The organism is Clostridium estertheticum (genome assembly GCF_018861295.1).
GTDB classification, from domain to species: Bacteria; Bacillota; Clostridia; order Clostridiales; family Clostridiaceae; genus Clostridium_AD; species Clostridium_AD estertheticum_D.
This window is the reverse complement of record NZ_JAHLDM010000003.1, coordinates 1-115,343: the sequence shown is the minus strand read 5'-3', so window position 1 is coordinate 115,343 and position 115,343 is coordinate 1. Positions and strand designations below refer to the sequence as shown.

The 115,343-nt window shown below is 31.0% G+C and carries 99 protein-coding genes (1 of these 99 running past the window's edge); 65 read left to right on the top strand and 34 right to left on the bottom strand.

Features of this window, described 5'->3' with window-relative positions; genetic code table 11:
• The 7 genes from KPL54_RS04615 to KPL54_RS04585 all read left to right on the top strand — a co-directional run.
• A protein-coding gene (locus tag KPL54_RS04615; protein WP_216105217.1) for a carbohydrate ABC transporter permease crosses the window boundary here: on the top strand, positions 1 to 271 show its 3' portion. 635 nt of this gene lie to the left of the window's left edge; only the last 271 of its 906 coding nucleotides appear in the window; its start codon lies beyond the left edge, outside the window; it ends in the stop codon at positions 269 to 271.
• Between the two features lie 5 nt (positions 272 to 276).
• A complete protein-coding gene (locus KPL54_RS04610) occupies positions 277 to 1,122 on the top strand; it encodes a carbohydrate ABC transporter permease (protein ID WP_226127991.1) in 846 nt (281 codons plus the stop codon).
• Positions 1,123 to 1,149: 27 nt separating this feature from the next.
• Positions 1,150 to 3,219 carry a glycosyl hydrolase 115 family protein gene (locus KPL54_RS04605; protein WP_216105214.1) on the top strand — a complete coding sequence of 690 codons (2,070 nt, stop codon included), beginning with the start codon at positions 1,150 to 1,152 and terminating at the stop codon, positions 3,217 to 3,219.
• A 357-nt stretch (positions 3,220 to 3,576) separates the two neighbouring features.
• Positions 3,577 to 5,700 (top strand): BglG family transcription antiterminator, encoded by a 2,124-nt coding sequence (locus KPL54_RS04600; protein ID WP_216105212.1) that lies wholly within the window; start codon positions 3,577 to 3,579, stop codon positions 5,698 to 5,700.
• A 14-nt stretch (positions 5,701 to 5,714) separates the two neighbouring features.
• Positions 5,715 to 7,631 carry a PTS mannitol transporter subunit IICBA gene (locus KPL54_RS04595; protein ID WP_216105210.1) on the top strand — a complete coding sequence of 639 codons (1,917 nt, stop codon included), beginning with the start codon at positions 5,715 to 5,717 and terminating at the stop codon, positions 7,629 to 7,631.
• A gap of 24 nt (positions 7,632 to 7,655) precedes the next feature.
• Positions 7,656 to 8,585, top strand: a complete 930-nt coding sequence (gene pfkB, locus KPL54_RS04590) for a 1-phosphofructokinase (protein WP_216105208.1) — start codon at positions 7,656 to 7,658, stop codon at positions 8,583 to 8,585.
• 25 nt (positions 8,586 to 8,610) lie between these two features.
• The gene (locus tag KPL54_RS04585; RefSeq protein ID WP_216105206.1) at positions 8,611 to 9,873 is read left to right on the top strand and encodes a zinc-binding dehydrogenase; all 1,263 of its coding nucleotides are present in this window, start codon (positions 8,611 to 8,613) and stop codon (positions 9,871 to 9,873) included.
• An 86-nt stretch (positions 9,874 to 9,959) separates the two neighbouring features.
• On the opposite strand, the gene tkt is transcribed toward KPL54_RS04585, so the two are convergent.
• Positions 9,960 to 11,951: a transketolase gene (gene tkt / locus KPL54_RS04580; RefSeq protein WP_216105204.1), complete on the bottom strand. Its 1,992-nt coding sequence runs from the start codon at positions 11,949 to 11,951 to the stop codon at positions 9,960 to 9,962.
• Positions 11,952 to 12,136: 185 nt separating this feature from the next.
• Here tkt and KPL54_RS04575 point away from each other — a divergent pair, with 185 nt between their 5' ends.
• Positions 12,137 to 12,973, top strand: coding sequence for a sugar phosphate isomerase/epimerase family protein (locus KPL54_RS04575; protein WP_253203349.1), 837 nt, complete (start codon positions 12,137 to 12,139; stop codon positions 12,971 to 12,973).
• A 71-nt stretch (positions 12,974 to 13,044) separates the two neighbouring features.
• Here KPL54_RS04575 and KPL54_RS04570 read toward each other — a convergent pair whose 3' ends face one another.
• Complete coding sequence (locus tag KPL54_RS04570; protein ID WP_216105202.1) at positions 13,045 to 13,761, bottom strand: YesL family protein; 717 nt, start codon at positions 13,759 to 13,761, stop codon at positions 13,045 to 13,047.
• 307 nt (positions 13,762 to 14,068) lie between these two features.
• Here KPL54_RS04570 and KPL54_RS04565 point away from each other — a divergent pair, with 307 nt between their 5' ends.
• From KPL54_RS04565 to KPL54_RS04555, 3 genes are read left to right on the top strand one after another with little or no spacing between them, the layout of a single operon-like run.
• Positions 14,069 to 15,856: an ABC transporter ATP-binding protein gene (locus KPL54_RS04565; RefSeq protein ID WP_216105200.1), complete on the top strand. Its 1,788-nt coding sequence runs from the start codon at positions 14,069 to 14,071 to the stop codon at positions 15,854 to 15,856.
• 25 nt (positions 15,857 to 15,881) lie between these two features.
• Positions 15,882 to 16,961 carry an alpha/beta hydrolase family protein gene (locus KPL54_RS04560; RefSeq protein ID WP_216105198.1) on the top strand — a complete coding sequence of 360 codons (1,080 nt, stop codon included), beginning with the start codon at positions 15,882 to 15,884 and terminating at the stop codon, positions 16,959 to 16,961.
• Positions 16,958 to 17,929 (top strand): pectinesterase family protein, encoded by a 972-nt coding sequence (locus KPL54_RS04555; protein ID WP_216105196.1) that lies wholly within the window; start codon positions 16,958 to 16,960, stop codon positions 17,927 to 17,929. Before KPL54_RS04560 ends, KPL54_RS04555 begins: the two co-directional genes overlap by 4 nt.
• Before the next feature lie 55 nt (positions 17,930 to 17,984).
• Here the strand turns inward: KPL54_RS04555 and KPL54_RS04550 are convergent, their stop codons facing one another.
• The 5 genes from KPL54_RS04550 to KPL54_RS04530 form a co-directional block, all read right to left on the bottom strand.
• Positions 17,985 to 19,073 carry a glycoside hydrolase family 88/105 protein gene (locus KPL54_RS04550; RefSeq protein ID WP_216105194.1) on the bottom strand — a complete coding sequence of 363 codons (1,089 nt, stop codon included), beginning with the start codon at positions 19,071 to 19,073 and terminating at the stop codon, positions 17,985 to 17,987.
• A gap of 25 nt (positions 19,074 to 19,098) precedes the next feature.
• Positions 19,099 to 20,448, bottom strand: coding sequence for a glycoside hydrolase family 28 protein (locus tag KPL54_RS04545; RefSeq protein ID WP_216105186.1), 1,350 nt, complete (start codon positions 20,446 to 20,448; stop codon positions 19,099 to 19,101).
• Between the two features lie 28 nt (positions 20,449 to 20,476).
• Positions 20,477 to 21,346, bottom strand: coding sequence for a carbohydrate ABC transporter permease (locus tag KPL54_RS04540; protein ID WP_216105184.1), 870 nt, complete (start codon positions 21,344 to 21,346; stop codon positions 20,477 to 20,479).
• Positions 21,347 to 21,365: 19 nt separating this feature from the next.
• A complete protein-coding gene (locus KPL54_RS04535; protein WP_253203348.1) occupies positions 21,366 to 22,319 on the bottom strand; it encodes an ABC transporter permease in 954 nt (317 codons plus the stop codon).
• Positions 22,320 to 22,423: 104 nt separating this feature from the next.
• Complete coding sequence (locus KPL54_RS04530; protein WP_216105182.1) at positions 22,424 to 23,893, bottom strand: extracellular solute-binding protein; 1,470 nt, start codon at positions 23,891 to 23,893, stop codon at positions 22,424 to 22,426.
• A 372-nt stretch (positions 23,894 to 24,265) separates the two neighbouring features.
• Between KPL54_RS04530 and KPL54_RS04525 the strand changes: the two genes are divergently transcribed.
• The 6 genes from KPL54_RS04525 (at position 24,266) to KPL54_RS04500 (ending at position 32,183) form a co-directional block, all read left to right on the top strand.
• Positions 24,266 to 24,952 (top strand): rhamnogalacturonan acetylesterase, encoded by a 687-nt coding sequence (locus KPL54_RS04525; protein WP_216105180.1) that lies wholly within the window; start codon positions 24,266 to 24,268, stop codon positions 24,950 to 24,952.
• Between the two features lie 21 nt (positions 24,953 to 24,973).
• Positions 24,974 to 27,298, top strand: coding sequence for an AraC family transcriptional regulator (locus KPL54_RS04520; protein WP_216105178.1), 2,325 nt, complete (start codon positions 24,974 to 24,976; stop codon positions 27,296 to 27,298).
• A gap of 254 nt (positions 27,299 to 27,552) precedes the next feature.
• On the top strand, positions 27,553 to 28,503 hold the full coding sequence (locus KPL54_RS04515; RefSeq protein ID WP_216105176.1) for an ABC transporter ATP-binding protein: 951 nt from the start codon (positions 27,553 to 27,555) through the stop codon (positions 28,501 to 28,503).
• Positions 28,503 to 29,366: an ABC transporter permease gene (locus KPL54_RS04510; protein WP_216105175.1), complete on the top strand. Its 864-nt coding sequence runs from the start codon at positions 28,503 to 28,505 to the stop codon at positions 29,364 to 29,366. The genes KPL54_RS04515 and KPL54_RS04510 overlap by 1 nt, the downstream gene beginning before the upstream one ends.
• Before the next feature lie 13 nt (positions 29,367 to 29,379).
• A complete protein-coding gene (locus tag KPL54_RS04505; RefSeq protein WP_216105173.1) occupies positions 29,380 to 30,792 on the top strand; it encodes a GldG family protein in 1,413 nt (470 codons plus the stop codon).
• Positions 30,789 to 32,183 (top strand): DUF4340 domain-containing protein, encoded by a 1,395-nt coding sequence (locus tag KPL54_RS04500; protein ID WP_216105170.1) that lies wholly within the window; start codon positions 30,789 to 30,791, stop codon positions 32,181 to 32,183. The genes KPL54_RS04505 and KPL54_RS04500 overlap by 4 nt, the downstream gene beginning before the upstream one ends.
• Before the next feature lie 78 nt (positions 32,184 to 32,261).
• Here the strand turns inward: KPL54_RS04500 and KPL54_RS04495 are convergent, their stop codons facing one another.
• Together KPL54_RS04495 and KPL54_RS04490 are read right to left on the bottom strand one after the other, a co-directional pair.
• The gene (locus KPL54_RS04495) at positions 32,262 to 32,900 is read right to left on the bottom strand and encodes a hypothetical protein (protein WP_216105168.1); all 639 of its coding nucleotides are present in this window, start codon (positions 32,898 to 32,900) and stop codon (positions 32,262 to 32,264) included.
• Positions 32,901 to 32,961: 61 nt separating this feature from the next.
• Positions 32,962 to 33,453 (bottom strand): DUF6106 family protein, encoded by a 492-nt coding sequence (locus KPL54_RS04490; protein WP_216105166.1) that lies wholly within the window; start codon positions 33,451 to 33,453, stop codon positions 32,962 to 32,964.
• A 258-nt stretch (positions 33,454 to 33,711) separates the two neighbouring features.
• Between KPL54_RS04490 and ymfI the strand changes: the two genes are divergently transcribed.
• From ymfI to KPL54_RS04455, 8 genes are all read left to right on the top strand, one after another.
• A complete protein-coding gene (gene ymfI / locus KPL54_RS04485) occupies positions 33,712 to 34,452 on the top strand; it encodes an elongation factor P 5-aminopentanone reductase (protein ID WP_216105164.1) in 741 nt (246 codons plus the stop codon).
• Between the two features lie 164 nt (positions 34,453 to 34,616).
• A complete protein-coding gene (locus KPL54_RS04480; protein WP_216105162.1) occupies positions 34,617 to 34,946 on the top strand; it encodes a hypothetical protein in 330 nt (109 codons plus the stop codon).
• A 158-nt stretch (positions 34,947 to 35,104) separates the two neighbouring features.
• A complete protein-coding gene (locus KPL54_RS04475) occupies positions 35,105 to 35,941 on the top strand; it encodes a phosphatase PAP2 family protein (protein ID WP_216105161.1) in 837 nt (278 codons plus the stop codon).
• Positions 35,942 to 36,016: 75 nt separating this feature from the next.
• Positions 36,017 to 36,148: a hypothetical protein gene (locus KPL54_RS26440; RefSeq protein WP_257786566.1), complete on the top strand. Its 132-nt coding sequence runs from the start codon at positions 36,017 to 36,019 to the stop codon at positions 36,146 to 36,148.
• A 324-nt stretch (positions 36,149 to 36,472) separates the two neighbouring features.
• Entirely contained in the window at positions 36,473 to 37,879 is a 1,407-nt protein-coding gene (cysS, locus tag KPL54_RS04470) for a cysteine--tRNA ligase (RefSeq protein WP_216105158.1), read from the top strand.
• Positions 37,880 to 38,047: 168 nt separating this feature from the next.
• Positions 38,048 to 38,542, top strand: a complete 495-nt coding sequence (locus KPL54_RS04465; protein WP_216105156.1) for a hypothetical protein — start codon at positions 38,048 to 38,050, stop codon at positions 38,540 to 38,542.
• 37 nt (positions 38,543 to 38,579) lie between these two features.
• Complete coding sequence (locus tag KPL54_RS04460; RefSeq protein ID WP_253203347.1) at positions 38,580 to 39,410, top strand: type I phosphomannose isomerase catalytic subunit; 831 nt, start codon at positions 38,580 to 38,582, stop codon at positions 39,408 to 39,410.
• A gap of 62 nt (positions 39,411 to 39,472) precedes the next feature.
• Complete coding sequence (locus tag KPL54_RS04455; protein WP_253203346.1) at positions 39,473 to 40,195, top strand: peptidylprolyl isomerase; 723 nt, start codon at positions 39,473 to 39,475, stop codon at positions 40,193 to 40,195.
• A 158-nt stretch (positions 40,196 to 40,353) separates the two neighbouring features.
• On the opposite strand, the gene KPL54_RS04450 is transcribed toward KPL54_RS04455, so the two are convergent.
• Both KPL54_RS04450 and KPL54_RS04445 read right to left on the bottom strand, forming a co-directional pair.
• The gene (locus tag KPL54_RS04450) at positions 40,354 to 40,788 is read right to left on the bottom strand and encodes a hypothetical protein (protein ID WP_216105155.1); all 435 of its coding nucleotides are present in this window, start codon (positions 40,786 to 40,788) and stop codon (positions 40,354 to 40,356) included.
• A 58-nt stretch (positions 40,789 to 40,846) separates the two neighbouring features.
• The gene (locus KPL54_RS04445; protein ID WP_216105153.1) at positions 40,847 to 41,290 is read right to left on the bottom strand and encodes a cell wall hydrolase; all 444 of its coding nucleotides are present in this window, start codon (positions 41,288 to 41,290) and stop codon (positions 40,847 to 40,849) included.
• A gap of 224 nt (positions 41,291 to 41,514) precedes the next feature.
• Here KPL54_RS04445 and KPL54_RS04440 point away from each other — a divergent pair, with 224 nt between their 5' ends.
• On the top strand, positions 41,515 to 42,633 hold the full coding sequence (locus KPL54_RS04440; RefSeq protein WP_216105151.1) for a serine/threonine-protein kinase: 1,119 nt from the start codon (positions 41,515 to 41,517) through the stop codon (positions 42,631 to 42,633).
• 219 nt (positions 42,634 to 42,852) lie between these two features.
• Positions 42,853 to 43,956, top strand: a complete 1,104-nt coding sequence (locus KPL54_RS04435) for a C40 family peptidase (RefSeq protein WP_216105149.1) — start codon at positions 42,853 to 42,855, stop codon at positions 43,954 to 43,956.
• Positions 43,957 to 44,067: 111 nt separating this feature from the next.
• Here KPL54_RS04435 and KPL54_RS04430 read toward each other — a convergent pair whose 3' ends face one another.
• The 8 genes from KPL54_RS04430 to KPL54_RS04395 all read right to left on the bottom strand — a co-directional run bounded on the left by KPL54_RS04430 (position 44,068) and on the right by KPL54_RS04395 (position 51,356).
• Positions 44,068 to 45,162, bottom strand: coding sequence for a DUF3810 domain-containing protein (locus KPL54_RS04430; RefSeq protein WP_216105147.1), 1,095 nt, complete (start codon positions 45,160 to 45,162; stop codon positions 44,068 to 44,070).
• A gap of 117 nt (positions 45,163 to 45,279) precedes the next feature.
• Complete coding sequence (gene mscL, locus KPL54_RS04425) at positions 45,280 to 45,672, bottom strand: large-conductance mechanosensitive channel protein MscL (protein WP_216105145.1); 393 nt, start codon at positions 45,670 to 45,672, stop codon at positions 45,280 to 45,282.
• Positions 45,673 to 45,725: 53 nt separating this feature from the next.
• Positions 45,726 to 46,049: a rhodanese-like domain-containing protein gene (locus KPL54_RS04420; protein WP_216105143.1), complete on the bottom strand. Its 324-nt coding sequence runs from the start codon at positions 46,047 to 46,049 to the stop codon at positions 45,726 to 45,728.
• A gap of 98 nt (positions 46,050 to 46,147) precedes the next feature.
• Positions 46,148 to 47,248: a GerAB/ArcD/ProY family transporter gene (locus KPL54_RS04415; protein ID WP_216105141.1), complete on the bottom strand. Its 1,101-nt coding sequence runs from the start codon at positions 47,246 to 47,248 to the stop codon at positions 46,148 to 46,150.
• 78 nt (positions 47,249 to 47,326) lie between these two features.
• On the bottom strand, positions 47,327 to 48,427 hold the full coding sequence (locus KPL54_RS04410) for a GerAB/ArcD/ProY family transporter (protein ID WP_216105139.1): 1,101 nt from the start codon (positions 48,425 to 48,427) through the stop codon (positions 47,327 to 47,329).
• Between the two features lie 45 nt (positions 48,428 to 48,472).
• On the bottom strand, positions 48,473 to 48,688 hold the full coding sequence (locus tag KPL54_RS04405) for a hypothetical protein (RefSeq protein ID WP_216105137.1): 216 nt from the start codon (positions 48,686 to 48,688) through the stop codon (positions 48,473 to 48,475).
• A gap of 17 nt (positions 48,689 to 48,705) precedes the next feature.
• On the bottom strand, positions 48,706 to 49,860 hold the full coding sequence (locus KPL54_RS04400) for a Ger(x)C family spore germination protein (protein ID WP_216105135.1): 1,155 nt from the start codon (positions 49,858 to 49,860) through the stop codon (positions 48,706 to 48,708).
• Positions 49,861 to 49,874: 14 nt separating this feature from the next.
• Complete coding sequence (locus KPL54_RS04395; protein WP_216105134.1) at positions 49,875 to 51,356, bottom strand: spore germination protein; 1,482 nt, start codon at positions 51,354 to 51,356, stop codon at positions 49,875 to 49,877.
• Positions 51,357 to 51,613: 257 nt separating this feature from the next.
• On the opposite strand from KPL54_RS04395, the gene KPL54_RS04390 reads away from it, so the two are divergent.
• A complete protein-coding gene (locus tag KPL54_RS04390) occupies positions 51,614 to 52,975 on the top strand; it encodes an MATE family efflux transporter (protein ID WP_216105133.1) in 1,362 nt (453 codons plus the stop codon).
• Between the two features lie 64 nt (positions 52,976 to 53,039).
• Here the strand turns inward: KPL54_RS04390 and KPL54_RS04385 are convergent, their stop codons facing one another.
• Positions 53,040 to 53,810 carry a hypothetical protein gene (locus tag KPL54_RS04385; RefSeq protein WP_216105132.1) on the bottom strand — a complete coding sequence of 257 codons (771 nt, stop codon included), beginning with the start codon at positions 53,808 to 53,810 and terminating at the stop codon, positions 53,040 to 53,042.
• Between the two features lie 356 nt (positions 53,811 to 54,166).
• Here KPL54_RS04385 and KPL54_RS04380 point away from each other — a divergent pair, with 356 nt between their 5' ends.
• Entirely contained in the window at positions 54,167 to 55,318 is a 1,152-nt protein-coding gene (locus KPL54_RS04380; protein ID WP_216105131.1) for an alanine dehydrogenase, read from the top strand.
• Positions 55,319 to 55,376: 58 nt separating this feature from the next.
• Here the strand turns inward: KPL54_RS04380 and KPL54_RS04375 are convergent, their stop codons facing one another.
• Positions 55,377 to 56,282 carry a chemotaxis protein gene (locus tag KPL54_RS04375; protein WP_216105130.1) on the bottom strand — a complete coding sequence of 302 codons (906 nt, stop codon included), beginning with the start codon at positions 56,280 to 56,282 and terminating at the stop codon, positions 55,377 to 55,379.
• A gap of 179 nt (positions 56,283 to 56,461) precedes the next feature.
• Here KPL54_RS04375 and KPL54_RS04370 point away from each other — a divergent pair, with 179 nt between their 5' ends.
• The 5 genes from KPL54_RS04370 (at position 56,462) to KPL54_RS04350 (ending at position 66,388) form a co-directional block, all read left to right on the top strand.
• Positions 56,462 to 59,518, top strand: coding sequence for a DEAD/DEAH box helicase (locus KPL54_RS04370; protein ID WP_216105129.1), 3,057 nt, complete (start codon positions 56,462 to 56,464; stop codon positions 59,516 to 59,518).
• A 75-nt stretch (positions 59,519 to 59,593) separates the two neighbouring features.
• On the top strand, positions 59,594 to 60,403 hold the full coding sequence (locus tag KPL54_RS04365) for an SWIM zinc finger family protein (protein ID WP_216105127.1): 810 nt from the start codon (positions 59,594 to 59,596) through the stop codon (positions 60,401 to 60,403).
• 53 nt (positions 60,404 to 60,456) lie between these two features.
• Positions 60,457 to 62,259 carry an ABC transporter ATP-binding protein gene (locus KPL54_RS04360; protein WP_216105126.1) on the top strand — a complete coding sequence of 601 codons (1,803 nt, stop codon included), beginning with the start codon at positions 60,457 to 60,459 and terminating at the stop codon, positions 62,257 to 62,259.
• A 15-nt stretch (positions 62,260 to 62,274) separates the two neighbouring features.
• Positions 62,275 to 64,107: an ABC transporter ATP-binding protein gene (locus KPL54_RS04355; RefSeq protein ID WP_216105125.1), complete on the top strand. Its 1,833-nt coding sequence runs from the start codon at positions 62,275 to 62,277 to the stop codon at positions 64,105 to 64,107.
• Between the two features lie 160 nt (positions 64,108 to 64,267).
• Complete coding sequence (locus KPL54_RS04350; RefSeq protein WP_216105124.1) at positions 64,268 to 66,388, top strand: methyl-accepting chemotaxis protein; 2,121 nt, start codon at positions 64,268 to 64,270, stop codon at positions 66,386 to 66,388.
• Between the two features lie 52 nt (positions 66,389 to 66,440).
• On the opposite strand, the gene gltX is transcribed toward KPL54_RS04350, so the two are convergent.
• Positions 66,441 to 68,096: a glutamate--tRNA ligase gene (gltX, locus tag KPL54_RS04345; RefSeq protein ID WP_216105123.1), complete on the bottom strand. Its 1,656-nt coding sequence runs from the start codon at positions 68,094 to 68,096 to the stop codon at positions 66,441 to 66,443.
• Positions 68,097 to 68,454: 358 nt separating this feature from the next.
• Here gltX and KPL54_RS04340 point away from each other — a divergent pair, with 358 nt between their 5' ends.
• Entirely contained in the window at positions 68,455 to 69,105 is a 651-nt protein-coding gene (locus KPL54_RS04340) for a Type 1 glutamine amidotransferase-like domain-containing protein (protein WP_216105117.1), read from the top strand.
• A 74-nt stretch (positions 69,106 to 69,179) separates the two neighbouring features.
• Here the strand turns inward: KPL54_RS04340 and KPL54_RS04335 are convergent, their stop codons facing one another.
• Positions 69,180 to 70,607: an MATE family efflux transporter gene (locus KPL54_RS04335; RefSeq protein WP_216105115.1), complete on the bottom strand. Its 1,428-nt coding sequence runs from the start codon at positions 70,605 to 70,607 to the stop codon at positions 69,180 to 69,182.
• Positions 70,608 to 70,754: 147 nt separating this feature from the next.
• Positions 70,755 to 72,842, bottom strand: coding sequence for a helix-turn-helix domain-containing protein (locus tag KPL54_RS04330; RefSeq protein ID WP_216105113.1), 2,088 nt, complete (start codon positions 72,840 to 72,842; stop codon positions 70,755 to 70,757).
• A 358-nt stretch (positions 72,843 to 73,200) separates the two neighbouring features.
• Between KPL54_RS04330 and KPL54_RS04325 the strand changes: the two genes are divergently transcribed.
• Positions 73,201 to 73,881, top strand: coding sequence for a hypothetical protein (locus KPL54_RS04325; RefSeq protein ID WP_216105111.1), 681 nt, complete (start codon positions 73,201 to 73,203; stop codon positions 73,879 to 73,881).
• 27 nt (positions 73,882 to 73,908) lie between these two features.
• Positions 73,909 to 74,850 (top strand): GNAT family N-acetyltransferase, encoded by a 942-nt coding sequence (locus tag KPL54_RS04320; protein ID WP_216105109.1) that lies wholly within the window; start codon positions 73,909 to 73,911, stop codon positions 74,848 to 74,850.
• Positions 74,851 to 74,937: 87 nt separating this feature from the next.
• Here KPL54_RS04320 and queC read toward each other — a convergent pair whose 3' ends face one another.
• From queC to KPL54_RS04285, 7 genes are all read right to left on the bottom strand, one after another.
• Positions 74,938 to 75,606 (bottom strand): 7-cyano-7-deazaguanine synthase QueC, encoded by a 669-nt coding sequence (gene queC / locus KPL54_RS04315; protein ID WP_216105107.1) that lies wholly within the window; start codon positions 75,604 to 75,606, stop codon positions 74,938 to 74,940.
• A gap of 37 nt (positions 75,607 to 75,643) precedes the next feature.
• Positions 75,644 to 76,234 (bottom strand): GTP cyclohydrolase I FolE, encoded by a 591-nt coding sequence (gene folE / locus KPL54_RS04310; RefSeq protein WP_216105105.1) that lies wholly within the window; start codon positions 76,232 to 76,234, stop codon positions 75,644 to 75,646.
• Positions 76,235 to 76,238: 4 nt separating this feature from the next.
• Positions 76,239 to 76,904 (bottom strand): putative 7-carboxy-7-deazaguanine synthase QueE, encoded by a 666-nt coding sequence (queE, locus tag KPL54_RS04305; RefSeq protein ID WP_216105103.1) that lies wholly within the window; start codon positions 76,902 to 76,904, stop codon positions 76,239 to 76,241.
• 1 nt (position 76,905) lies between these two features.
• Positions 76,906 to 77,337 carry a 6-carboxytetrahydropterin synthase QueD gene (gene queD, locus KPL54_RS04300; RefSeq protein WP_216105101.1) on the bottom strand — a complete coding sequence of 144 codons (432 nt, stop codon included), beginning with the start codon at positions 77,335 to 77,337 and terminating at the stop codon, positions 76,906 to 76,908.
• 21 nt (positions 77,338 to 77,358) lie between these two features.
• Positions 77,359 to 78,117, bottom strand: coding sequence for an acyl-CoA dehydratase activase (locus KPL54_RS04295; RefSeq protein WP_216105099.1), 759 nt, complete (start codon positions 78,115 to 78,117; stop codon positions 77,359 to 77,361).
• Positions 78,117 to 79,115, bottom strand: coding sequence for a 2-hydroxyacyl-CoA dehydratase family protein (locus KPL54_RS04290; protein ID WP_216105097.1), 999 nt, complete (start codon positions 79,113 to 79,115; stop codon positions 78,117 to 78,119). The genes KPL54_RS04295 and KPL54_RS04290 overlap by 1 nt, the downstream gene beginning before the upstream one ends.
• Before the next feature lie 240 nt (positions 79,116 to 79,355).
• Entirely contained in the window at positions 79,356 to 80,348 is a 993-nt protein-coding gene (locus tag KPL54_RS04285; protein ID WP_216105095.1) for a 3D domain-containing protein, read from the bottom strand.
• Positions 80,349 to 80,755: 407 nt separating this feature from the next.
• Here KPL54_RS04285 and KPL54_RS04280 point away from each other — a divergent pair, with 407 nt between their 5' ends.
• From KPL54_RS04280 to KPL54_RS04270, 3 genes are all read left to right on the top strand, one after another.
• Positions 80,756 to 83,704 carry a DEAD/DEAH box helicase gene (locus tag KPL54_RS04280; RefSeq protein ID WP_253203355.1) on the top strand — a complete coding sequence of 983 codons (2,949 nt, stop codon included), beginning with the start codon at positions 80,756 to 80,758 and terminating at the stop codon, positions 83,702 to 83,704.
• A 168-nt stretch (positions 83,705 to 83,872) separates the two neighbouring features.
• On the top strand, positions 83,873 to 84,286 hold the full coding sequence (locus KPL54_RS04275) for a hypothetical protein (RefSeq protein WP_216105093.1): 414 nt from the start codon (positions 83,873 to 83,875) through the stop codon (positions 84,284 to 84,286).
• 522 nt (positions 84,287 to 84,808) lie between these two features.
• A complete protein-coding gene (locus KPL54_RS04270) occupies positions 84,809 to 87,586 on the top strand; it encodes a calcium-translocating P-type ATPase, PMCA-type (RefSeq protein ID WP_216105659.1) in 2,778 nt (925 codons plus the stop codon).
• Between the two features lie 153 nt (positions 87,587 to 87,739).
• Here KPL54_RS04270 and KPL54_RS26435 read toward each other — a convergent pair whose 3' ends face one another.
• On the bottom strand, positions 87,740 to 87,910 hold the full coding sequence (locus KPL54_RS26435; protein ID WP_216105091.1) for a protein kinase domain-containing protein: 171 nt from the start codon (positions 87,908 to 87,910) through the stop codon (positions 87,740 to 87,742).
• Between the two features lie 413 nt (positions 87,911 to 88,323).
• Here KPL54_RS26435 and argB point away from each other — a divergent pair, with 413 nt between their 5' ends.
• Entirely contained in the window at positions 88,324 to 89,199 is an 876-nt protein-coding gene (gene argB / locus KPL54_RS04260) for an acetylglutamate kinase (protein ID WP_216105089.1), read from the top strand.
• Complete coding sequence (locus KPL54_RS04255; RefSeq protein ID WP_216105087.1) at positions 89,199 to 90,365, top strand: aspartate aminotransferase family protein; 1,167 nt, start codon at positions 89,199 to 89,201, stop codon at positions 90,363 to 90,365. Before argB ends, KPL54_RS04255 begins: the two co-directional genes overlap by 1 nt.
• Positions 90,366 to 90,442: 77 nt before the next feature.
• Here KPL54_RS04255 and KPL54_RS04250 read toward each other — a convergent pair whose 3' ends face one another.
• On the bottom strand, positions 90,443 to 91,180 hold the full coding sequence (locus tag KPL54_RS04250; protein WP_216105085.1) for a response regulator transcription factor: 738 nt from the start codon (positions 91,178 to 91,180) through the stop codon (positions 90,443 to 90,445).
• Between the two features lie 3 nt (positions 91,181 to 91,183).
• On the bottom strand, positions 91,184 to 92,413 hold the full coding sequence (locus tag KPL54_RS04245; protein WP_216105083.1) for a sensor histidine kinase: 1,230 nt from the start codon (positions 92,411 to 92,413) through the stop codon (positions 91,184 to 91,186).
• A gap of 257 nt (positions 92,414 to 92,670) precedes the next feature.
• Between KPL54_RS04245 and pduA the strand changes: the two genes are divergently transcribed.
• The 23 genes from pduA (at position 92,671) to KPL54_RS04130 (ending at position 115,222) form a co-directional block, all read left to right on the top strand.
• Positions 92,671 to 92,958 (top strand): propanediol utilization microcompartment protein PduA, encoded by a 288-nt coding sequence (pduA, locus tag KPL54_RS04240; RefSeq protein WP_071611874.1) that lies wholly within the window; start codon positions 92,671 to 92,673, stop codon positions 92,956 to 92,958.
• A gap of 20 nt (positions 92,959 to 92,978) precedes the next feature.
• Entirely contained in the window at positions 92,979 to 93,863 is an 885-nt protein-coding gene (gene pduB, locus KPL54_RS04235; protein ID WP_216105081.1) for a propanediol utilization microcompartment protein PduB, read from the top strand.
• A 21-nt stretch (positions 93,864 to 93,884) separates the two neighbouring features.
• Positions 93,885 to 95,549, top strand: a complete 1,665-nt coding sequence (locus tag KPL54_RS04230) for a propanediol/glycerol family dehydratase large subunit (RefSeq protein WP_216105078.1) — start codon at positions 93,885 to 93,887, stop codon at positions 95,547 to 95,549.
• 18 nt (positions 95,550 to 95,567) lie between these two features.
• A complete protein-coding gene (locus KPL54_RS04225; RefSeq protein ID WP_216105076.1) occupies positions 95,568 to 96,236 on the top strand; it encodes a propanediol/glycerol family dehydratase medium subunit in 669 nt (222 codons plus the stop codon).
• 12 nt (positions 96,237 to 96,248) lie between these two features.
• The gene (locus tag KPL54_RS04220; RefSeq protein ID WP_216105074.1) at positions 96,249 to 96,776 is read left to right on the top strand and encodes a diol dehydratase small subunit; all 528 of its coding nucleotides are present in this window, start codon (positions 96,249 to 96,251) and stop codon (positions 96,774 to 96,776) included.
• Between the two features lie 13 nt (positions 96,777 to 96,789).
• Positions 96,790 to 98,610: a diol dehydratase reactivase subunit alpha gene (locus KPL54_RS04215; RefSeq protein ID WP_216105072.1), complete on the top strand. Its 1,821-nt coding sequence runs from the start codon at positions 96,790 to 96,792 to the stop codon at positions 98,608 to 98,610.
• A gap of 1 nt (position 98,611) precedes the next feature.
• Positions 98,612 to 99,010 carry a glycerol dehydratase reactivase beta/small subunit family protein gene (locus KPL54_RS04210; RefSeq protein WP_216105070.1) on the top strand — a complete coding sequence of 133 codons (399 nt, stop codon included), beginning with the start codon at positions 98,612 to 98,614 and terminating at the stop codon, positions 99,008 to 99,010.
• Positions 99,007 to 99,465 (top strand): BMC domain-containing protein, encoded by a 459-nt coding sequence (locus KPL54_RS04205; protein WP_216105068.1) that lies wholly within the window; start codon positions 99,007 to 99,009, stop codon positions 99,463 to 99,465. Before KPL54_RS04210 ends, KPL54_RS04205 begins: the two co-directional genes overlap by 4 nt.
• Positions 99,462 to 100,115, top strand: coding sequence for a phosphate propanoyltransferase (locus tag KPL54_RS04200; protein WP_216105066.1), 654 nt, complete (start codon positions 99,462 to 99,464; stop codon positions 100,113 to 100,115). Before KPL54_RS04205 ends, KPL54_RS04200 begins: the two co-directional genes overlap by 4 nt.
• Positions 100,116 to 100,117: 2 nt before the next feature.
• Positions 100,118 to 100,933, top strand: coding sequence for an ethanolamine utilization protein EutJ (gene eutJ, locus KPL54_RS04195; protein WP_216105064.1), 816 nt, complete (start codon positions 100,118 to 100,120; stop codon positions 100,931 to 100,933).
• 10 nt (positions 100,934 to 100,943) lie between these two features.
• The gene (locus KPL54_RS04190; RefSeq protein ID WP_216105062.1) at positions 100,944 to 101,723 is read left to right on the top strand and encodes a flavoprotein; all 780 of its coding nucleotides are present in this window, start codon (positions 100,944 to 100,946) and stop codon (positions 101,721 to 101,723) included.
• 11 nt (positions 101,724 to 101,734) lie between these two features.
• Complete coding sequence (locus tag KPL54_RS04185; protein WP_216105060.1) at positions 101,735 to 102,004, top strand: EutN/CcmL family microcompartment protein; 270 nt, start codon at positions 101,735 to 101,737, stop codon at positions 102,002 to 102,004.
• Positions 102,005 to 102,033: 29 nt separating this feature from the next.
• A complete protein-coding gene (locus KPL54_RS04180) occupies positions 102,034 to 103,026 on the top strand; it encodes a cob(I)yrinic acid a,c-diamide adenosyltransferase (protein ID WP_216105058.1) in 993 nt (330 codons plus the stop codon).
• On the top strand, positions 103,010 to 104,425 hold the full coding sequence (locus tag KPL54_RS04175) for an aldehyde dehydrogenase family protein (protein ID WP_216105056.1): 1,416 nt from the start codon (positions 103,010 to 103,012) through the stop codon (positions 104,423 to 104,425). Before KPL54_RS04180 ends, KPL54_RS04175 begins: the two co-directional genes overlap by 17 nt.
• Before the next feature lie 12 nt (positions 104,426 to 104,437).
• Complete coding sequence (locus KPL54_RS04170) at positions 104,438 to 105,781, top strand: 4Fe-4S dicluster domain-containing protein (protein ID WP_216105054.1); 1,344 nt, start codon at positions 104,438 to 104,440, stop codon at positions 105,779 to 105,781.
• Complete coding sequence (locus KPL54_RS04165) at positions 105,778 to 106,326, top strand: BMC domain-containing protein (RefSeq protein ID WP_216105052.1); 549 nt, start codon at positions 105,778 to 105,780, stop codon at positions 106,324 to 106,326. Before KPL54_RS04170 ends, KPL54_RS04165 begins: the two co-directional genes overlap by 4 nt.
• Positions 106,327 to 106,428: 102 nt before the next feature.
• Positions 106,429 to 107,520, top strand: coding sequence for a glycerol dehydrogenase (locus tag KPL54_RS04160; RefSeq protein ID WP_216105050.1), 1,092 nt, complete (start codon positions 106,429 to 106,431; stop codon positions 107,518 to 107,520).
• 556 nt (positions 107,521 to 108,076) lie between these two features.
• On the top strand, positions 108,077 to 109,261 hold the full coding sequence (gene nirJ1 / locus KPL54_RS04155; RefSeq protein WP_216105048.1) for a putative heme d1 biosynthesis radical SAM protein NirJ1: 1,185 nt from the start codon (positions 108,077 to 108,079) through the stop codon (positions 109,259 to 109,261).
• A gap of 58 nt (positions 109,262 to 109,319) precedes the next feature.
• The gene (gene nirJ2, locus KPL54_RS04150; protein ID WP_216105046.1) at positions 109,320 to 110,324 is read left to right on the top strand and encodes a putative heme d1 biosynthesis radical SAM protein NirJ2; all 1,005 of its coding nucleotides are present in this window, start codon (positions 109,320 to 109,322) and stop codon (positions 110,322 to 110,324) included.
• A complete protein-coding gene (gene ahbA / locus KPL54_RS04145; protein ID WP_216105045.1) occupies positions 110,324 to 110,776 on the top strand; it encodes a siroheme decarboxylase subunit alpha in 453 nt (150 codons plus the stop codon). The genes nirJ2 and ahbA overlap by 1 nt, the downstream gene beginning before the upstream one ends.
• Positions 110,777 to 110,782: 6 nt before the next feature.
• On the top strand, positions 110,783 to 111,256 hold the full coding sequence (ahbB, locus tag KPL54_RS04140; protein ID WP_216105043.1) for a siroheme decarboxylase subunit beta: 474 nt from the start codon (positions 110,783 to 110,785) through the stop codon (positions 111,254 to 111,256).
• 186 nt (positions 111,257 to 111,442) lie between these two features.
• Positions 111,443 to 113,155, top strand: coding sequence for a methyl-accepting chemotaxis protein (locus tag KPL54_RS04135; RefSeq protein ID WP_216105041.1), 1,713 nt, complete (start codon positions 111,443 to 111,445; stop codon positions 113,153 to 113,155).
• 354 nt (positions 113,156 to 113,509) lie between these two features.
• Positions 113,510 to 115,222: a methyl-accepting chemotaxis protein gene (locus KPL54_RS04130; protein ID WP_216105039.1), complete on the top strand. Its 1,713-nt coding sequence runs from the start codon at positions 113,510 to 113,512 to the stop codon at positions 115,220 to 115,222.
• Positions 115,223 to 115,343 lie beyond the last annotated feature (121 nt).

Here is a 115,343-nt window from a genome sequence, read left to right as displayed (position 1 = left end):
ACCAATGCTCACTCCAGTAATTTTCTTTAACTTAATTCTGCAAATAATTAATGCATTTAAAGCATTTACAGAAAGTTATATCATAACTCAAGGTGGTCCAATGGACAGTACCTTATTCTATGTATTAAATTTATATAGAAAATCATTTACCTACTTTGACATGGGATACAGTAGTGCTATGGCTTGGGTATTGGTTGCTATAATTGGAATATTTACTGCAGTATTATTTAAATCCCAGACAGCATGGGTACATTACGAATCAAAGGAGTGATAAAGGTGGGAAAAAATAAAAAATTAAGATCATTTATGTTTCATTTTTTTACTGTTTTATTAGGTCTTATTATGATTTATCCATTGTTATGGTTAGTAAGTAGTTCATTTAAAACGAATTCTGAAATATTTGTTAATTCATATTCATTAATACCTAAACATTGGGACATTGTGAAAAACTACTCTTCAGGATGGAAAGGAATTGGAGGAGTATCTTTTGGAACATTCATGTGGAACTCAGTAATTGTTGCAGTAATTGGAACCGTTGGAGGCGTTTTTTCTTCAGTGATTGCAGCTTATGCGTTTGCTAGAATAAAATTCTTTGGTAAAAATTTTTGGTTTTTCTGTGTAATGATGACGCTGATGGTACCTAACCAAGTTATGGTAGTACCACAATTTATTATATTCAAGAAACTAGGGCTTATAAATAATATTGCATCATTAATAATTCCATGGGTTTTTGGTAGTGCATTTTTCATATTTTTAACTGTACAATTTATTCGTGGATTACCAATTGAGCTAGATGAGGCTGCTGAAATTGATGGATGTAGTAAAATTCAAACTTTTACTAAAATTATTTTTCCATTAGTAGTTCCAGCTGTAATTACATCAACAATATTTTCTTTTTATTGGATATGGCAAGACTTTTTTCAACCTCTAATTTTTATGAGTAATCCAAGGCATTTCACTGTTTCTTTAGCTTTAAATTTATATCTTGATCCAAATTCATTTAATAATTATGGGGGAATGCTTGCAATGTCTGTTGTGTCTTTAATACCAGTAGTTGTTATATTTTTAATATTTCAAAAACAATTGGTAGAAGGTGTAGCAACAAGTGGACTTAAGGATTAATAAAAGCGAAAAAGAAAGGTGAAATTAATGAAACAAAATAAATTTTTTATTTTAAATAAAAATACAACGATAGAAGTAATAGGAGAAAGTAGCAAGGCAATTAAAAATATTATAAATATTTTTTTACGTGATATTAACAAAGTATTTAAACTTGAAAGCAATTTAAACGGAGATGAAAAGACAAAAATAATTATAAGATGTTCATTAGATGATACTGAGTTTCTTTTAAAGTCAGAAGAGTTTACTTTGAAATTTAAGACGGATGATAATAAAAAAAGTGTTATGAATATAAATGCTAAGGATGAATTAGGAATAATATATGCAGTGCTTTATATAAGTAAAACATATTTAGGTGTAGATCCATTTTGGTTCTGGAATGATAAGGAACCAAAATACTTACCATATGCTAGAATTCCTATGTCTGATTATAAGTCATTTACTAAAAAGGTTAAATATAGAGGGTGGTTTGTAAATGATGAAGTACTATTATCAGGTTGGAAGGATAGTCCAACAGACGAGGAAGTTTGGAAATTAGTTTTTGAAACTATACTTAGATGCGGTGGGAATATGGTTATACCAGGTACAGATAAAACGAGCAAAATAAACAAGCAGCTGGCATCAGATATGGGGTTGTGGATAACTCATCATCATGCAGAACCTTTAGGTGCCGAAATGTTTTTAAGAGCTTACCCAGGCGAGGAGCCTATATATGATAAAAATAGTAAACTTTTTGAGAAACTTTGGAGAAGCGCCGTATTGGATCAGAAAGACACAAAAGTTATATGGAATATTGGATTTAGAGGGCAGGGTGATCAAGCGTTTTGGGAATATGATGAAACATATAAAACGCCTGAGGCAAGAGGTAAACTTATAAGTAAAGTAATTCAAAAGCAATACGAAATAGTTAAAGAATATGTTGAGAAACCGGTAGTTTGCACAAACTTATACGGTGAAATAATGGAACTATATAAGGGGGGATACATAGAATTCCCAGAGGGCGTTATAAAAATATGGGCAGATAGCGGATATGGAAAAATGGTTTCAAGAAGACAAGGAAATCATAACCCTAGAGTATATTCATTGCCAAGTAAAAATGAAATAGGCCCTCATGGTGTTTATTATCATGTTACCTTTTATGACCTGCAATCATCTAATCATTTGACTATGCTTCCTAATACACCTGAATTTGTGAAGTCGGAATTAGAAGCTGCATTTATGGTTGGAGCTAATGAATATTTAATTGTAAATAGTGGGAATATTAGACCTCATACTTATATGTTAGATTTAATGAGTGAACTTTGGAAGTATGGTTATTTAGATACAAATAAACACATGAAAAATTATATGAAATGCTATTTTCCTTCTGGAAGTGAAATTGTGGAAGAATGTTTTAATAAATATTTTAATACACCTATTCAATATGGACAACATGAAGATGAAAGAGCAGGAGAGCAATTTTATCACTATCCAACGAGAGAAATAATTAGTCATTGGATTAAAGATAAAAACAATGATACTGTAGAATCTTTAAATTGGGCCACGGGCGATATTTGCTTTGAAAAGCAGGTTAAGTGGTATAAGGAAAAGTGTGAAGCAAATTTGAATAAGTGGGAAGTTTTAAAAAATCAGTGTGATAATGTGTTAATGTCTTTATTAGGAAAAGAGAAGAGTCTCTTTTGCGATAGTTTATTATTGCAGGTAATAATTCATCTAACAGGTTGTAAAGGCTCAGTATATCTTTGCAAGGGTTATGATGCATTTAGGGAGGAAAAATATTCTCTTTCGTTTGTAAATATTTCAGCTTCAATGAAAGAATATGAAAAAGCACTTAGCAAAATGAAGGAATCAGAGCATGATAAATGGATAAATTTCTACAGAAATGATTGTCTCACAAATGTTAAACTCACAATATATTGTTTAGATACTCTTAGAAGGTATATTCGTGTACTTGGTGATGGTTCTAATTTTTATAACTGGGAAAAGCAATATGTTCTATCTGATGAGGATAGGAATATTATGTTGCTTGCAACTACTACTAATCAGTTAACTGATGATGAGCTTTATGTGAAGATTAAGGGAAAGGTAATGACTATATAATTAGAACAAATAGGAAAACTAAAAATTAAAGGTAGGATAAGTTGGTGATTTCATGAGCTTATCCTACTTTTTTTATATTATATAATGAGTTTGTATATGTGGATGACATAAAAGGCTAAATTACGTGAATATTAAATTTTAAAGATAGAATATATTAAATATTGTCATCATTAGCTACTGACTATTCAATTTATCTTTGAATTGTATGTAATTGTTTACTAGAATATAATAAAGTTAAAGTAATCAAGAAATTATTATTTTATAGACTTTAATTAATAGGATTTAAATTACAGGGCAAACTTGAATTTTAGGTATAAGCAACTTGATACAATCTTTTAATAATTTTGGAGGAATATTATGAAGGGTCATAAGATTAATTTACGTATAAAGAATATTCTGCAAATTATATGTAACGAGAATGATTATATTACTACTGCTAAAATTGCAAAAGATTTAGATGTTAGTGGTAGGACAGTATTAAGAGAGATACATGATGTTGAAAAGTTTCTTAACCAAAATGGATTAAAACTCGATAAAAAGACTGGGGTTGGTATCAAAGTAATTGGTTCTTTATTAGAGAAACAAATTATTGTTAATTTACTAAATGGAGAAAAGGATGAAACAATATATTCTCCTCTAGAGAGGAAAAATATAATTATTAGTGAACTACTTCAAAACCAAGAGCCGGTTAAGTTATACAATTTTACTAGAACTTTAAAAGTTACAGAAGCAACTATAAGTAATGATTTAGAAAAAACAGATGAATGGTTTAAAAAACATAGTTTGAATTTAATTAGAAAGCAGGGACTTGGTGTATATGTAGAAGGAAAAGAAAATCATATAAGAAAAGCCATGGTTAGCTTAATTTATGAAAATACAAATGAAAGTCAGCTTTTAAACTTAATAAGGCAAAATTTAGATGATTCAGTAGTTGTGGCAAAAGATATCGAAGCATCCTCTAGAAATAGGTTACTTAATTTAATAGAGAATGAAACAATAAGGAAAATAGAAGCTTTAATTGAGAATATGGAGAAAGAAAGAAATTATAAGTTAGTGGATAGCGCGTTTGTTGGATTAATTGTTCATATTGCACTTGCTATTGAAAGGGTAAAAAAAGGCGATAAAATAACCATAGATCATGAGTTCTTAAAAGAACTTAAGACAAGTTCTGAGTATTTAATTGCATCTGATCTGTCTGTTAATATATCAAGATGTTTTGAAGTAGAAATACCAGAGGATGAAATAGGTTATATAACAATGCACATTAAAGGATCTAAAAATTACAAGGGAAAATATAAAACAGGAAATAAGATAATAGGAAGTTTTGAACTTATAAAGTTATCGAAGGAAATTATTAAAACAGCAGAGATTGAAACAGGAAAATTCCTTGGGAATAATGAGGATTTGTTAAATGGATTAGTAAATCATCTTGGAACAGCAATTACAAGGCTAAAGATGAAACTTGATATTAGAAATCCACTTCTAGAAGAAATTAAGACTAATTATACTGATTTAATGAGGACTAGTACTAAATGCGCAAAAGTAGTTGAAAAACATATAGGAATAGAAATGCCTGAAGCTGAAATTGCATTCATCGCCATGCATTTAGGTGCTGCAATTGAAAATAGTGAAACGTTAATTAAACCTATTTATAGGGTTGCAATTGCTTGTGCTACGGGTATGGGAACTTCAAGACTTCTTGCTATAAGAATAGAAAATGAGTATGACAATATTAAAATTGTAGATACAATATCTACAATTCACATTGAAGAAAGCATGCTACGCGAGAATGAGATAGATTTTATTATATCTACAGTTAATATAGAGAAGTGTTTTAAACCAGTAGTAATAGTGAATCCATTGCTTTTTAAGGAAGACAAAGATAAAATTGCAAATCAAATAAAGGATTTTCAAAACACAAATATTAAACATTCTTATAAGAAAAATAAAAAAATTAAATTTAAAGAAAAATTAATTTCATTAAATATATATAGTGAAGCAATAATACAGATTTTAGACAATTTTTTTCTTAAAGAAATTTCGGGGATAAGCAGCGTTGATGCTTTAATAATTGTGGCTAGTAAGGCTATAGAGCAAGATTCAGAGACGGAAGAAAAAGTAAGAATAGCGCTGAAAAGTAGAGAAGAAAAAGGAAACACAATTGTAACCGGACATGAGATGATATTGCTACATTGTAGGACGGATATCGTACAAAAATTGTATTTTGGGGCGGTAAAGCTTGCTAAGGGTTTAGAGTGTTTAAATGGTGAAGGTAAAACAGAAAATATTAAGCTTGGAATTATAATGCTTGCACCAGAAGACTGTAGTGCATTACAAATAGAAGTTATAGGGTACGTAAGTAAAATGTTAATTGAAAGAGTTGACTTTCTTAAATATCTAAAGGCTGGAAATAGTAATTACGCATTTGATGAATTAAATGATATTTTAAAAGAATTTTATACGCAAAAAGTAAATAATTAATGGAGGTATGAGTTATGGATAATATATCAAGTACTGAAAAGACAGGGAAAATCAAACAAGGGGTACAAAGTTTTGGTCGCTTTTTAAGCGGAATGGTTCTCCCAAACATTGGGGCATTTATAGCTTGGGGAATAATAACAGCTCTATTTATACCAACTGGAAGGATGCCTAATGCTCATTTTGCCAAATTAGTTGGCCCAATGATAAGTTATCTTTTACCACTACTGATAGCATACACTGGTGGTAAGATGGTAGCTGGAGTAAGAGGTGGAGTAATTGGTGCAATTGCAACTATGGGAGTTATAGCAGGAGCAGATATTCCAATGTTTATGGGTGCAATGATAATGGGACCACTCGGTGGGTATGTCATAAAGAAATTTGACAAACTTATTGAAGGAAAAACACCTGCAGGATTTGAGATGTTAGTAAATAACTTTTCAGCAGGAATTATTGGAGCAATACTCGCAATGATTGCTTTATCAGGTATTGGGCCAGTAGTATTAGGTTTAAATGCAGTTCTGGAATCTGGAGTAAAAGTTATAGTTAACGCTGGATTATTACCTTTAGTATCTTTATTTATAGAACCAGGAAAAATATTGTTCTTAAATAATGCAATAAATCATGGAATACTTAGTCCACTTGGATTACAAGAATCTAAAGCAATTGGAAAATCAGTATTCTTTCTACTTGAATCTAATCCAGGTCCTGGACTTGGTGTATTATTAGCATATTGGGCATTCGCAAAAGGGGAGATTAAGGCATCAGCTCCTGGAGCAATAATTATTCATTTCCTTGGTGGAATACATGAAATTTATTTCCCTTATGTTTTGATGAATCCTTTGCTTTTAATCTCAGTAGTCTGTGGTGGAGCAAGTGGAATATTCACTTTCCAGATTTTTGGAGCAGGACTAACTGGAATAGCGTCTCCAGGAAGTATACTTGCAATACTTGCAATGACGCCTAAGGGTGGATACTTCTCAGTACTCGCAGGTGTTTTTGTAGCTGCCGTGGTTTCATTCTTAATCTCATCAGTAATAATCAAAAGATCAAATGGAAAAACAACTGGAAATGAATTAGAAGATGCAAAAGCAAAATCAAGTAAATTAAAAGGATCCCAAAAAGTGAATGAGATAAAAGAAAAAAACAATGTAAAAGTAAGAACTTTCAATAAAGTAATATTTGCATGTGATGCAGGTATGGGTTCAAGCGCAATGGGAGCAACCACACTAAAGACTAAATTTAAAAAAGCAGGATACAATATTGACGTAGTAAATTGTGCAATTGAAGATATCCCTAGGGATGCTCAAATTGTTATTACTCATGAAAGTTTAACTGCAAGAGCAAGGAGCGTAGTTCCGGATGCTGAGCATATATCGGTTAAAGATTTTCTTAATAACCCTGCGTTTGAGATTCTTTCGGCAAGATTAAAACCAGTTGCTAATACTAATACTAAAGTTAATATTGAACCTAAAAATGTTGTAAAGAATGAAAGTAAAATTCTTGAAAAGAAAAATATAAAATTAGGACTTGAAAGTACAGATAAATATACAGCAATTAAAATGGCTGGTAGATTATTGTATGAGGGTGGATATGTAGAAGAAGAATACATAGATGCTATGATTCAAAGAGAAGATGATCTCTCCACATATATTGGTAAAGGTATAGCAATTCCTCATGGAGTTGGTGAGGCTAAGAAAAACATTAAAAAAACAGGAATGGTGGTACTCCAATTTCCAAATGGAGTTAAGTTTGATGATGAAGTAGCATATCTCGTAATAGGTATTGCTGGAGTTGGAGACGAACATTTACAAATACTTTCCAATATTGCAATCGCAATTGAAGGAGAAGATGAAAACATTATTAATATGTTAAAAAGTACAGAAGATGTTCAGCACATCTATGATTTATTTACAATAAAATTAGAAGAGTAAATTTTAAATATAAGAGGTGAAAATATGATTACAACTATAACAATAAATCCAGCAGTTGATAAGACTATTGAAATAAATAATTTCACTGTTGGAAATGTTAATAGAGTTGCATCTGTTAGATTAGATGCTGGTGGAAAAGGAATCAATGTATCAAAAGTTATAAAAAATTTGGGCGGCGAAAGTCGTGCAATGGGAATTTTGTCTGGACAGTCAGGGCAGTTTATAAAGGGATATCTCGATGATATAAATATTTTAAATGACTTTGTCTTTACAAAAGGCGAAACAAGAACAAATATAAAAGTTGTTGACATGATCAATCATACTAATACAGATATAAATGAAGCAGGTCCAGATGCAAGTCTAAAGGATTTGAACGAAGTAAGTGATAAAGTCTTTAATAATTTAAATAGTGAGGATATTATTATTTTGTCAGGAAGTGTGCCTAGTAACGTAGATAAGAAAATTTATGGTAATTGGATTACTAAGGCAAAAGAAACAGGAGCAAAAACAATATTAGATGCTGATGGCGAAATGCTTAAGGCTGGTATTTTATCAGGACCTTATCTTGTGAAACCGAATATAGATGAGCTCGAAGCTATGTTTAATAAAAAAATAGAAGGCGTTGTCGAAATCGTCGAAATAGCGAAAAGTTTGCTGAAATATGGTATCATTATTGTAGCGGTTTCATTAGGAAGTGAAGGAGCAATTTTCGTAACTAAGGAGAACACAATATATGCACATGGACTTAAGGTGGATGTAAAAAGTACAGTAGGAGCAGGAGATTCAATGGTTGCAGCCCTAGCATACTCATTAGAAAAGGGTCTTAATTTTGAAGATACAGTAAGATTATCTGTGGCCACAGGTGCTGCAAATGTAATGACAGAGGGCACAAAATCAAGTGATATTAAAACAATTATGGAACTTGAAAAACAAGTCGTATTTGAATACTTATAATAAATAAAAAAAGGTGGTAATATATATGAAAACAAGAGCAGTAAGATTATACGGAAAAAAAGATTTAAGAATGGAAGAATTTGAACTTCCTGAAATAAAAGAAGACGAAATACTAGTAAAAGTAGTGTCAGACAGCATATGTATGTCTACTTATAAAGCGGCAATACTCGGAAGTGATCATAAGAGAGTACCAAGCGATGTAGCAGTAAATCCAGTAATTGTAGGACATGAAATGGCAGGAGATATAGTACAGGTAGGTTCTAAATGGAAAAATGACTTTAAGCCAGGCAATAAATTTTCTATGCAACCAGCGCTTAATTATAAAGGAAGTATGGATTCACCAGGATATTCTTATAGATATTGTGGAGGAGATGCGACTTATGTAATAATGCCACAAGAAGTAATGGAACTAGGTTGCTTATTAAATTATGATGGCAAAGCATATTATGAAGCATCACTGGCTGAACCAATGTCTTGTATTATCGGAGGTTTTCATGCAAGTTTCCATACTGTAATGGGCAGTTATGAACATAAGATGGGAATAGTTGAGGGTGGTAAACTTGCAATGCTAGCAGCTGCTGGTCCAATGGGCCTAGGCGCAATTGATTATGCTATGAACTGTGATAGAAAGCCATCTCTAATTGTAGTAACAGATATAGAACAAGGTAGATTAGATAGAGCAAGTGCAATATTCACAAAGGAAGATGCAAAAAAAGTTGGAATAGAATTAATATTTGTTAATACAAAGGATATAGAAGATGTTCCGGCTTATTTAAGAGGCTTAACAGGTGGAACAGGTTTTGATGATGTATTTGTATATTCTCCAGTTAAACCAGTGGTAGAGCAAGGAGATAAGATATTAGGTAGAGATGGTTGCTTAAACTTCTTTGCAGGTCCTACAGATACTAAATTCTCAGCGATGTTTAATTTTTATAATGTTCATTATCAATCAACTCATACTATTGGAACTACTGGTGGAAATACAAACGACATGATTGAATCATTAAGAATGACAGAAAAGAATATTATAAATCCAGCAGTTATGGTTACTCATATCGGAGGACTTGATAGTGCAGCAGATGCTACTATTAGACTAACAGAAGTACCAGCTGGTAAAAAATTAATATATACAAATATATTTATGGATATTACAGCAATAGATGAATTTGAAGAAAAAGGTAAAAAAGATCCACGTTTTAAAAAATTGGCAGAAATTGCAAAAAATAATAAGGGACTTTGGTCTTTAGAGGCAGAAAAATATTTACTTGAAAATTGGAAAACTAAATAATACGAAAAAATTTAAATGATAAAAAAAGACCATCTATTCAATATTGAGTAGATGGTCTTTGTTTAATAGATTATATTTTAATGAAATTATTTGCCTAGTAGTTTAAGTGCTTTACTTACAACATTCTCTGTTGTGAATCCAAACTCTTTATATAAAATTTCAGCTTTACCTGAAGCTCCAAATCTATCGATGGAAATTACGTCTCCGTCAAGTCCAACATATTTGTGCCAACCGAATGAAGCAGCAGCTTCTACAGCGAGCCTTGTTCTAACAGATGACGGTAATATAGATTCTTTATACTCTTTTGATTGAGCTTCAAATAAATCTAAACATGGCATACTTATAACTCTTGCTTTAATACCTTTATCATTTAATAATTTAGCACCTTCATAAATAAATTCTACTTCAGATCCAGAAGCCATTAAAATGATATCAGGTTTTTGACCAGGTGTTTCATAAGTTTTTAATACATATGCACCCTTTAAAGCCTCTATTGATGTTTCAGCATATAAAGGAAGATTCTGTCTTGTTAGTATTAATGCGGTAGGGGTTATTTTTGAAGTTATTGCGGAATACCAACCAACAGCTGTTTCTCTTGAATCAGCTGGTCTAAACACATTAAAGTTTGGTAGAGCCCTTAAAGCTGCAAGATGCTCTATTGGTTCATGAGTTGGACCGTCTTCACCAACAGCTATACTATCATGAGTTAACACATAAGTTACAGGTAGACCCATGAGTGCAGAAAGTCTCATTGCACCTTTCATATAATCACTAAATACAAAGAAGGTTGAAACAAAAGGTTTAAGTCCTCCATGAACATATATACCATTTGCAATGGCTGCCATGGCATGCTCACGTACTCCAAAATGAAGGTTAGAACCAGTTCTATCGTCGACAGAGAAATCACCCAAACCCTTCATATATGTTTTATTAGAAGGAGCAAGGTCAGCAGAACCTCCTATAAAGTTTGGTACATATTTTGCTAATATATTTATTATAGCACCAGAAGAATTTCTTGTTGCTGCCTTGCCTTCAAATTTCCATAATTCTTCAACTTTTAGTAAATCAACAGAAAGATCACCACTCTGCCATGATTCATATTCTTTAGCGAGTTTAGGATTTTCTTTGCTATACTCAGCATAAAGTGTGTTCCAAGTTTCTTCTTTTTCGCTTAGTTTTGATTTTATGATTTCCATATGCTTAGTTACTTCATCTGGAACGGTAAATGGAGCAAGATTCCAGCCCATACATTTTTTCATTTCAGTTATATTATCTTCACCAAGTGGTTCGCCATGTGCAGATGATAAGCCTTGTTTTTTAGCACAGCCAAATCCGATAATAGTTTTAATTTTAATAAAGGTAGGTTTATTTAATTCAAGCTTTGCAGTTTCAATGGCTTTGCCTATTGCATCCATATCATTGCCATCTTCCACGTATATTACCTGCCATCCATAAGCTTCAAACCTTTTGCCTACATCTTCTGTGAAGGCAATATCTGTAGAGCCTTCTATAGATATGCTATTTGAGTCATACATTAAAATAAGTTTAGATAACCCTAGAGTACCTGCAAGGGATGCTGCTTCGGAAGATATCCCTTCCATATTATCTCCATCACCACATATAGCATATGTATAATGATCTACAATAGCATGTTTTTTTGTATTAAATTTTGCTGCAAGATGACTTTCAGCTATTGCCATACCAACTGCATTAGCAATCCCTTGTCCAAGTGGACCCGTAGTAATTTCAACGCCGTTTGTATGACCATATTCAGGATGGCCAGGAGTTAAACTTCCAAATTGCCTAAAGTTCTTTAAATCTTCAATAGTTAGACCATACCCAAAAAGATTAAGAAGTGAGTATTCAAGCATCGATCCATGACCTGCAGAGAGTACAAATCTATCTCTATCCTGCCATTTTGAATTGTTAGGGTTATGTTTCATGTGGTTTGCCCATAATGTATATGCCATTGGTGCAACTCCAAGTGGAAGACCTGGATGTCCTGAATTTGCTTTTTGTATTGCCTCAGCTGATAATACTCTTATAGTATCTACTGTTAGTTGTTCAATTTTGTTCAATGTAAATTCCTCCTTAGGGTTTTTAATTTCTATATTTATTTAAATTATTTGTAAAGATGTATTTCTTATATTCATTTTATCACAAACAAATATATATAAGAAGCAAACTTAATTAAATTAGCAGTATAATAAATGAATAGGATTAAAATTTAAGGAATGCGATTAAAAAATGGAGGCGAAAAATTTTGATAATAGGTGGAAGAGCTCATGATTTTGGGAAATTACCAGTTGCGCAGCTTGCAGCGAAAGTATCAAAGCAGGGATATTCATATGTTCAATTGGCTTTAAGTAAAGCGATATATGGAATAGATTGTAGTTTTGGCAAGTTAAGTCCAGGCCTTGGGAATTATATTAGGGATAGTTTTAAAAAAGAAAATGTTCAGATTGCTGTTTTAGGTTGTTATATAAATGGTATACATCCGGATATCCAAAAGAGAAGAGCAGAGATAGATAGGTTTAAGGAACATATAAGATTTGCTAGAGATTTTGGATGTAGTATAGTTGGAACAGAAACTGGAACTTTAAAGGTTGATGGCTTAAGTGATTATGATAACGAGTCAGAATCAGCTTTTGAAACTTTAATTGAAAGTTTAAAAGAGCTCACATGTGAAGCTGAAAAATTTGGAGTTATAGTTGGAATTGAGGGAGGGAAAAACGAGGTTGTATCTACTCCTCAAAGAATGAGAAGAGTCCTAGATTTGATTCCGTCAAACAATTTACAAGTTATATACGATCCAACTAATTATATATCAATATTAAACTTTAAGGATCAAAATGATCTTATTAAAGATGCCTTTAATTTATTTGGTGATAGAATGGTAGTTTTGCATGCAAAGGATTTTGTAGTTTGTAATGATAAAATCAATATTGTAGCTGCGGGCATGGGAAATTTAAATTATGAATTGATACTGAAACTGATTAAGGAGAGAAAACCATTTATAAATATTTTGCTTGAAGATATTAAAGAAGTGGATATGGATGGAAGTATTAAGTTTATTGAACAACTTTACAATAGAGTATAATAAAAAAATACGAAATTTAAGGGGCAGTTTATTACTAAATAGTAATGAACTGCCCCTTTAAATTAGAGATTTTATAGTTTAGGTTTATCAGTATTTAGTTTTAGCTTATTTTCAATTTCTAATAATACATTTTTTTGATAATACATTATTAAATAACAAACAATGCTTGATATGAATAGTAATATAAAGGTAGAGATTTTAAAAAATACAAAGCCTACAATTAAAAAACTTGAAAGACATAAAAGTGTAACATTGAATTTTCTAATTGTATAGTATGCAGCTGTTTTAAGAATATCTTTCCAGCCTAAATAAAATCTTGAGATTATTGGGAATACATACAGATTTATTGAAAAAACAAAAACTATTATTACAAAAATAGAAACTGTTAATGGTTTTGGGTAAGCACTTGCAATAAAATATTTAATATCAATAGAGAGTATGCATAGTAGCATTATTTCTAAGGCACCGAAAAATAAAGATTGAATAAAGTTGGTTTTATAAGCTTTAAAAAAATCCTTTGTAATATTTACATCTTTCTCACGTATAAGTTTGCCCATCACACTAAATAAAGCTGTTGCTGCAGGTGCTATAGGAATACAACATACAATAAGGATAGAAGTAAAACCTTGTGGAATTTTATTTGTTCCAACAGAAAAAAGTATAATGAACATAATAACTAATGGAATATTAAGAAGTAGAAAGTAAAAATTACCTATGAGGAACCAAAATATATAATTAGTTATTGTATAGAAAGGTCCTTCACCAAATTCTCTTTTTGATTTAGCCATTTTTTTTCCTCCAACTGCATTTATAAAATGCATTTATGTAAATTATTATAATAATTAAATTGTTTTATAGTCAATTAAAATGTAACACAAAAGGAGTGAAATGCAAATAGGTAGAAGTTATAAAAAAGACAAATAGATTTTGGTGCTTTCTACATATTAACATAATAGAGGGTAATATTACCATAAAATCTTCATTTAATTGATAAAAAATGATGTATATATTGTCGTAAATGTTTAATAGTGGTATAATTTAGGTTGAATGGTAACGGTTACGACAGAATAAAAGAAGTGGTAGGAAGGTGCATAAATGGATTATATTAATGGACATGATTTAGAATTTGAGACACTGCTCAAAGAACAAAATATATATAAAAATAAACCCGTAAAAACATTAGCATATTTATATAAAGATAATATTTCAAAATTACTTTTATCTTTTTTATTTTTTATTATTAAGCATTTACCAACTTGGGTAATGCCAATTATAACAGCAAATGTTATTGATATTGTCAGTAGTCCAGCAAGGCATAATTTAAAAGGCTTATGGATTAATTTAATAATAGCATCTTTATTAATTATTCAAAATGTTCCAAGTAATATATTATATACAAAATATTTCAGCCAAGCATTAAGATGTGTAGAAGCGGAACTTAGGAGTAAGTTAGTAAGGAAATTGCAAATTTTATCAATTTCCTATCATAAACAATTAAAATCAGGAAAGATTCAATCTAAGGTATTAAGAGATGTAGAGGCAATTACGGTACTGTCAAGGCAGATTTTCAATGGATTTGTACCAACAATTCTTAATATTGTTGTAGCTCTTACTATTACATTAACAAAGAGTTTTACCGTGGCAATATTTTTTATGTTGTCTATGCCAGTTTCTTTTTTTATTATAAAACACTTTAGAAAGAATATAAGAAAAACTAATAGGGATTTCCGTAAAGAAATAGAAGAAATGTCTGCAAATGTGGCAGAAATGGTGGAACTTGTTCCTATTACAAGGGCGCACGGACTTGAGAATGTAGAAATCACTAGAATGGATAAACAATTAGAAAAAGTGAGACATAGCGGATATAATTTGGATATTATAACAGCATTTTTAGGAGCATCAGGTTGGGCAATATTTCAAGTTTTTCAAGTTGGCTGTCTTGCATTTACAGGTTACCTAGCGTATAGAGGTAAAATTACGGTTGGAGATGTTGTGTTATATCAAAGTTATTTTTCATCTATATTAAATCAGGTTTCTAGCTTAATTAATGTATACCCAGATATAGTGAAAGGATTTGAATCAATAGAGTCAGTTGGAGAAATTTTATTATCCGAAGACATTGAAGATAATAAAGGAAAAAAGAAGCTCATAAATGTTAAAGGTGATTTTGATTTTAAAGATGTAGAATTTAATTATGAAACTTTAGAAAAGCCAGTATTAAAGGACTTTAATCTTAAGGTAAAGGCTGGAGAATGCATAGCTTTTGTAGGTGAATCAGGGGCAGGTAAAACCACAATATTAAATTTGATTATCGGGTTTAATAAAGCTTCAAAAGGAAAGTTATTAATTGATGGTATGGATATGGCAGAAATAGATTTACGTAGTTACAGAAGCAATATAGCTGTAGTGCCTCAGAATACAATTTTATTTTCAGGTACTATTAGAAGCAATATTACTTATGGACTTACCAATATACGTGAGGATGAGATTGCAAAAGTAATAGAATCTGCAAATTTAACAGAGGTAATTGCTAACTTACCTAAAGGATTAAATACTTCTATAGGGGAACACGGAGGGATGTTATCCGGGGGTCAAAGACAACGTATTGCTATAGCAAGGGCTTTAATTCGTAATCCACAAATAATTGTTTTGGATGAAGCTACTTCAGCACTAGACAATATTTCAGAACTTCATGTGCAAAAGGCCATGAAAAATCTAGTTAAAGATCGTACAACGTTTATAGTAGCACATAGACTTTCTACCATAAGAGATGCTGACCGAATAGTTGTTATGAATAATGGAAGATGTGTGGAATGTGGGACTTACGCCGAATTAATAAATTTAAAGGGAGAATTTTATAATTTAAAACAATTACAGGGATAAATATTAAAAGAAAGTAGGGTAATTTATGCTAAAAGAAGAGAAATATTTTACAATCAGCAATCATTTAAAAGAATTTTATTCTCAGAAATCTAAAAAATTAGGCTTTATAGCAGAGAATATTTTGGAATATGGATTATGGAAAACTGAGTTAAAAACAAAACTTAAAGAAATATTGGGAATGAATAGTATGATGTCATGTGAACTTAGACCACAAATAGTAGAGTCAAAAAAATTTGAAGGTTACAGGCGAGATAAAGCTATTATTCAAACAGAGCCAGGAGTTTGGATGCCTCTTTATATATTGATTCCTGATGGAATTAAGCTAAATGAAAAGAGAGAGTGTGTTATTGCACCTCATGGACATGGAGGAGGCGGTAAGGATTCAATTGTTGGAAAAATTGATACTCCAGGTATTAAAGAAAGCATAGATAAATATAACGGTGACTATGGTTTGAAATTCGTGAGACAAGGGTATGTGGTATTTTGTAGTGATGCAAGAGGATCAGGTGAAAGAAGAGAAGATAAGCATCAAGGCACTGATATAAAAGCAATTATGAGTACTTCTTGTAATGATATAAATAATGTTGCTATTAGCATAGGGCAAACTTTGGTCGGTATGATGACCTGGGACCTTATGAGGCTTATAGATTACATCGAAACTCTTAGTTATTGCGATAGCTCAAAGATAGCATGTTGTGGATTTTCAGGAGGAGGACTGCAAGCATTATGGTTATCAGCAATAGACGAGAGAATAACTTGTAGCGTTGTTAGTGGTTATTTTTATGGATTTAAAGATTCTATATTAAATACTCATTTATGTGGATGTAATTTTGTACCAAGGCTTTGGGAGTATATCGAACTTGGTGATTTAGCAGCTTTAATTGCACCGAATCCACTTTTAATTGAAAGTGGTACTAAGGATAAACTTAATGGCGAGCGAGGGATTGTTAATGCTATACAGCAGGTGGATATAACAAGAAAGGCATATAATATATTTAATAAAAAAAACAATATCTATCATCATATATTTGATGGTCCTCATATGTGGAACGGAGAGAAAACATATGATTTTGTTAATAAGTGGCGAGAGGGGTTTGACATATGATAGTATCAAAGGATGAAAGTGGAGATTTTAAGACGGTTCAGGATGCAATAAATTCTATACCTAGTACAAACAAAGAAAAAATTGTTATAAATATTAAAAATGGAATATATAAAGAAAAGATATATATTAATGTAGATAATGTAGTTCTTTTAGGTGAAAGTAAAGCTAATACAATATTAACCTATGATGATTATGCATATAAGGAGTCTCTAAGCGGAGAAAAGATGGGTACTTTTAACTCATTTTCTACTTTCGTAGGGGGAGATAATTTTTGCGCTCAAAATATAACTTTTGAAAATTCATCTGGTAGCGGAGATATATATGGTCAGGCAGTTGCTATTTATGTGGATGGTGACAAAGCTAAGTTTAAAAACTGTAGTTTTGTTGGATGTCAGGACACTATTTTTACAGGACCTTTACCACCAAAACCCAAGAAAGGTAATTGGTTTGGTGGGCCTAAAGATCGAGCACCAAGAAGGCCTGTACGCCAGTATTATGAAGATTGTTATATTAGAGGTGACATAGATTTTATTTTTGGATCTGCCACAGCTGTGTTTAATGGATGCGTAATATTCTCAAATAATAGGAAGCGCGAGGTAAATGGATATATAACTGCAGCATCTACAATTGAAGGAGAAAGGTTTGGATATATATTTATAAATTGCAAGTTACTAAGTGATGCTGCACCTAATTCCGTTTATTTAGGAAGGCCTTGGAGGGATTATGCTAAAACTATTTTTATAAATTGTTTTATGGGAGAACATATTATAGGCGAAGGGTGGCATAATTGGGATCGCAGGGTCACTGAGCGAACAGCTAGTTACGCGGAGTATAACAGTTCAGGTCCTGGGGGGAAACTAGATAATAGAGCTATATGGGCAAAAGTATTAAGTGACGAGGAAGTTAAAGATTATAATATAGATAATATATTTGGTCCTGATTTTAATTATGAATTTTATAAAAGCTAGCAAAATAAATTGCTAGCTTTACTGTTTTATTTATTAATAATTTTATAATGCTTTTCTAATTTAGGATTTCCATCTCTGCCGCAGCAAGGATAAAGGCTCCAATGCCTTTTGCATCATTTGTAACAATTGGTTCACTTATATAGTACTCATATGTACCGTCTCTTTTACTTGCGCCACCAAGTCCAGCTACAGCGCAAGTTTTGTTTAAATTCACTAGGCCATCTTTTGTAACCATAATAAATTCATCAACAATGCTTTTATATGTTGTTTTCGCAATATTAACCCATTTTTTTGGTATATAACCTTTATTTGAGCCTTTTGCAATAGCGTATAATATCATGCATGATGCAGAGGCCTCTATATAGTTACCTTTTAGGGTTCCTTTATCTAAAACTTGGTACCAAAGTCCTGTTTTTTCATCGCGAACTTTAAGAAGAGCTTCTAGTACTTCATTTAAAATTTCGATTATTCTAGCTCTATCCTTATGGTTTTCTGGTAGGTAGTCTAATACATCGACTATAGCCATAACATACCAACCCATTGAACGGCCCCAAAAGTTTTTAGAGAGCCCTGTTTCTTTGTTACACCAGGGCTGAACTTTCTTTTCATCCCATGCATGATATAACAATCCAGTTGCGGGATCTTTTGCATGACGTTCACATATTAAAAATTGTTTTGTAACATCATCAAATTCAGAAATTTCACCAAATTCTTTTATAAACTCAGCATAAAATGGTGAACCCATGTAAAGGCCATCTAACCAGATTTGATAAGGATAGATTTGCTTATGCCAGAATGCTCCTTCACTAGTTCTTGGGTGATTTCTTAATTGTTCTCTTAATAGAAAAGCAGCTTTTTTATATTTCTCAAGTCCTGTTTCATTATAAAGAAGAAATAAAAGTTTTCCATTGTTTACGTGATCTATATTATATTCAGTAACACTATATTTTCTAATATCACCAGTTTCATCAATAAAAAAGTCCATATTTTTTTTAATAAAATCAAAGTATTTTTTGTCCTTAGTTATTTTCCATAATAACTCGATACCTTTAAAAATAACACCATTATCATATTCCCATTTACCATTAAACTCTGGAGTTCGAATCATAACGGAATCAGTCATCCTAGCGGCCCAATTTTCCATTTGTAACACCCCTCGATTTTATTTTTTATATAACGTTATTAAGTTTTACCATAGGATCATTGCCTTTTGAATCTTTTGTTTTACATCTTGAAAATTCAACATTAATACTATTTTCTACATAAAAAGCTGGTCCTTCATTATTACTTATAGTAACATTGTTAAAGAAAATGTCTTTAACGTTTGAACAAAAGAAACCTCTTTGCTTCATTGGATCAAGATTTGCCATCATATCTGGCATGCCAGGCTCTGCGTCTTCTGCCATAGATATTGAAATATTATTAAAGGATACATCTTCGACATACATTTCAGGAAGGCCATACAAAAAACCAGCGGCAGCCCTTACTTCTCTAGCAGTTATATTAGAAAAGTGAATTCTTCTAAAGGCTGGAGTTTCTACTGTTATTGGATAAGGAGCTTTATCCCAAACATATTTATCTTTTCCATTAGGTCCACAGTAGTAGTATAGGTTTGCTATAAAAGGGCATAACACATCTTTCATTATTATGTTATTAATTCGTATATCTTCAATAACACCACCACGACCACGACGAGATTTCATTCTAATACCTCTGTCAGTTCCTTCAAATACACAATTGCTTATGGTTACACATCGAACATCACCACTCATCTCACTTCCGATGACTACCCCACCGTGACCATGTACCATGGTACAATTTGTGATAGTAATATTTTCACATGGAACTCTAAGGGGAGTAGCTTCTGTTCCGGATTTTATAGTTATGCAATCATCACCAACATCAATGTGGCAATTTGAAATGTGCACATTTTTGCAAGATTCAGGGTTTATTCCATCAGTGTTAGGTGAGTCATTCGGATTTTTAATTGTAATCTTATCTATGGTTACATTATCACAGCAAATAGGATTTATTGTCCAGCTTGGTGAGTTTATTAAAGTAACTCCTTCAATAAGCACATTATTACAATTATGAAAACTTATCAATTTAGGCCTTGGATATATGTTTGTTTTATTTTTAAATATTTTCCACCAAAAGGCACCTTGTCCATCTAGTTTTCCACGACCGGTAATAGCAATGTTTTCTTGGTTTTGCGCGTATACACATGAGGAATATACAGACTGCGCGGCTCCTTCCCACCTTGAATCTACAATAGGATACTGAGATATATCATTCGTGAATATTAAAATAGCGCCTGAATCTAAATTTAAATTAATATTGCTTTTAAGCATAATAGAACCTGTAAGAAAAGTGCCAGCAGGTACGTAGACTGTACCCCCGCCAGCCTTGCTACATGATGTTATAGCTAGAGCGAAAGCATGGCTGCAAGAGGTAATACCGTCTGGAATTGCTCCAAATTCTGTAACATTGAATATTGTTGAATATGGTGAAGTATTCATAAAAACCTCCTTTACTCTAGGGATTAAATTATCCTTTAACTGCGCCAAGGGTTATACCTTGTACAAAGTATTTTTGACAGAAAGGATATATAACAGCAAATGGTAATATTGTAACAATTATAGCTGCATTTTGAAGTGTTTTACTATATATACCATTTGATGAAGTTGATTGAGTGGTTGTACTCTCTATTATCATTTCCCTTATTTTAATCTGAAAGTTAAGTTTATTCGGATCTGAAATGTACAACATAAAGTTAAAATATTCATTCCAAAAGGAAACAGCGAAAAATAATCCTATGGCAGCGAGTGCTGGCTTTGATAAAGGCAACACTATTTTTACGAATATACCCATAGGACTACAACCATCTATCTCAGCTGATTCCATTAAGGCCTTAGGTATTCCCTCAAAGAAACTCTTCATAAGTATCAAATTGTAAACATTTAAACTTAATGGAAGAATAATTGACCATAAACTATTCATTAATCCAAGACTCTTCATATTTAAATATGTAGGTACTAGTCCACCATTAAATAACATTGTAAAAAATAGGAGTGATGCAAATAGTTTTCTTCCAGGCATATCATCCTGAATTAATATATATGCTCCTAGTGTTGTTAGGAATAAACCAATAAGTGTACCCAATATAGTTATATAAACAGAAATAAGAAAAGGAGTATATAAGGTTGTTTGTGTAACAACAGCTTTATAAGCTGCAAGTGTTGGATGTAATGGAATAAGTCTCAAACCATATGAACCGGTGGTATCTAAAGAATCTGATACTACTTTCAAAATAGGAACAAGTATTGCAACTACAGTCGCAAGTAGAAAGAATGCGTTGAATATTTTGAAAAAAGCTCTTCCACGGTATCCTTTTTTGAAGCTAAATTTATCATTCATTAATAACTATCTCCTTTCGTTATAAAATACTTGAACCCTTAATTTTTTTACTTAGTTTGTTAGCTGCAAGAACTAACACTAAAGCTACTACAGACTTAAATAATCCTACGGCTGTAGTGTAACCATAGTCTGCTTGTTGAGACATAACCCTAAATGTATAGGTTTGAATAGTATCTGAAACACTATAAACCAAAGGATTCATAAGATTAAATACTGAATCAAATAAGTTTAATACTTTTGCAAGATCTAGTATAAATATTACAAGTATTGTATTCATAATTCCTGGAATGGTAACATGAAAACATTGTTTAAGTCTACTAGCGCCATCTATAGATGCTGCTTCATATAATTCTGGGCTTATACCAGATAGTGCGGCTAAATAAATTATAGTTCCCCAACCAGTATCCTTCCACCTTGCGATAAAGACGAATATAGGGGTCCACCATTTTTCAGACACTAAAAAATAAAAAGGTTTATGACCTGTTTGTACAAGTAGTTGATTTATAAATCCATCCTGAGGTGATAAAATTATAGTGAATATGGAAGCTACAACTACCCAGGAAAGGAAATGTGGAAGATATAACAATGTTTGAACAAAACTTTTAGCAAATTTGTTTTTTACCTCATTTAGTAACAAAGCAAAAACAATTGTTACTATCATGCCGATAAAAAGGTTAAGCAAACTAAGGCTGATAGTGTTTCTAAAGGCACTCAAAAATTGAGGCGTTTTAAACAAAGTCGTAAAATTGTCTAAACCTATAAATTTTGCAGGGGCAAATGGACCATATTTTGTGAATGCAAATTTTATACCATACATAGGCATATAGTAAAATATAAATGTGATTACTACTACTGGAAGAGCCATTAGATAAAAATACTTATATCTTAACATTTTTTTTAACACACTGGTATTTGATTTTTTCATAAGACTAGTATCTGATGTTTTTTGGGGTTTCCTTATTTTAAGTTGCAATTAATTTGTCCTCCTTTATGTTTTATTGGAATTTAGAGCTTGTATACCTTATAAAATGTAATTGGAAGTAAAAGTTAAATTACTTCCAATTATATAATAATTTATTATTTGTTAAGATCAGCTAAAACGCTATCAACTAATGCTTTTGAATCTTTATTGTATTTAGCTAATCCAGCATCAACTGTCAATGTACCAACCATGACCTTAGAAATGATTTCATTTTTGAGTGTTAATAGGTCTGGAACTGCTTTGGTAAGAACATCTGATGCAGGTAGTAATGGTTCTAGAGCCGAGTCTTTAGTAAATGTTGCAAGTGAACTAGTTACTCTTTTATCAAGAACAATTGGGTTTTTAAATTTTGTTAAAGAGAATTCTGGTGCTTCATATATTTTTGGAAAATCTATTTTAGGGTCAAGTTTGCTAGGTAATTTTTTAGTAACTCCATTTGTTACTTTGTAGTTTAAATCTTTAATTCCATTTGTAAACAACGTCTCACCTTCGCCACCATCATGCATAAACTCAATAAGATATTTGAATATTCCAGTAGGATTTTTTGCTTTACTAGTTATTCCAAGGCCTACAGGAGCTCTTTCAATATACTTAGTTTCTTTAATTGCAGGTATTGCAATCATTGTTCCGGTTTTTACAGCGTTTTGTAATTTTTGTTCCATAACTCTGTTCCAATCTCCTGCCCAATAAGTGAATGCTCCAACTTTACCAGCATAGAATTTATCACGGACACTTGAAGTTTTATTTGTAACTATTTCTTTGTCAATTAATCCATCAGCATAAGCTTTAGTCATCCTTTGAAGAGCAGCTTTCATATTAGGTTGTGACATACCATCTACCCATTTACCGTTAACTTTAGTAAAGTTAGGTATTGCATCTTGATAGAATTCTCTCAAATATATAGAATAAGGAACTTCTGTGTTTATTACTCCAGCAGCACTGTATGGAATAATAGTTTTCTTGCCGTTAGCATCTGGCATATCTTTAAATGCTTTTAAAACGGCAGTGAATTCATCATAAGTAGTTGGAACTTTTAAATTAAGTTTATCTAGCCAATCCTTTCTTAAGTAAGTAATACAACCACCACCAGTTTGAATTGGGTAGGCAAACGATTTATTGTTTACTTTAATGGAATTCGCATATTTTGGATCAATAGTCTGTAGAGTTTTAGATTTTGAGATTGAATCAGTCATATCCCAAAGTGCTCCATTACTTCCAAAAGAAGATAGGTAAGTGCTGGCTATTTCTACTACATCAGGTACATCACCTGATGCGAATTGAAGGCTGAGTTTATCATAATATTGATTATGAACCGGTTGTGTAATTTTAAGATCAATTCCTGTTTGCTTTTTGAATCCTGCAACAAAATCAGCCATTCCATCTTCTGGTTTTAGGAAAGTATCGGTAGTCATTTTAATTGTTGTTGGTTTTACTACTGCTACGTCTTTTGCTGCACTTGTAGGAGTAGCTGCTGTGTCAGCTTTAGAGCCACATCCTACTAAACCACCACCTATCATAGTGAGTGATAAAGCTAAACTTAAGTTTCTAAAAATTGATTTTTTCATTAATAATGTTCCCCCCTTTAAATCTATAAAAAGAAATTCAGTTGTTAACGTTTCCAACTTTAATTGAATTATATTATTTAGTGAATTTTTTGTAAAGGAGCAGTTCTCAATATACCATACAATTCCATAGAAATTAATGGATTTTATATTAAAATTATTAATGATACATTCGTTTACATATGATACAATATTAATGAATTATGAAATTAACCCTAGGAGTATCAATAACTTTTTATTATAGTTATTGGTTGAGAAGAGTATATTTAATTAAAACAAGATTTGACAATATAGCCTTATAATATAGTAATTATGAATTATAAGTCTATAATATAACTTAGATGTATTATATTTGAAAAGGAGTAGATGTGTAAAATGAGTAAAAAGATAAAGGTATTTATTGTAGGAGATTCAACAGCAGCAGCAAAGATTATTGAGAAACGTCCAGAAACGGGTTGGGGTGAAATGATACATCTGTTTTTTAATGAGGAAGTAGAATTTAAAAATCATGCAGTCAATGGTAGGAGTTCAAAAAGTTTTATAGATGAAGGGCGTTTGAAACAAATATCTGATACTATTTGCAATGGCGATTTCATGTTTATTCAATTTGGTCATAACGATGAAAAAGATGATATAGAAAGACACACAGATCCATTTACTACATATAAATATTACATTTCAAAATATATAGAAGTAGCAAAAAGTTCAGGAGCAAATCCGGTACTTTTAACTTCAATACAGAGAAGAGTATTTAATAAGAATGGAACTATGCCAGATACTCATGGTGATTATTCCATAGCAATGAGAGAAGTTGCAAGACAATTTAATCTTCCACTTATAGATATGCAAGAAAAGAGTAAAAACTATTTTGAAACTATTGGTAAAGAAAAAGCTAAGGAAATATTCTTATGGGTTGATGCTTCAGAGTCGTTAAATTATCCGGAAGGAAAAAAGGATAATACTCATTTTTGTGAAAAGGGAGCAAAAAAGATGGCGGAGCTAGTTGTTGAAGGAATAATAGAAAATAATATTGAGCCACTTTCGAGGTTTGTAAAGGGTTAATATACATTTGGGGGGGTATTTTTGTTTAAAATATATAAAAACTTTGATAATAAACTTTTTCTAAAATTCATTGTGCCATATATTTTTATATTAGCAGTTCCATTGGTAATGGGGTTTGGTGTTTATAGAATAGCTGCAAATATTGTTAAGGAAGATATCAAAGAATCAAATATATCTATGCTTAATCAATCAAAAAATATAGTCGAAAAACAATTACAGCAAATAGATCATTTATCTGTTCAACTAGCGACCAATGATAAATTAGTTAGCCTATTTGAACTTAAGGAACCACTTTTAGATAGTGATTACTTGAAAATTAAAAATGTAATTGAGGAACTCAACAAGTATACTAGCAATATGGATTACTTATCTGGTTATTATATTTATTTAAAGAATAGCAATTATATTATAACTCAGGATACTCTGTATAAGGCAGATATTTATTATAATATGGTTTTAAAATTCAAAGCTTCAGAGTATAAAACATGGGTTAATATGTTAATGAGTAATCATTTTGCTCCAGAGTATGTTTCACTAAAATCATATGACGTAAAGGGTTTAGGTTCTAATAATACAAATTTCGTTCAATCAGTTCCTTTTGGATATAATGAAAAACCAATGGGTGCAATAACAATATCTTTTGAAAATGAAAAAATAAAAGAACTAATTTCATATATTGACATATCAAAAGGAGGATTTGTTTACGTTGAAAATAAGAAGGGAGAACTAATAACCAGTTTACCTGAAAATATGAACCTAAGTAATCGAATTAACTCAAAAGAGTTAACAAAAAAGGAAGGATTTTTCTCCAAAAATATTGATGGCAAGAAAATGATGGTTACATATATAACATCTAAAGAAAGGGGTTGGAAATATGTTATTGTATTGCCAGCTGATTTGGTATTTGCTAATTTAAACGGGTTTACGTTTATTACAGTTAAATTGTTTTTAATAACTCTTTTAGTAGGGATTTTAGTTGCAAGTATTCTTGCTTATCGTAACAGTAAACCAGTTTTTGATATTGTTAAGCAGTTAAAACAATTTAACGGAGATGAATCGGTTGTTAATAAGAATACATTCTCTTCAATAAATGGGAGTGTTTCTAATTTGATCCTAACAAACAATGAACTTCAAAAGGATATAGATAATCAGAAGTCATTAATTCATTCAGCTTTTCTTGAGAAGCTTATACGTGGGCAAATATATAATGAGGCAGAATTCTTAGCAATTTCTGCTTATGTAGGAATTGATATTTCAAAAGGCAAAAGTATTGTAATATTACTTAAATTATTTAACAATGAGTCAACTGTAATAAATTTAAACAATGAAATTATAAAGGAATTAAATATTTCTAAAGCAATTATTAGAGGGGTATTAACAAAACATTTCACAGGAAATGTATTTTTTCATGATATAGACCAACAAACAATTGCTATTATATTGAATTCTGATATAAAAGATACAGAGGCTTTTTATAAGGAAATAGAAGATAATGTAGCAAATGTTAAAAAAGAGCTTTTAGATAATATTAATTTAAAAGTTGATGCTTCTGGAGGAGAACCTTATTCAAATCCTTTGGAGCTTTGGCATTCATTTGAACAAGCTGTACATGCTTTAGATAATTTTGATGATAAATATTCAATAGTTTGGTCTCACAATCTTGAGATAGAAACTGAAAATTACTATTATCCACTAGATGTTGAGCAAAAGTTATTAAATCATACAAAAATAGGAGATAAAGGTCAAGTTAATAAGCTTTTAGATTTTATTTATTATGAAAACTTTGAGACTAGGAACTTAAATTCTTGTAAAAGTTATGATGTTGTAAAGGAGTTAAAAAGTACTATTAGAAAAATGTTGCCTGATTTTAAAGATAATGAAGATAGTAAAAGTATTGAAGATATAAAGGATATTAATAATATTTTAAGAGAAGTAAATTCAAAAAATTCTTATGATGTTAATTTTAAGTTGGTGGCGAATGCTTATTACAGTTTATGCGATTTAATACTAGTACAGAAAGGTAATTCTAATTTAAATCTAATGAATAAAATTAAAAGGTATATTGAATCAAATTATATGGATAAAAATTTATGTCTTTATAAAGTATCTTCAGAATTTAATTTAAGCGAGGGTTATTTTTCACATCTTTTCAAAGAACAAACAGATATTAATTTTACAGATTATCTAGAAAAAACTAGACTTAATAATGCAAACATTCTTTTGAAAAATCATGAATTAACAATTACAGGGATTTCTGAGATGGTTGGGTACAATAGTGCACAGTCATTTAGGAGGGCTTTTAAAAGGTTGTTTGGAGTGAGTCCAACTGATGTCAGAAAAAATTAGGTAGACCACAGCATGAAGATTATAAAACCAGGGAGGATTACCAAAAGAATTTGAGGTAAGTCTTCCCTTTGTTTATATAAAATCCTAATATAATGATTAATTTTGGAATTTAATATAATTAATGTTATAATTGAAATTGTTTACAGAATGCTCATAAAATAAAATTCATTTTGACACGAAAAAGTTATATTATGAGAATAATAGAATAATTTATAAAAAAAACATGTGAAAAAATGATTGTAGGGGTGAAAAAAATGATAGAAATGGAAAATGTAACAAAACGTTATGGAAATCAAGTAGCATTAGATGGTCTTAATCTTACAGTAAAAAGAGGAGAAATACTGGGATTTTTAGGACCAAATGGTGCTGGTAAATCAACTGCCATGAATATTCTCACAGGGTATATATCCGCAACAAACGGTAATGTAAGAATTGATGGTATTGACATACTTGAAAATCCTGAAGCTGTAAAGAAAAAAATAGGATATCTTCCTGAAATACCTCCATTATATTTGGATATGACTGTTGAGGAATACCTTAAGTTTGTATTTAGAATAAAAAAGGTTAAATCTGATTCTATTGAGCAAAGTATGATAAAAATAATGTCGCTTGTCAAAATATTAGATGTTAGAGGAAGGCTTATAAAAAATCTGTCTAAGGGTTATAAACAAAGAATAGGGCTAGCTCAAGCCTTAGTTGGAGACCCTGAGGTGCTTGTTCTAGATGAACCGACGGTAGGTCTAGACCCAAAGCAGATTATAGAAATAAGAAATCTAATTCAGAAAATAGGAAAGACATGCACCATTATATTAAGTTCACACATATTATCAGAAGTCAGTGCAATCTGTCATAGGGTTATTATAATAAATAAGGGCAAGATTGTTGCTTCTGGAACTCCAGAAGAATTATCAAAAGGAGTAAATAACAGTAACAAAGTCCTTTTGAGGGTTAAAGGGGTAAAAGAGGATGTATATAAACATATAAAAGCAGTGGAAGATGTTAAATCAATTGAGGAGCAAGGTGTTCATGAGATTGGTACGGTAGATCTTTTAGTTGAGGCAAAAAATAATTTAGATATAAGAGAAACATTATTTGTTTCGCTTAGCCAAGCTGGGTTTATTATCTTAATGATGAAGAGCAAGGAAATTAATCTTGAAGAAATATTCTTGGATGTTACAACAAACAAGAAAGTAGGAGGTATGTAATGTTAGCTGTATTTTTAAAAGAACTTAGATCATATTTTACTTCAGCTATTGGTTATATTTTTATAGGAACATTTCTATTAATAACAGGAATCTTTTTTACAATGTATAATTTATTAGCAGCAAGTCCAACATATAATAGTACGCTTCAAAGTCTAATTACAATATTTTTGTTTATTATTCCGATATTAACCATGAAGATTATATCTGAAGAAACAAAAACTAAAACAGATCAATTATTGTTTACTTCACCATTAAAAATAAGCGATATTATATTGGGTAAATATTTTGCAGCCGTAGCTATTTTTACTATTTCTCTTTTAATAACGGTTTTATACCCACTAATTTTAAGTATGTTTGGAACTGTTTCACCATCTGAAATATTTACAGGATATATTGGTATGTTTCTATTGGGAGCAACTTTAATATCTATAGGTTTATTTGTATCAAGTTTAACAGAAAATCAAGTTACGTCAGCAGTAATATCTTTTGGAGTATTACTTTTTATATTTTTAATAGATAGTATAGAACAGGCACTTCCTAGCACTAGAATTTCTAGCATAATTTTTGTTCTAGTTATGGTGGGGATATTTGCTTTTGGTGTTTATTTTTCAACTAAAAACATATATGCAGCATCAGTTACCGCAGTAGCAGGCATAATTATAACTGTAGGAATATATTTAGCAAAAAAGGAACTTTTTGATGGTATGATTCAAAAGGTTTTCCAATGGTTTTCTTTAATAAAACGGTATGATTTATTCTCGCAAGGCATATTAAGTCTGAATTCTGTGGTGTATTACTTATCATTTATTGTGGCATTTGTATTTTTAACTATAAGAATGGTTGACAAGAGAAGATGGAGTTAAGGGGTGGATGAATATGAAAAAGTTACAAATTAAAAGCACATTTAAAAATAATAAGTTTAGATATGGTGGTTATGCAGCACTAATTACATCTATGGTACTTGTAATATTACTGGTTGCTAACTTAGTAATTGATAAAATGGATTTTAAATATGATATGACAAAGAATAAATTATATTCATTATCAAATCAATCTTATAAAGTTATGGACAAGCTAAGCCGTGATATTAATATTATTATCTTTTCAAAGCAGAGTAGTTATGATCAAGGAATGACAGAAATAATAAATAAATACCCTAGTAAATCTAAGAAAATAACTGTAAAATATATAGACCCAACTACTAATCCTCAAGTTGCAAAAAAATATAGTAGCACTGAAAATGAAATTGCAAATGGGAGTATAGTTGTTGAGAGCGCTGGTAAATTTAAAGCTATTAAGGAAAGTGAGTTATATAATACGACCGAGGATCAAACTACTGGTGAGACATCTGTGAAATCTCTTGCAGTGGAACAAAAAATCACAGGAGCTATAATGTACGTTGCAGGCGATAAAAATTCAGTTGTTTACAATTTAGAAGGGCATAAGGAAAAAGCATTAGCTACTGAAGTTTCTAGTGACTTAAGCAATCAAAACTTTATAGTAAAACAATTGAATTTATTAACAAATATTTGGAAACCAGCAAAGGGAGATATGCTTCTTGTTAGTTCTCCATCAGTTGATATAAGCAAGGACGAACTAATTAAGTTAAAAGATTTCTTTTCAAAAGGCGGTCATGGAATATTTTTAATGGATGTTCAGAAGGGTAAGTTCCCAAATTTTGATAATCTCATGAGCACTTTTGGAATTCAAATTGAACATTCTCTAATAGTAGAAGGAGATTCAAAAAAATATTATAGGGAACCTGCATACCTTATTCCTAAAATGAATAGTCATGCAATTATTGATCCTATGGTTTCTGCAAATCTACCTATTCTTTTTCCAGTGGCACAACCAATTGAGCAACTAAAAGTTAAGAAGGCTTCTTTAAAAGTTGAGCCGCTACTTACGACGTCAGGCGAGTCTTTTGGAAAGAAAGATATAAATAGCACAACAACGCAGAAGGCATCCGGGGACATAGACGGTCCTTTTGATGTAGCGGTTGCAATAACTGATACCCAAGAATCAAGTGTGGCTAAAATTGTTGTTTTTTCATCTTCAGGTTTTATTAATGTAGCAGCTGGTGGTAATCTAGACCTTTTCATGAATAGTATGAATTGGGTACAGGACCTTCAGGAAAATATTTCTATTACGCCAAAAGATTTAACAACGCAAACCTTAGAAATCACTAAGGCACAAACACTTGGATTTTCTGCTTTAGTTATAATAGTAATTCCTGCTATAGTTCTTATCATGGGGGTTGTAGTATGGATTAGGAGGAGACATTTATGAAGAAATCTAAGAGTATTATAATACTCGCTCTTATTTTACTCTTATTATGTGGAGCATATTTTTATGTTTCAAGTAATCCCAAAACAGATAAGCAAGATGCAAGTTCTATAAATGTAAGTACAAGCATCGTTGAAGTTTGGAAGATTGATAACACTAAAGTTTCCCAGGTAATTATTAAAAAGAGCGGTGCGGGGAATACATTTGTTAAAAAATCTAAAGAATGGGTTATTGAAAATTATAATCACAAGATCAAACAGACTACCATTAATAGTATTACAGATTCAGTAATAAATTTATCAGGAACCCTTGTGGAAAAGAATGCTAATGATATGGGGAAGTATGGACTTGCTAAACCAACTATAAATATAGTGATAGTTGGGAAAGAGTTAAATAAAACACTATACGTTGGAGATAAAACTTCAGATGGAACTAGCTATTATGTAAATGAGAAAGGAACCCAAAAAGTATATTTTATAGCAGCTAGTATTGTAAATGGTCTTACTTTAAAGCAGTCAGCATACAGAGATAATACAATTACTGCTATAGATGCGACTTCACTTTCATACATGAAAATTGTTAAAGCTGGAAGCTTACCAGTTGTGATAATAAAGAATGCACATCAAAGCAAAGATGAAGCTAAATACAATATAAATACTTGGATGCTTACGGATGCATATAATTCAACGGTAAATTTAGAGGTTGAGAAAATTTCCCCTGTAATAGCAGCTATTGCGAATCTTAAAGCTGGTGATATAGCTGATGATAATCCGAAAGATTTAAGTAAGTATGGATTAGATAAACCATCTCTTGAACTTACACTAAAGGATAGTAAAAATACATTGCAACTTTTTATAGGTAAAAACAAGGATGGTAGTAGTGTATATTTTAAAGAAGGCAAAGGTGACACCATATATACAATGGATAAGACCGTAATTGATCTCTTTAAGTTTAAACCTTTTGATGTGATAACTAAATTTGTGTACATTGTAAATTTAGAGTATGTAAATAAGATAGTTGTAGAGGGAAAAGGAAAAAAAGATACAGTCTTAGTTTCTAGAACTTCAGCTAAAGCTGAAAAATCTGGAGATCCAGATGTTGTAACTACAAATTCTAAGGTAAATGGTAAGAAGGTAGAAATTAATAAATTTAAGACTGAATATCAAGAAATAATAGGGCTTACTGTAGATGCTGAAAATGACCAAAAACTAGAAAATAAACCAGTGATTAGCATTACATATAGTCTTAATAAAGGAAGTGAAAAGCAGGAAATCATTGATTTCGCACCTTATAATGATCAGTTTTATGCAGTATTTAGGAATGGAAAATCTGATTTTGTAATAACAAAAGATAAAGTAAATAAAATGATAACTAGTTTGGAAAGTTTAAAATAAGATGGTGAAAAGATAGTATAAGAAAAAGTCTGCTAATCAAGTGAAATATACGTTTCCTTGATTGACAGACTTTTTAATTTATTTATTGAGCAAATATTTAAGGACTAAAATTGAATTGTATTTTTGTTTAGTTGATCGAACAATTCCAATCACCTTATTTTTTGTATCAAATCCCAATTTTTTTAATAACATAATATCTTTGGCATCTATAGCATACAAGGCATTCTTTTTATCACTTCCGATAGCGTGAATTTTTTCACCTTTTAGAGAATCTAAATTGAGTTCACTTATATTATCTAATCTCAAAAACATATCTTGTTTTGCGAAGGATTCAAACATGGTTTTATCTAAAATTATAACATCGAGTTCTCCAACAGATACCTCAGCAGTAAGTTTTTGCATATACTGACTTGTTGTTTGAAGGTTTGCATTTTTTGAAACGTCAATTGGCATAGTGCTTACTCTAGCTTTTTTTCTAGTACTTCCATCTTTGACAACAACTTTTGTAAGTAAGGATTCTAAATTAGTTATTTTATTCGTATCTGCAATGTTTGAAATCATAGTTAGATTAAATACATAATCCGGTTTTGTGATTTGGCTATGTATAATAGAAATTATTATACATAGGGCAGCTAAAGTACCAATAATATGTAACTTGTAATACTCCCAGATATATTCAGCTTTTTTATGCTTGCTCATCCCTTTTAAATCAACCATAATCTTCATCCCTTTTATTCGAATTTCAGTATCAACATAAAATATTTATAAATTTATTATGTTACTTTTTTACTGCCCTTGGATTATATTTAAAACAATGATTAATAAATTTTTCATCAGGCATAAACATCAATTGCATTTTATCTTTTCCTTCTGTAACCATTGCAACATATATTGGTCCTTTTGCGGTTGTGGGATAACATTTTACTATAGAAGTAGGTTTGTTTGAATAATCTTTTACAAAATCACTATCATTAAGAGCTAAAAGGTCTATTTCTTTTATATTAAAAGTTGTGACCTTTTTTCTTTTTTTCATTTCCAATATCTTTTCTATATCAATTTCACCATTTGTAAATTGATATTCATATTCTACATATAATTTTGATTTGTAAAAATAACATGCTACAGCCAAAGCAATTAATAATATAGCAAAAATCATATTTACACTAGCGAAAAACAGTCCAAGTAATCCAAGTACATAGGTTGCTCCACTTACTATTTTGTAAGAAGTTGTTTTAGATGTTGTTAGAAGTTGCTCATAAAAATTATCCATTTTTTTGTCCCCTTTAATTATAATATGATTTATTAGTTAAGAAAAGCATTACAAATTGTATTTTATTTAATAATTCACCTATAATTATAACATAATCCATATATTATAAAAGGTTATTATGACTAAATTATATAATTTACAGTTGCAAAATACATTTAATAATATGATAATGAAGATATATGAGTTAAAAATATTATTACGAGATTCTTATACAAAATGTGGGGAAATATAAAAATAGTCTAGGTTAGGGGTGATATTATGAGTTTAAAAGGAAAAGTTGCAATAGTTACAGGAGCATCTAGAGGAATAGGCAAAGGAATTGCTATGGAACTTGCAAAAAACGGGTGTTGTCTTGTAATAAATTATAAAAGCAATGATGAAGAGGCTGAAAAAACTTATAAGGAAATTAGAGAGCTAGGGGCTTATGTCTTAATGATTAAAGGTGATGTAAGTAATTATGAGTTTGCAAAGCAGATGGTAAAAACTACTGTTGAAAAATTAGGAAAAATAGATATTTTAATAAATAATGCAGGAATCTCGAAGGTTGGGTTATTTATGGATCAGGAGCCTAGCGAGTGGAATAATATTTTAGATGTAAATTTAAAGGGTACTATTAATTGTTCTCATAATGCTTTAAAAGAAATGATAAAACAAAAAAGTGGTAGCATAATTAATATATCTTCAATGTGGGGGGAGGTTGGTGCTTCTTGTGAGGTGATTTATTCTGCATCTAAAGGAGCAATTAATGCTTTTACAAAATCATTAGCTAAGGAACTTGCACCTTCTAATATTAGAGTAAACGCTATTGCACCAGGAGTTATAGATACAGAAATGAATAAGTGGTTAACTAAAGAAGAACGTGCAAATTTAATAAATGAAATACCTATGATGAAATTTGGAGAAATTTCAGATGTTGCTATGCTTGTAACGTTTTTAGCCAGTGAAAACTCAAAATATATTACAGGACAAGTAATAACTATAGATGGAGGATTTTTATAGTTGATCTAAAATAAATTTAACAAATTTAACATATTTATTAAATTATTTAATTAATTATTCATTTTTTCTTAATGAATAATTAATATTTGAATCTGTTTATATGTTATAATCATACTATCATTTATTGAGTAAATCGTATGAAATGAAAGAAGGCTAATATTATTATGGAATATACAAAGGGTAAAAATGTAATTTCAAAGTTATTCAAATCAGCTTTAACAATAGGTGCTTTTATTGTATTAGCAATAACAATACCTTTTATAGCTATCTTTGCTATTAGAGCCTTATTTGTAATTGCAGTTTTCGGAGTTTTAGTATGGTATAGTTTAAAATTAGTAAAAAGTGTTAAGAAGTTTATCTACAAATCAAATATAAAAAAAGACGCTACGACAAAATCTAATGTCTTTAGTAGTGACGCAGATATAACAAATACTAATGATATTAATTACGATGATAGTGTTATTATTGATGTGGATTATGAAAAGGTAATATAAGACGCATATAATGAAAAAAATTAAGTCTATAACTATAGTTAAAGGACCAATCTATGATATAAGATTGGCCTTTTATTTTTTTATAATATAAAGGAATTTAATAAAACGATTATGAAGCAAGAATGTATTAACTTTATGACGTATACAAGGAGGGCACTATGCAGGTAGAAATTATAAAACATATACAATATATTATATCTCCATTTTGGGATACATTTTTTCAACTAGTTACAATGACTGGAGAGGAATCTTTTTATATTATTGCAGCTGCCATAATATTTTGGTGTGTAAATAAAAAATTTGGGTATAAGCTAGGGTTTGCATTACTTACAAGTACAATAACAAACATTATATTAAAGGATATGATTAATGCATCTAGGCCAATAGGAGTGCCTGGAATAAGATCGCTTAGAATAGAAACAGCTACAGGTCAATCTTTTCCAAGTGGTCATACACAAGGGACTACGACATTTTGGATTTCTTGTATTATTAAAGTTAAAAGAAAGTGGATTTATATAGTTGGAATTTTAGCAATCATTTTAGTGAGTATTTCAAGGCTCTATCTTGGACTTCATTATCCAAGAGATGTAATTGGCGGAATAGTAATTGGAATCATAAGTGTTATTATTTCTAATTATATTTTTGAATATGCAGAGGAAACACAAAAAGCATGGGTATTAATGATAATTATTGTACCTACACTTTTGGGAATGATATTCTTTAGAGAAAAAACATATTATACAATAGCAGGAACGGTATTAGGATTTTTTATTGGATATATATTAGAGTCTCGATATGTGTTGTACGAAGTTCGAAGTAGTATATTAAAGCAACTAATGAAATTGGTATTTGGATTAGCCATTCTCGTGACCTTAAAAGGTATGTTAAAGGTAATTCTTCCACTTAATATTTTTTCTGACTTTCTTAGATATGTTGTAATTGGATTGTGGATCACAGTGGGAGCACCGTGCATTTTTAAAAAATTTGTTAGGTAGATTTAATTAAGTAGAATATTTTTTTTGAAAATAGTAAAACCTATGAATAACAATACAAAAAAGGGAGATGTTTTTATGCCTAAAGATAGCCAACCAGATAATAAGTTTTCTAGATTAGTAAAGAGTAATTATAATACTCCTATAACTCGCGAAACTGCGAAAAATCAAAATGCTACAAATAAAAAACAATCTGCTGATAGAAAATAAAAGTATTAGAGCATATAAACGTTTGTTTATGTGCTTCTTTTCTTATATTGAAGAAAAATATAGAATAAAAGATAATTTATTTGCATATAAAAAAATTGTGGTTTTCTAACAAATAAGAGATTATTTATTGCATTATCTTAATACTATGTTAGAATTTATATATGGCTATTTTAGGAGTAAGTATTTAATATTACGTTTATACTGTGAAGTCTAGAGCTGCAGCATGTCTGTAGTTTTTTATATTTTTAAATGCAAAGATTATGTTAGTAATGGTTTCTGCAAAGCCTTAGATATTATTGTATTATTTAAGAAGGAGTGAATAAATTGAGTTTTAATGTATATAATACCATGACTAGAAGTAAAGAAGAGTTTATACCTTATGTAGAAGGAAAGGTTGGAATGTACACTTGTGGTCCTACAGTTTACAACTATGCACATATAGGTAATTTGAGAACGTATATTTTTGAAGATGTGCTAAAAAAATCATTGGAGTATTCAAAGTTTAAAGTTAAGCATGTAATGAATATTACTGACGTTGGGCATCTACAATCGGATGGGGATGAAGGTCAAGATAAAATGGCTTTAGGAGCAAAGCGTGAACATAAAACTGTGTGGGAAATTGCTAAGTTTTATGAAGATGCTTTTTTTGAAGATTGTAAAAAACTAAATATAAAAAGACCAACTATCGTATGTAGAGCTACAGAGCATATTCAGGATATGATAGAATTTATAAAAAAACTTGAAGAAAAAGGATACACATATGTTTCGAACGGAAATGTATATTTTGAAATTGATAAATTTCCGGATTATGCAAAACTTGCACATCTTAGTTTGGATGAACTTGAAGCTGGTAGTAGAATAGAAGTAGACACTAATAAAAGAAATCCACTTGATTTTGTATTATGGTTTACAAATTCTAAGTTTTCTAATCAAATTATGCAATGGGAGTCACCATGGGGCAAAGGATTTCCAGGCTGGCATTTAGAATGTTCTACTATGTCTGTTAAATATATTGGTGAATATTTAGACATTCATTGTGGAGGAATTGATCATATTGCTATACATCATACTAATGAAGTAGCTCAATCAGAAGGAGTACTTGGACATAAATGGGTAAAATACTGGATGCATGGAGAGTTCCTAGTCCTCGACAGTGGAAAGATGTCAAAGTCTAGTGGAAACTTTTTAACAATATCAAGACTTGAAGAAGAAGGCTATAGCCCTCTTGATTATAGATATTTCTGTCTTCAATCTAAATATAGAAAACAGTTAGTGTTCAGTTTTGAGAGCTTAAATGATGCTAGAAATAGTTATAAAAAACTTAAAGAAAGAATTGCTATTGTTTTAAGTGATATCAATAAAAATGATATAGTCAGTGATGAGAAAATTTTATCATACAAAGAAAAGTTTTCATCATTTATCAGCGATGATCTAAATATAGCGAATGCGTTTACTGTACTTTTTGATGTTCTAAAAGATATTGAACTTAATAATAAGGAAAAATCAATTCTTATAGAAGATTTTGATAAGATATTCTCACTTAATCTTATGATAATTGAAAAAGAAACTACAGATATAGATGAAGAACTTATAAATAATCTTATTGTTGAAAGAAATGCTGCAAGAGCAAGTAAAAATTGGGTAAGAGCAGACGAGATAAGAGATGAGTTTATAGCTATGAATATTGAGCTTCTTGATTCTAAAGAAGGGACAACTTGGAAAGCTAAATAAAAATAGTTACATTTTATGTTTGCATGCAGTGTGAAGGTTAAACAGTTAATAATTGTTTAACCTTTATATTTACTTTAGATTTTTATAATGCACTATAATATAATTTATATTATAATATTATGTGTAGTTAAAAGCATAGAGAAATATTATTAAGTAGAGGTGATGGATATGGATAGAGTAAATTTAAAAGCATCAATAGTAATTGCAATTATTGGTATAATTTTAATATCAGTTATATATTTTAGACCTGTAAGCATTAATAGAAACTATAGTGGATATATGTATGATGAGAATAGTGAACTCGATAAAGCAGTAGAAATTAATCTTGATGGAGAATTAAAAAAGAACTTATCCCTTAATTATGTATTTACAGGAAGCATAGAAGTGGATGGTGTAAAAAAACAGGTTGTACTAAAGAGAATATGGGCAAAATACAATGTTTTTAAAACAGTAGAATATAGTGCTTTTATAGAAACTAAAAATGATAAGACTGGTCAATATGAGGTAAATGGAACAGTTAATACATCGAATAATTTCAATGAAATACTTATAAAATTAGATGATGTAGACAGTAAATACAATAGTAAATTTAATATTTGTGGACCAAGTAATACAAGAGAAGAGGCAAAGGGTATTATAACTAAATTGGAAAAAAATAATTAATGATAATAATGTATTGAGAGTGAATGGAGGAATTGTAATGTTGAAAGGAATGGTTTTGAAACTAGAGCCATATTTAAGCAAAAAAATATGGGGTTGGGAGAAATGGGTACTTTCTTGTCATGAAGATGGAAAATCAACAATAAAAGAGGGGATTTATAAAGGGCAAGAATTATCTAAATTGTTAGGTTGTGGCAATGATTTTCCTATATTAAATAAAATTATAAAGGCGGAAGATACTTTATCTGTACAAGTACATCCCAATGATGATTATGCTAAAAGGGTTGAAAACGCTAATGGAAAGACAGAGTGCTGGTATGTACTCGAAGCCAAAGAGGGCGCAACTTTAGTATCGGGAATAAAGAAGGGCCTAAATAAAGAAAAGTTAAGACAAATTATAAAAGAAGATAAATTAGAAGAGTATTTAGAGCGCATTTATATTAAAAGAGGGGATTTCATCTATATACCAGCAGGTACAGTGCATGCTATAGAGTCTGGTGTAAAGCTTATTGAAGTACAGCAAAACAGTAATATTACTTATAGGCTTCATGATTGGGGACGTGGTAGAGAGGAACACATTGAAAAATCCCTAGATGTTATAGATTACGAAGGAAAAAATAAAGGTGGAAGAATTGAAAGCTTTGTAAAACTCGAGACTCCTTATTTTAAAGTTGAAAAAATCATTGTTAAAAGTAATTATATAGATACTGTTAATGAAAGCTTCCATAGCTATACTGTAATAAGTGGTGAGGGAATAATAGAAGCTAACAAAAAGCAAATGAATCTAAAAGAAGAAGAAACAATTTACATATCAAAAGGGACAGAATATAACCTTAAAGGAAATATGGAATTACTTAAATCAAGTGTGTAAAAGAATTTTTATAAAAAAATATAAATTATGTGACATAAGTTATTAAAAGGAGAATTTAAATAATGAAACGAATGAAATTACTTAAAAAAAGTATGATATTATTTACATTGATTTTTGTTGTTTTCGCTAGTGGATGTGCTAATATAGTGCAGAAAAAGGATGATACTACTTCTGAAGTAAACCCATCAAAAGATGTTAAAACACAAACAAAGATTGTTACGGAAAAAGGAGTCAAGGACAAAAATCCATTGGTTAATATTGTAATGGAGGATGGTTCAACTATAAAAATAGAATTATATCCAGAAATTGCACCCAATACTGTTAGAAATTTTGTTTCTTTAGTTAATAGTGGTTTTTATAATGGATTAATTTTTCATAGAGTAATACCAGGGTTTATGATACAAGGGGGAGATCCAAAAGGAACAGGCAACGGCGGACCGGGTTATGCAATAAAAGGAGAGTTTAGCGAAAATAATTTTAATAATACATTAAAGCATGGAAGAGAAGTTATCTCTATGGCAAGAGGTACTGACGCGGACTCGGCCGGTTCACAATTTTTTATAGTGGTTGCAAATTCCGCAAATTCTACTGCTCTAGATGGTAAATATGCTTCATTTGGTAAGGTTACAAAGGGTATGGAAATAGTAGATAAAATAGTTTCTGTAGAGACGGTAGTTCCTGAGGGAAGTGTAGAAAAGTCAAAACCGAAAAAAGATCAAAAGATGAAAAAAGTTACTGTAGATACTTTTGGAGTTAAGTATGGTGTTGTGCAAAAGGTAAAATAATTAAATCTATTTTAAACATTAAAAGTATATATTCCCATAAAATAAATTTATAGGAATATGTACTTTTATTTTTTTGAAAAAATGTTTATGGATATTTTAGCTTTAACATAGAACCTATAACTATGGATACTTGTATAAAATTATATTTATAATTTATGTTACCTAAGAATTTGATTTTGATTACCAAATACAGTTACAAACTTAATGGAGTATATATCACACATTATTAAATTATTGGTACTACTTTCTTTAAGGACAATAAAACTAATTCCAACTTCTTGTAAAAGTCCTTGTCTATCTTGAAATGTATTAGTTCCAAGTAAAAAATCTACTCTTACATATTTACCAATTTGAGATTGCAACCAGCCTTGATTATAAAGTGGATTATTTATTATGGGTGAGGTAGGTGCAAGATCGAAGTCTTGTGTACCAGGTGGTGTTGGGCTAGTAGAAGAAGCTCCGGGCATAGGCCCTTGCCTTGAGTCATCATGCATACCGAATTTTGGCATAGGAGTCATTGGTGGTTCTAAAGACGATGAATCGGTGTTCCACATTGGGGATTGATCGAAATTATTAGGTGGTGATATAAACATAAAATATCCTCCTTAAGAAATTATATTATTGTTTGAAATATTGTAAGTTCAATTTTATTTAAGTAGTGAAATAGCGTGCTGTTGGATTGTAAAAGCAATGCTGAGCAACGGAAACTTGAAAGGTGCCACTACCATTGAATGGAAATTCATATGGACAACCAGGTAAAAATGGATTAAAATACCATAAAGATTCACCGGTTGTATATAATCTATGTCCAGCTAAAGCCCAATCAGCAATATCATAATGAATTTGTTCTGGTGGACTTGACCAAATCGTTTGAGGATTAGCCATACCACCAAGTACAGAAGATACACAATCAAATTGGCCTGTTTGAAAAATAACTTTTCTTAAATCACCTTGACCTATTCTAAGATATTCACCATCGGCTACATTAACTCTGTTCATAATTACAGAGGCAACGGCTTTCATTCCATTTTCGCCCTCCCCACCAGCCTCACATTTTATTATTCGAGCCAATAACTCTCTAGCACTGTAAGCCATCTTTAGTCATCTCCTCAATTCGTTTTACAGTATTATTATATTCATAATATTCATAATGGTACTTAAAAAACGAAAAAAATATTGTCATAAATTTAGAAATATTATCTATAAGATATAGTAAATTCGTTGAAAGTTTGGTACAATTGCATTGTATTTGTAATCTTATTTTTAAGACAAAATAATTTGTGGTAAAAGTGCAATAGCAAATATACAAGAGGTGAATTATGTTAAATAGTGGAGATATATTAGAAGAAAAATATGAGGTAATTAGAACCCTAGGAAAAGGTGGAATGGGTGTTGTTTATTTATGCAAAAACATAATCCTTGGAAATCTTTGGGCGATAAAAGAAGTAATACAAGATAAAAAAAATATAGATATTTTAACAGAAGCTAATATTTTGAAAAATTTAAATCATCCAGGTATTCGAAAAATAATTGATACATTTTACACGAATAACAATTTATATATGGTTCAGGACTACGTAGATGGACAAACATTAAAGGAATATGTTAAGGCAAACGGTATAATACAAATAGAAAAAGTTTGTAGGATAGTATCAGATTTATGTGATATTATAGGCTATTTGCATAATCAAAATCCAGTCATCATATATAGAGATATAAAACCATCTAATATAATGATAATGAAAAGTGGAAAAGTTGTGTTAATAGATTTTGGTATTTCGAAAGTTTATAAGAATGATATGTCACAAGATATAGATATGATATGTGCGGGATCTAATGGTTATGCAGCTCCAGAGCAATACGGCTCAGGGAAATGTTGCATGCAAACAGATATATATGGAATTGGAATGTTAATATACTTTATGGTGAAAGGGAGGACTCCCTATACAGGCATAGAGCCTCTTTTGGATGAAAATTATGGACCTGAAATTAATAATAAGCTGAAAAAGATAATACAAAAGTGTGTAAAAATTGATATTGATGAGAGATATGCTTTAGTTGAAGATTTAAAAGAAGCTATTTCAAAAATATTACCAAAGAATGAAAAAGTAAAATTAGAAATCTTAAATGATTCTAATATCATCAAAAGTGTAATTACTAAAAAAGTTAATATTAAAATTATAAATAAATCTATGTACGATAGGTCTATTAGGATCTTTTTTTGCTTTACATTTGCAATTATAGCAAGTATTTATATTTTGTATGGGAATAAAAAAGAAAGTACAATTTCGAATACTGCAGATGCAAAAGAAATAGTGAGTCCTATAGTGGGATCATCAAGCATAGAACAAAATTCTATAAAAGAATTTATAAAGAAACCGACAAGGAGAATTAGGGTAGTTCCGATAAAAGGAATATCTAGTTCAATAACGCAGTGAAGTAGCAATGAGTTAAAAAGAATATACCATCTTAGTAAAATGACGTTAAATCAAATTAGAAGGCGATTATGGGAGTTAATATATATTAATCTCTGACAACGGTTACGATTGCGTAATTTGTTATTAGCAGTTGTCATAATATAATGCTATAATAATATTATTAATGAAATAATATGAAAATTTATGATGATTTTAAACAATTAATGTGGGGGAATAACGATGAGAAGAAAAATATTACCATTACTTATAGCAATTGGCCTAACTATGTCTGTAAGTATGCCAACAATAGCTGCGCCATTATCACAGCAACAGGATTCATATGCTTTAGCACAGAAGAATTTAGAGAAATTAGAGATATCTATTGAGACTCTAGATTTCAATATTGAAAATATCTACTCTGGAATTGACAAAGCAAAATATGATATCAGCAGTACTCAAAAGAAAATAGATCAAAATACAAAAGATATACTAGTTGCACAAAGTAATATAAAAGAGGAACAAGTCCTATTTAATGAGCGAATGAGATCCATGTATATGAATGGTGCAGGTAGCTATGTAGAAATATTACTCGACTCAAAGGGAGTAGGAGATCTTATTTCAAGAGTGGAGAATATAAAAAATATTGTAGAATATGATAACAAAATTATTAAAGGATTAAATGACAAAAAAGAATCTATTGAGGTTACTCAAAAAGCTCTAAATGCTAATAAGGTAAAAGTTCTAGCATTAAAGGCAAGCAATGAAAATAAATTGGACAAGCTTAGTGCAGAGAAAAGAGTACAAAGTAAATTAATTGTTGAATCTAAAAAACAGCAGGAATTACATAAGGTTGAAATAGCACAAACATCTAAACAGGATGTTGTTATGAATACTCAGAGTGTTAAACAAATTACTCCATCAAGAGGTAATGTAGTAAGGGAAGTGGAAGCTGAACCTAGCACGCAAGCAAGTGCACCACAACAATCATCATCAACTAGTTCAAATGCAATAATAGAATATGCTAAGACATTTTTAGGAACACCGTATCAATGGGGTGCTAATGGCCCAAATACGTTTGATTGTTCGGGTTTTACTAAATATGTATATGCTCATTTTGGAATCGGTATGGGTAGGACTACATATGACCAGATAGATCAGGGTAAATATGTGTCTAGAGGTAATTTACAAGCAGGAGATTTAGTGTTCTTTGGAACAGGAAGCCCTCATCATGTTGGTATCTATGTGGGAAATGGTTCATATATACATGCACCACAAACGGGTGATGTAGTAAAAATATCACAGATGACAAGAAGCGATTATATGTCAGCAAGAAGATTTAAATAATATATCGTACAATAATAACAAAAATGAATAGATAAATTTATTCGTATAATAATAATAATAATAATAATTTCTTTAACACCGTGCTTCATTTTAAACAAGGTGTTAAAGAAATTATTTTTTTCTGGAATTAGCAAGAAGCAGATCCACCATTGCACTATAGCTTTTTAGGCCAGATTTTTGACTTGCAGATTTAAGATAAGTATCATTGATTTTTTCACTTATTTTTTCAATACGACCAGAATGATTTTTCCAAAAATTTTCATTATATATCATATCATTAAGCACACCTTTACTACAAAATGAAAACAGTTCCTTATATTTTTGAGGATCATATTGTTTTAATGAACTAAGTGAATATGTTAATGCTGCAAGTGTACCAGAATATTTAAAATTTATATCAGGATTATTTATGCAGGCTATATAAGCAATAAAGTTTGCTTCATCTTCCTTTGCAAAGCCTATTTGATGAGCCATCTCATGGGATATCGTAAAAGGTAGATATGAATCAGGTTCTGCTATATTGATATTTGTTTCACTTGTAAAGGGAAAATAGAAACCTGTAATCCCCGTATAACACATTGGATGTGAGAGTAATATGCCCTTAGGTGATCCATAAGTACCTTTTAATATTACGAATTGTAATGAGGCCTTATCATATCCTAGGTGAGCAGTTTCTAAAATGGCTTTTTTGTTATTGGAAAGTTCCATTACACCGTTTTTATTTTGGCTTATTTTCTCCCTTAAAGTATTTGAACTAGTTATAAGGTCTTTGCACAGATGTGCAAGTTCATTTGTGGTTGAATTATGAACATCTAATTTGAGTATTTTGGCTAGTGGAAGCCTTTGATAGTTAAAACCCCACAAAAGTTGAAATGAAAAATATATTAGTCCTGATGTTGCAAGTGCATTTAACAACAAATTTTTTAGAATCCTTGTTCTTTTAGTTTTGTGTCTTAATAAACTAAAAATTGTTTTAGAAATATACCATAATACAAACGTTGAAAAAGATATAATTATACATTCTGCAATAGAAAAGGGAAAAAAGCCTGTAATTGAACTTATAGTAGTAACAATTATTTTATAAATAAATAAGGAATAAAATCTTTCTGTAAAATTTGGAAATACTCTACACAATTGAGTGAGTGAAATACCTATTGGTAAAAGTAAAATTAAAAATAATTGTTTCCTAGATAAAGAAAATTTCATAAAAAGCTCCCTTTCATACATTATAGGTATATATTTTAATTATATAGATTGATTTGTAAGGAAAATAAGTCGTATAAAAAGCTCCAAGCAAAAATTTACTTGAAACTTTTTATACCATTATTTTTGCTTTAATAAGTCTCTTATTTCACGTAATAATATTTCTTCATTGGAGGGACCTTTTAAAATTATTTTTTCTGCCTTTTTCTTTTGAACAGATTGTATAACTTTTATAAAGATAAAAAGTGAAAATGCAATTATTAAAAAGTTAATTACAGATTGAATAAACAACCCATATTTAATTGACACATCTACTCCACCAGATATGGATGAGGGTATATCGTATTTTAAGCTAGTAAAATTAATTCCACCTATTATTATGCCAAGTATAGGCATTATAAGGTCATTAACTAAAGAAGTAACTATTTTAGAAAATGCACCGCCAATAACAACAGCTAATGCCAAATCTAAAACATTTCCTTTAAGAGCGAATTCCTTAAATTCTTTAAACATATATGTAACACGCCCTTCCAAAGTATGATTTAACGACGCAGGAGATGGTTTAACTATTTAGATACATCGTATTTCCAAGAAGCTATCCCACGACTTAGGTGATATATATTTTTGAAACCATTGTCTGCCAAAATATCTACGGCTATTGGGCTTCTTCTGCCAGATTCACAATAAACAAGCACTTTTTTTTCTTTATATTTATCAAGTTCATCAATCATTGACCCAAGATCTTGAACAGGAACGAGTTTTGCTCCTGGAATGTGACCACTCTCGTATTCTTCTTTACTTCGCACATCTAAAATAACAAATTCTTTGTCATCTTTTATAAGATCATAAGCTTCTTTTGCACTTACATTTTTAACATTTGAATCAAACATAATTTATGCCTCCTTTTGATGAAAAATCTATAGTATTAGTATATCATCTGATAGATAGATAGTAAAATGTAATAAATATATGGATATAATAAAGAATATTATTTGATTACTTTTGTGGTTTTTGAATTTCTATTTTTAATTTCTGCTAAAATATAAATAACTAAAGGGATTATGACTTCAAAGCAAAAAGAATAATATGGCCATATATCTACAGTCCAAGAGGACATTTCCATGGTGTTTTTGTAAACAAAAAAAGAGAAGGCTAACATCAGAAGAGCTACAGGTGTTGCAATAAATTTGTAATCATCAAATTCAAAAATTTTTGAAATTCCATTGCAAACTGCAAAAGTACATATGTTTATTTTAACAAATACACATACTATAAATTGAATAACTACTGTTAGTTCAAGTCTTTGAAGAAAGTCACCTAGATTAATGAGGGTTGTTACCATGGGGGTAGGAAAATATACTCTAGATATGGTGTTACTGCCCAATACTAAAATATCGCCTAATGTCGCAAAAAATATAAGCCCTCCACCTATGAGTAAGCCTACTATAAAAATTTTTTTAAAACTTTTAACTTTAGATATATTTGAAAATACCATTGTAAAAACTACGGTTTCACCAAATGGATAAGAAAAACTTGAGAAAGCACCCTTTAGAAGTGGTGATACACCATTGTTTAGTATTGGTTTTAATCTGCTTATGTTCATTTGTGAAAGACACAATACAAAGATAGTTAAGAATATTATAAACACAATCCAAATGAAGAACTCAGACCATTTTCCTAAGACTTCAATACCTGCTTTTAAACTCCATATAATTAGTATAATAAAAGAAAACATAGGTACGATGGGTGGTGTATCATTGAATATTAAAATATTGGTGAATTCTGACATGCTTCTAAGGATTAAGGCTCCATCATGAAAAACAAACAATACCATTAGTATACTTATAAGTTTACCTATCCATTTTCCCATAATGATTTGAAGGATATCAAATAAATCCTTCCCTGGATATAGGGATAAGGTTCTACAAAACATAAGTAATAATATAACAGACCATGAAATAGCAATAATTAGTGCAATCCAGGCATCTTGTTTTGCCTGGATACCAGATCCGTTTAAAAAAGAAGTTCCAATTATGAAAAGTATTATAAGTATCGTAGCTTGTCTTTCAGAAATGGCTTCATTTTTCATTTATACCTCCCACATTATTTATTGTAATTATAACAGTAAATAAAAAGATTAGTCGTTTTATGAATTAGTGTAAAATAATTATTTAGTTACAATCGTAGTAGATGAACTTCTGCTTTTAATCTCTGCTGAAATAAAAATAACTAAAGGTATTATAACTTCAAATACAAAGGAATAATATGGGTATACATTGAAAGCCCAAAATGACATTTCCATGGTACTTTTGTATAGAATAAAAGAGAAGCTTAACATCAAAAGAGCTACGGGGGTTGCAATAAATTTATAATCATTAAATCCAAAAACCTTTGAAATCCCATTGCAAACTGCCAAAGTACATATACTTACTTTAACAAAAACACATATTAAAAATGCAATAACTACTAAAATCTCAAGCCTTTGAAGCATAGAACCTAGGTGAATAAGACTTACTACCATGGTGGTAGGGAAATATATTCTAGCTATGGTTTCACTCCCTAGTACTAAAATATTTCTAATTGTTGCTAAAAATATAATTCCTCCACCTATGAGTAAACCTACTATAAATGTTTTATTGTAACTCTTAATGTTAGACACATTTGAAAACAACATTGTAAAAACTACTGTTTCGCCAAAGGGAAAACAAAAACTTGATAAAGTACCCTTTAGAAGCGGCGATATACCATTGTTTAATATTGGTTTTAATCTATTTATATTTATTTCTGGTATTAAAAATACAGTTAAAAATAAAGAAATTATAAGAACAATCCAAATGAAGAACTCAGACCATCTTCCTAAAACTTCAATACCAGCTTTCAAGCACCATATAATTATCATAGTCAAAAATAGCATAGGCATTACCACAGGGGTATCAGCGAATATTAAAATATTAGTGAACTCAGATAGGTTTCTAAGAACCAAGGCTCCAAGATGAAAAGCAAACCATATCATTAATATACTTATAATTTTACCCGCAAATTTCCCCATAACAATTTGAAAAATATCAAATAAATCTTTTCCAGGGTATAAGGATAAAATTCTAGAAAACATAAGTAATAATATAATAGAACAGAAAATAGCAATAATTACTGCAATCCAGGCATCTTGTTTTGCAGCACCTCCAGATCCTATTAAAAAGGTACTTCCAATTATAAAAAGTGTTATAAGTATAATACCTTGTCTCTCAGATATAATTTCGTTTTTCATTTAAGCCTCCTACACTACTTGCTGAAATTACAAATAGTAAAAAAACTAGTTGCTTTTACCAAATATTGAAACTACAATATTTTTTATCGTATTAGATGGACTTGGTAGCTGAACCCCTAAAGATAGTAGAATACTGATTGTCATTGAAAATATAATCAAAGAAAAATAAAAGATTATTTTACCATTATTTTTTTCTTTTAATAGTGGAACAATTTCAAGAGACATTATTATGAGATAAAAAATTATTACAAGTAAAAACATTCCAAAATCTCCTTTAATTATTGCCCTATAGAGATAGGCTTTATTGTTTTATTACTACCCTTTATTTGTACATGTACGTTGACTGTAGTCTTCATATTTTTAAAAATGTCTTTCCCATTTTTCTTGAAATCTTTACTAACTTTTGGTTTTTCTTCATTAAATTTTTCTCCGAAGCCTAAAACATCGCTATCATAATCCTTTTGTAATTTACTAATTAAAGTCTGTATCTGAGACCCCAAATTTTTTTCTGCTTCACTTTGAAGTATTTCTAAGTTTTCTTCTTTCATGAAATCTTTAGTTCCTTGAATTTCATGAATACTTAGAGTTGGGTAAACATCTATTATCATTGAAACTGATCCATTGTTATAAATGGGGGTTAATTTAGTTCTATTATCATTTAGTTCTAAGGTTACGTTGGTGTTTGAACCTGAAACATTTACTAAGGTAATTAAACCTTGTTTTATTTTATTTTTGATTATAAGCATATAGAGAGTTTCGTTTCCATTTATATATCCTACAAGCTTATCTGATTTGAAAATAGCACAACCTTCTACAAGGGGGAGAATAGTGCCATCACTAGGTTTATTTTCAACTGTAGTTACTGCTTCGGACTTCCCAGGGGATGATAATCCATCTATAAATGACCATACCATTGAATTAGTAAATTTAGAAAGAACTTTCCAGGAATTCATAGTATCATCAAGATGAAAGGAAGTTACTTCATTAATCTTAACCTTAGTCTTTAAAATTTCAGAAGCTGTATTACCCTTTGCTACTAATAGCCACATATCTGGTCTAACAAAGTTGGATCTATTAGTCCAATCAATTGCAGGAATTATACCTTCCCTTGCTATGGAATCACTTATTATTACAACCTTCGAATCACTCCAAAAAAGCCTTAAACCAGTTTTTTCTATCGCGTCTCTAACTGCACTAAATACACTGTCACCTTCAGTCGTGAAAATCTGAGAACTAATGATTGAGGATACCCCTTGAGCTTGAGTGGTTATAACTTCTGTTGTGAGTATGTATTTATTCGTTACCATATCTTTATCTAATGCCATACCAGCTACTATCGCTAAGGTATCTATCTCTCTATAGTTCCAGCATCCACATAATATAATAGGGCATATAATTATAATAAAAATTATGGATACTATTTTCTTTTTCATTTAAACGCCCTCTTTCATCTTTTTTTCATACGTTTTTTATTTTTTGTAAACATCTTCGGTCTTAAATGCATATTCCACCAGGGAGCCCTAATTATCGTATCTTTTACATCTTGTTTACAAAAAGAAGGTACGTTATTCATATAGGGTATACCAAAGGAACGTATAGACATCATATGAATGACTAAACCCATTACGCCAAAAATATAACCATATAAACCTAGGAAGGAAGATAATAATAAAAAAATTATTCGTATTTCAACTATTCCCAAAACTTGAGGTAACATAAGACTTGCAATTCCAGTTATAGCAGTAATTATTACTACCGGGGCGCTCACTAGTCTTGCGTTAACAGCAGCATCACCAAGCACCAGGGTGCCTACTATAGTAATTGCGCCTCCAATATATTTAGGCATTCTAAGACCTGCTTCTTTAAGTATCTCAAAAGTTATCATCATAATCATAGTTTCTACAAGGGAAGGAAAAGGGGCTCCTTTTCTTGCAGAATATATACTTATAAGAAGTGGAGTGGGAATAAGTTCTTGATGGAAAGTGACAAGTGCAACATATATGGCTGAAATACTAGTACCAATAAAAAAGCATAACCACCGTAGTAATCTGACGAATGATGAAAATAAAAAATTGTCATAATAGTCCTCATTGCTTTGGAAAACTTCAACGAAGATAGTTGGAAGAGTCAAAACAACAGGACTTCCATCGCATAAAACAGCAAACCTGCCCTCAAGAAGTTTACCTGCTACCACATCAGGTCTTTCTGTATTAATGATAGTCCTAAATGGAGAATAGGGTGCATCCTTAATAATTTCTTCTACATAACCAGAATCTAAAATACCATCAATATCAATATTATTAAGCCGCATTATGAGCTCTTTATGTATAGGTTCATTTGCAATGCCCTCAATATAACATATACATATTTGAGTCTTAGTTTGTTTACCAATTCTCATAAATTCGAATTTTAAGTTAGGGTTAATAATCCGACGCCTAATAAGTGTAAGGTTTAAATTCAGTGATTCTGTAAAGCCTTCACGCGGTCCCCTAACTATAGTTTCTGATTGGGGTTCTGAAATTGCTCTTGTTTGCCATCCAATAGTATTTATAGAAAGTACTTTAATTAAACCATCTATGAAAAGTACAGTTTTTCCATATATTATTCCATTAACAATATCATCAACAGAAGAGGTTTCTTTGTTGTCTGCAGTTAAAAGTACCTTTTGTATTAAAATGTCAACAATGTTACTATTGTTAATATTAGACATATCACTTAAAAAAAGTGGTTTTATAATATCTTCATTAATTGATTGCAAATTTGCCATCCCATCAATATATATAAGCATACACTTTATGCTAGTAGGTTTTCCAAGCAATAACTTTCTATATACTACTGTTGTATCGTTAATAAAAATATTTTTTATTATATTAACATTTTTATCTAATGATTGTGTTAGTTTTACATTTGAAAAGTCATTTGTATTCATATATTAAACATCCTTTATATTATAATAACTAACTGTGTATATATACCTTATCCAATCTATAAATATTTTAGTCGGATTAGTGATAAATAAAATATAAAAATATTTTTTAATTGATTTATAATCTCTGGTACCCATATTTTTAATTTTTACTTGGAAAATATATCTCTGGTGTATTTAATAGGTCAAAATCGTTCATTAAAATAGATTTAATTAATATACTTAATAATGAAAATCAGTTTTTAGGAGGTAGCTTATGTATGGTGAATAAGCATACAACCAATGAAGTACTCAATACTTCGCTACCTGTAGTTGCGGAGATAACAGTATATACGTTAATGTCTATATTTGATTTAATGATGATAGGGAGATATGGTGGAAATATAGCAGTAAGTGCTGTAGGGTTAAGTAACAATTTAACAAATGCATTTATAGAAGTATTTATTTCCGGAGGATTTTGTATAAGTATTGTTTCACTAGTTTCTAGACTAGTAGGTGCTGGGCAATATAAAAATGCTGAGAGATTCGCGTCATTAGGATTTATTTTAGGAATTGGGTTTTGTTTAATTATTACAATAGTAGTTTTTTTCTTTGGTAAAGAGCTTCTTTATTTACTTGGGGCTAGGAATGAAATACTTAAAATAGGATATTCATATATAAAGATAAATTCTGTAGGCTTATTTTTTTTCATGAGTATGAGGCTTTTAAATTCCATTTTAATAGGATATGGGAATACTTTCATACCATTTATATGTTCCTTAATTGTACTTTTTATAAAGATTATTTTGAATTATTTATTAGTTTTTGGTATCGTGTTTAATACAAGGGGAATAGACGGGTCAGCTATAGCATCTACAGTTGCTTATTTATGTGGATTTGTTTTTTGTCTTTATTATACTGTGTTTAAATCACAAGTTAAACTTAAACTAATTTATATTTTTTCTGTATGTTTTAATGATATTAAAAGAATACTAGTACTTGCTATTCCATGTTCAATGGAAGAAGCAGCTTTTAGTATCAGTAAGCTTATGTGCGTTGCTGTTATAGTTAAATCAGGGAGCGTTTCATTTGCAGCTGATGCAATAGCTAACATGATAGAGGGTATCTCAGTTATGCCAAGTATTGGCTTTGGCATTGCGGTTATTACTCTAGTAGGTATTAATGTCGGGAAAAGAGATTATAGAGAAGCAAAAAAAGCCGCGTTTAACTGCGCATTTTATGCCGTGTTTATGATGAGTATATTTGCAATAATATTCTTATTTATGCCAAATTTTTTGGTGAATTTATTTGTAAATAATAAAGAGAAGAGAGTTGCTTATTTAGCAGGAAAGTGTCTTGCAATTGGAGCAGCAGAGCAGCCGTTTATAGGCTTATCATTAGTATTTGCAGGAGCACTGAAGGGGATAGGTGATGTAAAGAGCCCATTTTTAATTAGCTGCTTTACAAGTTGGATTATAAGGCTACCATTAACATATTATTTTATTAATGTTTTAAATTCCTCAATTACAGCGGTTTGGTGGATAACTGCATTTCAATGGGGAGTAGATGCACTACTTATGTTTATTTTCTTTGAGTATAAATTCAATAAAGTATCAAGTGGATCAAAAAAGAGTCTGATTTAACAAGCTCCTTTAGAAAATATTAATAAAAATAAATAAAGTTGCTATTTACTTTTGATGTAGAAATTTATCTGTTTTTATTTATAATATCTATTAAAATCTTCATTCTTTCATGAATATTTGGCTTTATATTATCGCGTTTATAATGAAAATCATTTGGATCTAATAGGTAACTATGAGTTATTCCAAATAGTTTTTTATTTTCATAGATACCTTTTTGAAGCATTTCTGAAAGCTTTTTAGTATTAAAATATTCAAGTCTTAATTCTTCGGTTTCATTTTGTGCGTAAACAGATATTGGAGTTAATTCGTTTTTTATCACTTTATATTCAGGTCTGTAAACATTGTGGGATTCATACTTAATGTCAGTTAATTCATTTAATATCTTTGTTGTGTTATCGTCTATAGAAAAATATCCTCCACGAAAAGCTTGAATTGGTTCAATTCCTAATTTTAAAATATATTCATAACAATATTTTATTATAAGTTTTTGCTGGTCATAAGAGTAGTACGATAATAAATCTTCATCACTTTTTATAAATGTACAGTGTTTTTCTATTTCTTCTGGTAGATTATTTGGATGAATATGAAGGCCAAATATAACTTTATAATTATTTTTTATCTTCTCAATTAGATTAAGTTCTTTCAACATTTGAGCGAAGTAGGGAGTTATAAATAAAAGAGTGTATATATTGTTTTCGGAATTTAATTTTAATAATGATTCTAAGTTAAGGACATTGTTTTTTAAATTTTTATCGAAATTGTATCCTTCACAATCTATAGTCAAAATAAAATCAAAATTTGTTTTTTTAAGATACTTATCTAAAAAATATTTCATAAATTATCGATACCTCCTAATATAATATTGCAAACTTACAACTTGCATTGTATAATCAAGTTGTAAGTAAGCAACAACTTAATTATACGGTTCAAATTGTTACTTGTCAAAAATATAGTAAGAAGTAATGTTGTAGTGATTCATAAGACAATTCAACTATAAATACACTCAAAGTTTAAACACTTCAAAATAATCTTTTATTGTTATATCTAATTTTCAATTATAAAGAAAATTTAAAAATAAACAGCTTAATGATGTTGCATGCAGATGATTTTTTATTTCACAGAGGAATAGGCGGGGGAATAAAAATTAATATATGTTATTTTCGCGACCGCAAAATAAGGAGGATGATTTTATTGAAAACTATAAGTTTTCCAAGAATGCATAAAGAAACAAATGAGAAAAGAGATTTTTTGCCATCATTGATTGGTTCTCTTAAAAAAGAAAATGTGCAAGTATTTCTAGAAGAAGGATATGGCTTAGCATTAGGTTATACAAATGAAGATTATTTAAATGAAAATAATAAAATACAATTTGTATCTAATAAGGAATGTTATGAAAAAGATATCGTTGTAGTTTTAAGGTCGCCAGAGTTTAAGCAAATTGACTATATGAGAGAAGGTAGTATTTTGCTAAGTATGCTTCATTATCCTACTAGAGCTACTAGAGTAGAAAAGCTTAAAGAAAGGGGCATATTTGCTGTTTCGATGGATTCTATCAGAAATGATTTTCTTGAAAGAATTGTTGTTGATTATGACGGTACATCAGGAAATGGAATTAATGTTGCATTTACAGAGCTTGCTAAAAGTTATAAAAACGAAAATATTTGTGCGCAAAAACCTATAATTGTGAGCATAATGGGTATGGGGCGAGTGGGACTCACGGCAGCAAGAATGGCAGGGAAATATGGTAATAATAAAGAAAGTGAAGGAATACTTAAGAAAAAATCAAAGGGTGTACTTGTTAATATGTTACCAAGAAATATAACAGATGATAAAAAACAGATGATAAAAATATTAACAAAGACAGATATTTTAGTAGATGCAACTACTAGAAATGATGCGACAAAATATATTGTCACAAATGAACTAATCGGATATTTAAAGGATCATTCTATAATTTTAGATTTAACATCAGACCCATACTTAACAGATATTTTTCCTTTCCAAGTGAAGGCAGTAGAAGGCATACCACATGGAACTTTAGATAAAATTGTTATGTACCCAAATGATATTGAATATAGTGCTGTGCCAAAGTGCGTCGAAGTAATTAACCAAAGGACAGTTGTAAGTTGTAATGCATGGCCAGTGGTTAACCCAAAAGGTAACATGGATTTATACGCTAAACAACTTATATACATTATACAAAATCTTATAGGGTACTCTGATAGAGACTTTAATTTAAATAACAATGATTACTTTAATAGAGCAATATATAGAGGGACTATTGAATGTTTTGAAGAGGGCTTGAATAGCTATCAAAATGAAGTATCAGAGATAGTAATGTAGTTATAAAGCTGTGAATTAGACATTCACAGCTTTAATAATCATATACAATATTTTTTTATTAACTGGTTTTGTTAGTGAATCCGTCAATGCAAGATACAAGTTCAGCTATTTCAGGCTTGCTTAGTTGAGCATCTGCACCGACTGCTTCCCCTTTATGTTTTAAATCACTTGTAATTAGTGAGGAGAATAAAACAACTGGCAATTTTCTTAGAATAACATGTTCTTTAATTTTACGTGTTAAAGTATGACCATCCATTTGTGGCATTTCAATGTCAGTTATAAGAACTTGGACATCTTCCATAAATTCAATTCCTTTTTTTGAAACTAAATCCAATAAATAATCTAAAGCTTGCTTTCCATCATTAAATATTTTTAAGTTAAGAAAACCGGCTTTAATAAGAGTATCATTTAATAATTTTCTAATTAAAGGAGAATCATCAGCTAGTACAAGCTTAATGTTAGACCTATCCTTATAGTCTATATCAACGATTCTGTCCTCGCTAATTCCAGTAGAAGGGCTGATATCGGTGACTATTTTTTCGAAATCTAACATTAATATTATTTTATTGCTTAAAACAATATTTCCTATAACTAGAGAATTAGTAGATATATCATCTGGTTTTGTTATTTGTTCCCACTTAATACGGTGAACACCTACAATACTATCAATACTAAAGGCCACTTCAATTTTGTTGAATTCACAAAGAATGATTGGTGATTCAATTTCGTTTTTATGTTGTTTTTCTAAAACGTATCTTAAGTCAATTAAGGTTATTATTTTATCTCTATACAGTGTAAGTCCTGCTATGGCAGGATGTGATTCAGGGAGTTTCGTTAAATTGCTTGCATTTATTACTTCTTTAACTTTTATAATATTAATTGCATAAAATTTATTGTTTATAATAAATTCAAGTATTTCAACCTCGCCAGTTCCAGATTCTAAGAGTATATTATTAGTATTCATATTTTCCCCCACTTTCAAATATAAAGATAGTATTTCATAAAAATTATATGTACTTAATATCTCGAACAAAACTGCTATAACTTTACTTTTAAATGAAAAGTCGAATTTAAAATAATAAAATAGAATATAAAAGTGAAATTCTTAAGCTAAATATGGTAAACTGTATAGTACGTAGAAAAATGTTAACAGCATTATTAGAGGGTGAAGTAGATTTGATATTAAATGGCGGATGGATAGAAACTACAGAAGGTATGCATACATTTATATTGTGGGGCGAGAGTGGCGAAACTAAATGTACAAGAAGAGGTAGGAAACCTAAAAATGCACTTCCACTATATGAAAAAATGTCTTCAGTTATTGAACTTAGAAGTATTATTAAAGATCAATCAGTAGACATAAAACACGGAAAGTATAAATACGATTTTGAATCTAAGGATCTTCTTAAGAGAGAAATTAGGGGGATTGCTTTTAATAATTTAGATGCATTCGATATGATTTTAAATATAGATAGAAATAACCTTTACGAAATTGAGTTATCAGGGGAATTAAAATTTTGGATTATAGTAGCTAAATTTACAGCTGAGCTTATAATAAAACATAAATATTTACCATCATTAACTATTGATCGGGTAAATAAAAAAGTTAATTCTCAGTGGAGATGGCATACAAGTGATCCTAAGTATATTGATAAGAAAAAGATCTTATGCAGCAATATGCCTGCAACTTGTAAATCATATTTTGACCTAGAAAATCAAGAATTCGTATACACAAATGGTACTAAATTGGTAAGCAATTTTATGGATTCTATGATTGATAGTATGGTTAGAAGTAGTTGCGCTGGTATAAACAATGAGACTAACAATTTAGAGGATGGTTTGAGTAACTTAAGTAGTAATTGGATGAATTCTCTTTTCTCAGAATTACCAGAGATGCCTATTTCCACAAGTGATCAGATAAAAATGCTAAAGGAGTATAAGAAATGGATAGAACCTATAAAGATTAAAAATAATAACTTTAAATTTCGAACATGTTTTAAGGTTAATCCACCAAGACGAGAAGAGGATTGGACAATAGAGTATTTGCTTCAAGATAAGGATGATCTTAGCCTAATGTTACCAGCAAAAATGATTTTTGAAGAGTCTGTTGATACAATAACATATTTGAATAAAAAATTTAATAATCCACAAGAGAGGTTACTTGAGGATTTAGCAGTAGCATCAAAGATATTTATCCCTATTGAAAGGAGTCTATACGATTCAGTGCCAATAGAATGCAAGTTATCTGAGGAGGAAGCCTATTCATTTTTAAGAGAATCAGCTTATTTTTTGAAGGAGAAAGGGTTTGGTATTATTACACCAGCTTGGTGGAAAAAACCTTCAAGGCTTTCTGTTAAATTAAAAGATAAAAACCACACTACTAATACTAATTTAGCGGTAAAGAGTCTATTTAATATGGATACTATTCTTGAATATGATTGGAGGTTGGCATTAAATGGAAATGAAATAAGTGAGAAAGAATTTGATAAAATATCAAATTTGAAAGTGCCATTTATCCAGTTAAGGGGTCAGTGGGTACAGGTTGATATACATCAAATTAAGTCACTTTCTAAGATGAAAATGAATAAGGGGCTTAATGGAAAGATTCCTATGGGAGAATTATTAAGACTTAACTTAAGTGATGAAGAAATAGTTCCTGGAGTTAGTGTTGATAATATGGATAATCAAGAGGCTGTTGGAAATTTTTTTGAAAAATTATTTAATTTAAATAATATAGAGCAAGTTAATATTCCAAAGGGGTTTAGGGGTACTCTTCGTGAGTATCAAAAAAGAGGTTTTTCATGGTTAACGTTTCTTAGAAACCATGGTATAGGGGCTTGCCTTGCTGATGACATGGGGCTTGGAAAAACAGTACAAAGTATATGCCTTATGCTTTATGAGCGGGAAAAGAGGTTAACTGATAAACCAACATTAATAATATGTCCCACATCTGTTGTAGGAAATTGGGAAAGAGAAATTGAAAAGTTTGCACCAGGTCTTAAATCTGCAATTCACCACGGAAATAGCAGGTGGAGTTATGAAAACTTTAGCAAAGAAATACATAAAAATGAGGTTGTTATTACAACCTATGCGCTAATAGTAAGAGACCGGGATTTATTTCAAAAGGAAGAATGGGCAGGAATTATATTAGATGAAGCACAAAACATTAAAAATAGTGCTTCAAAACAAACTCAGTATATAAAAACCCTTAAAGCGGAATATAAAGTTGCATTAACAGGAACACCAGTTGAAAATAGACTCTCAGATTTGTGGTCTATTATGGACTTTTTAAATAAAGGATATCTATACAATTGGTCAACTTTTAGAAGCGAGTTTGCAGTCCCAATAGAGAGGGATGGAGATCCTAAAAAAAGTAACAAACTGAAAAAAATAATTTCACCATTTGTATTAAGAAGACTTAAAACTGATACAAATATTATTTGCGATTTACCAGAAAAAATTGAGACGAAGGAATATGCATCTTTAACAAAGGAGCAAGCTACTTTATACCAAGCTGTAGTAAAGGATTGTTTAAATAAAATTGATGACTCTGAGGGTATTCAAAGGAGAGGTCTTATTATTTCTTCATTAACAAAGTTCAAGCAAATATGTAATCATCCCGTACAGTTTTTAAAGGACAATGGTGAGATTGAGGGTCGATCTGGAAAACTTGAGAGGTTACTCGAAATGCTAGAAATTGTTATTGCAGAAGGGGATAGGTCATTGGTATTTACGCAATTTGCAGAAATGGGACACATTTTGGAGGCAGAAATTGAGAAGAAACTAGGAGTAAAAACATTGTTTTTACACGGAGGAACGAGCAGAAAGAAAAGAGAAGAATTAATTAATATATTTCAAAATGACACGAGTGAGCCTATGGTATTTATATTATCATTAAAAGCTGGAGGACTTGGTTTAAATCTAACAAAAGCTAATCATGTGTTTCACTTTGATAGATGGTGGAACCCTGCTGTAGAAAACCAGGCAACGGATAGAGCTTTTAGAATAGGGCAAGTTAAAAATGTGCATGTGCATAAATTTATATGCATGGGAACTCTTGAGGAGAAAATAGATCAAATGCTAGAGCGAAAACAGGCACTTGCTGAAAGTGTAGTGTCAACAAATGAAAATTGGATATCAGAGATGAGCAATAAGGAGCTCCGAGAATTATTTATATTAGAGCACGACAATAAAGAATAAAATTCACAGGTAACAATTAAAGCGATGATTTAATAGTTGTTATTTGCATAGATATGGGCAAGGAGATGTAACTTTGTGACTGGAAGAATAAGAAATGAATTTGGTAGTAATTGGTGGTCTAAAAAGTGGAATAATGCAATTTCGAGTTTTACTGCAAGTTCGACAATTGACAGTGGACGCGAATGCGCAAGAGAGGGCAATGTACTGAGTTTAGATTTTTGCATAGGAGAAATAAATGCAAGAGTTAAAGGTAGCAGTGAAGATCCATATAAAGTAAAGATAAAAATAAGTGCCTTTACAGAAGATCAGTGGAAAAAAATTATGAATGTTATGGTACAAAAGGCTATCTTTTGCGCTAAACTTTTAAATGGAGAAATGCCAGAAAATATAGAGGAAGCTTTTAAAGAAGGAGGGGTAACCCTTTTTCCTAAAAAACAAATACATTTAGTAAGTGAGTGTTCATGCTCAGATGTTGCAAATCCATGCAAGCATATAGCTGCAGTTCATTATATGCTTGGAATTGAATTTGATAAAGATCCCTTTGTAATTTTAAAGCTTAGGGGCATGGATAAAGAAAGCTTTTTGAAAGCACTCAGAACTTTAAGAAGTGGAAATGAAGGTGAACAGGTTAAGAGAAAAGCAAAAATACATCGTAGATCAAGAAAAACTATAGAAGATTTAAAACGAGAATTTGAAAATTTTGATAGAATAGATGAAGATGTGTTAAATATGACATTTTCATATATAACACCAGAAGTTAAACATGAAGTTATAACGACACTTGGGATTCCTAAATTTTGCATGAGTGATGATGAGTTTAAATGTAAAATGACGGTGGCATATACGAGCACTGAAGAGGAAACAAGGAAGTACTTAGGAAAGTAAGTATTGATGTATTATCATCATTTGATGGGTAAAGTCGCGAGGAGAAAGATCATATGAAGAAACTAATAAATTTAACTAAAGGTAATAGAATGTTATATATCGTAGCAATAATTTCCATAGCGGTAGCTACATTTATAGCAATGCTTGAGCCTTTGATTATAAAAATAACAATAGATTCAGTAATAGGTAATAAACCAATGGATGTGATAAAACCTCTGCAAAAGATTATTATGGCAGTAGGTGGCAAAGAAGTACTTATAACAAATCTATGGGTTTGTGCATTAAGTCTTGTAACATTAACATGTATAAGAGGGGTTTTCTTATTCTTAAGTGGAAATTTTTCTGCACGTGCTGCTGAAAATATAGCAAGAAATATGAGGGTTAAGCTTTATGATCATATTCAAAATTTGCCATATGAGTATCATGTGAAAGCAGAATCAGGAGACCTAATTCAAAGGTGTACCTCGGATGTGGAAACAGTTAGAAAGTTTTTTGCAACGCAAATGGTGGAAATAGGAAGGGCATTTTTTATAGTAGTATTTGCAATAATAATGATGTTGTCACTTAATAAAAAGATGACGATTATTGCCATGGTAATAGTACCAATTATTTTTATATTTTCATATGTGTTTTTTTATAAAATTAAAAGTACTTTTGAAAAAGCAGATGAACAAGAGGGTGTTCTAACAACTATTCTTCAAGAAAATTTAAGTGGAGTTAGGGTTGTAAAAGCATTTGGAAGACAGAATTTTGAAATTGAAAAATATGAAAAAGAAAATAAGAAATATAGAGATTTAAATTTCAAATTAGTAAAACTAGAATCAGTTTATTGGTCATCATCTGATATACTTTGTATGACTCAAATTGGTCTAGTTTTGGTTTCGGGTATTTATTTTGCAGTTAATGGAGTAATAAGTCTAGGTACTTTGGTGGTATTTAATACCTATGAGGGAATGTTATTGTGGCCAGTAAGGCAGCTGGGTAGAGTTCTAACTGACATGGGTAAAATGTCAGTTTCACTTAAGAGGATATCTAAGATCCTCGATACTCCAGTTGAAAGGGAAGATGGAAAAGCTCTTAAGAGTGAGATCAAAGGAGAAATAATTTTTGAAAATGTGTGCTTTGAATACGAGAAAGGTAATGAAATTCTAAAAGATTTAACTTTCAAGGTTGCGAGAGGTGAAACAGTTGCGATTGTTGGGCCAACGGGGTCAGGTAAGTCATCACTTGTACATCTATTATTAAGGCTTTATGACTATAATAGTGGGTCTATAAAAATTGATGGAATAGAACTTAAGGATATTGAAAGAAAACATATGAGAAGTAAGGTAGGTATAGTGCTTCAAGAACCATTTCTTTACTCAAGAAGTATAAGGGAAAATATTAAAATGGCAAAGATACACTCAGAGGATATAGAAATTTATAGTGCAGCTAGTGTAGCCGCTGTGCATAATGTTATAACGACCTTTGAGAAGGGGTATGACACTGTTGTTGGAGAGAAAGGTGTTACACTTTCAGGAGGACAAAGACAAAGAGTAGCAATAGCAAGAACACTTGTTAAAGATATGCCAATACTAATATTTGATGATTCATTAAGTGCAGTGGATTCTGAAACTGATAGAATCATAAGGGGAAAACTAAAAAAGAGGAGTGAAAACAGTACTACATTCATAATTTCTCACAGAATTTCAACAGTAATGGATGCAGATAAAATAATAGTATTAAATCATGGAAAGATTGAAAACATAGGAACCCATGAAATGCTTATTAAAAAAGATGGTATTTATAAAAGAATATGGGAGATACAAACAAATATTGATGATTTTACGGACGATGCGCCAGTAAGTTATGAGTAAAAGGCAGGTAATATTATGGATAGAATAGATAAACGCAAATCAACTCAAAAAATAGATATAGGTATATGGAGAAAACTTTTTAAATATCTGTCAGAATTCAAAAATGGACTTATTTTTTTAGCGCTTCTAATGGTTGGAGTGGCTGGTATCGACGTAGTAATGCCGCTACTGACGAAGTATGCAATCGATAATTTTATAGTTAAGAAAACTATAGATGGGCTTCCCATATTTGCATTGGTATATTTTTGTGTTATTGTTTTTCAAGGATTAAATGTAAGATTATTTATAATACATGCAGGCAAAATAGAAACACACTTGGCCTATCATATAAGGAAAATTGGTTTTAAAAGGCTTCAAGAGTTATCTTTTTCATATTATGATACATCCTCTGTGGGATGGCTTATGGCAAGAATGACATCGGATGTAACAAAGCTTAGTGAAATAATATCATGGGGACTAATTGACATGGTATGGGCACTAGTTATGATGGCTGGATTCATAGGAGTAATGCTTTATAATAATGTAGGATTAACACTTATATGTATGAGTGTGGTACCGGTTCTATTTTTAATAGGAATGTATTTTCAAAAGAAAATCCTTAAATCATATAGAGTTGTTAGAAAATTTAATTCACGATTAACTGCGGATTTTAGTGAAGAGGTATCTGGGGCTAAAACTACTAAAACACTTGTTCGTGAAGAAGAAAACTTAAAAGAGTTTAAATTAGATGCAGGTAAAATGAGAAACTCATCGGTGAAAGCTGCAGTGTTTTCTGCTCTATTTCTTCCTATAGTTATATCTATGGGTAGTTTAGGTGTGGGTTTTGTTTTATGGATAGGTGGGGAAAAAATTATAGCAGGAGATTTATCTTATGGTACTTTTGTAATGTTTATTGCCTATACAGTTCAGTTTTTTGACCCTATAAATCGTTTAGCTGGAACAATTGCAGAACTTCAGAATGCACAAGCATCTGCAGAAAGAATTATAGGTTTAATAGAAACAAAACCAGATATATGGGACAGCAAAGATGTGATGGAAAAATATGGTGATTTATTCCATTCAAAAAGAGAGAATTGGGAAAAAATACATGGAGATATAGAATTTAAGGATGTAAGTTTTACATATAAAAATGGAGAAAAGGTGTTTAAAAACTTTAATTTAAAGGTTAATAAAGGTGAAACAATAGCGCTAGTTGGAGAAACAGGTTCTGGTAAAAGCACCTTAGTAAACTTACTTTGCAGATTTTATGAACCTTCTAGTGGGGAAATATTAATTGATGGTATAGATTATAGAAAAAGATCATTATTATGGCTTCAATCAAATATTGGATATGTGCTTCAAAGCCCACATCTATTTAGTGGAACAATTAGAGATAATATTATATATGGTAAACTTAATGCATCAATACTCGAAATCGAAAATGCAGCAAAGCTTGTAAATGCTCATAGTTTTATAAGTAAACTAGATAAGAAATATGATACGCAGGTTGGTGAAGGTGGAGGAAACTTGTCAACAGGAGAGAAACAACTTATATCCTTCGCTAGAGCAATACTCGCAGATCCAGCATTATTTGTCCTCGATGAGGCTACATCATCCATAGATACAGAAACAGAAAGAATGATACAAAATGCTATAGAAAAGGTTCTAAAAAGTAGAACTAGCTTTGTAGTTGCTCATAGACTTTCAACCATTGTATCTGCTGATAAAATTCTTGTTATAAGAAATGGAAATATTACGGAATCAGGCAACCATAGAGAGTTATTAAAGAAAAAGGGGTATTACTATAGCCTTTATACAAATCAGCTCTTAGAGGAGAAGGAAATGGAGAGTAAAGACATGTTTTCTTAAGAGTATCGTTAAACAAAAATTATAAGGGACGGTTAATAACTTATATTAAAGTTATTAACCGTCCCTATAAACTTTAACATTTAGTTAACATGGACTTAACTTACGTCAAGTAATATAAAATTGACAATATATCCAATGTTATCTAAAGGAGCTGTATCCAATGAATATAAATTTTAAAAAACAAAAGGCAATAATTACGAAATTAACTACTAGAATTATAAGTATAATATCTAATATGGTTACAAGGGTTAAAAATATTTCAATTCCTATAAAGATTATTTTAATAGTAGCTGTAACCTTAGTTTTCTTTATGGTTATAGAAAATGCAATTATATATAGGGTTACTTATAATAAAATGGTAAGCACTAATAAACAAAATATGAAGTTAGTGTCTAATGAGGTATATGAAAATTTCATAAATTTAATAAAATTACAAACTAGTGATGTTGAAAAAAATGCATTAAATGCTGATGTTATTGGAGTTGTAAAACATAAAAATGTTACAGAGCGGGATGAGTTTAAAATAAAATATAAAGATGAAATTGAAAAAATGACAAATAAGTTAAATACATATGCTAAAAGTAACAAGAGTGATGAACATGAATTTATTGCAGATAAAGATGGGATAATTATAGTAGATAGTGATGAGGAATATTTAAATAGTGATTTAAGTCAAAATGATTATACAAAAAATGCCTTGAGGGGCGTGCCTTCCGTAAGTTCAGTATATACGTCCGTTGTAAATTTCAAACCAGTGGTTACATTTGTGCAACCAATTAAGGATGAAAATAATAAGGTAATAGGAGTAGCTGGGAAAAGTGTATACATAGACTACTTTTCTCAAAGATTTGATAAGTTTAAATTCTTAGACGATGGATTTTTGTTTGTAGTGGATAGTTCTCAAAACATAATATATCATCCAGACAAACATCTTATTAATAAAAAACTTGATATTACTGAATTGATTAGCATAACTAAGGATAAAAATAATTTTGAAAGGAGTGATATGAAGGAGTTTACATATAAGACAGGCAAAGATACATTTAATGCGTTTTATATTAGTGTACCTGAGCTTAAAAGTTTAGTGGTTTTCACAGTAAATGAGAATGATATGAAAAGCGCTTCAAATACAATAGGAAGACTTATAGTGTTAATGACTTTTATAATGCTTATAGTAATGGTACCTTTATGTTATATATGTATAAGGAAAATTCTGAGACCAATGAATATTCTTGTGAAAAATACAGTAGAAATTTCAAATGGAAATCTTGCAGTTGTGAACGTAATAAAAAGCAATGATGAAATTGGTAAACTAGGCTTAAGTTTTAATATTATGACGCAAAATATTAAATCTTTAGTTTATGACGTAGAGAAGGTAACGGAGGAGCTTTTATACATTAACAAGGTCACTTGCACAGCGCAACATAACATAGTAGCTGGAATGGAGATAATTACAGAAAATACTCAAATGGTATCTATTGACACAAATAAATTAACTAGTGTAATAAATTCAAGCGTAAGGTCTGTTGAAGGTATAACTAAAAAGATACAAAGCATAAAAGAACGATCTACAGATATGTATTTAAAGGCTGGAAACATTAAAATTATCAATAATTCAAATATAAGTTCAATCACTAGTCTGAAACATATAAATAAAGAAAGTACAAATAAACTAAATGGAGTAAATAAATCATTCAAGGAATTATATACAGATTTTATGAAGATCAAAAATATCGTAGATGTTGTAAATAACATATCTAAAAGAACTCATATATTATCTTTAAATGCGTCAATAGAAGCTGCAACAGCTGGAAAATATGGTGCTGGATTTAGTGTAGTTGCTAGAGAAATTAGAAGCTTATCGGAGGGTATTGGTGAGCAAATGAGCAAAATACAAGATATAGTTAGTAGTGTAAATAATAATATGTCAATGACTGAAATTAGCATAGGTGAGGTAAATAGGGTTTTTAATGAGCAAGATAATGCTATAAATGAAACTATTTTAAGTTATCAAAAGGCGTTAAGATCTACAGAGGATATAGTATCGTCAATTGGCAATATTGACATTAGTATTGATGTTTTAAATAATGAAAATATTAGCGTTATAAATACACTTAAAGAAGTAAATATTATTTGCGGGGAGTTTACAGATTCTGTTGGAAAAATAAGTTCTGTAATTGAAAATCAATATGTTGAAACTAAGAATATGGGTGGTCTAGTACTACAATTAGAGAATTCAACTAATGAACTTAGAGTGAAAATGAATAAATTTACTTTGTAAAAATAATAAAAAAGGAAACCAAATAAATATTGGTTTCCTTTTTTATTATATATTATTTAAAATCTTGGCTTAATCTTTCTATAACACGTTTTTCACCCATAGCTTGCATTACTTCATGTAGATCTTGAGTTTGTGTCTTATTAGTTAATGCTACTCTTACAATTGTCGCAACATCTGATAATTGACCTTTAAATAACTCTGGATTTTTTTTATAAGTTTTTGCGTTTTTAGCATATCCAAGGTTTAAAGCAAGTTCTTTAAGTGTTGCAAACCAAGTATCATTATCATGAGAATAATCATATACACCGATATAACTTGAAAGAACACTTCTTACCTCATCCATTGGTATATGATCAGGAAAATTGTATCCCTTAGTAAGGCTATCGTTATAAAGATCATCAAAGAAATACTCAATATGTTCTTTTACATCTAACCATTTAACAAAATCTTTTCTTGGCTTATCATTTTCTCTTTCTATATTAAATATCTTTTTAGCATATTCTTCATTCTCTATTAACAAATTTGACATTTTAACATCATAATCTTTAGCCCAATTAAGATAAAGTTCATATACAGTAGCTGCATTCATGGTAGCTATAACATTTTTACTAATATCATTAAGTTTTAAAATATCAAATAAAGCTCCACTTTTGCTCATGTTTTCAAGGGTAATATTAAAGCTTGTGCAAGGAATATTTGCGTGTGTATCTCTCCACTCTTGAAAATCAGAATTAATTAAATTTACAAGATATTCAGCTACAGATACAAAGGGATACCCTTCAGATTTATAAAAATTCATGGAAATTTCAGGGTCTTTTCTCTTGCTGAGCTTACGTTTTGAAGCTCCATCCATTTTCATAATTGTAGGTATATGAGCATACTGCGGTGGCGTAAAGCCCAACATTTCAAATAACTGCAAATGTATAGGGAGAGATGAGAGCCACTCCTCACCACGAATTACATGGGTTGTTCCCATTAAATGATCATCTATAGCATGAGCAAAATGGTATGTTGGAATTCCGTTTGTTTTAAGAATTACAATATCTTGGTCATTTTCTGGCATACTTATGGTCCCTTTAATTAAATCATTACAAACAACTCTTTTGCCAGATGCTTCAGGTGCTCTAAGTCTTATAACATAAGGGGTGCCCTTATTTAATTCAGAATTAATTTCATCCGTTGTTGAATTTCTGTGAACTGCCCATTTTCCATGATATCCTGTATTAATTTTAAGTTCTTGTTGAATTGTTCTTGTTTTATCCAAATCCTCTTCAGTGCAAAAGCAAGGATAAGCTAAACCTTTAGATATTAGAGATTTTACGAAAGTGTGGTATATATTAATTCTATCACTTTGTTTATATGGTCCATATGCACCTTTCTCACTAGTAGAATCTATAACGCCTTCATCAAAATTAATTCCAAAATCTCGAAGAGTGTTAGTACTATCTTCGATGGCACCAACTACCTCTCTTTTTTTGTCAGTATCCTCTACTCTAAGATAAAATATACCTTCACTTTGATGAGCAAGTCTTTCAGATATAAGAGCAGCAAAGACACCTCCAAGATGTTGAAAACCAGTAGGGCTTGGGGCGTATCTTGTAATCATAGCATTAGGTTTAAGATTACGTTTTGGGTAAAGAGTTCTATAGTATTCTGGAGTTTCTTTTACGTTAGGTAATAATAAATCAGCCAGTTTTAAATAATCCATATTAATCATCCTTTCTTATGTAAGTATTTTAATTTAAATAAAAAACCTCTCATCCTAAAATATAATAGGACGAAAGGTAAACTTCCGCGGTACCACCTAAATTGAAATTATATATGCTTATATCTTTTAGTACATTTAAACTTAATTATACATATATTTTTAGAAGATGTCAATATAGAATACTCTCACTTTTTTTGATAAAGACCATATGTTAGTAGTAGAGCAGGAATATTGTGTTTGAAATTCTCATAGACTAAAAAAAGAAATATATATATATCCATGTATAGGTTTTCATAAATGTGGTATAATATATAAAATAATGAAAATTTTATAAGAATATGAAGGAGGTGATAATAGTATGGGCGCGTTAGTTTTGCTCAGTGGTTTTACGAAAAAGGATAATGTTAATTTAATAGAGAGGATGAAAGAAATATTTTTAGATAGAAAATATACTTTGAGTTATATACCTTCAATGACAGATAAGAAATTAGAAAGTTTTAAAAAGGCAAAAATACAATTGCGTGAATATGGAAATTTTGAAATTAAGTATTTTGATATAGATGATTTTTGTAGTATAGATACAATAGATGCAATATTTAAGTCAGATGTAATATATTTATCAGGTGGAAATGCTTACTATTTTTTAAATAATCTTAAGAAAAGATATTTTATAACAAGGTTAAGACGATATGTCCAAAATGGTGGTTGTATTATAGGGTTATGCGCAGGTGCAATAATGATGGCAAAGGATATATCAGCTGCACAATTTGGTAGTGAGGATATAGTAGGTTTATCAAATCTATCATCTTTAGCTCTAGTTGATTTTAATTTTATGCCACATTGGAATATGAGTAGTAAGTATTTAGATGATTTAAAGAAGTATTCTAATAATACTGGTAATGTAGTTTATACATGTAATGATGGGGATGGAATAGTTGTAATTAACAATGAATTACAATTTTATGGAGATATAAATATGATAAAAGAGGGAGAAATAGAGCAAGTATAATTAAAAATCGATGTTATAATATATTTTATACATCGATTTTTTATAAAACTGTGTCTTTGTTTTGTAGAAGTCTATTAACTAGCAGTACTAGCAATGCTCGCAAGTCTTATTTTAATCTTATTAAGTTTAAAAATTTGATGCCTCTCTAGTATTTCAAGGGATGTATAAGTGTACCTAATAAATATAGCAGCTGTAATAAAAGATATCACATCTGAAATGGGATAAGCGAGCCATGCTCCGGATACACCCATATTAAGACCAATTACAAATGAATATACGAGTGGTATAAATACTATTAGCTGCCTAAATATTGATAACTTGAAAGATGCCTTAACTCTATTTATAGCTTGGCAATAAGATATTGATAAATAATATACGCCAATGCAAGGGAATACAGCTATAACCATTCTAAAAGCCTTCGATGTTTGTTCAATAATGGCTTTATCATTTATAAATAGGCCTATAAATGTATCTGAAAAAATCATAAATATTGCCCATAATAAGGTCGAGCTTACGGATACTGCAATTATGGACGACTTAACAACTTCTTTTAACCTTGTATAATTTCCAGCACCAAAATTATATGCAGCGATCGGTTGCATAGCTGTGCTTATACCCATTACGGTCATAAATAAAAACATTGAAACCCTTGTAGTTAAACCAATGGTTACGATGGCCGAATCTCCACCATAGGAAAATAATAAATTGTTTAATATAGCAGCAACTATTGCGTCTGATATTTCTATTATAAATGTTGAAAATCCAACACATACTATTCCAACAGACACTGCTTTGTTTAGGGTTAATTTAAAAGAAAATTTCAGGCTCATTTTTAATTGAATAAATACAATAAGAACATATATAAAAGCTATTATTTGAGATACAACGGTCGCTATAGCAGCTCCTTTTACTCCGTATGAGAATACATTTATTAGAAAATAATCTATAATTACATTGAAAATTGCTCCAATAGAAGTGCTTAATAAAACTATTTTTGTGTTTCCAAAAGAAGTTATAATATACGATGCGATTATAGTAAAGGATTGAAATAGTACACCTACTAATATTATATTTATATAATCTTTTGCAAGAGAAAATGTATTTTTAGAAGCTCCTAGGCTAATTAGAATTTTATCTTGAAAAACAAAAATGCTAATACCGATTATAGATATTGTTATAAACATTAGAACTATAGCATTTGGTATAATTATCTTAAGATTTTCGAAATCTTTGTCCCCACAACTTCTTGAAACGGAAGTTGAAGCACCGATAGCTATAAGCATAGATATGGCAAAAAACAATCTTTGAATTGGAAAGGCTATTGTTAGAGCACCAATCGCATTAGCACCTATAGCTTGACCTAAAAACATAGAATCAACCATGTTGTACATTTCGGCTACCATTAAAGAAATTATTGCTGGCACAGAAAATTTAAATAATAGTTTCCCGATTTTTTCTTCACCAAACATTTTGTTACTTTCTGTGATATTACTTATCGTCATTAAATCCACTACTCCTTAAAAAATTTTGTTTCTATGATATTATTCTACTCTATTATGTATTTTTTAACATTCACACGGTTGCTAGATAAAAAGTACAAAGTTGCTAACATGAGACTTTGTATTATACACAAATAACAAAAAAGCACCCTAAAATAGGTGCTTTTGTACTTCTTGAAGAACTATTAATGTGGAACCATAACCTTCTATCTTTATTATATTATTATAAACTGCGTTTTTTTTAGCATACGATAAGGAAATGTTAGGGGTAGAAATTTTAGTTAGAAGCTTCCACTCATCATAACCAAGTCTTTTTGGTTTACCCATTCGTAACCAAATATCATAAGCTGATCCAACTTTTTCTCCAATTTCATATTTAATAACTTTGTAGTCATGAATCAAATTTTTAATTGATAAGGATATTTTTCTCTCAGTAATATTTTTACGGCCCTTACCTTTAGCTAAATCCTCTAGCTTAATTAGGGTATTAAGTTCATCACTGTAACTGTAAAGTAAAACTTGGATGTCTTCATCTCTTCTTGTGATAATATATCCATCACCTTTATCAATAACTTCATTTCCTAGTTTAGACAATAAATAATAGGCATAATACGAAGCTTTTTTTATTCCATCTAAGGTAAGAAGGCCAGGAGATCCAAAAAACAGTTCGTTATTTAAAATTGAGTTTTCTTCTACGGTGTCAAAAGCCTTTAGTGCATTCAAACTGCTAGTATCATTAATGAAATTATGAATAATATATGGAAGCATATATGAAGAGTCATAAATAGTATTTATAGCTTCTGGACCATTAAAAGGTTCTTCTATTAAATCCTGTAATTGATATTTTTCGAAAATTTGTTTTGAAATATCTATGTATTCTATGGATAGATCCTTTGAAACTTGGAATTTCCATAACATTACAATTTCAATTCCGTATATATCAGCGAAATATAATATAAAACTCTCTAAAAGTTTAATGAAAGAACTTTTATCTTCAAAGATTTGATCTAAAATTATTACTGGTACAAGGGATATGTCCATTAAAAATTCTAATAGTTTTTCAACTTCATTCCAATTTAAAAAATTTACATTTTCATTAAAATATATTTTCATTTCTTTTCCAAAGAGATTTTGGACTATACCATTTTTAAAACCTATGGCCTCTTGAAAAGTTCTTAGGTATTCCTGTTCCCTTGCTTTAATAAGTTCCTTTGCTTGACCTAAGTTTATGTTTTCTTCCCATTTGTGGTATAAATGCGAACCTTTCAGCGTGAAATCTGTTTGTAGTTTTATAATTTTATTTGTATAGTTAAATCTATCATAGTCTTCTAAATAATTAGATAAATATTGAATGGAAGTAGAGAGGTCATAAGTTTGTATTTTTTTAAAACTATCAAATTTATCTGCTGGTATATCATATTTTTTTCTGAATTGTAGTGGTGTGCACTTATAATGTTCTTTAAAGCTTTTATTGAAATACCTGGCATGAGAAAAACCAACATCAAAAGAAATATCGGATATGGTTTTATCAGTATCTAATAACAATTTAATAGATTCATCTACTCGTACATTATTAACTAATTCTTTTAAATTTGTTCCAGACATTTCTTTTATTTGATGACATAAATAATAAGAACTTAAATATTCTATATTTGCTATGTCTTGCAAACTTATCTTATTCATATAGTTATTGTATATATAACTTATGATTCTATGATACCTTTGAAATTGCGTTACATTTTCTTTTATATCTTTTTCATCATATGTAAGATAGTGAAAATTGTTTATTAAATGGAATAGTAACTTTACTAAAATGGATTCTATTTGATCATCGAAATTCTCGCTTTTTTGTATTACTTCGCAAGCTAAAATAGACAAATATTTTCGTAGAACATCATATTTTTCTTCTCTTTGTGCACCTTCTTCACTTGAATTTGTATAAAAATATATATTTTTCATATCATCATAATATTTTTCGAAAAATATAGGGTCTAAGTGGAAAATTAATACCTTGTTTTCAACCTCTGAGTAAATTCTGTGGGCTTCATCACAATTTATAATTTCAAGTTCACGCTCGTATACTTCATAATTGCCTGATTCTATAAGTACATTAATACTGCCCTCTAGTACAAAAATTATTTCGATAGAATTATGCCAATGTATTGGGTAGTCATTTATATTCTTAAGGGAGATACTTATAGGTAAATCATTCATATAACTTATATATTCTTTTCTCATTGTAGTAACCTCTTTACTTGCGATTATGTGTATATATATTATACATCTTAAATTACAAGATGATACACCACATAATTTATTATGTAATTTAAATTTTATATTCTAGGTATTAAAGATAAAAACTTATCAAATTATAAAAAACATAAAAATTGGATAATTGGGAACAATATAATAATAATATTAGAATATATTAATTGACAAAGATGATTGTTGTGGAAAATAATTATGCTAAAGTTTATAATATAAATAATTTCATTTTTTTAATTCTAAAAAATATTATTATATGAAAATATAAAGTTTAGACATCTTTTAGAAGGAAAGTCACCTATTTATATAAGTGCATACAAGGAGAAATGAAATGGAAAAGTATGTTTATGTTATTATTTCAAGAACACCAACATCTACAGGAAAGATAGTTAGAAAATTTTTAAAAGAAAAATACAATCATGCTTCAATTAGCTTAGATAAAAATCTAAGTCAAATGTATTCCTTTTGTAGATTCTCAGTAAGTAATCCCCTTGTGGGGGGCATAGTTCGTGAGAGTGCGTTTACCCTTACTATAGGATTAAAGGAGAATGTACCTATAAACATATATCGGATACCTGTAACATCAGAAAAATATGAATTGATAAGTAAATTTATTTATGGAGTTTATAACGATACAGAAGTTTACTACTATAATTTTCTTCAAGCTATTGGTCTTATTAATAATAAAAGGCATGCTATTTACAAGACATATATATGCACTGAATTTGTTATGGAAGCTCTAAGGCAAGCAGGAATAAGTCTTACTACATTAGAACCATATCAGATAACACCTACAGATATTTGCAGGATCATGGGTGAATTTATTTGCTATTCAGGTAATCTAGACGACTATCCATTTAGGATACAGATAAAAACGAAAAATGATGAGCTCTTTTTTTGTAAAACAGGTTTTTTTTATGAAGGATTACATACTATTAAACATTTCTGGATGGTTGTTTCTAGAGATAGGAATAGTAAAAGAGTTAGTAAAAGTAAGAGGAGTAGAATTTAATTTAAGGTAAATACTAGGGGGAGAATAATGGATAGTTATAATCATACTATTTGTATGAAATTAAAATTGGATGAGGAAGATAATAAGGCTGTTAGGACCCTTTGCTCTATTTGTTATGAAAAACAAAAGACCTACTTAAAATTGGAACTTGATTTAAAAAAAAGTCAAAGAAAAGAAAATAAAAAAGATGAAGCTCTGCTAGAATTTCTTTATTATGAGAATAAGACCTTAGTAGGATATTTAGGGGTATGCAATTTCGGAGGAAATTCAGTCCAAATAAGCGGGATGGTACATCCTGACTTTAGGCGAAAGGGAATATTTAGAAAACTATATCTTATTGCAAAGGAAGAATGGCAAAGAACATCACCAATTGAGGTTCTAGCGCTATGTGATCATACATCTACTTCTGGAATAGAATTTATAAATTCTATTGGAGGTGAATATGTATCCTCAGAGTATAAAATGTGCTTAAATAAAAAAGAGTTAGAGTGCAAGATTAAACAGTCACATGAAAATGCTAGTATTATTATACTTAGATTAGCGACTAGTGAAGATGCTTCTGAAATTGAAAACCAAACTTCTATTTATTTTGGAAAACCACAAAATGAAATTGATGGTGAAGATGTTAAGGTAGTTAATGTGGATAAAAAAGACGTAGAAAACTCTTTCATTCAGCAAGGTAATAATTTCATTAGCTATATGGCGCTTCTTAAAGAAGAAATTATAGGGAAGGTTCATATTAGTATAATTAATAAGGAAGGTTTTATTTATGGATTTGGAGTGCTTCCAGTATTTAGAGGAAAGGGTTATGGTCGGGAAGTTCTATTAGCTACATTAGGTATATTAAAAGAAAAAGGCGCTGACAACATTTTTCTCGAAGTTGAGTCGCAAAATAAAAATGCACTTGGACTTTACGAATCTTGCGGGTTTGAAGAGGTTGGTGTAATGGATTATTATGTAATGATTTGATATAGTTAGGGTTTATAACTGGAAAGAAATATATTATACAATAAACAAACTGTTATTACAAAGCAAGGCAATGTAATAACAGTTTGTTTATTTGTTAGACACTAAATATTTTTCTTTGAATTCTATATAACCCTTTTTTCTTAATTTACAAGAAGGGCAGTCTCCACAACCATTACCTTTTATACCATTATAACAAGTTAATGTTTGCTCTTTAACAACGTCAAGCACACCTAAATCATAAGCCATTTTCCAAGTTTCTGCTTTGTTAATCCACATCAAAGGTGTTTCAATTACAAAATCATAACCCATGGCTAAATTTAAGGTAACATTTAAGGATTTAATAAACACATCTCTGCAATCTGGGTATCCACTAAAATCACTTTGAGATACACCGGTTATAATATTACGTATACCTCTTTGCTTAGCAAACACGGCTACAAAAGTTAAAAACAATAAGTTACGTCCATCTACAAAGGAATTAGGAACACTATCTTTTGGGGCTGACGTGTCCACTTTCATATCTTTTCTTGTTAAGGAATTTGGTGCTAACTGGTTAAGTAAATGCAAGTCTAAAACATGAAATTCAACGTCATGCTCTTTACATATAGTTTTTGCACAATCAAGTTCTAATATATGTTTCTGGCCATAATCAAAAGACACAGCTATAACTTCCTTATATTTTTTTAATGCCCAAAATAAACAAGTTGTGCTATCTTGTCCGCCGCTGAATACTACTACTGCTTTTTCTCTATTCATAATCTACACACTCCTTTTAATTTGTTTAAATCTTTACTTATTTATTATAAAGCATCATTAATTTATTGTTTAAAATTATGTCAGTATTAAATCTTCCTCTAAAAGTAGTGGACATTGTTTTAGTACCTGGCTTTTTTATTCCACGAGTAGTCATGCAGGCATGTTCACCTTCTATAATAACAGCGATGTCAGCAGATGCTGTTACTGTTTGCATGATTTCTGCAATATCTGTTCCTATTCTTTCTTGAAGTTGAAGTCTTCGGCCTACCATATCAGCTATTCTTGCTATTTTACTTAGACCAATAATCTTTTTATTAGGAACATATGCAACTGTTACTTTCATATCATACATAAGTGCCAAATGATGTTCACAATGACTAAAAATTTGTATATCTTTCATTATAACTATATCACGAGAATCATCATTAACTATTAAATCATCAACAAATGTTGTATCAAACATTTTAGCAATTTCAGCATTGCTATAACACATACCGGCAAATACTTCTTCGTACATTTTAGCTACACGCTTAGGGGTATTTTTGAGGCCTTCGCGGTTGGGGTCATCACCTAGTGCTATTAAAATGCCTCTTATATGCTTCTCAATTGCGTTTGTATCAATTGCCATAATTTTATACACCTCTCTTATTTGGATCCCAAATGATTTTGTGAAGTTGAACTTGAAGATTAACACCATTCATTTTATTGCTTTTCATAAATTCTACAATCTCTTCTAGGTCAATTTGTCCAAATACTGGACTGATATATACATTTGTTTTATTTGTTAGTGCATATTTATCTATTATAGATTTGGATTTTTGTAAATCTTCCATACTACTAGCCACAAATTTAACTGTATCTTTATAAGTTAAATAAGCAAAATTATTTAAATCCATTGGACCTTCCATATTGCTTGATGGTAGTTTATAATCCATATTAAAGCTTGGTGGATTTTCTATACTCGAAAACTTACCTAAATTAATACTACCATTAGTCTCAATTTCAATATGAATTGAGTCATCGATTGACAAAACATTTAAGAGCTCTATAATTCCTTCTTGTAATAGAGGTTCACCACCAGTTAAGGTTACATTTCGAATTTGGGTAGATTTTATATATTCATATATATCATCGGGTGTCATAAGGTTATAACTGGCATCTTTCTCATTAGCCCAAGTGGTATCACAGTAGCTACAATTAAGGTTACAACCTGCAAATCTTATAAATACAACAAGTTGCCCTGATAGTGGACCTTCTCCGTTAACACTTATAAACTTTTCAACCACTTTATATTCCACTTTAATGTGCCTCGCTTTCTTCATATGATGCGCTATTATTAGGTGTTTCATAAACGGTAGTTCGTTTTACATTATATCCTTTATCTTTCATTTGTTTAAAGAAAAATTTTGCAAAGTTTTCAGCTGTTGTTCTAAAATCAACAAGTATCACTTTAAATCCGTCCTGATTTATACAATTTAGGGTCTCGTCTCTCATGCTTCCTATTTGCACAATTAGAGCATGGTCATAGGAGTCAGCCATGGACTTAACATCCCTTTTTAAATCACCAAAATCTATTACCATACCTTCTAATTGACCGCCTTTTGTTAATGTTTCCGATTGTACTTCGACTTCAACCTTCCATCTATGTCCATGAATATTTGCACACTTTCCTTCATATCCAGAAAGAAAATGCGCACTATCAAAGCTATGTTCTGATTTCAAAATATACATATGGGGCATTCCTCCTAAAATTTATAAAAATTTACTCCCGTAATAACAACATCCAATGGCCCCATTAAACTGAGGGTCTTCGATAGATACTATTTCGTCGTAATTGTTACTTAAATATTTTTTGATTGCAATATTACTTGCAACACCACCTGTTAAAATTAATTTTTTACCACGAAATTTACTAAGTAATGGTAGGAGCCTTTTGTATAGGGAGTAATTAACGCTAGAGCACAAACTTTCTATACTTACACCTTCGGCTATTTTACCAATTAACTCTGATTCAGAAAATACTGCGCAAGTTGAATTAAGTTCTTTTGCATTTTTATAATGCTTACTCATCTCACTAAGTGATACTTCTAACACATTTGCCATATTTTCTAAATATCTACCACAAGATGCAGCGCATTTTTCATTAAGTTCTAGGTCTGTTGTGATACCTTTTTCTACTTTTACAATTTTAACATCTTGACCACCTATATCTAAAAGTATAAAATCATTTAAACCTGTTTGATAAAATCCTCCATATACATGAGCTTTTATCTCATTTATGGGTGAGAATAGTAATAAATCAGTGTTGTTTTTACCATAACCTGTAGAAACTGCTTTATCAATATGGCTAATATCAAGCTTTTCTAAATCAACAATAATTTTACCATCAAAGTTACAATAATTTCTGTAAAAATTCATTGTGCTTACTTTCTTTTTTTGTATTATCTTATTGTCTTCCATTAAAACTATTTTAACCTCACGGCTTCCAAGGTCTATACCTAGTATGCGCATTATTTAGCCTCCTTCAAATCTAGTAACATATCAAGGAAGGCTTCTAACCTAAGTTTTGTTCTTGCATCTAAGACGTTTAATTTGTCGCCTTCAATATTTAATATAGGAATATTTAATTTCTCTTTTAAAACTATATCTGCAACTGCCCTATAGCAAAATGCTTGAGTGTAGTGAATTATTCCGTCTAATTTACGATTGTCTATTTGTTTTTGAATCTCTACAATCCTAAAATCCGTATCATAAGGATAAGTATAATCATAATATTGATGATATATATCCATGGTATTATTAGCTCGTGGAAAAGCAAATTCTCTTTGGACCTCATTGTATACAAAACTAGCATTAAGATTTTCAACAAATGAGTATATATCTGGAGTCATAGGGGGCACACCAATATAGCCAAGGCGAAGTTTTCTAATTACTGGTTTTCTGCTTTTAATTTCATAAATAAATTTTTTTAAATCAACGTCAAAAGCATCTACATTACAATTAAAATCACTTGAACTTACTTGATAAAGATGATTTTCAAAGCCTGTTGCTTTATTATCTATATAGGTTAATTCATCAATTTCTTTGACCAAGGCGCGAGTTTTATTTAGTCGGGTTTTAACTATTTCAACTTCTTTTATTGTTACATTAAAGACATCCATAAATTTTTTTATTTCATGTTCTACATCCTCTAACTTGTGACTATGAGGAAAGGAAAATGGATAAACTTTTATTCCTCGTAGTTCTAGTACTTCAATTAGAGCTTTTGTGTTAGAACAATCGCCTTCAACAACTCCAACTATTTCTTTTATGTCATTTTGTAAACAGGCTCCATAAATACCCTTTATCCAGGTACATAAACTCCTAGGGAAGCCATCTCTTTCCGCAATGTCTATATATTTCAAATAGTCATCTGAGGTTATAAAAATATTGTTTAAATCGACAGGTGTATAACCTGCTGCAATTAGAATTTCTACTGGAACAGTAGTTGTTAAACCTATTTTTTTCATTGTGATTCCTCCTAAAAAATAACAAAAGAACCATCTAACACCAAACAAAAAAACTACCTAAAACGGTAGTTACGTCCTAGTTTTGTTTATAGACAGGATGGTTTAGAACTGTCTTATTTAAGTTTTATATTAATAAAGTTTACTATATTTTAATTACTATGTCAAATTGACTCGAAAAATAAAAACTGCCACAGAAATAATATCTGTAGCAGTTTTTGTATAATTAAGTATATAAAATATTTAGTTTAGTATATGCACCGTCAGGTATTGTACACCCCAATCACCGCATTCACCTTCATTATTAAAGAATAAATCTATAAAATTTCCTTTTATTGCTGAACCGGTATCAGCCGCGATAGCATTTCCATAACCCTCTATATATAATTTTGTTCCAAGAGGTATGACACTTGGATCTACAGCTACGGTACTATATCCATTTGGATTTCTAACAGCCTTTTGTCCTGAGGCAGTATAAGTGTTATTAGTTCCTTCAGAACCCCAGTAAGCAGTAGTTTTTACAGAAAAAGTTTTACTATATGAATTACTTTTGGAAGAAATGGGAGTTGCTTTTGCTGCAGTAGATTCTCTGGAAATTGAAGATCCCCTTGAAACGGATACTGCTGGCATAGTACCCTGAACTATAATTTTATCTTTAGGCTGTGTAACTAATGTTTCTTTAACAACTTTCCTAGCCACTTCTTTTCCGTTTTCATAAGTTACATTTAATGTAATGTTTTTTACTCCGTTAACTCCATTTTGTGAAATTGTTCTTTCGGATTTTAATATACTACCATTTTCTTTAATAACAGTTTTAAAATCAACAGGTTTTGACTGATTTATTGTTTTTGAATTAACCCTAGTTATTGTTATGCCTAGGCCACTCGATAATTTAGTTTCTTTTGAGGGTGAAATTTTATCAGTAGGGCTAATGGTTATTTGTTGTGCCTTTAACATTAAAGCAACATCTTTTTCAGCAGATTTAACATTAAGTTTCTTATTATCCACAAAGACGTTAACGTTTATAGCACGAGTTATAGTTATAACACTGTTGTTTTGTATTTTTGAATTCAAAGCCTTATCGACTTTATCTTTTACGTCTATGCTTATACCAGATTTTTTTAGTGCGTTACCAAATGTCTTTTGATAAGTTACCATATTAGTCGATTTACCGTCTATAACTACCGTAATGTTTTTTCTAATGAAGCATACAAAAATAGTTGAAGTTGTAATCATTACCACCAGTATGAATCCAATTACAAATTTTATTCGTCTACCTTCCATAAATCTAAATATAAAAATCATCTCCTATTTATTAATTTCAGTATAAGGCATCATGGACTTATTATTACAGATGCCTAACCACTTAGGTCTACAGTGCTCTTGGGTATATTACAATTAAGAGCGCTCTCATAAAATGCATGAGAAGTAGGGGAGTCATGTATACTTATACCAATAAATGTATTGGTAAATTATTGTAACAATATTGTAACACGTTTATTAAAAAGATGCAAATGATAACGATTTCTTACCCAGCTTTCCATTAAGTGATATAATTATTATAGCATATAAAAGCTTAGTTCGTTTAATTTATGTAATTTTAGAGGTATTATTAATTTGGAGGTGATTAAGACGTGAAGTTAATGGAGTTACAAAGTATAATATTCAAATCATCTTCAGAGAGTATGAGAAGTCAGGGTAAAAAGGATTTTAATGAGGGATTAGTTAGTAAAATCAAAGGGAAAAAGATAAATAATATGTATCATATTTATGGAAAGATTAATAATGATACTAAATCAAAAGAATTAAACACACATATAACAATAGATTTAGCTAAGATGAGATTAGAGAGTATAAAATGTACCTGTGATGGTTTTAAAGAGGTATCTATTGTAGGTCATTCATTTATGTGTAGTCATTTAACAGCTACAGCATATAGTTTTTTGAATATATATACAAAGGGTAATTCTGAAAAATCAGAGAAGATAAGGGAGGATGAGACTAGTAAGAAACACATAAGTAATATTATAAAGTTAAATCGAAAAGTAGCGAAAGGTTCAATTTATTATGAGGCTCAACATAAAATAGGTATGGAAAAAACAAAAATTGAGGCAAATTATTTAAGAGGTTTTCTTGCAGGGCTTAATTATAAAAAAGTTAAATTAAATTATGATGGGTTTGAGTTTGAAGCACCAATTGTAAAGCAGGATCTACCTCTAACATTTACGTTAAAGATGCGAGAAAAGCATTTTGTTTTAACTACGCATAAGCAATTCCCAATATCATTAAATGGCAAAAATGATGTATATTTATTCAATTGGAAACTGTACTTACCATCAAAGGGTCAAGTACAAAGGTATATTCTTATTTGTGAAAGGTTAAGAAAAAATCGTGAAATTTTATATGGTGGAGATATAACTAACTATAATAAAATTGTATCTTTTTTAGGTGCTATTTCAAGTGAGGTAAATATTAGTGAAGAAGTCAAAAGTTTTGCAAGAAACTTTATAAAAGTAGAATTTTACTTGTATGAGGTAGATAGCCATATTTATTGTGATTTATTAGTAGCTTATGGTAATGAAAAAATTAACATATTAAAGAATGATAGGAGTAAAGAAAGTATGGCGCGTGAGCATAAAACAAATACACGTGATTACAAATTTGAGGACAAAATTCTTATGGAACTGGAGAAATATAGGTTTATAAAAAGAAATGAGAGGCTGCTTTTTATAGGGTCAGATGAGCAGCTGTTTGATATATTAAATAAGAGTAAAAACAATCTTTATTCCCTTGGAAATGTTACTTTTGGAAATGGACTTAAGCATATGAAAATACAAAATGCAAAGAATATAAAAGCAGAGATTAAGGAAATGGATGATTACTATGATTTTTCTTATAGTATAGACAATATTTACGATAATGAATTAAAAGCTGTGATTGATTCATTTAAACAAAATAATAGATTTTATAAAACTAAAAACAATAATTTTTTGAACTTTGAAGATGAGACGGTTAAGGTTTTTTTTGATCTAATATTAGTATTAAGTGCTGATGAGTTACTAGAAAATGGCTCAATAAAGATAGAAAAAAATAAGGCGTTATATTTGCAAAACAAAATAAAAAATAAGAAATTTGAATTTATTATGGGTCGCGAAATGCTAAAGGATATAGAAAACATCTATGATAATATAAATAAAATGGACATAAAGGTACCTGTGAACTTAAAGGCTACTCTTCGCGAATATCAAATTGATGGTTTTAAATGGCTTAAAAGTCTGAGTGCTTTGGGACTTGGTGGGATACTAGCAGATGAAATGGGCCTTGGAAAAACTGTTCAGACCATAGCTTTTCTATTATCCTTTGAAAATAAAAAATCTATTATTATTAGTCCAACTTCCCTTATTTATAATTGGAAGGCGGAATTTGAAAAATTTGCTCCTAGTCTAAAGGTTGCAATTGTACATGGAGAAAAAAAAGGAAGGTATGAGTTAATTCATAATTTAGAGGATTATGACATAATACTTACGACCTATGGAACTCTAAAAATGGACTTAAAACAATATGATAATATTGTTTTTGATTATTGTATTATAGATGAAGCGCAAAATATAAAAAATTATTTGGCGCAGTGCACAAAAGTTATTAAAGAAGTTAAAGCTAAAGTAAGATATGCCTTAACTGGAACTCCTATTGAAAACAATTTGTTTGAACTTTGGTCTATTTTTGATTTTGTAATGCCAAACTATTTATATTCCAAAGAAACTTTTGAACTTAAATTTATTTCTGGAAAAAAGGTTGATTTAGGAGAACTAAAATCACTTATTAAACCTTTTCTATTAAGAAGAACTAAAAATGAAGTGCTTAGAGAATTGCCAGATAAAATAGAAAAGAAATTTCTAGTTGATATGACTACATCTCAAAAGGCTGTATATAAAGCCTATATCAAAGCTGTCAGGGATAAAATGAAAAACAATACTGATGGGAAAATGGAGGTTTTTTCTTATTTAACAAGGCTCAGACAAATATGTTTAGACCCATCACTTGTGATAGAAGGATATAAAGGCGGAAGTGGAAAGATAAACATTGCAACAGAACTTATTCAAAAACATGTGGAGAGCGGTGGAAAAATATTATTATTTTCTCAATTTACATCTGCGCTTAAAAATATAGGGGAAAATTTAAAAGAAAAAGGGATATCATATTATTATCTAGATGGAAAAACGAAATCTAAGGATAGAATTAAGCTGGTAGATGAATTCAATAAAAGTTGTCAAACATTCGTATTTTTAATATCATTAAAGGCAGGGGGAACAGGCCTTAATTTAACATCAGCAAATTTGGTAATTCATTTTGACCCTTGGTGGAATCCGGCAGTTGAGAATCAAGCCACAGATAGGGCTCATAGAATTGGTCAAAAAAATGTAGTTGAAGTAATTAAATTAGTTGCTAAAGGTACTATTGAAGAAAAAATCATTCTACTTCAAGAAAATAAAAAAGATCTAATTGATAGTGTAATTACAGGGGAACTTACGAACAGCGATGTTTTAGGGAAACTTACAAAAGAAGAACTTTTGGAGATACTCATGATTTAAAGCTGCCACCCATATGACAATGATTATGATATAATAAAGCAAGAAATATAAAAGAAATAGCAGAATACTTAAGTTTAGCACCTTCAACTATAAGTAAACTGATTTCTCGTAATAAAATAGTATAAGATGCCACTTGCCACGTGGGTGGCACCAATAGGAGATGAGACTATGTATGTAGAATTTAATAGTACGATTGTAGAGAGTAAAGATATAAAAGATACAATCGAGAAAAACACAGAATTTAAAGTACTTAAAGATATGAGTAAAGGTTCAAAAAGAGAGGATATATTAGCTTTTAATTTAAGTATAGCTATTAATACCTTAAATGATTTAATGGAAGGGGAAAATAATTTAAATGATTTAACAGAAGATGAATTATTTGAAGAATACCTATCGCTTGCAGAAGAAATTGCAATGGACATTGAAGAATATGTACCAGATGGTGCAGTACTAGACATTAAAGCTTATAAATGGGATAAATCAGATGATGGCATAAGTATTGTTATAATTATAGCTCCAGAAGATATAAATGATCTTAAATTAAAGGATATTATGAGAAAACTAATAACTCAAGTGGAGTAATCTATAAATTAACGTTGAAATTGGCTATGGAAACATAATAAAACTTGAGACACAATATAATCTCGTATTGCATAGTCATAAATTTTATGATATCATAATATTATTAATTAAATAATAATTATGAATGTTAAAAGGGAGTAACTGCCTATTTATAGGTGATAAAGTCAACATACCAGACCTTAAAGTCTGGCTTTATCGTGGCTAATTCCAGTCAAGTGAGACTTTTAACGCAATGATCTATAAATGGATCGTTGTGTTAAAAGTCTTTTATTTTTTTCATGTTTTTTTCAAGCTAAGAGGGAGTAACTACTCGTAAGGGCGATAAAGTCAACATAACTGGTTTTAAAAACCTGGCTTTATCATAGCATTTGCTACAGTGAGACTTTTAGCACAATGAAACCGTTGGTGTTTCGGTGTGTTAAGAGTCTTTGTTTTTTATATATAACTTTGTGTAAAGGAGGAATAATTATATTGAAATTTTAATCAAGATGTAAAGTTTATAAAAATAAAGGGGTGGACAATATTAAATATTTTAATGAACAAAGCTTAGAAGTTTTAAACAATTTTAAGGTTGATAGTAGCAAAGGATTATCGAATTCTGAGATTAAACAAAGACTGGGAAAATATGGTGCCAATGAATTTACCAAACAAAAGCAAGGGTCTATATGGGATAGTATTAAGGCTGCAATAACTGAGCCTATGATGATAATACTTTTAGTTGCAGCTGTAATTAGTGCGCTAGTAGGACAGTACCATGATGCTATTGGAATAGTATGTGCTGTAGCAATTGGAATTGGTATAGGTATTTTCACAGAAGGAAAATCACAAAAGGCTGCGGATGCTTTATCAAAAATGACAGAGAATATAGAGGTAAAAGTATTGCGTAACGGGAAAATCATTCAGGTTAATAAACATGAACTAGTACCCGGGGATATAGTCTCAGTAGAGACTGGAGATATGGTTCCAGCAGATGGAAGACTTGTAACTAGTTTAGATTTAGCTGTTAGAGAGGATATGCTTACAGGAGAATCAGAGGATGTAAATAAAGACTGCGAACTTGTAATAGAAATGGAAAACATAAAAGCCAAAGATAAAATTATTGTACAAGATCCAATTCCTGCAAAACAAAAGAATATGGTTTTTGGAGGAACACTTATTGCTTATGGTAGAGCTACTTTTGTAGTTACATCTACTGGTGATAGATCCCAAATGGGAGAAATAGCTAGAAATCTTGAAAAAGGTAATTTAGAAACACCACTTCAGTCAAAACTTGGACATTTAGGTGGTACGATTTCAAAAATATCAAGTGCAATAGCTGCGATATTATTTATAGTTATGATTATAAAGTTGGTTGTAGCAAAAGAGATATCACCTGATACAACTAGTGTATTTGCTTTTTTAGAGTCTGTTGGACCAATAAAAACTGCCTTTGTTGTATGCGTTGCTTTAATTGTTGCAGCTGTTCCTGAAGGCCTTCCAACAATGATAAATATGACACTTGCAATAACAATGCAGAAAATGGTTAAAATAAATGCACTTGTTACTAAAAAAGAAGCCTGTGAAACAATAGGTTCAGTAAGTGTTATATGCTCAGATAAAACAGGTACACTTACTCAAAATAGAATGACAGTTGAAAAAGTTTATTTAAATGGTAAGTTTAAGGGCCGCGATGAATTAAGTAATAGAAATAACTATTTTATAGATAACTGCATTGTAAATTCTACAGCAGACATTGAAAGAGATGAATATGAAGTTAAGTATCTAGGTAGTGCAACAGAATGTGCTCTTCTTTTATACAATGATGCCTATGATTACGTGCAAGAAAGACAAAATGCAAAAATAGCGCATCAAATTCCTTTTAGTTCAAAACGAAAGAGGATGAGTACTGTTATAGAAGAGGATGAAGGTGCTACAGTATTAACAAAGGGAGCCCCAGAAATAATTCTAGAATTATGTAAATTCGAACACGTTAATTGTGAAGAAGTAGAACTAAACCAGGCAAGGCGTGAAGAGATTTTAAATGAAATTGGAAAACTTCAAAAGAATTCTATGAGAGTTCTTGGGTTCGCATATAGAAATATAAGTGAAGAGGTAGCAATGGCTTCAGAGAAAGGAACGCTTGAGAATAATTTAGTATTTACAGGGTTTGTAGGAATAAGAGATCCTCTAAGACTTGATGTTAAAGAGGCAGTAGAAACTGCTAAAAAAGCAGGAGTTTCTACAAAAATGCTTACAGGTGATAATATAATTACAGCTATTGCTATAGGAAAAGAGCTAGGACTACTTACTGGTAATAATAGAGCAGTAGAAGCTACTTATATAGATACATTAACAGATGACGAACTTAGAGAGGAAATAACTACTATATCAATAGTAGCACGTTCAAAACCTGATACAAAAATGAGAATAGTTGAGGCTCTTCAAGATAATGGAGAGGTAGTAGCTGTAACTGGGGATGGAATAAATGATGCTCCAGCACTTACAAAAGCTGATGTAGGTATAGCTATGGGTATAGCGGGCACCGAGGTTAGTAAGAATGCTGCAGATATAATATTAACAGATGATAGTTTTGGAACTATTGTAAAAGGTATTAAATGGGGAAGAGGTATTTATGAGAACTTCCAGAGGTTTATTCAATTTCAGATAACAGTAAATATAATTGCTTTTTTAACAGCGATTTTATCTGTATTATTTGATTTCCAAATGCCATTTACTACAATACAATTGTTATGGGTAAATATTATAATGGATGGTCCACCAGCTCTATCGCTTGGACTTGAGCCAGTAAGAGATGCAGTACTCAGGAGAAAACCTACTAATAGAAATGCTAGCATTATAACTAAACAAATGATGACAAGTATGATTGCTAATGCTCTATATATAACGGGTATTATCATGGTTCAGATGAAGTTTGATATATTAGGAGCTGGATTCCCTGTAGAGGGCGCTACAGGAGCAAATGAAATGCAAACAGTATTGTTTGCGGTATTTGCTTTTAGTTCATTATTCAATGCATTTAACTGTAGAGAATTTGGCACAAACAGTATATTACATAACATTGCAAAGAATACCATATTTTTAAAAATATTAGCGGTTACAGCAGTAGTTCAAATATTTGTGACAGAAGTATTTTCAGGATTCTTTAATGCAGTGCCTTTAAGCGCTATTATGTGGCTGAAGATAATTGGATTAGCTTCACTTATAATAGTAGTAAATGAAGTAGTGAAATTAGTTATGAGATTTTTTGTAAAAAAGAACAAACAAATCGTGTCAGAATCAGAAGAAAAGATAGCAGCTTAGACTGAACTGCCATGTGTCAAGGACATTTTTAAAAAAGAGACTTAAATGAAATACCCTCCTGTCATAAATATAATGTGAGGGTATTTTTCTATATATTTATAGGATATTCACCAGTTTTTAAGTAAGTGGCATATTTATTTGGTGATAATTTTGCTAGTCCACATTGATATAGGTCATCATTTCATACATTACAAATTTATTGGAATTAGTTACTGCTCCAAAATCCATAACTTTAACTAGATTGTCTTTTTTTATCATAATGTTATCGGGTTTTATATCTCGATGGATTATATTATTTTTATGGATGAATTTATTATAAAGCATATTATTGTTGCATAATTATGTGGTATTATGATGTAATATTAATATTTGCATGTTTGTAAAAAAAACATGGTAATTGAATGCAAATATAGCATATACACTCGAGTGAGGACATTTTGGGTACATCATATCATCTTGATTTATACATTTATTAATAAGATAATATAATAAGCATACAAAAAAACAAATAATGCGTTGAATAATTATTCAAATTGATGTATAATTATTCAAATGGTTAAATCATCACCTGCGGTGCTGAAATATTAAGACTACAGAAGGAAATTTATACACAGACTGAAGTTATTTCTTTATTATAGTATGTAATTTCTAGTAAAAAACTGGGAGACTTTCCTTTTGAAATGTCGTTAAACAGTTATATAATTAGTGAAAATTAAGTGTTAGGGTTGGAGGTTACAATGGATATATTAAATAATGAATCAAATAAAAAAGATTTTTTGCAAATGAGTAAATATGAGGGTAAAACCTTTGTGATAAAATATGGCGGAAGTATAATGAGCAATGATGTTGCTAAGGAAGCTTTTGTAGAAGATATAGAGCTTATGACAAAAGCAGGTATAAAAGTTGTTATTGTACATGGTGGAGGTCCTTTGATTAGCAAGTGGGTAAAGAAAACAGGTGGTGAAAACAAGTTTATAAAAGGATTAAGAGTTACAAGTAAGGATACTATGGAAATTGTAGAGATGGTATTATCAGGCAATGTTAATAAAAGATTATCATCAATCTTAAGTCTTAGAGGACTAAATGCTATAGGTATAAGTGGTAGAGACAGCAATTTGATTCAAGCTAAAAAGAAGTATATTTTTGATGATGACAAAAAAATTGATATAGGTTTCGTTGGAGAGGTTGCAAACATTAATACAAAAGTTTTACTAACCTTACTTAAAAATAAGTATATACCAGTTATTTCTCCAGTTGGTGTAGGTTGCAAAGGAAATAGTTATAATATAAATGCAGATTATGCTGCAGCTGCTATAAGCGGAGTACTTAAAGCTGAAAAATTATTAATTATGACAGATATAGATGGTGTATATACAGATATAACTGACCCAACAACGCTTTTATCATCAATAACGGTTGCACAAACTAAAGAGTTTATAAATAAGGGTATGATTTATGGTGGAATGATCCCAAAGCTTGAATGTTGCGTTGCTGCAATTAATAAGGGAGCTAAGAATGTTCATTTAGTCGATGGAAGAAAAAAACATGGTTTATTATTAAATATAATTAAGGATAGTGGAACTAAAATTATAACAACGAAAGGGGTAATATAATGGAAGAAAATTGTGTAATGAATACTTATGGAAGATATGATGTTACTTTTGAGAAAGGCCTTGGATGTAAAATTTATGATTCGAAGGGTCAAGAATATGTGGATTTTGTATCAGGAGTTGCAGTGAATTGTCTTGGACATAGCCATCCCGCTATAATAAATGCAATAACTACGCAAAGTAGTAAGCTCATGCAGAGTTCTAATTATTATTGGAATACACCGCATAAGCTACTCGCAAAAAAACTAATAGATAACTGTGATCATGATAAAGTATTTTTTTGTAACAGTGGTACAGAAGCTATAGAAGCAGCGCTCAAGATAGCGAGAAAGTATGGAGCATTAAAAACAACTAAAGATAAAAATGTACTTATATATATGGACGAGTCTTTTCATGGTAGAACTATGGGTTCATTATCAGTTACTGGTCAGGAAAAATATCAAAAAGATTTCCGTCCATTAATTGGAGGCACACAAAAGATAAAGTTTAATGATGTAGAAGAGTTAAAAAAGAATTTTAATGATAAAGTATGCGCTGTAATAGTAGAACCGATTCAAGGAGAAGGCGGAATAAATATTGCAACAATAGAGTTCTTAAAAGCAGCAAGAGATTTGTGTGATAAATATGATGCTCTATTAATTTTTGATGAAGTACAATGCGGCATGGGACGCCTTGGAAGTCTTTTTGCTTATAAGAAATTTTCAGTTATTCCTGATGTGATATGTATTGCAAAAGCACTTGGTGGCGGTTTTCCAATAGGGGCAACTATTACAAATGTTAAAGCGTCAGCGGCATTTGTACCGGGTGATCATGGAAGCACTTTTGGTGGAAATCCACTTGCATGCGCTGTTGGTGAGGCTGTTTTAACAGAGCTTCTTGATGGTGGAGTTATAGAAAAAATTGACGACACAAGTGCATATATGAAAGAACGATTATTTAAAATAAAAGAGAAATATGGTGTAATAGATGAAATAAAAGGTATAGGTCTATTGATTGGTATAAAAATGAGTACAGATACAAAGGAATTTTGTAAGTCATGTTTTGACAAGAAATTGCTTGTAATTGCGGCTGGGAATAACGTGGTAAGATTACTTCCTCCACTTAATGTAACAAAGGGAGAGATTGATGAAGCATTAGATATTCTTGAAAGAGTAATCTCGGAAATTTAATGCCTAAAATTACTTAATATAAAAATAAAGTAAATTGATAAAAGCTGCATAATGAATTCGTTATGCAGCTTTTATCTTTAAAAATGTTGTTTCTTGTTTTGACACCTAAAGTGATTGGGGGACATTCCAACACTTTTTAAAAAAACTTTACTGAAATAACTTGAATCAACATATCCAACATTTTGTGATATTTCCGTAATGTTTTTATCTGTATTTAGGAGCAAGTCTTTTGCTTTTATTACTCTAAAGGAAGATAAATAATTAATAAAGTTAATACCAATTTTACTCTTAAAGTATCTGCTGAAATATTGTGGGTTAAGATGAACATAAGCTGCAATTGATTGAAGACTTATATATGTATTATAATGTTCATCGATATAATTCATAGCTTCTTTAATTAGCGTATCATCTTGGTTATCACTTATGACTCTATCATTTTTCGTATTTATTAAAGAGATACTCCTATTAATAGATTCAATTAAGTCGTTAGGTCTTATGGGTTTCAATAGGTAATCGATTACTTTTATTCTAATTGCATTCTGAGTAAAAGCAAAATCATCATAAGCAGATAGGATGATTGTGTGTACATTTGGCAAAAATTTAATTATCTCTTTTTGAGCCTCAAGGCCGCTAAGTTCGGGCATTTCTACATCCATTAAAATAATATCGGGTGTACTTGTTTTAGCCATTTCGATAGCTTCTAAGCCACTTTTAGCTTCACCACAAATATTAATACAACTTAGTTTATCTTCAATGATGTACCTAAGCGCTCGTCTTTCAATATTTTCATCTTCAACTATTAGTAAATTGTGCATTAGTTACTCCTCCCTTTTATTTAATTTAATACAAGGAACTTTTATTGTAGCTGTAGTTCCACATTCTTTAGTCGATTTAAGTTCGATGCCATATTTAGACCCAAAGAAGTGTTTAATTCTGTCGTCTACATTTTTAATTCCTAGACCAGTAAGGTTTTCATAAGGATTTTCAACTGCAAAAATTATTTTAAGTCTGTCTTCATCAATACCAATGCCATTATCAAAAACTTCAAGGGTGAGATAATTATTATTAAAATTTTCACCTATTATTTTAACTTTACCATTTATCGTCATATTTTTAAGACCATGAATTATTGAGTTCTCGACTAATGGTTGAAGAGTCATTACAGGAATTTTAAAGTTGAGTATTGAAGGATCAATATCTATTTTGTAATCAAACCTATCACCAAATCTCGTTTTTTGAATATAAAAGTACTTTTTAATATTAGTTATTTCTGAATCTATTGTAACCATGTTATTTGAATTCTTAAGACTATATCTTAATAGGTCAGAAATCGCATAAATGAGATTTTCAGTGTCAGGGGCACCTTCTATTAAAGCCATTCTTGCAATGGTATTTAGCGTATTATATAGAAAATGAGGATTAATTTGAGCCTGAAGCGCCTTAATTTCCATATTTTTAAGAAGTTCTGTAAGTTTCATTTTTTCTTTAGTTTCTTCCAAAAGTTCTGATTTTGTAATTGTTGCTATTCCCATCTTAGCGATGAAATTAGAAAAAAGAAAAAGATAATCTGCAGATACTAGAATTTTTTCATAATCAACTACTGGAACTTCAGCTAGTGCATTAAATAGATCATTCTCAGATAAACTAAGCTCACGTGATAATCTCTTAACATCTATGATTGCTTTATTTTTAAAGTTTGTACTTGTTACTTGTCCACATAACATAGATCCAAGATAGTTACCGTTTACAATTATTGGTGCAGCAAAATCAATAAGACCAGTGTGGCAATTATAAATAATAGGTTTACCTGCCTCCATTGCCATTGTTCCACCAACTGAATCACAATGTTTACAACGGTTATATCCTTCAGCAGTACTTCTAATTAAGCTGCACCATTTAGTAAAATAACTGGAATCTACAACAGGTGTTCCATCTCCATCAACTGTTACAGTTGATAGCCCAACTATTTTTGCGAATTTATCTTGAATATCTTTAAGTGAGGATACGTCAATAATTTCTTTGAGTTTATATTTAGGATCTGTTACCATAAAGGCCTCCTTTATAAGAAGTGTTAATAACATTAACTATATAGTAAATATATTACCATCAATTATAATAAAAATATACACTATTTATTATAATGAAAATATATTAGCACTAACTATATAGTAATAATAATACCTAAGAATGTCAAAATATTTCGTAAAAATATAATCAATATTATACTTAAATAGAGCAATATATTGACATCGAAAAGTGTGAAAATTCGGTATAATGAAGATATAAAATAAATGGAGGTGTTTTTATGGGACAAGAATCATTAGGAATGATAGAAACAAAAGGCTTGATTGGTGCAATAGAGGCGGCAGATTCAATGGTTAAAGCTGCAAATGTAGTTCTTATAGGTTATGAGAAAATAGGTTCAGGACTAGTTACTGTTATGGTTAGAGGAGATGTTGGAGCTGTTAAAGCTGCTACTGATGCCGGTGCCGCAGCTGCAAAAAGAGTTGGAGAAGTTGTATCTGTTCATGTAATTCCAAGACCTCACACTGATGTTGAAAGAATATTACCAAAATACCCAGTTTCAGAATAAATAGTGAGAGGTTGATGTAAATGAATACACAGCTAATTGAAAAGGTTTATGAAGAGGTTCGACGTAAAATTGCTAGCGGAGAAATAAAAGCAAATGATATTGAAAAAACAGTTAAAGAACTTGCAAATTGTGAGAATGAAAGCAAAGTTGAAAATGAAGTTATAGAGATTAATGAAGTTAAAGAAGTAGTTAAAAAGGAGGGGAAATTTATGCAAGAGCCAGGATTAACTGAGTTTGTTGGAACGGCTATTGGAGACACGATTGGTTTAGTAATTGCAAACATTGACTCAGCACTACACGCGGCTATGGGTATTGATAAGAAATTCCACTCAATAGGCATTATAGGAGCGAGAACTGGAGCAGGTCCGCAAATAATGGCAGCTGATGAAGCGGTTAAAGCTACTAACACTGAAATCGTTTCAATTGAACTTCCAAGAGATACTAAGGGTGGAGCTGGACATGGTTCCCTTATAATATTTGGGGCAGAAGATGTATCTGATGCAAGACGTGCAGTTGAAGTTACGTTAAAAGAGCTTAATAGAACATTTGGAGATGTTTATGGTAATGATGCAGGACATATTGAATTGCAATACAGTGCAAGAGCAAGTTTGGCTATAGAAAAAGCTTTTGGAGCACCTGTTGGTAAATCGTTTGGGTTAATAGTAGGAGGACCAGCTGCAATTGGAGTAATGATGGCAGATACTGCTGTTAAAACTGCAAATGTTGAAATAGTTGCTTATTCAAGCCCGGCCAAAGGTACATCATATTCAAACGAAGTTATTCTTGCAATAACTGGGGATTCAGGAGCAGTAAGACAAGCAGTAATATCAGCAAGAGAAGTAGGAAAGAAACTTTTAAATGCACTCGGTGATGTGCCAACTTCAAGTACTGTACCGTACATTTAAATAAGAAAGGAGGGGTGGTTTATGAAAAGATCAAAGAGATTTGAAGCACTAGAAAAAAGAGCTGTCAATAAAGATGGTTTTGTAAAAGACTGGCCAGATGTAGGTCTTGTTGCAATAGACGGGCCAAATGATCCAAAATCTAGTTTGAAAATTGAGAATGGTAAAATTACTGAAATGGATGGAAAGAAAAGAGACGATTTTGATTTTATAGATATTTTCCTTGCAGATCACGCAATAAACATTGGCGATGCAGAAAAATCAATGGCACTCACATCACTTGAAATTGCTAGGATGCTTACAGATATAAATGTTCCTAGAGAAAAACTTGTAACTATTGCTACATCTATTACTCCAGCAAAATTAGTTGAAGTTGTGGACAACCTAAATGTTGTTGAGATGATGATGGCACTTCAAAAAATGAGAGCTAGAAAAACACCATCTAATCAATGCCATATTACAAATGTAAAAGATAATCCTATTTTGATTGCGGCTGATGCTGCAGAAGCAGCTTTAAGAGGTTTTGATGAAATGGAAACTACTGTTGCTGTAGTTAGATATGCACCATTTAATGCACTTGGATTATTAATTGGAGCACAGGTAGGAAGAGGTGGAATATTAACTCAATGTGCTCTTGAGGAGGCAACAGAACTTCAACTTGGAATGCTTGGTTATACAGCATATGCTGAGACAATATCAGTTTATGGTACAGAGCAGGTATTTACTGATGGAGATGATACACCTTGGTCAAAGGCATTTCTTGCATCAGCATATGCATCTCGTGGACTTAAAATGAGATATACATCTGGTACTGGTTCAGAAGTTCTAATGGGTTATGCTGAAGGCAAGTCAATGCTTTATCTAGAAGCAAGATGCATAATGATTACAAAAGGTGCTGGAGTTCAAGGGCTTCAAAATGGTTCAATTAGCTGTATTGGTATACCTGCAGCTGTTTCAGGTGGAATAAGAGCCGTACTTGCGGAGAATCTTATTACTTCAATGCTTGATATGGAAGTTGCATCAGGAAATGATCAAACATTTACTCATTCAGATATAAGAAAAACTGCAAGAACTATGATGCAATTCCTTCCTGGAACAGATTTTATATTCTCAGGATACAGTGGAGTTCCAAATTACGATAACATGTTTGCAGGTTCTAATTTCGATGTTGATGATTATGATGATTACCTTGTACTTCAAAGAGATTTAAAGGTTGATGGTGGACTCAAACCAGTAAAAGAAGCAGATGCAATCGCTGTTAGAAATAAGGCTGCAAAAGTACTTCAAGGGGTATTTAAAGAAATGGGATTACCACAAATAACTGATGAAGAAGTTGAAGCCGCAACATATGCACATGGAAGTAAGGATGTTCCAGATCGAAATGTAGTAGAAGATTTAAAAGCTGCTCAGAGCATACTTAAAAATGGAGTTACAGTTCTTGAAGTAGTTAAAGCATTATCAAAGAGTGGAAATGAAGACATTGCCGAGAGAGTTTTAAACTTACTAAAACAAAGAATTGCTGGAGATTATTTGCACACCTCATCTATATTTGATGATAAATTCAATGTAATTACCGCAGTAAACGATCCTAATGATTATATGGGACCAGGCACTGGGTATAGGCTTGAGGGAGCAAGATGGGATGAAATTAAAAACATTAATCAGGCTCTTGATCCTAATAAAATGTAGTTAGAGGAGTGATGTGATATGAATGTAATGTCTAATGAGGAATTAATTAAAATCATAACCAACGAAGTTGTTAAAAAGTTAAAATCACAAGGAAACTCCAATGGAGGTTCAATAGAAAGTAAAGTAGATACTTCAAATATGAAATTAGAACTAAATGAAGTAGGAGTTGCAAAAGCTGGAACAAGAAGCGATGAAGTTGTTATAGCATTAGCTCCAGCATTTGGAATTTACCAGACAAAAACTATTGTTGATATTCCACATTATAAAGTACTTAGTGAACTTATGGCAGGTATTGAAGAAGAAGGTGTTACTGCAAGAGTTATTCGAGTAACGCGTACATCAGATGTTTGTTTTATGGCTCATGATGCAGCAGTTTTAAGCGGATCAGGAATTGGTATTGGAATTCAGTCAAAAGGAACAACTGTTATTCATCAAAAGGACCTTCAAATGTTAGAAAATCTTGAACTTTTCCCACAGGCTCCACTAATAACTCTTGAAACATTTAGATTAATTGGGAAAAATGCTGCGAAATATGCTAAGGGCGAATCACCGAGTCCAGTTCCAACACTAAATGATCAGATGGCAAGACCTAAATATCAAGCGAAAGCAGCAGTTCTTCATATTAAAGAAACAGAGCACGTTGTGTTAAATGCAAAACCTGTACAACTTGAAGTTGTATTTAAGTAAGGGGTGAATTAAATGGATGACAATATGAATATTGAACAAATAGTAAAAGAAGTTATGAAAATGATGAATGCTGAAACATCATCGCCAGAAGTTAAGCTAGCGAGCAGTAGTGCTACTAATGGAACGGCTAAAAAATTAACACTTAAAGACTATCCATTAGCAACAAAGAGTAAGGACCTTATTAAAACTAAAAGTGGTAAAGGTCTTGACGATATTGATGTAAAAAGTGTGCTTAATGGAGACGTTAAACCTGAAGATATAAAAATAACTGCTGAAGTACTTTTATATCAAGCACAAATTGCAGATGAAGTTGGAAGAGTTCAGTTTGGTAAAAATTTGAGAAGAGCCGCTGAAATGGTTGCAATTCCTGATGCAAGAGTTCTTGAGATATATAGTGCACTAAGGCCTTTTAGATCTACAAAACAAGAGTTACTTGATATAGCGACAGAACTTGATGATAAGTACAATGCTAAAATAAACGCTACATTAGTAAGAGAAGCCGCTGATGTATATGAAAAGAGAAGTAGGCTAAAAGTTTAACGAGGTGATTGGTTTGAAACTTATTGCAGGTGTAGATGTAGGTAATTCTACAACAGAAGTAGCTATTGCAGATATTGAAAAGGGTCTAAATTTTGTTTCTAGCAGTTTGTCCAAAACTACAGGAATAAAAGGAACTTTAGATAACGTAGTTGGAATTTTAAATTCTCTAACTGATGCATGCAAAAAAATTAACATAGAATTATCTGCCTTAGATTCTATATGTATTAATGAGGCAACACCTGTAATAGGTGATGTAGCAATGGAAACAATTACAGAAACAATTATAACTGAGTCAACTATGATTGGACATAATCCAGATACTCCAGGTGGACTAGGTATTGGTATTGGTAAGACTGTGTATATTGATGAAATAGTAAATCTACACAGCATGGAAGATGTAATTTGTATAATTCCAAAGTCAGTAGATTTTGAAACTGCGGCTATGAGAATTAATAATGCACTTGATAATAATGTAAAGATTAATGGACTTATTGTTCAAGCAGATGATGGTGTTATTATTTCTAATAGGCTAAGGAAAGTTATCCCGATTGTTGATGAAGTTTCTCTTATAGAAAAAGTACCTATGGGAATGATTGCAGCTGTTGAGGTAGCCGCGCCAGGTTCTAACATAACAGTGCTTTCAAATCCTTATGGCTTAGCTACAATATTTAGTTTAACACCAGATGAAACAAAGCATATAATTCCTGTTGCAAGGGCTCTGATTGGAAACAAATCAGCTGTTGTAATTAGGACACCAGAGGGAGACGTAAAGGAAAGAACGATTCCTTCTGGTAACCTTATTTTATTTGGAAAACAAGAAAAAAAAGTTGGTATCGAAGAGGGCGCAGTTAAAATAATGCAAGCTCTAAGGGATGCCTGGCCAATAAATGATGTGGTTGGTGAGAGCGGAACAAATGTTGGAGGAATGATTGAACGAGTTAAGCAGGTCATGGGTCAATTAACTAAGCAGAAAAGCTGCGAAATAAAAATTCAAGATATTCTGGCAGTAGACACATTTGTACCTCAAAAGGTAAATGGAGGTATAGCAGGAGAGTTTGCTTTAGAAAATGCAGTCGCACTAGCAGCAATGGTTAAAACAAGTAGACTGCCTATGGAAAGTATAGCAAGAAAACTTGAGCAGGAGACAGGTATTAAGGTGATTATTGGTGGAGTTGAAGCAAATATGGCAGTTCTTGGAGCATTAACTACTCCAGGTACGGACAAACCAATGGTAATACTTGATTTAGGTGGGGGATCAACAGATTCTGCTTTTATAAGTAAAACAGGGGATGTAAAATCTATTCATCATGCAGGAGCAGGAGAGATGGTAACAATGCTCATAAACTCAGAGCTTGGAATTGATGATTATAACCTGGCTGAGGATATCAAGAAGTATCCACTCGCCAAAGTTGAAAGCTTATTTAATATAAGGTATGAAGATGGTAGTGTTTGTTTTTTTCAAAAGCCGCTTAGTGCTTCTATATTTGCAAGAAATGTTGTTGTAAAAGAAAATGAGATGGTTCCAGTCCATTCAAAACATTCAATTGATAAAATAAGAATTGTACGTCGTGAAGCTAAAAAGAAGATATTTATAACAAATGTGGTAAGGGCCCTTCAAGATATAGCACCAGGGAATAACCTTCGTGCTATAGAATTTGTTGTACTCGTCGGTGGATCAGCACTTGATTTTGAAATACCTGAGATGATATCAGATGAGCTTTCTCATTATGGCATAGTTTGTGGAAGCGGTAATATAAGAGCAAAGGAAGGCCCTAGAAATGCAGTAGCAACAGGTCTTGTAATATCTTACTACAATAGCTTGAAAGGAATATAAAATGGAGAATAACAGTAGACCTTGCATTGTTGTTGTTACAGATAAACCAGATATTAATATACTTAAGCATATACTCGCAGGAATTGAAGAAGAAGGTATCCCGTATGAGGTTGATGTAGTTAATGGTGATGAACTTTTAAAAATCACTCATAAGGCTGCAGTGTATTCAAGAATGGGGGTCGGGATAGGAATAAAACAAAATAGAGTTTTGCTACACTTTAGCAAACTTAAAATTGATAAACCAATTCTCGACGCTAACTTGAATGAGAATATTAAAGATACTGCAAGAAATATTGGTAATAATGCTGCAAGATTATATAAAATAATGCCTTTTAAAAATATGGGCGAAGGTATTATGGAAGCATTAAACCAGAATTTTGCCAGGGAGGAAAACATATGAGTAGAGATGCGCTTGGGTTAATTGAAACAGTAGGATTAGCTGCAGCAATTGAAGCAGCGGATACTTGTATGAAATCAGCAAATGTTGAGCTCATAGGGTATGAATTGACTAAAGGTTATGGCATGGTTACAGTTAAGATTAAAGGTGACGTATCAGCAGTTAAAGCAGCCATTGAGTCGGCTAAAGTAAGCGCAGCATCTGTAAATACCGTATATGCAACTCTTGTTATACCAAGACCTGTAGATAAATTAGATTTAATGATTGAATCTAGTAATACTATTGGTGTTAAAAACAAAATTAAAGAGAAAAATGAAACAATAGAAATTATTAAAGAAGAAATAGTACCTGCAGGGGAAGTTTGCAATTTATGTTATGACCCTAAATGTACTAGGAAAAAGGGAATGACTAGAAAGTTATGTATACATTATAAGGATAGCGAAGGTGATAAGAAATGAATGAATTTGATGATGCTCTGTTAAAGGATATAGTTGAGGAAGTTTCAAGGAAATCATGTATTAAAAATAGAGAATATGCTATTCCGGTCGGAGTGTCAAGCAGGCATCTTCATGTGACCAAGGAAGATCTTGAACTTCTATTTGGAAAAGGATATGAGCTTACGGTAAAAAGTAAGGTTAAACAAATAGGTCAGTTTGCAGCAAATGAAACTGTTACCTTAGCAGGACCTAAAGGAAGCTTAGTTAAAGTTAGAATACTAGGACCCATAAGAAAAGAAAGTCAGATTGAGATATCACTTACTGATTCTTACACACTTGGAATAAAAGCTCCACTTAGAAATTCTTCAGATATAGTAGGGTCAGAAACACTTAGTGTAATTGGACCAAAAGGAATGAAAATTTTCAAGGAAAAAGTAATTGTAGCAACTAGGCATGTTCATATGTTACCTGAAGACGCAATAAAATTTGGCGTTGAGGATGGGGATTTCGTAGATATTGAAACTAAAGGACTTAAAGGTATTATTTTAAAAAATGTACGTGTTAGAGTTGGTGATAAGTCAGTTTTAGAGGTTCATATAGATACTGATGAGGCAAATGCAGCAGAAATAAAAAATAATGGACTTATTAGGATTGTGGGGTTAAGTAGATAGTTATGATGGAGAAAGCAAATGCGCTTATATTGCAAATGGAGAAATGTATAGCTAATGAGAATCCAATAAAGGTAGAGGGAAAACTTAAGGTTGGAGTCGATCTTGGAACTGCAAATATAGTTATTACAGTGCTTGATTCTAATGATATTCCAGTTGCGGGAGCAATTTACCCAGCAGATGTTGTACGTGATGGAATAGTTGTTAACTTTGTTGAGGCAGTACAAATTATAAGAAAGCTTAAAGCTCAACTTGAAAAACAACTTGGACGTGAGCTTATATATGCAGCAACTGCAATCCCACCAGGAATTATGGAAGGTAATGTACGTGTTATTAAGAATGTAGTTGAAGGTGGGGGGTTTGTTGTAACAAATGTACTTGATGAGCCAACGGCGGCAGCTAATATATTAAATATTAACTCTGGAGCAGTTGTGGATATTGGTGGTGGTACTACAGGAATTTCGATACTCAAAGATGGAAAAGTCATCTATAGTGCCGATGAGCCAACAGGTGGTAGACATTTAACGCTTGTGACTGCAGGCGCTCTAAATATGGAATATGAAGATGCAGAGAAATATAAAAAAGACATTGATAATTATAATATGGTATTTACAATGGTTAGGCCAGTAATTGAAAAAATGTCATCTATTATACAAAAACATATAAAAGGTTATAATATCGATACAATATATCTTGTTGGAGGTACTTGTTGCCTTAAAAATATTGAAAAGGTTGTAGAGGAGTACACAGGGGTTAAAACTGTTAAAACGTATAATCCACTTCTAGCAACTCCACTAGGAATTGCAATCAGCGTAAAGTGAGGTGATGTAGTTGGATATTGAGGAGTTAATAAAAGCAATTACAATTCAAGTATTAAGTATGGTTAATAAGAAAGTATTAATTTTTATCTCAGGTGGAGTAGTAAATATTGAAGAAGAGTTCAATGTACTAAAGGGGTTTAATAATTTAAAGTATAGCGTGGTCTTATCAGATTCTGCAAAGGAAGTAATTCCTAAGCAATTTATTGAAAGTTTAAATGCAGATATAATTTATGATAAAAAATTAATGGCGAGGATTATAAATGAATCCGATTTTATATTAATACCTGTTATGACAAGAAATATACTTGCGAAAACAGCGCTTGGAATTCGAGATACATTTATTACAACAGGGATTTCAGATTCAATTATGAAAAGCAAAAAAATAATTGTAGTAAAGGATAGTTTTGATCCTGATAACCCAGTTAATATTTCACTCGGTTATTCACAAAATGTTTCATATAATGAAATGATAAAAAAACATATAAAAACAATAGAGGGCTTTGGGGTAACATTTATTAATACAAATGAACTCAAAAAAGCTATAGACGAATTAATTAGAATAGAGGACAAAGTACCGGCACAAATTGCTACACATAAAAAAGTTATAAACAAAGAAGAACATATAACTAAAGAAATGGATGAGATTATATTAGAAGGAATTATTACAAAGACTGATTTGCTACCTCTTGGGGGCTGCAGGAATATAAAAATCGCGAAAAAGGCAGTTATTACACCGCTTGCAAAAGATTATATAGATTCAGAAAATATTGAAGTAGTTTATCTTGATTAAGGGGTGAGTATATGTTTTTGGCAAAAGTAATTGGGACACTTGTTTCTACAAAAAAAGATGACAGATTGATTGGAAGCAAGCTTTTGATAATTAGAAAAATTAATGAACATGAAGAAGAAGAGAAAGAAACATTAGTTGCAGTTGATACAGTAGGCGCAGGAAATGGTGAAATAGTTCTTGTAATTACAGGTAGTGGAGCAAGACTTTTAGAAGATAATAAAGATACTCCAATTGATACGGCTATAGTAGGGATTGTAGATTACCTTGAAGTAAGTAAATAATAATTTAAACTCCAATAGGAGATGAATTTATGAAAATATATACAAAGACAGGGGATAAAGGTCAAACAAGTTTGCTTGGAGGAAGCAGAACTTCAAAATCTGATTTAAGGGTATGGTCATATGGAACATGCGATAGTGCGAATTCGACCTTAGGTTTTGCAAGAAGCTTTATAAAAGATGAAGAGATAAAAGAAATAATATTCAAAATTCAAAAAACACTTTTTGAAGCGGGTGCGGAACTTGCATCACTTGGTACTGATAAATTCAAGGAAAGAATAGTTAAAGAAGATATAGATTATTTAGAAACAGTAATAGATAAGTTAGACATGATTATCCCAAAGCTTAATAGTTTTATAGTTCCTGGTGGAACAATTGAATCGGGAGCGCTTGATGTAGCAAGAACTAAGGTACGCGAAGCGGAGCGATATATAGTAGAGTTATGCGTGAGTTATGATGTAAGTGCCAATTTATCAAAGTATTTTAATAGATTATCAGATGTTATATACACCATAGCAAGATATGAGGATTATAAGAATGTATTAATAAAGGTTCAGGCAAATGTAGCAGAGGTACTTCGCCAAAAAATCTATAGAGAAGGTAGTGAGAAAATGAATAGTGAGCTTAGTGAAAAGATAATAAAAAGTTGTATAAAAAAAGCAGTACAAATAGAAGTTCCAATGGTGATTTGGGTCATGGATGAACATGGAAATCCTGTAATGTTTGAGAGAATGGATGGGTCACTTCTTGCAAGTATTGAAATTGCAAAAGGAAAGGCTTATAGTGCAGTAGCATTTAAGTTACCTACACATGAACTTAATGAACTAGCAAAAAACGGAGAACTTTATGGTATTAATAACCTAGAAAATGTTATTACATTTGGAGGAGGATATCCGTTAAAGATAAATAACCTTATAGTTGGAGCAGTTGGTGTAAGTGGTGGAACAGTTGCACAAGATATGGAAGTTGCGACCTATGCGGTTAAAAAGTTTGAGGAGATGATAAGTTATGGAGATAAAAAATGATGAAATATCAGCAATGGTTGAAAAAGTGCTTCAGGAAATGAACAGGAGAGATCTTAACGTCTCTGAGAGTGATGGCGTTTTTGATGATATGGACGAAGCAATTGAAGCGGCAGCGATTGCGCAAAAAGAGCTTATATGTATGAGCATTTCACAGAGAGAAGAGCTTATATCTGCAATGAGAAAAGCTATACTTGATAATGCTACAAAAATTGCAGATATTTGCGTTGAAGATACTGGAATGGGAAGAAAAGATCATAAGTATCTAAAACTTAAGCTTGTAGCTAATAAAACTCCTGGAACAGAAGTACTTAAAACAATAGCAATATCAGGTGATAAAGGATTAACACTTATAGAAATGGGACCATTTGGAGTAATTGGTGGAATAACGCCTTCAACTAATCCATCTGCGACAGTTATGTGTAACAGTATTGGAATGATTGCATCAGGTAATGCAGCTGTATTTTCTCCACATCCAGGAGCAATAGAAAGTTGTCTTATTTCAGTAAGAGTTCTTAACAAAGCAATAACAGATGCTGGTGGTCCTAGAAACTTAATTACAACGCTAAGGAAACCATCACTTGAAAGTACAGATCTTATGATAAATAATCCTAAGATAAGACTTGTAGTTGCAACTGGTGGACCTTTTATTGTTAAAAAGGTGTTATCATCAGGCAAAAAAGCAATTGGAGCAGGGGCAGGAAATCCACCAGTAGTTGTTGATGAAACCGCAGATATAGAGAAAGCTGCAAGGGATATAATCGCAGGTTGTTGTTTTGATAACAATCTTCCATGTATAGCAGAAAAGGAAGCAATTGTTGTAGAGTGTGTATATGAAAAATTAATTGCAGAGATGCTTAAAAATGGAAACGTATATGAATTAGATGAGGCGCAAAAACAAAAGGTTCTAGATGTAGTAATGAATAAAACCGAAAAAAACGGAGAAATAAAATATGGAGTTAACAAAAACTTCGTTGGTAAAGATGCAGCAGTTATTCTACAAGCAGCAGGAATTCAGGCTCCTAAAGGTGTTGAATGTTTAATTTGTAGAGCTGAGAATTGTCATCCATTTGTACAAGAAGAGTTAATGATGCCAATACTTGCAATTGTTAAAGTTAAAGATGTTGATGAGGCAATAAAAACAGCTGTATTAGACGAACATGGAAATAGACATACTGCTATGATGCATTCAAAAAATATTGATAATTTAACCAAGATGTCAAGACTTATAGATACTACAATATTTGTTAAAAATGCACCTTCATATGCTGGAATAGGATTTGGAGGAGAAGGGTGGACAACATTTACAATAGCTGGGCCAACAGGTGAAGGTATTACAAATGCTACATCATTTACTAGGCAGAGAAGATGTACAATGGTTGATTCTTTTAGAATCATATAAGGAGGGTTTAATATGGAATTATTAGACCAAATATATAAAGCCGGAGTTGTAGGAGCAGGGGGAGCTGGCTTCCCAACTCATATTAAACTAAAATGTAGTGTTGAATATCTTTTAGTTAATGCAGCAGAATGTGAGCCACTTATTCAAACTGATAAGTATATTATGCGTCATAATGCAGAGGAAATAATAAAGGCACTAAGTCTTATGGCGCAACTCGTAGGAGCAGATAAAGTTATAATTGCAATTAAAGGTAAATACGAAAGGGAGATAGACACTTTTCAAAAGGCAATAAAAAAGCTCGACTCAAAAGTTGAACTTTTTTATCTTAAAAGTGTTTATCCTGCAGGAGATGAACAAGTTATCGTATATGAGGTTACTGGCAGAGTAATTCCACCTGGAGGTATACCACTAAATGTTGGAGCAGTGGTGTCAAACGTTGCAACAGTATTAAACATATATGATGCAACGATAGGCAAAAGTGTTACTGACAAAATAATTACTGTAACTGGTGAAGTAAATAATCCAAGTTTATTATCAGTTCCAATTGGAACTCCGGTTTCAAAATGTATTGACGCTGCAGGTGGCTTAAATATTAAGGATTATTGTGTAATTATGGGCGGTCCTATGATGGGAAGAATTCTAAGTTCTGATGAAGTAGAAAAAAGAAGTATAACTAAAACTGATGGTGCAATATTAGTACTTCCTGCAGATCATTATATTAAGGCAAGGAAATCAATATCTGTGCAGCATATAATTAATCAAACAAAATCAGCATGTATTCAGTGCTCATATTGTACACAAATGTGCCCAAGATATTTACTGGGTCATCCACTAAGACCTCACAAAATTATGAGAGCAATTTCAATGTCACTCGATCACTCTGAGGAAATTTTTAAAGAGGCCTTAATATGCTCTGAATGTGGTATATGTGAAATGTACGCTTGTCCAATGGGAATATCTCCAAGGCAAGTAAATATAATGATAAAAAATGAGTTAAGACAAAAAGGAGTTAAGTTTAATACAACTTTAAAAATAATACCTATTGAAGAAAGAGACGGCAGACAGGTCCCAGTATCAAGGCTTGTACAAAGACTTAACTTAGGTAAATATAAAGGGATCAAATTTGAAGATAACGCAATTGAGGTAAAGGTTAACACTGTGCATATACCACTTAAGCAACATATAGGTAAATCAGCTACTTCAATTGTATCTGTAGGTGATCAGGTTATTCGTGGACAATTAATTGGCGAAGTTAAGAGGGAGGATATGGGAGCTAATATTCATGCAAGTATTAGTGGAAAAGTTATAAATGTATCTGAGTGTATAGTTATTGAAAGTAGCGAGGTGATATCATGATTAGATCAATAGCATTAATAGAGCTTAACAGTATAGCAAGAGGAATTGCAGTAGCAGATGTTATGCTAAAGTCTGCAGAGGTAAGACTCTTATTTTCAAAGCCTACTTGTCCAGGAAAATTTATAATACTAGTTACTGGAGAAGTTGGGGCAGTAAAAGCGGCTCAAGCGTCAGGCGTTGATTATGGTGGTCAGTATGTTGTTGATAATGTTTTAATTGCTAATGTGCATCCTGATGTTGTTGGCGCTATTAATTGTAATGCAACAATAGATAAGGTAAATGCACTTGGAATATTAGAATTTTTTTCAATAGCAGCATCTATTGTGGCGGCTGATGCTGCTGCAAAAGCAGCACAAGTTAAGTTAATTGAAATAAGACTTGGAATGGGAATTGGTGGAAAATCATATTTAACTTTGACAGGTGACGTAAGTTCAGTTAGAGCCGCTGTTGAAGTAGGTGCAAATGCAGTTGCACAAACAGGAATGCTTCTAAATAAAGAAATTATTGCATCTCCTAGAAAAGAAGTATTTAATAATTTGTTATAGTAAAATAATATTCTAAAATGAGTTATACTGAGCAGAGAAGTTGACGGATTGTTAATTTCTCTGTTAATTTAAATTAATGTTAAAATGAAGGGGGTAATTATTATGTCTAAAATTATTATGTCACCAGGAAGATATATTCAAGGAAGTGGAGAACTTAAAAAAATAAAGGACCATATTGAAGCCTTTGGAAAATCATTTTTAATAATTGGGACAGACAGAGCAATTAAGCAGACTACAAGCACAATTGAAACAAGCTTCAAAGAAAGTGGATGCAAGTTATCCTATGAAACTTTTAATAGAGAATGTTGCGTTGAAGAAATTGAAAGATTAATGAAAGTAGTAAAAGCTTCAAGCTGTGACGTAATTGTTGGCGTAGGTGGAGGAAAAGCTTTTGATACTGCAAAAGCTGTTGCATATTATTGCAAACTTCCAGTAATTATAGTCCCTACAATAGCCGCAACAGATGCACCATGTAGTGCATTATCAGTTATTTATACTAAAGAAGGGGTTTTCTCAAATTACTTATTACTCCCTAAAAATCCTGAAGTCGTATTAGTTGATACTGATATAGTTGCAGAGGCTCCAGTAAGACTTTTAGTAGCTGGAATGGGAGATGCACTTGCTACATATTTTGAAGCAAGAGCTTGCTCCGAAGGAAATAGAGGAAATATGTCAGGTGAAAAAGCAACACTTGCAGCTATGGCACTAGCGAAACTTTGTTATGATACATTATTATCAGATGGAGTACAAGCAATGGTCGCTTGTGAAGGTAATGTGTGTACTAAAGCAGTTGAAAACATAATTGAAGCGAACACTTATCTAAGTGGAATTGGCTTCGAAAGTGGTGGACTTGCAGCAGCGCATGCTATTCATGATGGATTTACAGTACTTGAAAAAACTCATAAGTTATATCATGGTGAAAAAGTCGCATTTGGTGCAATAACAGAATTAGTACTTGAAAATAGACCTCTAGCAGAAATTGAAGAAGCGATATTGTTTTGCAAGAGTGTAGGACTTCCATATACATTTTCAGATTTAGGAGTAGCAGATGCAACGACCAAGGAACTAATGAGTGTAGCTGTTGCATCTTGTGGTCCGGGAGAAACAATGTCAAATGAACCATTCGAAGTTAATCCCAGGGATGTTTATGCCGCATTAGTGGCTACAGATGCACTTGGGAAAATGTATAAATAAGAAATATAAATTGTAATAAATCAAGTAGCAATATAATATGATTTTTCGTTTAAGATAAGAGCCTCGTACTAAATTTAGTATGAGGCTCTTATCATATTAAATATTATTTACTACCTGTTAAAGTATATGCAGTATATTCAAACTACATATTAGATAAGAACTCAAAGACTTCACCTAAATCAGGCAATTGAGCATTAGGGTACATAACCCATGAGTCCCAAAGTCGGAAGGGAGTATTAAATCCTAGTATAATACATATGATCAATAAAGGATCAACATCTGTATTCATGTTGTTAATTTATTCATCATATGGTATATTATTTTATATAGACATTTTCATCCATCAGTTAATTACATTGTTTTGCAGTAATGTAATAGCTGATGATGGTCAAATGCCTATTTTTTGTTATGATTTCAATCTATTAAAATATACTATATGAATACAATTAATTATAAAATACATAAATAAAATATACTCAAAGCTAAATATAAAAATCAAATGCAGATGGCTTTAAGGGTCTATTTAAACCAAGATGATAAGTAGAGGAGATAAAATATGATTGGAGTATCAAAATTACTATGTGGGACTGAAAATTTTGGAGACAAATTAAGGTATGTAAGCGGAGCTAGCACGCAAACAAATGGGGTTAGTAATGGTCGTGGGCCTGTTGTTGTGTGGAATTGCACAAAAACTTGTAATTTAAAATGCATGCATTGTTATGCTAATTCCGATAGTAAAAAATACAAAGGTGAATTAAACACTAAAGAGGCTATATCTCTTATTGATGATTTTCATAATGCTAAAGTACCAGTAATATTATTTTCTGGGGGAGAACCCTTACTCCGAGGAGACTTATTTGAGTTAATAAAGCATGCAGGAGAGCATAATATAAGAAGTACTATTTCTACTAATGGTACGCTTATTGACAAAGATGTTGCAAAAAGAATTAAACAAAGTGAAGTCGGATATGTAGGAATTAGTTTGGATGGTATTGGTGATAGGCATGATGAATTTAGGCGTACTAAAGGATGTTTTGATAAAGCTTTAAATGGAATAGAAAATTGCAAAGAAGTGGATCAAAAAGTTGGGGTACGGTTTACTATTAATAGTCACAACTACGATCAAATAGAGGATATATTTCATCTAATTAAAGAAGAAAAAATTAATCGTGTTTGCTTTTATCATTTGGTTTATTCAGGAAGAGGAAGTGAGATGATTAAAGAGGACATATCTCACGCACAGTCAAGAGCTGCAATGGAGTTGATTATGAAAAAAACCGTAGAGCTCGGAGATAAAGTAGAAATACTTACTGTAGATAATCATGCGGATACAGTTTATCTTTATTTGCAAGCATTAAAAAAATACCCTCATTTAGCTGATAATATATTAAAATTGATGGAGATGAATGGTGGAAATAGGTCTGGTATTGCTATTTCGAATGTTGATTACCTAGGAAATATACATGCAGATCAGTTTACACCACAATATACTTTTGGGAACGTTAAAGAAAGAGCGTTTAAAGAAATTTGGGAGGATACAACAAGTCCAATTATGAAGGGATTAAAGGATAGAAAAAATTTACTTAAGGGTAGATGTAGTAAATGTAAATGGTTAAGTGTATGTAATGGTAATTTTAGGACAAGGGCTGAATCAGTGACTGGAGATTTTTGGGCATCAGATCCAGCATGTTATTTGAGTAATAAAGAAATTGGTGTGGAAGATGAAATTGGATTAGTTTAAAAAGAGTTAGAAAAGATGGTTAACAGCTTTGAAAAAAGATGGGTAGGGGGCATAAAATATGATCATGTCATGGAACACAACTAATAAATGCAATATGTATTGTAAACATTGTTATAGAGAGGCAGGAATTCAAGCTGAGCATGAATTAAATACCGCCGAGGGTAAATCATTAATAGAGGAAGTGGCGAAGGCAGGATTTAAAATAATGGTATTTTCAGGTGGAGAGCCTTTAGTAAGGCCTGACATTTATGATTTAATAAAGCACGCAGTGAAAGTTGGATTAAGGCCGGTTCTTGGGAGTAATGGAACGCTTATAACTAAAAGAGCTGCTATGGAGTTAAAAGATGCAGGGGTTATGGGTATAGGAATTAGTTTAGACAGTCTTAATCCTAAAAAACATGATGAATTTCGAAGTTACATAGGTGGATGGAGAGAAGCTGTAATTGGCATGAAAAATTGTAGAGAGGCCGGACTTAATTTCCAAATACATACAACGGTAATGAATTGGAATAAGGATGAAATACTTGATATAACCGATTTTGCGATTGGAATGGGCGCTGTAGCTCATCATACTTTTTTCTTAGTACCAACAGGGAGAGGCGCAGATATTGAAGAAGAATCATTAAATTCAGAGCAATATGAGTCGTTATTAAAGGATATAATGTTAAAACAAAAGGATGTAAACATAGAGCTAAAACCTACCTGTGCACCTGAGTTTATGAGAATTGCTAAGGAAATGGGAATGAACCCCAGGTTTAGTCGTGGGTGCTTAGCAGGAACTAGTTACTGTATTATTAGTCCTAGTGGAGATGTGCAGCCTTGTGCATATCTAAATATTCCAATTGGAAATGTACGAGAGACACCTTTTAGTGAAATTTGGAGAGATAATCATATATTTAAAGAATTAAGAACTATGAATTACAAAGGTAAGTGTGGGAGTTGCAACTATAAAAAAGACTGCGGTGGATGTCGCGCTCGCGTTGCATATTATAATGATGGAGATTACATGGCAGGTGAAGACTGGTGTTCATATTCTAATGATGATATAGGAAATATAAATTAATGGATAAAACAAATAAAAATTTACTTAATTTGATTCAGTCTAATTTTCCAATAGAATCAAGACCCTTCTTAAAAATTGCAAATGAGTTAGATATTTCAGAAAATCAGGTTATTGATATGATTAAGGAACTTAAAAATGATGGATATATTAAACGAATAGGTGGAATTTTTGATTCAAGAAAATTAGGATATTCTAGTACTCTATGTGCAATAAAGGTTCCCTTTGATAGGATTACTGAAGTAGCAGAGATTATAAACAGTTACAATGGAGTTACTCATAATTATATTAGAAATCATTCATACAATATGTGGTTTACAGTGATTGCTCCTTCAATAGTTGAGGTTAAAGAGTTCTTAAATGACATTAAGATTAAAACAGATATTGATGAGATAATTGAGCTCTCTGTAGTGAATTTGTTTAAAATTAATGTTGTTTTCAATATTAAGGAGTGATTATATATGTTAAGCTGTTTAGATATAAAAATTATTCGTAAAATTCAAGAAGACCTGCCATTGGTACCAGAACCTTATAAAGAAATAGCTAAGGGAATTGGAATTACAGAAAATGAATTAATGGATAAAATTAAGGGATATTGCAAAAATGGTATTATTCGAAGATTTGGCACTATCTTAAATCATAGAAATGTTGGATTTAAGGCAAATGCAATGGTTGTGTGGATAGTTCCGAAAGAGCGAATTAAAGATGTTAGTAAAATCATGATATTATTTTCCCAGGTTAGTCATTGCTATCAGAGGTCTACATTTCCGGGGTGGCCGTATAATGTTTTTACAATGGTTCATGGAGAAACGAAGCGGGAATGCGAAAAAGTAGTTATGGCAATTGCAGAGGCGGTTAATATTAACGAATATGATTTGTTATATAGCAGTAAAGAACTTAAAAAGGTAAGTATGAAATATTTTATAGAAAAATAATTTTAAATAGTATAAAAAAATCGTTGTTACACATATGTAATAACGATTTTTTAATATTATTTATGGGAGAACATCAAATTTAATTATATTAAGGAGAATATCTGTAAATTATCAAAATTATTATTAAAGTTGTGTATGTAATGAACGATATATCATTGTAATATATTATTTAAGGAGTGTAGATTAATGAAATTTTTTAATAATTTAAAAATGATTCAGAAATTAGTATCAGCATTTTTACTTGTAGCAGTCTTCCTAGGGTTAGTTGGATTTATTGGAATATATAATATGAAGAATATTAATACAAATGTTAAGGATATTTACAATGATGATTTGATAGGTGTTAAAGACTTAATTAGTATCAAAGCCAATTTATTATCGGTAAAAAGCGATACATTGTTAATTCTTGATCAAAAAAATAAAAATGATATACAAACACACAAAGATGATGTAACTAATATGAAAAATGCTACTATCATTCTTATCACTGAGTACAAAGAAACGATAAATACAGATCTAGAAAAAACCCAATTTGCTGAATTTGAAAAATTAATGACACAATATCGTATTGCAAGAGATGAATTAATTGAAAAGGCAGCTTTAGGAGATTATAAAAAAGCATATGAACTCTTACCTGCTGCTGATAAAATAAGAGACGATATGTTAATGAGTTTAGATAAAGAATTGAAATTAAATGTTGACACGGCAAAAGTTGATTATGATAAAAGTCAGTCATCATATAAAAGCGCATCAGTTGAAATTAATATAGTGATTGCCATAGGGTTATTGGTTGCTATAGCACTCGGGTTAATGATTGGAATTGCAATATCAAGACGGTTAAAGAAAGTATTAGTAGTTGCACAGGCTCTTGGAGAAAATGATTTATCAAAAACTGTTGATATTGAGAGTAATGATGAAATTGGTGTTTTATCAAAAGCTTTAAACAAATCTGTAGTTAACTTAAAGATCTTGGTTTCTGAAATATCAGAAAGTGCTACTGATATTAGCGCTACTAGCGAAGAACTATCTGCTACAACAGAGGAAATATCAGCAAAAATGGATCTTGTTAATGAATCCGTAAGACAAGTATCTATAGGTGCAGAACAGTTAAGTGCCACAACAGAGGAAGTAAATGCTACCACAGAAAGTATTGCAGAGAACGTGGCAGGTGTAACTTTAAGAGCAAACAACGGAACTAAGATTGCAAGTGATATAGAAGTGAAAGCAGAGAAGGTTAGAGAAAGTGCTGAAATTAGTTCTAATAATGCGAATAAGTTATATGATGAGAAACAGGAAAGTATATTAAAAGCAATTGAAGATGGAAAGGTTGTTAGTGAAGTTAAAATAATGGCTGATGAAATAGAAAATATTGCAAGCCAAACAAACCTTCTTGCACTTAATGCAGCGATCGAAGCAGCAAGAGCAGGGGAACAAGGTAAAGGATTTGCAGTAGTTGCTGATGAAGTAAGAAAATTAGCTGAAGATTCATCAGATGCAGTTCAAAGAATTCAAGAGGTAACTTCAAGAGTTGAGGAGGCTTTCAGGAACCTTTCTAGTAATGCTCAGGAAGTGTTAGGTTTTATTGATAATCAAGTTAAACCTGATTATCAATTATTTGTAGATACAGGTAAACAATATGGCGAAGATGCTGTAGTGTTTAATAAGATATCTTCCAATATTGGAACTTCAATGGACACAGTAAATGAAACTGTGTCAGAAATTAAAAAGGCAATTGAAAATGTATCGACTACAGCGGAGCAGTCAGTATTAAGCTCAGATGAAATAGCTGCAAGTGTTAATGAATCGGTTATGGCTATTAGTGAGATAACAAAAGCATCTCAAGGGCAGGCAGTACTAGCCGAAAAATTAAATGGGATGGTTCAAAAATTCAAGTTATAAATAAATATTAGAAGAATATGATATCAGTAAATTTTACCATATAGAGCAGACAAATAAAGTCTAAGCTATATGGTATTTTTTTATTATTTATATATATATAAATTGTAATATTTTATATAAAAATGGGGTTTTGTCAATATTATTTGAAGATTTTTAACATATTATTAAATTTTGTTAAAGTTGAACGAAAATAGACCGATTATATTAATGACTTAGAAAAATATTTAATGATATTTGACAATTAAATGTAAAACTATAGGAAAATATGAAATATTACAGATAGTTGTTTGGGAAATTTTAAAAATTAATTAGTGTAGCATGTGCTGCACTAGATATAATTAGGAGTGATTGTTAATGAAATGGTTTAATAATTTAAAAATGATTCAAAAACTAGTGTCAGCATTTGTTTTAGTTGCATTGTTTATAGGTATTGTTGGGTTTATTGGAATGGCTAATATCAAAAATATTAATAAAAATCTTGGAAATATTTATAATATAGATTTAATAGGGGTAAATGATATTTCTAATATAAAAGCAAATTTATTGGAAATTAGAGGAGATTTGTTGTTACTTGCTGCTCCAACAAATAAAAGTGATTTGCAAAAAAACAAAGACAATATTGCAACTCTTGTAACCAATAATAATAAACTTATTGTAGAATACAAGACTACCATTACATCTGATTTAGATAGACAACAATTTACGGAATTTGAAAAACTACTTGTGGATTATAATGCAGGCATTGAGGACGTAATTAAACAAATTAATGGGGGCGACTATAAAAAAGCGGATGAACTTGTTCCAGTACTTTCTAAGATTAGAATAAACATGTTCGAAGTTCTACAAAAAGAGTCAAAACTAGCTATGAGTATGGCGAAAATCGATTATGATAATAGTCAAGTAACATATAATAGCTCATATGGTATTATTGCAATAATAACTGTATTAGGCTTATTTGTCGCAATTGCATTGGGGTTAATAATTGCTATTTCAATATCGAGGAGGATAAAGAAGGTTGTTATTGTAGCTGAAGCACTTTGCGAAAATGATTTATCAAAAAATGTTGATATTGACAATAAGGATGAAATTGGTGTTTTATCAAAAGCTTTAAACAAAGCGATATTGAATTTAAAAACATTAATTTCTGAAATATCAGAAAGTGCTACTGATATTAGCGCTACTAGCGAAGAACTATCTGCTACAACAGAAGAAATATCAGCAAAAATGGATCTTGTTAATGAATCCGTAAGACAAGTATCTATAGGTGCAGAACAGTTAAGTGCCACAACAGAGGAAGTAAATGCTACCACAGAAAGTATTGCAGAGAACGTGGTAGGTGTAACTTTAAGAGCAAACAACGGAACTAAGATTGCAAGCGATATAGAAGTAAAAGCAGAGAAAGTTAGAGAAAGTGCTGAAATTAGTGCTAATAATGCGAATAAGTTATATGATGAGAAACAGGAAAGTATATTAAAAGCAATTGAAGATGGAAAAGTTGTTAGTGAAGTTAAAATAATGGCTGATGAAATAGAAAATATTGCAAGTCAGACAAACCTTCTTGCACTAAATGCTGCGATTGAGGCAGCAAGAGCAGGGGAACAAGGTAAAGGATTTGCAGTAGTTGCTGATGAAGTAAGAAAATTAGCTGAAGATTCATCAGATGCAGTTCAAAGAATTCAAGAGGTAACTTCAAGAGTTGAGGAGGCTTTCAGGAACCTTTCTAGTAATGCTCAGGAAGTGTTAGGTTTTATTGATAATCAAGTTAAACCTGATTATCAATTATTTGTAGATACAGGTAAACAATATGGTGAAGATGCTGTAGTGTTTAATAAGATATCTTCAAATATTGGAACTTCAATGGATACAGTAAATGAAACTGTGTCAGAAATTAAAAAGGCAATTGAAAATGTATCGACTACAGCTGAGGAATCGGTAGCTAGTACAGAAGAGATACTAGCAAGTGTTAATGAATCGGTTATGGCCATTGCTGAAATAACAAAAGCTTCTCAAGATCAGGCAATACTAGCTGAGAAATTAAATAGTATGGTTCAAAAATTTAAATTGTAAATAGAATATTAAAAAGCGATAAGATTTTATTAATCTGTACCCTTTGTCAAGGACAATTAGAAAAAAACTATGCTAAATTACTAAGATGGTTTCTGTATTGAACAGGAGTCATCTTTTTCAA

Excerpts from the sequence above, each read along its gene's own strand:
- KPL54_RS04605 (WP_216105214.1), top strand. The coding sequence starts at position 1,150 with ATGAAACAAAATAAATTTTTTATTTTAAATAAAAATACAACGATAGAA.
- KPL54_RS04600 (WP_216105212.1), top strand. The coding sequence starts at position 3,577 with ATGAAGGGTCATAAGATTAATTTACGTATAAAGAATATTCTGCAAATT.
- KPL54_RS04595 (WP_216105210.1), top strand. The coding sequence starts at position 5,715 with ATGGATAATATATCAAGTACTGAAAAGACAGGGAAAATCAAACAAGGG.
- pfkB (WP_216105208.1), top strand. The coding sequence starts at position 7,656 with ATGATTACAACTATAACAATAAATCCAGCAGTTGATAAGACTATTGAA.
- KPL54_RS04585 (WP_216105206.1), top strand. The coding sequence starts at position 8,611 with ATGAAAACAAGAGCAGTAAGATTATACGGAAAAAAAGATTTAAGAATG.
- KPL54_RS04570 (WP_216105202.1), bottom strand. The coding sequence starts at position 13,761 with ATGGCTAAATCAAAAAGAGAATTTGGTGAAGGACCTTTCTATACAATA.
- KPL54_RS04565 (WP_216105200.1), top strand. The coding sequence starts at position 14,069 with ATGGATTATATTAATGGACATGATTTAGAATTTGAGACACTGCTCAAA.
- KPL54_RS04560 (WP_216105198.1), top strand. The coding sequence starts at position 15,882 with ATGCTAAAAGAAGAGAAATATTTTACAATCAGCAATCATTTAAAAGAA.
- KPL54_RS04555 (WP_216105196.1), top strand. The coding sequence starts at position 16,958 with ATGATAGTATCAAAGGATGAAAGTGGAGATTTTAAGACGGTTCAGGAT.
- KPL54_RS04550 (WP_216105194.1), bottom strand. The coding sequence starts at position 19,073 with ATGGAAAATTGGGCCGCTAGGATGACTGATTCCGTTATGATTCGAACT.
- KPL54_RS04545 (WP_216105186.1), bottom strand. The coding sequence starts at position 20,448 with ATGAATACTTCACCATATTCAACAATATTCAATGTTACAGAATTTGGA.
- KPL54_RS04540 (WP_216105184.1), bottom strand. The coding sequence starts at position 21,346 with ATGAATGATAAATTTAGCTTCAAAAAAGGATACCGTGGAAGAGCTTTT.
- KPL54_RS04530 (WP_216105182.1), bottom strand. The coding sequence starts at position 23,893 with ATGAAAAAATCAATTTTTAGAAACTTAAGTTTAGCTTTATCACTCACT.
- KPL54_RS04525 (WP_216105180.1), top strand. The coding sequence starts at position 24,266 with ATGAGTAAAAAGATAAAGGTATTTATTGTAGGAGATTCAACAGCAGCA.
- KPL54_RS04515 (WP_216105176.1), top strand. The coding sequence starts at position 27,553 with ATGATAGAAATGGAAAATGTAACAAAACGTTATGGAAATCAAGTAGCA.
- KPL54_RS04510 (WP_216105175.1), top strand. The coding sequence starts at position 28,503 with ATGTTAGCTGTATTTTTAAAAGAACTTAGATCATATTTTACTTCAGCT.
- KPL54_RS04505 (WP_216105173.1), top strand. The coding sequence starts at position 29,380 with ATGAAAAAGTTACAAATTAAAAGCACATTTAAAAATAATAAGTTTAGA.
- KPL54_RS04500 (WP_216105170.1), top strand. The coding sequence starts at position 30,789 with ATGAAGAAATCTAAGAGTATTATAATACTCGCTCTTATTTTACTCTTA.
- KPL54_RS04495 (WP_216105168.1), bottom strand. The coding sequence starts at position 32,900 with ATGGTTGATTTAAAAGGGATGAGCAAGCATAAAAAAGCTGAATATATC.
- KPL54_RS04490 (WP_216105166.1), bottom strand. The coding sequence starts at position 33,453 with ATGGATAATTTTTATGAGCAACTTCTAACAACATCTAAAACAACTTCT.
- ymfI (WP_216105164.1), top strand. The coding sequence starts at position 33,712 with ATGAGTTTAAAAGGAAAAGTTGCAATAGTTACAGGAGCATCTAGAGGA.
- KPL54_RS04480 (WP_216105162.1), top strand. The coding sequence starts at position 34,617 with ATGGAATATACAAAGGGTAAAAATGTAATTTCAAAGTTATTCAAATCA.
- KPL54_RS04475 (WP_216105161.1), top strand. The coding sequence starts at position 35,105 with ATGCAGGTAGAAATTATAAAACATATACAATATATTATATCTCCATTT.
- KPL54_RS26440 (WP_257786566.1), top strand. The coding sequence starts at position 36,017 with ATGCCTAAAGATAGCCAACCAGATAATAAGTTTTCTAGATTAGTAAAG.
- KPL54_RS04465 (WP_216105156.1), top strand. The coding sequence starts at position 38,048 with ATGGATAGAGTAAATTTAAAAGCATCAATAGTAATTGCAATTATTGGT.
- KPL54_RS04460 (WP_253203347.1), top strand. The coding sequence starts at position 38,580 with ATGTTGAAAGGAATGGTTTTGAAACTAGAGCCATATTTAAGCAAAAAA.
- KPL54_RS04455 (WP_253203346.1), top strand. The coding sequence starts at position 39,473 with ATGAAACGAATGAAATTACTTAAAAAAAGTATGATATTATTTACATTG.
- KPL54_RS04450 (WP_216105155.1), bottom strand. The coding sequence starts at position 40,788 with ATGTTTATATCACCACCTAATAATTTCGATCAATCCCCAATGTGGAAC.
- KPL54_RS04445 (WP_216105153.1), bottom strand. The coding sequence starts at position 41,290 with ATGGCTTACAGTGCTAGAGAGTTATTGGCTCGAATAATAAAATGTGAG.
- KPL54_RS04440 (WP_216105151.1), top strand. The coding sequence starts at position 41,515 with ATGTTAAATAGTGGAGATATATTAGAAGAAAAATATGAGGTAATTAGA.
- KPL54_RS04435 (WP_216105149.1), top strand. The coding sequence starts at position 42,853 with ATGAGAAGAAAAATATTACCATTACTTATAGCAATTGGCCTAACTATG.
- KPL54_RS04430 (WP_216105147.1), bottom strand. The coding sequence starts at position 45,162 with ATGAAATTTTCTTTATCTAGGAAACAATTATTTTTAATTTTACTTTTA.
- mscL (WP_216105145.1), bottom strand. The coding sequence starts at position 45,672 with ATGTTTAAAGAATTTAAGGAATTCGCTCTTAAAGGAAATGTTTTAGAT.
- KPL54_RS04420 (WP_216105143.1), bottom strand. The coding sequence starts at position 46,049 with ATGTTTGATTCAAATGTTAAAAATGTAAGTGCAAAAGAAGCTTATGAT.
- KPL54_RS04415 (WP_216105141.1), bottom strand. The coding sequence starts at position 47,248 with ATGAAAAATGAAGCCATTTCTGAAAGACAAGCTACGATACTTATAATA.
- KPL54_RS04410 (WP_216105139.1), bottom strand. The coding sequence starts at position 48,427 with ATGAAAAACGAAATTATATCTGAGAGACAAGGTATTATACTTATAACA.
- KPL54_RS04405 (WP_216105137.1), bottom strand. The coding sequence starts at position 48,688 with ATGTTTTTACTTGTAATAATTTTTTATCTCATAATAATGTCTCTTGAA.
- KPL54_RS04400 (WP_216105135.1), bottom strand. The coding sequence starts at position 49,860 with ATGAAAAAGAAAATAGTATCCATAATTTTTATTATAATTATATGCCCT.
- KPL54_RS04395 (WP_216105134.1), bottom strand. The coding sequence starts at position 51,356 with ATGAATACAAATGACTTTTCAAATGTAAAACTAACACAATCATTAGAT.
- KPL54_RS04390 (WP_216105133.1), top strand. The coding sequence starts at position 51,614 with ATGGTGAATAAGCATACAACCAATGAAGTACTCAATACTTCGCTACCT.
- KPL54_RS04385 (WP_216105132.1), bottom strand. The coding sequence starts at position 53,810 with ATGAAATATTTTTTAGATAAGTATCTTAAAAAAACAAATTTTGATTTT.
- KPL54_RS04375 (WP_216105130.1), bottom strand. The coding sequence starts at position 56,282 with ATGAATACTAATAATATACTCTTAGAATCTGGAACTGGCGAGGTTGAA.
- KPL54_RS04370 (WP_216105129.1), top strand. The coding sequence starts at position 56,462 with ATGTTAACAGCATTATTAGAGGGTGAAGTAGATTTGATATTAAATGGC.
- KPL54_RS04360 (WP_216105126.1), top strand. The coding sequence starts at position 60,457 with ATGAAGAAACTAATAAATTTAACTAAAGGTAATAGAATGTTATATATC.
- KPL54_RS04355 (WP_216105125.1), top strand. The coding sequence starts at position 62,275 with ATGGATAGAATAGATAAACGCAAATCAACTCAAAAAATAGATATAGGT.
- KPL54_RS04350 (WP_216105124.1), top strand. The coding sequence starts at position 64,268 with ATGAATATAAATTTTAAAAAACAAAAGGCAATAATTACGAAATTAACT.
- gltX (WP_216105123.1), bottom strand. The coding sequence starts at position 68,096 with ATGGATTATTTAAAACTGGCTGATTTATTATTACCTAACGTAAAAGAA.
- KPL54_RS04340 (WP_216105117.1), top strand. The coding sequence starts at position 68,455 with ATGGGCGCGTTAGTTTTGCTCAGTGGTTTTACGAAAAAGGATAATGTT.
- KPL54_RS04335 (WP_216105115.1), bottom strand. The coding sequence starts at position 70,607 with ATGACGATAAGTAATATCACAGAAAGTAACAAAATGTTTGGTGAAGAA.
- KPL54_RS04330 (WP_216105113.1), bottom strand. The coding sequence starts at position 72,842 with ATGAGAAAAGAATATATAAGTTATATGAATGATTTACCTATAAGTATC.
- KPL54_RS04325 (WP_216105111.1), top strand. The coding sequence starts at position 73,201 with ATGGAAAAGTATGTTTATGTTATTATTTCAAGAACACCAACATCTACA.
- KPL54_RS04320 (WP_216105109.1), top strand. The coding sequence starts at position 73,909 with ATGGATAGTTATAATCATACTATTTGTATGAAATTAAAATTGGATGAG.
- queC (WP_216105107.1), bottom strand. The coding sequence starts at position 75,606 with ATGAATAGAGAAAAAGCAGTAGTAGTATTCAGCGGCGGACAAGATAGC.
- folE (WP_216105105.1), bottom strand. The coding sequence starts at position 76,234 with ATGGCAATTGATACAAACGCAATTGAGAAGCATATAAGAGGCATTTTA.
- queD (WP_216105101.1), bottom strand. The coding sequence starts at position 77,337 with ATGTATATTTTGAAATCAGAACATAGCTTTGATAGTGCGCATTTTCTT.
- KPL54_RS04295 (WP_216105099.1), bottom strand. The coding sequence starts at position 78,117 with ATGCGCATACTAGGTATAGACCTTGGAAGCCGTGAGGTTAAAATAGTT.
- KPL54_RS04290 (WP_216105097.1), bottom strand. The coding sequence starts at position 79,115 with ATGAAAAAAATAGGTTTAACAACTACTGTTCCAGTAGAAATTCTAATT.
- KPL54_RS04285 (WP_216105095.1), bottom strand. The coding sequence starts at position 80,348 with ATGATTACAACTTCAACTATTTTTGTATGCTTCATTAGAAAAAACATT.
- KPL54_RS04280 (WP_253203355.1), top strand. The coding sequence starts at position 80,756 with ATGGAGTTACAAAGTATAATATTCAAATCATCTTCAGAGAGTATGAGA.
- KPL54_RS04275 (WP_216105093.1), top strand. The coding sequence starts at position 83,873 with ATGTATGTAGAATTTAATAGTACGATTGTAGAGAGTAAAGATATAAAA.
- KPL54_RS26435 (WP_216105091.1), bottom strand. The coding sequence starts at position 87,910 with ATGCTTTATAATAAATTCATCCATAAAAATAATATAATCCATCGAGAT.
- argB (WP_216105089.1), top strand. The coding sequence starts at position 88,324 with ATGGATATATTAAATAATGAATCAAATAAAAAAGATTTTTTGCAAATG.
- KPL54_RS04255 (WP_216105087.1), top strand. The coding sequence starts at position 89,199 with ATGGAAGAAAATTGTGTAATGAATACTTATGGAAGATATGATGTTACT.
- KPL54_RS04250 (WP_216105085.1), bottom strand. The coding sequence starts at position 91,180 with ATGCACAATTTACTAATAGTTGAAGATGAAAATATTGAAAGACGAGCG.
- KPL54_RS04245 (WP_216105083.1), bottom strand. The coding sequence starts at position 92,413 with ATGGTAACAGATCCTAAATATAAACTCAAAGAAATTATTGACGTATCC.
- pduA (WP_071611874.1), top strand. The coding sequence starts at position 92,671 with ATGGGACAAGAATCATTAGGAATGATAGAAACAAAAGGCTTGATTGGT.
- pduB (WP_216105081.1), top strand. The coding sequence starts at position 92,979 with ATGAATACACAGCTAATTGAAAAGGTTTATGAAGAGGTTCGACGTAAA.
- KPL54_RS04230 (WP_216105078.1), top strand. The coding sequence starts at position 93,885 with ATGAAAAGATCAAAGAGATTTGAAGCACTAGAAAAAAGAGCTGTCAAT.
- KPL54_RS04225 (WP_216105076.1), top strand. The coding sequence starts at position 95,568 with ATGAATGTAATGTCTAATGAGGAATTAATTAAAATCATAACCAACGAA.
- KPL54_RS04220 (WP_216105074.1), top strand. The coding sequence starts at position 96,249 with ATGGATGACAATATGAATATTGAACAAATAGTAAAAGAAGTTATGAAA.
- KPL54_RS04210 (WP_216105070.1), top strand. The coding sequence starts at position 98,612 with ATGGAGAATAACAGTAGACCTTGCATTGTTGTTGTTACAGATAAACCA.
- KPL54_RS04205 (WP_216105068.1), top strand. The coding sequence starts at position 99,007 with ATGAGTAGAGATGCGCTTGGGTTAATTGAAACAGTAGGATTAGCTGCA.
- KPL54_RS04200 (WP_216105066.1), top strand. The coding sequence starts at position 99,462 with ATGAATGAATTTGATGATGCTCTGTTAAAGGATATAGTTGAGGAAGTT.
- eutJ (WP_216105064.1), top strand. The coding sequence starts at position 100,118 with ATGATGGAGAAAGCAAATGCGCTTATATTGCAAATGGAGAAATGTATA.
- KPL54_RS04185 (WP_216105060.1), top strand. The coding sequence starts at position 101,735 with ATGTTTTTGGCAAAAGTAATTGGGACACTTGTTTCTACAAAAAAAGAT.
- KPL54_RS04180 (WP_216105058.1), top strand. The coding sequence starts at position 102,034 with ATGAAAATATATACAAAGACAGGGGATAAAGGTCAAACAAGTTTGCTT.
- KPL54_RS04175 (WP_216105056.1), top strand. The coding sequence starts at position 103,010 with ATGGAGATAAAAAATGATGAAATATCAGCAATGGTTGAAAAAGTGCTT.
- KPL54_RS04170 (WP_216105054.1), top strand. The coding sequence starts at position 104,438 with ATGGAATTATTAGACCAAATATATAAAGCCGGAGTTGTAGGAGCAGGG.
- KPL54_RS04165 (WP_216105052.1), top strand. The coding sequence starts at position 105,778 with ATGATTAGATCAATAGCATTAATAGAGCTTAACAGTATAGCAAGAGGA.
- KPL54_RS04160 (WP_216105050.1), top strand. The coding sequence starts at position 106,429 with ATGTCTAAAATTATTATGTCACCAGGAAGATATATTCAAGGAAGTGGA.
- nirJ1 (WP_216105048.1), top strand. The coding sequence starts at position 108,077 with ATGATTGGAGTATCAAAATTACTATGTGGGACTGAAAATTTTGGAGAC.
- nirJ2 (WP_216105046.1), top strand. The coding sequence starts at position 109,320 with ATGATCATGTCATGGAACACAACTAATAAATGCAATATGTATTGTAAA.
- ahbA (WP_216105045.1), top strand. The coding sequence starts at position 110,324 with ATGGATAAAACAAATAAAAATTTACTTAATTTGATTCAGTCTAATTTT.
- ahbB (WP_216105043.1), top strand. The coding sequence starts at position 110,783 with ATGTTAAGCTGTTTAGATATAAAAATTATTCGTAAAATTCAAGAAGAC.
- KPL54_RS04135 (WP_216105041.1), top strand. The coding sequence starts at position 111,443 with ATGAAATTTTTTAATAATTTAAAAATGATTCAGAAATTAGTATCAGCA.
- KPL54_RS04130 (WP_216105039.1), top strand. The coding sequence starts at position 113,510 with ATGAAATGGTTTAATAATTTAAAAATGATTCAAAAACTAGTGTCAGCA.